The organism is Dyadobacter sp. HNCC25DJ187 (assembly GCF_056895255.1).
The window spans coordinates 1-115,343 of sequence record NZ_JBXHAT010000005.1 but is presented as its reverse complement, the minus strand read 5'-3'; the positions used below and the strand labels follow the sequence as shown (position 1 = coordinate 115,343).

Annotated in this window: 99 protein-coding genes, 1 tRNA gene, 1 rRNA gene and 1 pseudogene (1 of these 102 running past the window's edge); 56 read left to right on the top strand and 46 right to left on the bottom strand. The window is 42.2% G+C overall.

The genetic code is table 11. The features are described from left to right. On the bottom strand, positions 1-1,357 hold the 5' portion of the coding sequence (locus AC1XUE_RS25000) for a sodium:solute symporter family protein (protein ID WP_483358723.1). The gene continues 227 nt to the left of window position 1, outside the view; only the first 1,357 of its 1,584 coding nucleotides appear in the window; it begins with the start codon at positions 1,355-1,357; the stop codon falls past the left edge of the window. Positions 1,358-1,582: 225 nt separating this feature from the next. On the opposite strand from AC1XUE_RS25000, the gene AC1XUE_RS24995 reads away from it, so the two are divergent. After that, positions 1,583-1,933: a hypothetical protein gene (locus tag AC1XUE_RS24995; protein WP_483358722.1), complete on the top strand. Its 351-nt coding sequence runs from the start codon at positions 1,583-1,585 to the stop codon at positions 1,931-1,933. A gap of 19 nt (positions 1,934-1,952) precedes the next feature. Here AC1XUE_RS24995 and AC1XUE_RS24990 read toward each other — a convergent pair whose 3' ends face one another. Next, positions 1,953-2,645, bottom strand: coding sequence for a TVP38/TMEM64 family protein (locus AC1XUE_RS24990; protein ID WP_483358721.1), 693 nt, complete (start codon positions 2,643-2,645; stop codon positions 1,953-1,955). Positions 2,646-2,739: 94 nt separating this feature from the next. Here AC1XUE_RS24990 and AC1XUE_RS24985 point away from each other — a divergent pair, with 94 nt between their 5' ends. The 3 genes from AC1XUE_RS24985 to crcB all read left to right on the top strand — a co-directional run bounded on the left by AC1XUE_RS24985 (position 2,740) and on the right by crcB (position 4,735). Then, entirely contained in the window at positions 2,740-3,918 is a 1,179-nt protein-coding gene (locus AC1XUE_RS24985) for a cystathionine gamma-synthase (RefSeq protein WP_483358772.1), read from the top strand. 75 nt (positions 3,919-3,993) lie between these two features. Further along, a complete protein-coding gene (locus AC1XUE_RS24980; protein WP_483358720.1) occupies positions 3,994-4,356 on the top strand; it encodes a DUF3127 domain-containing protein in 363 nt (120 codons plus the stop codon). A gap of 10 nt (positions 4,357-4,366) precedes the next feature. Beyond that, positions 4,367-4,735, top strand: a complete 369-nt coding sequence (gene crcB, locus AC1XUE_RS24975) for a fluoride efflux transporter CrcB (RefSeq protein ID WP_483358719.1) — start codon at positions 4,367-4,369, stop codon at positions 4,733-4,735. A 1-nt stretch (position 4,736) separates the two neighbouring features. Here the strand turns inward: crcB and AC1XUE_RS24970 are convergent, their stop codons facing one another. Together AC1XUE_RS24970 and AC1XUE_RS24965 are read right to left on the bottom strand one after the other, a co-directional pair. Further along, the gene (locus AC1XUE_RS24970) at positions 4,737-5,390 is read right to left on the bottom strand and encodes an AlbA family DNA-binding domain-containing protein (protein ID WP_483358718.1); all 654 of its coding nucleotides are present in this window, start codon (positions 5,388-5,390) and stop codon (positions 4,737-4,739) included. A 181-nt stretch (positions 5,391-5,571) separates the two neighbouring features. Beyond that, positions 5,572-5,793 (bottom strand): DUF2795 domain-containing protein, encoded by a 222-nt coding sequence (locus AC1XUE_RS24965; protein WP_013927448.1) that lies wholly within the window; start codon positions 5,791-5,793, stop codon positions 5,572-5,574. 345 nt (positions 5,794-6,138) lie between these two features. Here AC1XUE_RS24965 and AC1XUE_RS24960 point away from each other — a divergent pair, with 345 nt between their 5' ends. The 4 genes from AC1XUE_RS24960 to AC1XUE_RS24945 all read left to right on the top strand — a co-directional run bounded on the left by AC1XUE_RS24960 (position 6,139) and on the right by AC1XUE_RS24945 (position 10,429). Continuing rightward, a complete protein-coding gene (locus tag AC1XUE_RS24960) occupies positions 6,139-6,867 on the top strand; it encodes a copper homeostasis protein CutC (RefSeq protein ID WP_483358717.1) in 729 nt (242 codons plus the stop codon). 48 nt (positions 6,868-6,915) lie between these two features. Continuing rightward, positions 6,916-9,375, top strand: coding sequence for a penicillin acylase family protein (locus tag AC1XUE_RS24955; protein WP_483358716.1), 2,460 nt, complete (start codon positions 6,916-6,918; stop codon positions 9,373-9,375). Between the two features lie 6 nt (positions 9,376-9,381). Then, positions 9,382-9,714, top strand: coding sequence for a hypothetical protein (locus AC1XUE_RS24950; RefSeq protein WP_483358715.1), 333 nt, complete (start codon positions 9,382-9,384; stop codon positions 9,712-9,714). 184 nt (positions 9,715-9,898) lie between these two features. Next, complete coding sequence (locus tag AC1XUE_RS24945) at positions 9,899-10,429, top strand: Uma2 family endonuclease (protein ID WP_483358771.1); 531 nt, start codon at positions 9,899-9,901, stop codon at positions 10,427-10,429. A gap of 3 nt (positions 10,430-10,432) precedes the next feature. On the opposite strand, the gene AC1XUE_RS24940 is transcribed toward AC1XUE_RS24945, so the two are convergent. From AC1XUE_RS24940 to AC1XUE_RS24930, 3 genes are all read right to left on the bottom strand, one after another. Next, the gene (locus tag AC1XUE_RS24940; RefSeq protein ID WP_483358714.1) at positions 10,433-11,215 is read right to left on the bottom strand and encodes a hypothetical protein; all 783 of its coding nucleotides are present in this window, start codon (positions 11,213-11,215) and stop codon (positions 10,433-10,435) included. Positions 11,216-11,399: 184 nt separating this feature from the next. Next, the gene (locus AC1XUE_RS24935) at positions 11,400-12,224 is read right to left on the bottom strand and encodes an enoyl-ACP reductase FabI (protein WP_483358713.1); all 825 of its coding nucleotides are present in this window, start codon (positions 12,222-12,224) and stop codon (positions 11,400-11,402) included. A gap of 135 nt (positions 12,225-12,359) precedes the next feature. Further along, positions 12,360-13,370 carry an alpha/beta hydrolase gene (locus AC1XUE_RS24930; RefSeq protein WP_483358712.1) on the bottom strand — a complete coding sequence of 337 codons (1,011 nt, stop codon included), beginning with the start codon at positions 13,368-13,370 and terminating at the stop codon, positions 12,360-12,362. Positions 13,371-13,556: 186 nt separating this feature from the next. Between AC1XUE_RS24930 and AC1XUE_RS24925 the strand changes: the two genes are divergently transcribed. The 4 genes from AC1XUE_RS24925 to AC1XUE_RS24910 all read left to right on the top strand — a co-directional run bounded on the left by AC1XUE_RS24925 (position 13,557) and on the right by AC1XUE_RS24910 (position 20,429). Further along, the gene (locus AC1XUE_RS24925; protein WP_483358711.1) at positions 13,557-14,243 is read left to right on the top strand and encodes a response regulator transcription factor; all 687 of its coding nucleotides are present in this window, start codon (positions 13,557-13,559) and stop codon (positions 14,241-14,243) included. 153 nt (positions 14,244-14,396) lie between these two features. Beyond that, the gene (gene hemB, locus AC1XUE_RS24920) at positions 14,397-15,377 is read left to right on the top strand and encodes a porphobilinogen synthase (RefSeq protein WP_483358710.1); all 981 of its coding nucleotides are present in this window, start codon (positions 14,397-14,399) and stop codon (positions 15,375-15,377) included. A 73-nt stretch (positions 15,378-15,450) separates the two neighbouring features. Beyond that, complete coding sequence (locus AC1XUE_RS24915) at positions 15,451-18,738, top strand: S41 family peptidase (protein WP_483358709.1); 3,288 nt, start codon at positions 15,451-15,453, stop codon at positions 18,736-18,738. Between the two features lie 158 nt (positions 18,739-18,896). Beyond that, positions 18,897-20,429, top strand: a complete 1,533-nt coding sequence (locus AC1XUE_RS24910) for a M28 family peptidase (protein WP_483358708.1) — start codon at positions 18,897-18,899, stop codon at positions 20,427-20,429. Between the two features lie 315 nt (positions 20,430-20,744). Here the strand turns inward: AC1XUE_RS24910 and AC1XUE_RS24905 are convergent, their stop codons facing one another. The 4 genes from AC1XUE_RS24905 to AC1XUE_RS24890 all read right to left on the bottom strand — a co-directional run bounded on the left by AC1XUE_RS24905 (position 20,745) and on the right by AC1XUE_RS24890 (position 25,694). Continuing rightward, positions 20,745-22,925 (bottom strand): S9 family peptidase, encoded by a 2,181-nt coding sequence (locus AC1XUE_RS24905; RefSeq protein WP_483358707.1) that lies wholly within the window; start codon positions 22,923-22,925, stop codon positions 20,745-20,747. Positions 22,926-23,074: 149 nt separating this feature from the next. Then, complete coding sequence (locus AC1XUE_RS24900) at positions 23,075-23,251, bottom strand: type II toxin-antitoxin system antitoxin (protein WP_483358706.1); 177 nt, start codon at positions 23,249-23,251, stop codon at positions 23,075-23,077. A gap of 1 nt (position 23,252) precedes the next feature. After that, positions 23,253-24,116, bottom strand: coding sequence for an SPFH domain-containing protein (locus AC1XUE_RS24895; RefSeq protein WP_483358705.1), 864 nt, complete (start codon positions 24,114-24,116; stop codon positions 23,253-23,255). 126 nt (positions 24,117-24,242) lie between these two features. After that, positions 24,243-25,694 carry an energy transducer TonB gene (locus tag AC1XUE_RS24890; protein WP_483358704.1) on the bottom strand — a complete coding sequence of 484 codons (1,452 nt, stop codon included), beginning with the start codon at positions 25,692-25,694 and terminating at the stop codon, positions 24,243-24,245. 175 nt (positions 25,695-25,869) lie between these two features. Here AC1XUE_RS24890 and AC1XUE_RS24885 point away from each other — a divergent pair, with 175 nt between their 5' ends. Together AC1XUE_RS24885 and AC1XUE_RS24880 are read left to right on the top strand one after the other, a co-directional pair. Beyond that, positions 25,870-26,727, top strand: a complete 858-nt coding sequence (locus AC1XUE_RS24885) for a UDP-2,3-diacylglucosamine diphosphatase (RefSeq protein WP_483358703.1) — start codon at positions 25,870-25,872, stop codon at positions 26,725-26,727. Between the two features lie 2 nt (positions 26,728-26,729). Further along, positions 26,730-27,884, top strand: coding sequence for a glycosyltransferase family protein (locus tag AC1XUE_RS24880; protein WP_483358702.1), 1,155 nt, complete (start codon positions 26,730-26,732; stop codon positions 27,882-27,884). 51 nt (positions 27,885-27,935) lie between these two features. On the opposite strand, the gene AC1XUE_RS24875 is transcribed toward AC1XUE_RS24880, so the two are convergent. The 5 genes from AC1XUE_RS24875 to AC1XUE_RS24855 all read right to left on the bottom strand — a co-directional run bounded on the left by AC1XUE_RS24875 (position 27,936) and on the right by AC1XUE_RS24855 (position 32,970). Further along, positions 27,936-28,466 (bottom strand): hypothetical protein, encoded by a 531-nt coding sequence (locus tag AC1XUE_RS24875; RefSeq protein ID WP_483358701.1) that lies wholly within the window; start codon positions 28,464-28,466, stop codon positions 27,936-27,938. Positions 28,467-28,502: 36 nt separating this feature from the next. Next, positions 28,503-29,087, bottom strand: a complete 585-nt coding sequence (locus tag AC1XUE_RS24870; RefSeq protein ID WP_483358700.1) for a hypothetical protein — start codon at positions 29,085-29,087, stop codon at positions 28,503-28,505. Between the two features lie 24 nt (positions 29,088-29,111). Then, on the bottom strand, positions 29,112-30,407 hold the full coding sequence (locus tag AC1XUE_RS24865) for an LVIVD repeat-containing protein (protein WP_483358699.1): 1,296 nt from the start codon (positions 30,405-30,407) through the stop codon (positions 29,112-29,114). A gap of 471 nt (positions 30,408-30,878) precedes the next feature. Beyond that, positions 30,879-32,429, bottom strand: coding sequence for an outer membrane beta-barrel protein (locus AC1XUE_RS24860; RefSeq protein ID WP_483358698.1), 1,551 nt, complete (start codon positions 32,427-32,429; stop codon positions 30,879-30,881). Next, positions 32,401-32,970, bottom strand: a complete 570-nt coding sequence (locus AC1XUE_RS24855) for an RNA polymerase sigma factor (RefSeq protein ID WP_483358697.1) — start codon at positions 32,968-32,970, stop codon at positions 32,401-32,403. The genes AC1XUE_RS24860 and AC1XUE_RS24855 overlap by 29 nt, the downstream gene beginning before the upstream one ends. Positions 32,971-33,263: 293 nt before the next feature. Between AC1XUE_RS24855 and AC1XUE_RS24850 the strand changes: the two genes are divergently transcribed. The 3 genes from AC1XUE_RS24850 (at position 33,264) to AC1XUE_RS24840 (ending at position 34,584) form a co-directional block, all read left to right on the top strand. Beyond that, the gene (locus AC1XUE_RS24850) at positions 33,264-33,560 is read left to right on the top strand and encodes a muconolactone Delta-isomerase family protein (protein WP_483358696.1); all 297 of its coding nucleotides are present in this window, start codon (positions 33,264-33,266) and stop codon (positions 33,558-33,560) included. A 63-nt stretch (positions 33,561-33,623) separates the two neighbouring features. Beyond that, the gene (locus AC1XUE_RS24845) at positions 33,624-34,076 is read left to right on the top strand and encodes a ribonuclease domain-containing protein (RefSeq protein WP_483358695.1); all 453 of its coding nucleotides are present in this window, start codon (positions 33,624-33,626) and stop codon (positions 34,074-34,076) included. A 64-nt stretch (positions 34,077-34,140) separates the two neighbouring features. Continuing rightward, positions 34,141-34,584, top strand: a complete 444-nt coding sequence (locus tag AC1XUE_RS24840; protein WP_483358694.1) for a barstar family protein — start codon at positions 34,141-34,143, stop codon at positions 34,582-34,584. Positions 34,585-34,646: 62 nt separating this feature from the next. On the opposite strand, the gene pnuC is transcribed toward AC1XUE_RS24840, so the two are convergent. Next, positions 34,647-35,312 (bottom strand): nicotinamide riboside transporter PnuC, encoded by a 666-nt coding sequence (pnuC, locus tag AC1XUE_RS24835; protein WP_483358693.1) that lies wholly within the window; start codon positions 35,310-35,312, stop codon positions 34,647-34,649. 273 nt (positions 35,313-35,585) lie between these two features. Between pnuC and mfd the strand changes: the two genes are divergently transcribed. Both mfd and AC1XUE_RS24825 read left to right on the top strand, forming a co-directional pair. Next, the gene (gene mfd / locus AC1XUE_RS24830) at positions 35,586-38,933 is read left to right on the top strand and encodes a transcription-repair coupling factor (protein WP_483358770.1); all 3,348 of its coding nucleotides are present in this window, start codon (positions 35,586-35,588) and stop codon (positions 38,931-38,933) included. A 100-nt stretch (positions 38,934-39,033) separates the two neighbouring features. Next, entirely contained in the window at positions 39,034-40,290 is a 1,257-nt protein-coding gene (locus AC1XUE_RS24825; RefSeq protein ID WP_483358692.1) for an SUMF1/EgtB/PvdO family nonheme iron enzyme, read from the top strand. A gap of 58 nt (positions 40,291-40,348) precedes the next feature. On the opposite strand, the gene AC1XUE_RS24820 is transcribed toward AC1XUE_RS24825, so the two are convergent. Further along, on the bottom strand, positions 40,349-41,044 hold the full coding sequence (locus AC1XUE_RS24820) for a ComF family protein (protein ID WP_483358691.1): 696 nt from the start codon (positions 41,042-41,044) through the stop codon (positions 40,349-40,351). 160 nt (positions 41,045-41,204) lie between these two features. Between AC1XUE_RS24820 and AC1XUE_RS24815 the strand changes: the two genes are divergently transcribed. Next, positions 41,205-42,566 carry a dihydroorotase gene (locus tag AC1XUE_RS24815; protein ID WP_483358690.1) on the top strand — a complete coding sequence of 454 codons (1,362 nt, stop codon included), beginning with the start codon at positions 41,205-41,207 and terminating at the stop codon, positions 42,564-42,566. Here AC1XUE_RS24815 and AC1XUE_RS24810 read toward each other — a convergent pair. The 3 genes from AC1XUE_RS24810 to AC1XUE_RS24800 form a co-directional block, all read right to left on the bottom strand. Beyond that, positions 42,552-42,977: a (deoxy)nucleoside triphosphate pyrophosphohydrolase gene (locus tag AC1XUE_RS24810; protein ID WP_483358689.1), complete on the bottom strand. Its 426-nt coding sequence runs from the start codon at positions 42,975-42,977 to the stop codon at positions 42,552-42,554. The two genes, AC1XUE_RS24815 and AC1XUE_RS24810, sit on opposite strands and share 15 nt — an antisense overlap. 115 nt (positions 42,978-43,092) lie before the next feature. Then, the gene (gene ruvB / locus AC1XUE_RS24805) at positions 43,093-44,118 is read right to left on the bottom strand and encodes a Holliday junction branch migration DNA helicase RuvB (protein ID WP_483358688.1); all 1,026 of its coding nucleotides are present in this window, start codon (positions 44,116-44,118) and stop codon (positions 43,093-43,095) included. Positions 44,119-44,231: 113 nt separating this feature from the next. Continuing rightward, positions 44,232-47,063: a PKD domain-containing protein gene (locus AC1XUE_RS24800; protein WP_483358687.1), complete on the bottom strand. Its 2,832-nt coding sequence runs from the start codon at positions 47,061-47,063 to the stop codon at positions 44,232-44,234. Between the two features lie 280 nt (positions 47,064-47,343). Between AC1XUE_RS24800 and AC1XUE_RS24795 the strand changes: the two genes are divergently transcribed. Next, positions 47,344-48,378, top strand: coding sequence for a PorP/SprF family type IX secretion system membrane protein (locus AC1XUE_RS24795; RefSeq protein ID WP_483358686.1), 1,035 nt, complete (start codon positions 47,344-47,346; stop codon positions 48,376-48,378). A gap of 76 nt (positions 48,379-48,454) precedes the next feature. After that, positions 48,455-49,240 carry an NIPSNAP family protein gene (locus AC1XUE_RS24790; RefSeq protein WP_483358685.1) on the top strand — a complete coding sequence of 262 codons (786 nt, stop codon included), beginning with the start codon at positions 48,455-48,457 and terminating at the stop codon, positions 49,238-49,240. Positions 49,241-49,293: 53 nt separating this feature from the next. Here AC1XUE_RS24790 and murQ read toward each other — a convergent pair whose 3' ends face one another. Continuing rightward, a complete protein-coding gene (gene murQ, locus AC1XUE_RS24785) occupies positions 49,294-50,097 on the bottom strand; it encodes an N-acetylmuramic acid 6-phosphate etherase (protein ID WP_483358684.1) in 804 nt (267 codons plus the stop codon). A 328-nt stretch (positions 50,098-50,425) separates the two neighbouring features. Between murQ and ilvD the strand changes: the two genes are divergently transcribed. The 16 genes and pseudogenes from ilvD to AC1XUE_RS24705 all read left to right on the top strand — a co-directional run bounded on the left by ilvD (position 50,426) and on the right by AC1XUE_RS24705 (position 66,097). Then, positions 50,426-52,114, top strand: coding sequence for a dihydroxy-acid dehydratase (ilvD, locus tag AC1XUE_RS24780; RefSeq protein ID WP_483358683.1), 1,689 nt, complete (start codon positions 50,426-50,428; stop codon positions 52,112-52,114). A gap of 79 nt (positions 52,115-52,193) precedes the next feature. Next, entirely contained in the window at positions 52,194-53,954 is a 1,761-nt protein-coding gene (gene ilvB / locus AC1XUE_RS24775; protein ID WP_483358682.1) for a biosynthetic-type acetolactate synthase large subunit, read from the top strand. 53 nt (positions 53,955-54,007) lie between these two features. After that, on the top strand, positions 54,008-54,541 hold the full coding sequence (ilvN, locus tag AC1XUE_RS24770; protein ID WP_483358681.1) for an acetolactate synthase small subunit: 534 nt from the start codon (positions 54,008-54,010) through the stop codon (positions 54,539-54,541). 62 nt (positions 54,542-54,603) lie between these two features. Next, positions 54,604-55,650 (top strand): ketol-acid reductoisomerase, encoded by a 1,047-nt coding sequence (gene ilvC, locus AC1XUE_RS24765; protein WP_483358680.1) that lies wholly within the window; start codon positions 54,604-54,606, stop codon positions 55,648-55,650. A 69-nt stretch (positions 55,651-55,719) separates the two neighbouring features. Next, complete coding sequence (locus tag AC1XUE_RS24760; RefSeq protein ID WP_483358679.1) at positions 55,720-56,157, top strand: DUF6932 family protein; 438 nt, start codon at positions 55,720-55,722, stop codon at positions 56,155-56,157. A gap of 2 nt (positions 56,158-56,159) precedes the next feature. Next, positions 56,160-56,366, top strand: coding sequence for a hypothetical protein (locus tag AC1XUE_RS24755; protein ID WP_483358678.1), 207 nt, complete (start codon positions 56,160-56,162; stop codon positions 56,364-56,366). Between the two features lie 16 nt (positions 56,367-56,382). After that, positions 56,383-57,624: a threonine ammonia-lyase IlvA gene (gene ilvA / locus AC1XUE_RS24750; protein ID WP_483358677.1), complete on the top strand. Its 1,242-nt coding sequence runs from the start codon at positions 56,383-56,385 to the stop codon at positions 57,622-57,624. A 109-nt stretch (positions 57,625-57,733) separates the two neighbouring features. Further along, positions 57,734-58,582 carry an AraC family transcriptional regulator gene (locus AC1XUE_RS24745; RefSeq protein WP_483358769.1) on the top strand — a complete coding sequence of 283 codons (849 nt, stop codon included), beginning with the start codon at positions 57,734-57,736 and terminating at the stop codon, positions 58,580-58,582. Between the two features lie 250 nt (positions 58,583-58,832). Further along, entirely contained in the window at positions 58,833-60,236 is a 1,404-nt protein-coding gene (gene leuC, locus AC1XUE_RS24740) for a 3-isopropylmalate dehydratase large subunit (protein WP_483358676.1), read from the top strand. A gap of 60 nt (positions 60,237-60,296) precedes the next feature. Continuing rightward, positions 60,297-60,635: a four helix bundle protein gene (locus tag AC1XUE_RS24735; RefSeq protein ID WP_483358675.1), complete on the top strand. Its 339-nt coding sequence runs from the start codon at positions 60,297-60,299 to the stop codon at positions 60,633-60,635. 74 nt (positions 60,636-60,709) lie between these two features. After that, positions 60,710-61,306, top strand: coding sequence for a 3-isopropylmalate dehydratase small subunit (gene leuD, locus AC1XUE_RS24730; RefSeq protein ID WP_483358674.1), 597 nt, complete (start codon positions 60,710-60,712; stop codon positions 61,304-61,306). A gap of 84 nt (positions 61,307-61,390) precedes the next feature. After that, a complete protein-coding gene (locus AC1XUE_RS24725) occupies positions 61,391-62,959 on the top strand; it encodes an alpha-isopropylmalate synthase regulatory domain-containing protein (protein ID WP_483358673.1) in 1,569 nt (522 codons plus the stop codon). Positions 62,960-62,992: 33 nt separating this feature from the next. Further along, positions 62,993-63,271, top strand: a complete 279-nt coding sequence (locus tag AC1XUE_RS24720; protein ID WP_483358672.1) for a nucleotidyltransferase family protein — start codon at positions 62,993-62,995, stop codon at positions 63,269-63,271. Then, positions 63,268-63,594: pseudogene (locus AC1XUE_RS24715) on the top strand (HepT-like ribonuclease domain-containing protein). Before AC1XUE_RS24720 ends, AC1XUE_RS24715 begins: the two are co-directional and overlap by 4 nt. A 7-nt stretch (positions 63,595-63,601) precedes the next feature. Then, the gene (gene leuB / locus AC1XUE_RS24710) at positions 63,602-64,672 is read left to right on the top strand and encodes a 3-isopropylmalate dehydrogenase (RefSeq protein ID WP_483358671.1); all 1,071 of its coding nucleotides are present in this window, start codon (positions 63,602-63,604) and stop codon (positions 64,670-64,672) included. Positions 64,673-64,942: 270 nt separating this feature from the next. After that, positions 64,943-66,097, top strand: coding sequence for a 2-isopropylmalate synthase (locus AC1XUE_RS24705; RefSeq protein WP_483358670.1), 1,155 nt, complete (start codon positions 64,943-64,945; stop codon positions 66,095-66,097). Between the two features lie 139 nt (positions 66,098-66,236). Here AC1XUE_RS24705 and purU read toward each other — a convergent pair whose 3' ends face one another. Beyond that, entirely contained in the window at positions 66,237-67,070 is an 834-nt protein-coding gene (gene purU / locus AC1XUE_RS24700) for a formyltetrahydrofolate deformylase (protein WP_483358669.1), read from the bottom strand. 155 nt (positions 67,071-67,225) lie between these two features. On the opposite strand from purU, the gene AC1XUE_RS24695 reads away from it, so the two are divergent. Next, positions 67,226-67,711 carry a GAF domain-containing protein gene (locus AC1XUE_RS24695; RefSeq protein ID WP_483358668.1) on the top strand — a complete coding sequence of 162 codons (486 nt, stop codon included), beginning with the start codon at positions 67,226-67,228 and terminating at the stop codon, positions 67,709-67,711. A 3-nt stretch (positions 67,712-67,714) separates the two neighbouring features. On the opposite strand, the gene AC1XUE_RS24690 is transcribed toward AC1XUE_RS24695, so the two are convergent. From AC1XUE_RS24690 to AC1XUE_RS24670, 5 genes are all read right to left on the bottom strand, one after another. After that, a complete protein-coding gene (locus AC1XUE_RS24690) occupies positions 67,715-68,620 on the bottom strand; it encodes a sugar phosphate isomerase/epimerase family protein (protein ID WP_483358667.1) in 906 nt (301 codons plus the stop codon). A 46-nt stretch (positions 68,621-68,666) separates the two neighbouring features. Beyond that, a complete protein-coding gene (locus tag AC1XUE_RS24685; protein ID WP_483358666.1) occupies positions 68,667-70,142 on the bottom strand; it encodes a c-type cytochrome domain-containing protein in 1,476 nt (491 codons plus the stop codon). Positions 70,143-70,171: 29 nt separating this feature from the next. Next, positions 70,172-71,647 (bottom strand): DUF1501 domain-containing protein, encoded by a 1,476-nt coding sequence (locus tag AC1XUE_RS24680; protein ID WP_483358665.1) that lies wholly within the window; start codon positions 71,645-71,647, stop codon positions 70,172-70,174. Positions 71,648-71,781: 134 nt separating this feature from the next. Then, positions 71,782-74,532 (bottom strand): DUF1553 domain-containing protein, encoded by a 2,751-nt coding sequence (locus tag AC1XUE_RS24675; RefSeq protein WP_483358664.1) that lies wholly within the window; start codon positions 74,530-74,532, stop codon positions 71,782-71,784. 116 nt (positions 74,533-74,648) lie between these two features. Then, complete coding sequence (locus tag AC1XUE_RS24670) at positions 74,649-75,464, bottom strand: phytanoyl-CoA dioxygenase family protein (protein WP_483358663.1); 816 nt, start codon at positions 75,462-75,464, stop codon at positions 74,649-74,651. Positions 75,465-75,655: 191 nt separating this feature from the next. Here AC1XUE_RS24670 and AC1XUE_RS24665 point away from each other — a divergent pair, with 191 nt between their 5' ends. After that, on the top strand, positions 75,656-76,465 hold the full coding sequence (locus AC1XUE_RS24665) for an AraC family transcriptional regulator (RefSeq protein ID WP_483358662.1): 810 nt from the start codon (positions 75,656-75,658) through the stop codon (positions 76,463-76,465). Between the two features lie 2 nt (positions 76,466-76,467). Here the strand turns inward: AC1XUE_RS24665 and AC1XUE_RS24660 are convergent, their stop codons facing one another. After that, positions 76,468-76,824 carry a YraN family protein gene (locus AC1XUE_RS24660; RefSeq protein WP_483358661.1) on the bottom strand — a complete coding sequence of 119 codons (357 nt, stop codon included), beginning with the start codon at positions 76,822-76,824 and terminating at the stop codon, positions 76,468-76,470. Positions 76,825-76,957: 133 nt separating this feature from the next. Here AC1XUE_RS24660 and lipB point away from each other — a divergent pair, with 133 nt between their 5' ends. The 8 genes from lipB (at position 76,958) to AC1XUE_RS24620 (ending at position 85,919) form a co-directional block, all read left to right on the top strand. Further along, positions 76,958-77,680: a lipoyl(octanoyl) transferase LipB gene (gene lipB / locus AC1XUE_RS24655; RefSeq protein ID WP_483358660.1), complete on the top strand. Its 723-nt coding sequence runs from the start codon at positions 76,958-76,960 to the stop codon at positions 77,678-77,680. Between the two features lie 24 nt (positions 77,681-77,704). Then, entirely contained in the window at positions 77,705-78,118 is a 414-nt protein-coding gene (locus AC1XUE_RS24650) for a hypothetical protein (protein WP_483358659.1), read from the top strand. 28 nt (positions 78,119-78,146) lie between these two features. Continuing rightward, entirely contained in the window at positions 78,147-78,881 is a 735-nt protein-coding gene (locus AC1XUE_RS24645) for a 3'-5' exonuclease (protein ID WP_115831762.1), read from the top strand. 79 nt (positions 78,882-78,960) lie between these two features. Further along, positions 78,961-81,318, top strand: coding sequence for a ribonuclease R (gene rnr, locus AC1XUE_RS24640; RefSeq protein WP_483358658.1), 2,358 nt, complete (start codon positions 78,961-78,963; stop codon positions 81,316-81,318). A 194-nt stretch (positions 81,319-81,512) separates the two neighbouring features. Then, entirely contained in the window at positions 81,513-82,433 is a 921-nt protein-coding gene (locus AC1XUE_RS24635) for a 3-keto-disaccharide hydrolase (RefSeq protein WP_483358657.1), read from the top strand. Between the two features lie 62 nt (positions 82,434-82,495). Further along, positions 82,496-84,151, top strand: a complete 1,656-nt coding sequence (gldG, locus tag AC1XUE_RS24630; protein ID WP_483358656.1) for a gliding motility-associated ABC transporter substrate-binding protein GldG — start codon at positions 82,496-82,498, stop codon at positions 84,149-84,151. Positions 84,152-84,260: 109 nt separating this feature from the next. Further along, a complete protein-coding gene (gene dnaN, locus AC1XUE_RS24625; protein ID WP_483358655.1) occupies positions 84,261-85,385 on the top strand; it encodes a DNA polymerase III subunit beta in 1,125 nt (374 codons plus the stop codon). Positions 85,386-85,559: 174 nt separating this feature from the next. Then, complete coding sequence (locus AC1XUE_RS24620; RefSeq protein WP_483358654.1) at positions 85,560-85,919, top strand: BlaI/MecI/CopY family transcriptional regulator; 360 nt, start codon at positions 85,560-85,562, stop codon at positions 85,917-85,919. A 30-nt stretch (positions 85,920-85,949) separates the two neighbouring features. Here AC1XUE_RS24620 and AC1XUE_RS24615 read toward each other — a convergent pair whose 3' ends face one another. From AC1XUE_RS24615 to AC1XUE_RS24600, 4 genes are all read right to left on the bottom strand, one after another. Beyond that, positions 85,950-87,014, bottom strand: coding sequence for a 2Fe-2S iron-sulfur cluster-binding protein (locus tag AC1XUE_RS24615; RefSeq protein WP_483358653.1), 1,065 nt, complete (start codon positions 87,012-87,014; stop codon positions 85,950-85,952). Positions 87,015-87,143: 129 nt separating this feature from the next. After that, positions 87,144-88,358, bottom strand: a complete 1,215-nt coding sequence (locus AC1XUE_RS24610) for a pyridoxal phosphate-dependent aminotransferase (RefSeq protein WP_483358652.1) — start codon at positions 88,356-88,358, stop codon at positions 87,144-87,146. Positions 88,359-88,503: 145 nt separating this feature from the next. Further along, the gene (locus tag AC1XUE_RS24605; RefSeq protein ID WP_483358651.1) at positions 88,504-89,622 is read right to left on the bottom strand and encodes a hypothetical protein; all 1,119 of its coding nucleotides are present in this window, start codon (positions 89,620-89,622) and stop codon (positions 88,504-88,506) included. A gap of 243 nt (positions 89,623-89,865) precedes the next feature. Then, a complete protein-coding gene (locus AC1XUE_RS24600) occupies positions 89,866-91,077 on the bottom strand; it encodes an NADP-dependent isocitrate dehydrogenase (RefSeq protein ID WP_483358650.1) in 1,212 nt (403 codons plus the stop codon). A gap of 300 nt (positions 91,078-91,377) precedes the next feature. Here AC1XUE_RS24600 and AC1XUE_RS24595 point away from each other — a divergent pair, with 300 nt between their 5' ends. Beyond that, entirely contained in the window at positions 91,378-91,983 is a 606-nt protein-coding gene (locus AC1XUE_RS24595; RefSeq protein ID WP_483358649.1) for a 5-formyltetrahydrofolate cyclo-ligase, read from the top strand. A 300-nt stretch (positions 91,984-92,283) separates the two neighbouring features. After that, positions 92,284-92,541, top strand: coding sequence for a hypothetical protein (locus AC1XUE_RS24590; protein ID WP_483358648.1), 258 nt, complete (start codon positions 92,284-92,286; stop codon positions 92,539-92,541). 57 nt (positions 92,542-92,598) lie between these two features. On the opposite strand, the gene AC1XUE_RS24585 is transcribed toward AC1XUE_RS24590, so the two are convergent. The 5 genes from AC1XUE_RS24585 to AC1XUE_RS24565 form a co-directional block, all read right to left on the bottom strand. Beyond that, a complete protein-coding gene (locus AC1XUE_RS24585) occupies positions 92,599-96,384 on the bottom strand; it encodes a DEAD/DEAH box helicase (RefSeq protein WP_483358647.1) in 3,786 nt (1,261 codons plus the stop codon). A gap of 88 nt (positions 96,385-96,472) precedes the next feature. Further along, entirely contained in the window at positions 96,473-96,913 is a 441-nt protein-coding gene (locus tag AC1XUE_RS24580) for an NUDIX domain-containing protein (RefSeq protein ID WP_483358646.1), read from the bottom strand. A 64-nt stretch (positions 96,914-96,977) separates the two neighbouring features. Next, on the bottom strand, positions 96,978-97,562 hold the full coding sequence (gene lpcA, locus AC1XUE_RS24575) for a D-sedoheptulose 7-phosphate isomerase (RefSeq protein ID WP_483358645.1): 585 nt from the start codon (positions 97,560-97,562) through the stop codon (positions 96,978-96,980). Between the two features lie 31 nt (positions 97,563-97,593). Then, positions 97,594-98,250 (bottom strand): tRNA (5-methylaminomethyl-2-thiouridine)(34)-methyltransferase MnmC2, encoded by a 657-nt coding sequence (gene mnmC2 / locus AC1XUE_RS24570; protein ID WP_483358644.1) that lies wholly within the window; start codon positions 98,248-98,250, stop codon positions 97,594-97,596. 33 nt (positions 98,251-98,283) lie between these two features. Further along, on the bottom strand, positions 98,284-99,552 hold the full coding sequence (locus AC1XUE_RS24565) for an aspartyl protease family protein (protein WP_483358643.1): 1,269 nt from the start codon (positions 99,550-99,552) through the stop codon (positions 98,284-98,286). Positions 99,553-99,823: 271 nt separating this feature from the next. Between AC1XUE_RS24565 and tpiA the strand changes: the two genes are divergently transcribed. Next, positions 99,824-100,585, top strand: a complete 762-nt coding sequence (gene tpiA, locus AC1XUE_RS24560; RefSeq protein WP_483358642.1) for a triose-phosphate isomerase — start codon at positions 99,824-99,826, stop codon at positions 100,583-100,585. Positions 100,586-100,650: 65 nt separating this feature from the next. Here the strand turns inward: tpiA and AC1XUE_RS24555 are convergent, their stop codons facing one another. The 3 genes from AC1XUE_RS24555 to AC1XUE_RS24545 all read right to left on the bottom strand — a co-directional run bounded on the left by AC1XUE_RS24555 (position 100,651) and on the right by AC1XUE_RS24545 (position 103,705). Then, positions 100,651-101,877 (bottom strand): OmpA family protein, encoded by a 1,227-nt coding sequence (locus AC1XUE_RS24555; protein ID WP_483358641.1) that lies wholly within the window; start codon positions 101,875-101,877, stop codon positions 100,651-100,653. Between the two features lie 75 nt (positions 101,878-101,952). After that, positions 101,953-102,717: a DUF5672 family protein gene (locus tag AC1XUE_RS24550; protein WP_483358640.1), complete on the bottom strand. Its 765-nt coding sequence runs from the start codon at positions 102,715-102,717 to the stop codon at positions 101,953-101,955. Between the two features lie 10 nt (positions 102,718-102,727). Next, the gene (locus tag AC1XUE_RS24545) at positions 102,728-103,705 is read right to left on the bottom strand and encodes a glycosyltransferase family 2 protein (RefSeq protein WP_483358639.1); all 978 of its coding nucleotides are present in this window, start codon (positions 103,703-103,705) and stop codon (positions 102,728-102,730) included. Between the two features lie 287 nt (positions 103,706-103,992). On the opposite strand from AC1XUE_RS24545, the gene AC1XUE_RS24540 reads away from it, so the two are divergent. Both AC1XUE_RS24540 and AC1XUE_RS24535 read left to right on the top strand, forming a co-directional pair. After that, a complete protein-coding gene (locus tag AC1XUE_RS24540) occupies positions 103,993-104,541 on the top strand; it encodes a hypothetical protein (RefSeq protein ID WP_483358638.1) in 549 nt (182 codons plus the stop codon). A 33-nt stretch (positions 104,542-104,574) separates the two neighbouring features. Further along, positions 104,575-105,372: a cysteine hydrolase family protein gene (locus AC1XUE_RS24535; RefSeq protein ID WP_483358637.1), complete on the top strand. Its 798-nt coding sequence runs from the start codon at positions 104,575-104,577 to the stop codon at positions 105,370-105,372. A gap of 14 nt (positions 105,373-105,386) precedes the next feature. Here AC1XUE_RS24535 and AC1XUE_RS24530 read toward each other — a convergent pair whose 3' ends face one another. Next, positions 105,387-106,016 (bottom strand): hypothetical protein, encoded by a 630-nt coding sequence (locus AC1XUE_RS24530; protein ID WP_483358636.1) that lies wholly within the window; start codon positions 106,014-106,016, stop codon positions 105,387-105,389. Positions 106,017-106,287: 271 nt separating this feature from the next. On the opposite strand from AC1XUE_RS24530, the gene uvrA reads away from it, so the two are divergent. Together uvrA and AC1XUE_RS24520 are read left to right on the top strand one after the other, a co-directional pair. Then, positions 106,288-109,149 (top strand): excinuclease ABC subunit UvrA, encoded by a 2,862-nt coding sequence (gene uvrA, locus AC1XUE_RS24525; protein ID WP_483358635.1) that lies wholly within the window; start codon positions 106,288-106,290, stop codon positions 109,147-109,149. Positions 109,150-109,285: 136 nt separating this feature from the next. Next, on the top strand, positions 109,286-110,122 hold the full coding sequence (locus AC1XUE_RS24520) for a fumarylacetoacetate hydrolase family protein (RefSeq protein WP_483358634.1): 837 nt from the start codon (positions 109,286-109,288) through the stop codon (positions 110,120-110,122). Positions 110,123-110,414: 292 nt separating this feature from the next. On the opposite strand, the gene AC1XUE_RS24515 is transcribed toward AC1XUE_RS24520, so the two are convergent. The 3 genes from AC1XUE_RS24515 to era all read right to left on the bottom strand — a co-directional run bounded on the left by AC1XUE_RS24515 (position 110,415) and on the right by era (position 113,417). Next, a complete protein-coding gene (locus tag AC1XUE_RS24515; protein ID WP_483358633.1) occupies positions 110,415-110,810 on the bottom strand; it encodes a hypothetical protein in 396 nt (131 codons plus the stop codon). Between the two features lie 310 nt (positions 110,811-111,120). Beyond that, a complete protein-coding gene (der, locus tag AC1XUE_RS24510; protein ID WP_483358632.1) occupies positions 111,121-112,431 on the bottom strand; it encodes a ribosome biogenesis GTPase Der in 1,311 nt (436 codons plus the stop codon). Between the two features lie 62 nt (positions 112,432-112,493). Further along, positions 112,494-113,417, bottom strand: a complete 924-nt coding sequence (era, locus tag AC1XUE_RS24505) for a GTPase Era (RefSeq protein ID WP_483358631.1) — start codon at positions 113,415-113,417, stop codon at positions 112,494-112,496. 477 nt (positions 113,418-113,894) lie between these two features. Between era and AC1XUE_RS24500 the strand changes: the two genes are divergently transcribed. Next, positions 113,895-113,967 (top strand) — tRNA-Met (locus tag AC1XUE_RS24500). A 1,201-nt stretch (positions 113,968-115,168) separates the two neighbouring features. On the opposite strand, the gene rrf is transcribed toward AC1XUE_RS24500, so the two are convergent. Beyond that, positions 115,169-115,280: ribosomal RNA gene (rrf, locus tag AC1XUE_RS24495) — 5S ribosomal RNA — on the bottom strand. Between the last annotated feature and the right edge of the window lie 63 nt (positions 115,281-115,343).

Sequence of the window (115,343 nt, the reverse complement as noted above, 5' to 3'; positions counted from 1 at the left end):
TAGTTTTTGATATAATTCCCAGCAAAAACAAACCCAGCATACCTCCGGCAAAAATTCCCGATAACAGCCACCATATATCCAACACACTTTTCACACCTATCATAGCTATGCCGGTAATCATTCCCAGCAGACCGAATCCGGTAGTGGCAATATACAGTAGGGTCATGGATTGCTTCGTATTCATATCAGGCTTGATGTAACGCTGATAGATATCAACTGAAAAAACCGTTGCCGAAGCATTCATACCCGAACTGATGGTACTCATGGCTGCGGACATAATAGCGGCCACGATCAATCCCAGCAAGCCTACCGGAACTTTCGTCACCATAAAATGAGGCATAACCTTATCGCCATATTCGGCCGGGGTGAGGGTATAAGCCAATTGCTGAATTGCCGCTGAAGTTCCTCCGGGAAGCCGCTCGGCAGCCGCCTGAAGCCTTACAGCATTTAGCAAATCCGGACTACTTTGATAATAGGCATACAAGCAAGATCCGAGCAGAAAAAATATCAGCGATACCGGTAAATACAGATACACACAGAGCCATACTGAACTCGCGGCCTCTTTAACGGACGAAGTTGTATGATAGCGTTGTACGTAATTCTGATCCATTCCAAAATTATTCAGGTTCATGAAGAACCCATACAACAGCACGACCCAAAACGAAGATTGTACAAAATCCGGAGCAAATGTTCCCAGGCTGAATTTATGATCAGCGGTTCCTATATCTATTATTTTAGACATTCCACCATCCATCCCGCTCACCACAAGATACAGAATGACCAGAGCACCGATAGTTTTGATAACACCCTGTACTACTTCTGTCCAGATCACCGCTTCCATTCCCCCCATTACCGTATACAGTACGATACAAATGCCTACTACAATCATGATCGTAGACATCGGGTAACCGGTCAGCGCCTGTAAGCTTAATGCAATTCCGAAGAAAATCGAACCCATTCGGGCTAGCTGAGTCAGCAGAAAACAAACTACAGCATACGTTCTTGCCCATGGGCCAAAGCGATGTTCAAGATGTGTATAAGCCGACACCGCTCCTGTACTCCGGTAAAATGGGATGAAAAATTTGGTCGCAACCCATGCAGCCAGTGGCATAGACAAACTAAAAACAAAGGAATTCCAGTTGCTTCCATAAGCCTTACCCGGCACGCCCAGAAATGTATTGCTACTCAAAAAAGTAGCGTAGATGGATATTCCTATAGCCCAGCCGGGAATTTTACCTGAAGCCTTGGTAAACTGATCGGCAGTAGTATTTTTTCTCGAAAAGAAAACACCTACAGCCACCATTGCCACCAGATAGGCAATCACAATAGCGAGATCAATAACAGGTAAGGATTTCATTCTACTTTTTGAGTAAGTATAACTTAATTGCAAATAAACAGGATTAAGTTGATGATTTTATGTGGTTTCATATCGAATTATTGTAGGATATTAACATACACCTTTATAATTTAAAATTACTTTAAGATTCCAACCAATTCTAGCAGATAGCTGTCATTCTGAAACTGACCGGTTTAGCCGGATGTAGAATTCGATTATAGGTTTTTAACTGTAAACAGCTCCATTATGAAGATGCACTATATCACTTTATCCGTTTTCGCTTTGGCTTGGGGAAGTTGTAAACAGAACAACACTATACCTGCTGTAGCCTGCTATCCGGAAGTTAAGGATGTCAGAAGAAGTAACCATGTGGTGGATTTTCAAGTAACATATCGAAGCTCAGGCGGACTTATTAACGGAGGTCGTTTGGATCTTTCCGAGGGTTCAAATGCATGGAGTGCCTGCAACTTGCCCGAGGAGTTTAAGAAAGACAGTCTGGATTTATTTGTGACAGGATACTTCTTAACCTCACCGGAATTAGAGTTAATGAATCTGTATCCGGTACCTTTTGAGGTCACCTCAGCCAGACTCAGGTAGAAACCAGTGGATAAGATTATTACTTCTGAACCGCTGTCCGGTCTTTGAAGAAATACCCCATTCCCAAAGTCGATACTACGATTAATACCAGAATAACGATTTTTGTTGCCAGTCCTTCATTCGGGTGTTCCAATAAATAGGCAATATCCTGCGCTTCCTTGCCGGCCCAAACTGCCAGTATTGTTCTTGGGATCATACCCAAAGTTCCACCTGCAATAATCTGTTTGAAACGGGCACCTGCCAATGAGAAAAATAGATTTGCGACCGCAAAAGGCAAGACAGGAGAAAGCTTCGCAAAGAAAATGAGCCTCAATTGATTCTGATGAAACCGATTCAGAAGCCGGCCAGCCTGCGGATAAATACGTATCAGATAATTTCTCACAGAGTCTGGTTGCAGAAAACGGGAAAGAAAAAACACAATAGCAATTGCCCCCAGATTCAATGCAAATAGCAATGGAATCGCAATCCATCCCAGAAAGTAACCATATACCAACGCCAGAAATGTAGGAGGCGTGAGCGCCAGCGAGGATGCAATAGTAAGTAACAAGGTGATACCGATCCATATTTCCATCGACCATCCTCTCAGCATGTTTTCATGACTTATTGCCCACGCCGTTGCCAGTGATGTGCTAATCAATGGAACGATGGTCATCAATACACTTATAATTACTGGTAGCGAAAATTTCCCGCCCGACGATTTTTCTGACTGCATTGTAATTAAATACTTTCTCCCCTTCCAACGCCACAGGTAGCTAAAAGGTTTTTGAGAATTCTATCTTTGTACAAATAGCCATCGGTAGCCAGCGATCGGCTTTCAGTTCAATAACAGTTATAAGTTAGAAAACATGAAGTTCGCAACAAAAGCCATCCATGCGGGTATCGAGCCTGACCCTACTACAGGCGCTATTATGACGCCCATTTATCAGACGTCGACCTATGTGCAGGAAAGTCCGGGGAAGCACAAAGGTTATGAATATTCACGCACACACAATCCCACCCGAACTGCATTGCAGAATGCGCTGGCTGCGCTGGAAAACGGCAGACATGGCATTTGCTTTGCATCGGGACTTGCTGCCACGGATGCTGTGCTCAAACTTTTTCGCCCCGGAGATGAAATTATTGCTACCAGCGATATCTATGGAGGATCGTATCGGATCATGAAAAAAATCTTTGAAGCATTCGGTCTCGTCTTTCACTTTGTCGACATGAGTGATGTTGCTAATATCGAAAATGTGCTTACAAGCAAAACGAGGCTGGTATGGATGGAAACCCCTACCAATCCTTTGTTAAAGCTAATTGATATTGAAGCTGTAACATCGCTTTGTAAACAGAGAAAAATCCTGACTGCGGTTGACAATACTTTTGCATCCCCATACCTGCAGAATCCGCTGGAACTAGGTGCAGATATCGTCATGCACTCGGTGACCAAATACCTCGGCGGACACTCGGATACAGTAATGGGTGCTCTGATCACAAGTAATGATGAGCTCGCCAGGCAACTTGCCTTTATTCAGAATGCGAGTGGAGCTGTTCCGGGTCCACAGGATTGTTTTCTGGTATTGAGGGGAATCAAAACACTGCATATCAGGATGCAGAGACATTGTGAAAATGCGATAAAAGTGGCTCAGTGGCTTGAAAATCATCCCAAAGTAGGTAAGGTATATTATCCGGGGCTACTTTCTCATACAGGTCATGATTTGGCAAAAAGACAAATGCGCGACTTTGGTGGAATGCTTTCTTTTGAGTTGAAAGGGGATGTATATGAACAGGCTGTCTTAACCATGGAACGACTTCAGCTATTCTCGCTTGGAGAATCACTTGGAGGAGTAGAGTCGCTTTGTACACACCCTGCCAGCATGACGCATGCAAGTATACCACGGGAAGAGCGAGAAAAGGTAGGATTAAAAGATACACTCATTCGTCTAAGTGTTGGTATTGAGGATGTTGATGATCTTATTGCTGATCTGGAGCAAGCAATTGACTAATGCTTTTTTGCAATCGAAAACCAAAAAGCTTACTTTTGGAACCTTATTTTAAGCATCTAAAAATCAATCATTGATATGGAATTAACAGGAACTGTCATTGCATTACTTCCGGAAGTATCGGGTCAGGGCAAGAACGGGACATGGCGCAAGCAGGAATTCATCCTTGAAATCCCGTCGCAATACCCTAAAAAAGTATGTATTGCTCTTTGGGGTGATAAAATTGACCAGGCTAGCCTAAAAGTAAATGATTCGGTAACGGCATCTATCGATGTGGAAAGCCGTGAATATAATTCCCGCTGGTACACAGAAGTAAAAGCATGGAAAGTTGACAAAGCAGGAAGTACTAGCAATAATGCTCCTGCCGCAGCACAAGCCGGAAATGCTTTCCCTCCGGTTACCACTTTCACTGAAGACGAATCAGACGACCTTCCATTCTGATTTTGTTAATATGAACCAGCTCATGCTTGTTTTTGTAGGAGGCGGTCTGGGGAGTTTAGCCAGGTTTGGAGCTGGAAAAGTATTTTTAAGATGGTCGTCGGTATTTCCTTTTGGTACACTGACGGCCAACATACTTGCCTGCCTGATTATCGGTCTCTTTGCAGGTTGGTCGCTGCAAAAGCCGGAAGAGACTATAAGTAATTACCGCGCCTTTATAGCCATTGGCTTTTGCGGCGGTTTCAGCACATTTTCTTCATTTACCAACGAAACCATTCAACTGGTTTTGAACAATAGGCTAACTGATGCACTCCTTAATGTACTCTTGAATATGGTACTATGCGTTGTAGCGACACTGGTTGGTATGTGGCTGGTAAAATAACTCAGTTTGACTGATAAGACATCGACATGGTAAATTTGTCTATCATTTCGTGCGGGTGCACTTCCAGTATACGCGCAAGGACCATCACAACCAGTGTATTGGATGCAATTTTCCTGGGTATACCGGCAAAAGCAGCAAATAGGTCAACCGTTACGGATTCCTTCTCGTCGAGCAGCTTCATCAGCTTTTCTTCTTTTTCCCCATATTGGAACCGGATATCTCTTTCACTACGTCCACGGCGCATGATTTCCTTCATTTCACGACTGGCCTGGATAGACTTATCCTGAACACGAATATACGCCTGTCGGGAGCCGGATTCATCCACAACATAGTGTGGTTTGTCTATACTTTTTGGTATCGTTATTACTAATACATCACGATCCGATGATATAGGAATTTTCTCAGTCTTGTAGTTGATTTTTGGGAAGATATATTTGTCGATGGCTTTGGTGAGCGTGTATTCGTCTTCCTCAGCATCTTTCAGGCCTTTGATCGTCTTATCGTCCCCTACGCCCACAAATAGCTTTCCGCCACCTGTATTGGCAAACGCTACCATTTCCCTGACAATTTTTTCGGGGTGATTGGATTTCAGTTTAAATTCCACGTGCTCACCCTCACCTTTCTTAACCAGTTCTCTCAGCAATCGAAGTTCCATTAGCAGAATGGATTGAATATCCCGAATTATGACAAATTGTTGCAGCGTATTCTGTTTGCCTGTTGCTTTGTTTAGATGAACAATTTACGTTTTTGATTGGTATAAAAAAAGCCTGCCTGCCGGTTTTTTAGAGGAGAAATAGGGCAACAAAAAAGACGGCCTGAATGAGCCGCCTTCGAATTTAATATTCGTCTTCATTAAAGAAGAAATCATCTTTCGTCGGATAATCCGGCCAAATTTCCTCAATGCTTTCATAAGGTTGTCCGTCGTCTTCTAGTTCCTGTAGGTTTTCAACAACCTCTAACGGAGCGCCTGTTCTGATTGCAAAGTCAATTAGCTCGTCTTTGGTAGCTGGCCATGGAGCATCTTCAAGATATGACGCAAGTTCGAGTGTCCAGTACATAGTATTTTCGCCTATTAATAGTTTCTAACAATTTCTGCAAAAGTAAAAAATTCTGCATCTTTTAATAGCTTTAAGCGAAAAAAAAGAAAAATAATTGTTTTTTGTAGAAAAAAAAATCTATAATTATTTTAACACACTGTAAATCAAATAGATGTATTTATAAAATTTAGATTAAAATCCTGCCAACTTTCTTCTTCACGGCAGACTGACCCCCATTCAGGACGTATTTACCAGACCAGCTTTTACTTTATGCTTACGCCCGATGGACCTAATGGATTCATATAGTACTAGCGATTTTCTCCTTCACTTTTGTAATTTCCCGTATCCATTTATTTTATCTCGATTATGACTATTGAAGTTTGCGCCTATTCACTGGAATCATGTATTAATGCTCAGGCTGGCGGAGCCAAAAGAATTGAACTTTGCAGCGGACTCGGCGAAGGCGGAACAACTCCCAGTGCAGGATTGATTGAACTGGTGAGGGAACATGTACAAATAGAACTTTATGTTATGATTCGCCCACGGGGAGGCGACTTTGTCTATGATATTTTTGAAGAAGAGATCATGAGGAAAGACATCGCATTAGCCAAGAAATTGGGTGCAGACGGTGTTGTTCTTGGCATTTTGCAGCCCGACGGGCAGGTTAATATAGAGCGCACAAAAGACCTCATCGAATTTGCGCATCCCATGAAAGTCACGTTTCACCGTGCCTTCGATCTCACACCTGATCCCCTCAAAGCTTTGAAAGCTGTCATAGCAGCCGGTGCATCACGCATACTCACATCCGGTCAAAAACCGCGTGCAATTGAAGCGGTGGAGTTACTGGGCAAGTTATCCAAAGAAGCAGGATCCGCTATAGAAATCATGGCCGGAGGAGGTGTGAACCATCTAAATGCAGCAGAGTTGGCTGGTGCAGGCGTCCATGCATTACACCTGACAGCCAAAGCATTCCGTCCGGCAAGACAAAAGTTTTTTCCTGAAGGCATCTCTATGGCAGGCGAAATTCCTGACGAGCGATCTGTCATGTACAGCGACATCAATCTCATTGAAGCCATCGTACAAGTAGTTTCCTGATTTTTTACGCTTGAAGAAAATATGTTGTAAACCCAAAGTTTGCTTTCTATGAAAATTTTCAAGGCTATCTTATCTGTCGCCATTACAGCCGGACTTATTTATGCGCTAAGCCGTCCCTGGGGACCAGCACCGGCTTTGGGTCCGTTTCTGAGCCCATTTTCCGGATTCTGGCAAAACGGAGAAAAGCAGGAAATTGCGCATGATGAGATTGTATTGAAAGCCAGTTTACTTCATGACGAGGTGATTGTACGCTTCGATGATACAGGTGTACCTCACATTTTCGCCAAGAATGATTTTGACCTGTTCTATGCACAGGGATACCTGACCGCCAAAGACAGATTGTGGCAGATGGATCTGCAGACGCGTGCCGCTGCGGGCAGACTATCCGAAATTCTTGGCCCGGCCACGCTGGAAATGGACCAGAGAAGCAGACGACTCGGAATGGGTTACGGAGCGGAAGCAAACCTGAAAGTGGCCATGAGTGAAACCCGCTCTAAAACTGCTCTGGAAGGCTATTCAGCCGGAGTTAATGCATATATTGATCAGCTCAAACCAAAAGATTATCCTGTAGAATATAAGCTATTAGGTTATGCGCCGGAGCCGTGGAAGCCGATCAATACCATGTATATGCTCGAACAAATGACGCTTACACTGGCGGGAAGAGCCAATGATCTTCGGATCACCAATGTTCTGAGGAAATATGGCAAAGGAGTCATCGCGGATCTGTTTCCCGATTACCCGATGTTTCAGGAAAGTCCGATTATACCTGACGGCACCAAATGGGATTTTCAACGCCTGCCGATACCTGTTGAAAACCCTTTGAAAAAGGTGGATTCTGTTTTTATTAATAACCAGACTACAACAGCCGGTGTTATTCTGCCCAGGGATGAAAATAAACCGGAGGGAATCGGAAGTAATAACTGGGCCATTTCCGGTGACAAATCACTGACTGGCTATCCTATACTTGCCAATGACCCGCACCTGGAACTTACGCTTCCGTCTATCTGGTATCAGGTTCAGTTGCACACACCGGAGATGAATGTATATGGCGTATCGCTGCCTGGGATTCCGTCTGTCATTATCGGCTTCAACAAAAATGTAGCCTGGGGTGTAACCAATGTAGATGCAGATGTTTTCGACCTCTATAAAGTTAAATTCAAGGACACGACAAGGTCTCATTACTGGCACGACAACCAATGGAAAGCGACGCGCAAGCGGGAAGAGATTGTATATGTAAAAGGTGGTGAACCGGTGAAAGAACAGGTTGTGTACACACATCACGGTCCTGTAACAGAGTCGGATGAATCGGGAGAAAATGCTCCTAACCTGGCCATCAAATGGATTGGTCATGAACCTGGCAACAGCTTTCTTACTTTTTATGAGCTTAACAAAGCCAGCAACTACGATGATTATCGCGCAGCACTAAAACGATATGTCGGGCCTGCTCAGAACTTCGTGTTTGCCGACAATGGTAAAAATATAGCACTCACTGTGAACGGAAAGCTTCCATTGAAATACAGAGACCAGGGCAAATTTCTGTTGGATGGTACTGATGCATCTGACGACTGGCAGGGATGGATCCCCGCGGACCAAAACCCATTTGTAAAAAACCCGGAGAGAGGATTTGTGAGTTCGGCCAATCAATCCTCTACAGACCCGAGCTATCCTTATTATATCAATTGGATCTTTGCTCCTTCTGAACGTGGCGTGCGCATCAATGAACGGCTAGCTGTTATGAAAAGCGCAAATGCTGATAGTCTGAGGTCGCTTCAGAATGATAATTTCAGTGTATTGGCAAGAAATGTGTTACCAAGGCTTTTGTCTGTTTTGGATGGCTCACCGCTCAGCCCGGCGGAAAAAGCGGCGAAAACTAGTCTGGACAAATGGAATTACCAGAACAATCCTGAATCCATACCAGCTTCCCTATTTGAAACCTGGTTTCCATTACTGCAATCCTTTATCTGGGATGACGAATTTGGTTCTGAAAAGCTACTAATGAAACAGCCTTCCCGCGATCGAACAATATATATGCTGCTTAATCAGCCTGATGAGAAATGGTTCGATAATATCAATACTTCAAAAAAGGAAACTATGCCTGATATTGTACTGACGAGCTTCAAAGCTACGCTGGATTCGCTCACAAAATACCATGGCGATATGAGTCCGAAATGGCACTGGTCAAATGTTAAAAGTACTGAAATCCGCCACCTCAGCAGAAGCTTGAAATCGTTCAATGCGCCTGCGATCAAAGTGGGCGGCGGCTCGGGCATTGTGAATGCGATTACAAAGCGAAACGGCCCCTCATGGCGAATGGTTGTGGAGCTTGGGCCAAATCCAAAAGCATACGGAATCTATCCGGGCGGACAATCCGGTAATCCGGGAAGTCCTTATTATTTGAACCTGCTAAAAAAATGGGAAAACGGGGAATTGAATGAACTCGTATTTCTTTCTTCTCCGGATCAAACCCATCCGCGACTTACTTCAGGTATCACTTTTAAAAAGAACTGACCAGCTATGAATCTGATCATCATCATCGTAGTCACAGCGATCTGCCAGTATTTCGGCCCCTGGTGGACAGCTGCCCTCATCCCTTTTGCTGCCCTGGCATGGCGACCAACAGCTACCTCCGGCAAGGCTTTTCTGACAGGCTTTTTCGCTATCGCTATACTCTGGCTCGGTTATGGATTTTATCTGCATATGAATTCAGAAGGAGCCATGTCAAACCGGATTGCTCAGATACTTTCGCTCCCTAACGGGTTATTACTTCTCGCTGTCACAACGTTGGTAGGCGGACTTGTAGGTGGATTTGGAGGATTGTCGGGGTATTTGATGCGGAGAATCTGGTGAAGAAGATCAAAGCCGATTTTCAGTAAATTTTGTTATTTTTTGAATAGCAATCATTATTGATGTATATATGAGTAATCGTATTATTTCCGACATACTAAATGAGCCAGACGCCCATTTTTTGCTTCAGGAAGCGCACGCAGTGCTTAACCGGGAGAAAACAAAGCGTATTCAATTCTACAATTAAATTACACAACAAGAAAAGGTAGAATTTATAAACGGTGAGGTGATTGTCCATTCTCCTGTTAAGAAGAGGCATAACCAGGCTTCGCTGCTTCTTGCTCAGCTACTTAATATCTATTCGGCCAAGCATTCTTTAGGTTTCGTAGGGATTGAAAAAATTATGATCACCCTGACCCGTAATGATTACGAACCTGATATATGCTTCTTTAAAAATGAAAAAGCAATCCAATTTACTGAAGATCAGATATTGTTTCCTGCGCCCGATTTGGTTGTTGAAATCATTTCAGATTCTACAGAAGAGCGTGATCGGGGCGTCAAGTATAAAGATTACCAGGCCCATAAGATCGAAGAATACTGGATTATTGATCCTGAAAAACAAACGCTGGAACAATACCATCTTGAAGGTTCTGAATACAGCCTGATTCTTAAATCTTCTGAAGGCTTTGTGAAGAGCTTTATTATATCTGGCTTTCAAATACCTATTCGCGCTATTTTTGACGAACCGGAAAATTTGAAAGCCATAAGTAGTTTTTAAACCCTACAATTCCTCCACACTCACCCCGCCCAATTCCTGAAATAATGTTTGCCAATAATGCGTTACGTGCGGGTTATTTTCTTTGGACGAAGCTGTCGGTTCAAATGGAGAAACAATCGTAACCTGTGGCGAACCGATGGTATATTGCTCCAGTTTTTTAATGTCCGCTTTTGCTGCTTCATCAGCCTGAGCATCATCTTTTGGCGGTTTTACATGAAAATCGCGGCGATCTGATCCTTTCACACTTTCGATCATATCACTGAAATAATATACTTTGATCTCAGCGCCACTTTCATTTGCTTTTGCAATCACCGGCAAGCTGGCCCATATGTCTGTTGCCTGATTGGAAGAACCGGTATTCTGCTGATTGAGTTTTGCAAGCAGCTGTCTGAGGAAAATACCTTTTTCTTTCTGCAAAGAAAGTGAATAAGCCGTTTCTATCGCCTCCCTATCTGTTGCGTTTGCAGCATCCATACTCTCCTTTTCACTCCTTACCATCACCGACATGGCTCTTGCTTTAGACGTATTTTCATGAATAAAATAGACATCCAGCTTATCACCTTTATTCTTCATGTTATTTTCGACTATATCAGTAAGCACCTGCCTGTACTTTTCATTGACATAGTTTTTATTCACATTAACACTCTGTGTCTTATCCAGAAAAACTAACGTATAGACCGGGGTATCAGCCACCATTTTTGTTTCTTCTTTTTCTCCGCCACAAGCCGCGAGCGTCGCTATGATGGCAAATGTCAAAAGGCATTTCAATCGAAAGGAAGTCTTCATGTAATAAAGGGGATTTGTTTTCAGATTCACAGCTATAATACCGGGCGAAGCTAACCAGTTCGTCCATATCATACAACGCGAAACGGAGCAGCAACATAAATATTTTATCAGAAATGCAAAAAGTCCCTTTGCGAATAAAATCACAAAGGGACTTTTTAACTATTCCGGCAAGCCGGTGAAGTAATTATTGCTGACTTTGTTGCTGAATCATCGTTACGAGTTCCTCAGAAATACCTGTGGATGAATAACCTCCGTCATGGAAAAGGTTTTGCATCGTTACGTATCTGGTAAGGTCAGAGAACAAGGTAATGGCATAATTGGCGCAATCGTCTGCAGTGGCATTACCAAGCGGACTCATTTTTTCTGCAAAGTCGTAGAATGCATCGAATCCTTCAATTCCCGATCCTGCTTTCGTTTTAGTCGGAGACTGAGAAATAGTGTTTACGCGCACATTTTTAGCTTTTCCATAACGATAACCGTAGCTGCGGGCAATACTTTCAAGCATTGCTTTTGCTTCAGCCATGTCATTGTAAAAAGAATAAGTACGTTGGGCTGCGATATACGACAAAGCTACTACCGAACCCCAGTCATTGATCGCGTCCAGCTTCTCGCCTACCTGCAAAAACTTATGCAGTGAGATTGCTGAAATATCCAGCCCTTTCTGCATCCATTCGTAGTTAAGATCGCCGTAGGATTTGCCTTTACGTACGTTTACAGACATCCCAATGGAATGCAGAACGAAGTCCACCTTGCCACCCAGGACGTCCATAGACTGGGTGTAAAGATTTTCGATATCTTCTACTGATGTGGCATCGGCAGGAATAAGCTGAGCATCGCAGGTTTTTGCCAGTTCCTGAATACCTCCCATACGCATAGCAATAGGAGCGTTGGTCAGGGTAAATATAGCACCCTCTTCTTTTGCTTTAAGTGCCACTTTCCAGGCAATTGAGTTTTCGTCGAGAGCACCTGATATAATACCTCTTTTTCCCTTTAATAAACCGTAAGCCATAGTTTTGTTATTAATATTAAGTCTGATAAGCCAAACAGTGCCTGGCGATGTAAATCTCTTTTTTAACCTGACAATTCTGATTCAAGCCGGCAAAGTAAAGCATTTTAAAGCAATTTTCCGTTTCCGGAAAGAACCTTAATTGATTTCTAAAGTAGGTTTTAATCCCAGCTGCTTCTGAAAAAATAAGTCTGTTGCTTCATACACTCCCTTTACATCCTTCGAACGCAGGTAAGAAGCAATCACATGATCTGCACTTTCAGGAAATGCTTTTTCCACTTTAAGCGCAGCAGGTGTACCGAGCTGCGGAAACATATCCTGCATGGCTTTTACAGAAACCACCTGATCCTGCTCCTCTTCATTTTTGTAGTAATAACCCAAAAAAACGGGCATTTTAATCTTCCTATATACTTCAGGTCGAGAAATGGCATCTATGGTTTGCTGTAAAGTCAGCAATCCGTTGGTACGGTAGCTTTGCAGCCAGAACATGGCTCTGTCTGGCTCCGGATCCGCATTTTTACGGTATTCGCCCATCACGGAATATAGTATTTTCCTCCCCCACGGCCCGGTGATCAGTTTAATGGCCGGGTTGGCAACAGCCATACACGGAGAGTAAAGAACCAGGCCCTTGATTTCAGGATTTGTAGATGCAAGATATACACTAAGTAATCCACCTGCAGAAGTACCGATCACAATGACACTATCGCCCAATACCTTACCAATAGCCAATGCACGCTTAGCTTCCTGCAAAAAGTTTTCAGGACTGAGGTCGTCAAATGCATCCGGGTCACTTATTCCGGCATCGTGCATACGTGCCAGGTATAGATTCGCTCCATACCTTTTGGCAAGGTCGCGGTGCACTGGCTCCCCCTCTGCCCAACTTGCACCAAATCCATGAATATAAACAATGCTGTAAGGTGTCTTTTCTTTCTTGGTGGAATCTGCCCATACGATACGGGCCTGGTTATCTGGTTTGAGCATCGCGATCGCCTTTTCAGTCTGATTGATCTCCTGTTCCAAAGCCACCAGATCCTGTTTTACAACTGGTAACACTGGATCAAACTGAACAGCAGGCACTTTCGGGCCAGCCAAATAAATAATTCCTAAGACAGCAACAAAAGCTACGATTCCCAATAACACCTTTAACATAAATTATGAATTCAGAAGGTTTTTTAACACCGAAAGTTCGGTAGTTTTAGGCACAAATTTACATTTGATTATAAGTCAAATTCAGGATTCAGAACGAATTTGTAATTTTAGGTGATAACGACATACAAATCTGCGTTATTCACCATCAGTACACATAAACAATTTTCTAACGAGACCGCTTTTCCTATGCCAAACCTGCTACTTGTTGAAGACGATGTTAATCTTGGTTCTTTACTTCAGGAATATCTGATTGACAAAGGTTTTCCTACAGACCTCGCAACGGACGGGCAACAGGGATGGCAGCGCTTTGTAGACAAAGAATATGACTTGTGTATTTTCGATGTCATGATGCCCAAGAAAGATGGTTTTTCATTGGCTAAAGAAGTGCGTATGAGTGGTAGGGACGTACCTATTATTTTCCTTACAGCCAAATCGATGAAGGAAGATACCATGCAGGGATTCCGGGTGGGTGCTGATGATTACGTCACCAAGCCCTTTGATCGGGAAGAACTTTTGTTGAGAATCGAAGCTATCCTACGCCGTTATCGCAAGCAGCCGGATCAGCCAGAAGAAAACAAAGTATTTCAGGTAGGAAGCTACTCTTTCGACTATAACCACCAGCAGCTAAGTAACGGCGATAAATCTGCCCGTCTTACAAGCAAGGAATCCGAATTACTCAAACTTTTCTGCCAGAATATCAATCAACCCATCAGCCGCAGTTTTGCCCTAAAAACCATCTGGGGAGACGATTCCTATTTCAACGCACGTAGTATGGACGTTTACATCACCAAGCTTCGGAAGCATTTTCGTGAAGACGCTTCGATACAGATTATGAATCTGCATGGAGAAGGATTTAAGTTAATGGTTGGGTGAATGGGCAGGGGGATTTGGGCAAGGGCAAAGGGTGTGGGGTGACAAAAACTTTGCTCTTTGAAACTCTCTATATTTCTACGTCGTTCTCCGTGTAATATATTTACTGCTACAAATCAAAAAAGCCGACAGCCGACTGCTGCTCGCCGAAAGCTTATGTTTAATATCTCCCGTCGTCCACGACGCAATAGAAAATCTTCTGCAATACGTGATCTGGTACAGGAAACATCTTTGCAGGTTTCAGATTTTATTTTCCCCATGTTTCTCCAGGAAGGCTTCAACCAAAAGGTAGAAGTGAAGTCGATGCCTGGTATTTACCGGTATTCACTGGATAATTTGCTCGAGGAACTAAAAGAGATTACCGATCTCGGTATCCGCGGTATTGATCTTTTCCCCAATTATCCGGAAAGCAAAAAAGATCGCTTCGCCTCAGAAAGTTACAAAGAAGATACATTTTATCTTAAAGCCATCACGGCTGTTAAGGAGCAGTTTCCTGAACTAGCTATCATGACGGATGTAGCTATGGATCCATACAGCTCGGACGGGCACGACGGGCTTGTTGAAAACGGAAAAATTCTCAATGATGCTACGCTGGAGATTCTTGGAAAAATGTCGCTTGCTCAGTCAAAAGCAGGCGCTGATATCCTTGGACCGAGCGACATGATGGATGGCCGTGTAAAATACATCCGAGATTATATTGACACTGAAGGCTTTACAGATGTCAGCATCATGTCCTATTCTGCAAAGTATGCCAGCGCATTCTACGGACCCTTCCGCGATGCACTAGAATCTGCCCCGAAGTTCGGTGACAAGAAAACCTACCAGATGAACCCTGCCAACAAGCGTGAAGCGCTTCTGGAAGCACAACAGGATTTTGCTGAAGGAGCTGATATGCTGATGGTGAAACCTGCCTTGTCCTATCTGGACATTATCCGTCAGCTTGATGAAAATTTCGATATCCCAATTGCAGCTTACAATGTTTCCGGTGAATATGCGATGATCAAAGCTGCTGCTCTGAACGGATGGCTCGACGGCGACCGCGCTATGATGGAAGTATTGTTAAGCATCCGTCGCGCCGGAGCAAAATGCATTCTCACCTACTTTGCAAAGGAAGCTGCTATTATATTGAATCACTAGTGAATAACCTATGTATGACGGTCAACGTTCTTTCCTGAAGCCATGTTGACCGTCATGCTCTTTTTAAATAACTATGAAAAAAACTTACACATTAGCCTTACTCCTGGGACTCGCCCAAACGGCGCTCCATGCTCAGGAAGCCCGCTTGTTACGCTTTCCGGCGGTTCACGATAATCAGGTTGTATTTTCGTATGCCGGGGACTTATATACAGTGGAAAAAACCGGAGGCGTTGCACGTAAAATGACCAGCCATCCTGGTTATGAAATGTTTCCTAAATTCAGTCACGATGGCAAGCAAATCGCTTTTACCGGCCAGTATGATGGCAATACGGAAGTTTTCGTGATGCCGGCAACTGGCGGTGCTCCCAAGCGTATTACCTATACCGCCACCCTGGGTCGCGATGACATAGCAGACCGCATGGGGCCTAATAACATTGTGATGGACTGGACGCCGGATGACAAACATGTCGTATACCGGAGTCGCGGTACGTCCTTCAACGCGTTTAAAGGAAAACTGTATAAAGCGCCGGTAAGTGGTGACCTGAGTGAAGAACTTCCGTTTGCTGTAGCCGGATGGAGCAGCTATAATGAGGACGGATCTAAGCTGGCGATGAACCGTGTTTTTCGTGAGTTCCGTACCTGGAAGTACTACAAAGGTGGTATGGCTGACGATATCTGGATTTTCGATGTAAAATCGGGAAAAACAGAAAACGTTTCCAATAATCCTGCGCAGGATATATTCCCGATGTATCATAAAAACAAGGTTTATTACCTAAGCGACAGAGACCGTATTGCAAATCTGTTTGAGTACGATACCCAGACTAAACAAACCAAGAAGATCACGGATTTCAAGGAGTATGATTGCAAATTTCCATCTCTTGGAAACAACGCTATTGCTTTCGAAAACGGCGGATTTATTTATCTGTATGACCTTACTTCCGGCAAAACGGATAAGCTGAATATTACCATTTCCGAGGATTTTTCGTCTGGCCGTCATAAGCAAACTGATGCATCCAAGGCGATAAACAGCTATGCCATTTCACCGGACGGCAAACGTGCTGTATTGGGTGCGCGTGGTGAAGTTTTTTCTGTTCCTGCCAAAAACGGAGTGGTTCGCAATCTTACACAAAGCAGTAATGCCCACGACCGCAATGTAGAATGGAGCCCTGATGGCAAATGGATCAGCTACCTGTCGGATCAAACCGGTGAGGACGAGCTGTACATTCGCAAACAGGATGGCACAGAACCTGCTAAGCAACTTACAAAAGGGGGCGGCAGCTATAAATTTAATCCGGTATGGAGTCCGGATAGTAAATTGCTTTTACTGGCAGACAGAAATCAGGATCTTTACTATATAGACGTAGCATCAGGAAAGAAAACAGCCGTTGTTCACAATGACTACCGCGAAATTGATGATTACGTTTTCTCTCCGGATAGCAAATGGATTGCCTATTCTGAACCAGGCAGAGCCAGAGAATTTGAAGTGATTAAGCTATATAATATTGACACGAAGAAGTTCGTACAGGTAACAGACACGTGGTACAATAGCTCTCAGCCGACATTCAGTCCTGATGGAAAATTGTTGTATTTCGTTTCACAGCGGGATTTCAATCCAACTTACAGCAATACGGAATGGAACCATGCTTACACAAATATGGCGAAACCCTACTTCGTCCGTCTGGCTGCTGACACAAAATCATCCTTTCGTATAGAAAATGATGAAGTAGAAATAAAAGAGGAAAAAGCTATTGAAAAGTCCTCTTCGTCTGCAAAGGGAAAAAAGGAGACAGCCAAGCCGGAAACTGCGAAAAAAAGTGAAGGCATTGTAGTAAAGGTAGATGAAGAAAACCTGGCCGACAGAATAGAAAGTCTGCCCGTTGCTGCCGGTAATTATTACCGACTTGTGGGCGCTGCAGATGGCGTTTACTATACTTCAAACTCAGCCGGGAAAGACCGATCGTTTAAGTATTTCAGCCTGAAAGATAAAAAGGAAACAGAAATCGGAGATTTTGGTGGATATGCGGTAAGTCCTGACGGCAAAAAGATTTTGCTGAGAAAGATGGCTGACGTCTTTATTGAAGATCTTGGAACATCTAAAATAGATCCGAAGAATAAATTGAATCTGGACGGGCTGAAGACCAGAACTGACCTGCATGCGGAATGGAAGCAGATTTATGATGAAAGCTGGCGCCAAATGCGGGATTATTTTTATGATCCTAATATGCATGGCGTGGACTGGAAGGCAATGCATACCAAATACGAAGTGCTGCTTCCTTATGTTAACCACCGCAACGACCTCACCTACGTTATCGGTGAAATGATCGGAGAATTAAATGTTGGTCATGCTTACACCAATCCGGGTGAGCGTCCTGAAATTGAAAAGATCAAAATGGGATTGCTTGGAGCAACATTCAGCAGAGATAAAAGTGGTTACTACAAGATTGAGACCATTCTTTCAGGTCAAAGCTGGAACAAATCACTTGTGTCGCCATTACATGCACCGGGATTGGATGTAAAACCTGGAGATTTCATTATCAGCATTAACGGAAATGATGTAAAAGATTTCACCAATCTGTATGAAGGCCTCATCGATAAAGCAGGTCAGGTAGTGGAACTGGAAATTAATGGTGCTGCAAATACAAAAGGAAGCCGGAAAATTTTCGTCAAACCAATTGCCGATGAATCGGATCTGTATTACCATCAGTGGGTGCAGGACAACATTGCCAAGGTGAACAAAGCATCAGGAGGTAAAATCGGTTATGTACATATTCCAGACATGGGTCCGGATGGACTTAATCAGTTTGCCCGCTACTTTTATCCTCAGCTCGACAAAGAAGCACTTATTATTGACGACCGTGGCAATGGCGGAGGTAACGTTTCTCCGATGATCATTGAGCGACTGCGTCGTGAACCCGGGCTTGGTGCCATGATGCGTAACAGCAAGGCGGCAACCGTAAAACCTGATGCGCAGATTGGTCCTAAAATCTGTCTGATTGACCAATACTCTGCTTCCGATGGAGATATGTTCCCTTATCAGTTCAGACATTATAAAATTGGACCCGTACTTGGACAACGCAGCTGGGGCGGTGTAGTAGGTATCCGTGGATCCTTACCATTTATTGATGGCAGCGACCTGCGTAAACCAGAATTTGCACATTTCGCTGCGGATGGATCAAAATTCATTATTGAAGGTGAAGGTGTATCTCCGGATATAGAAGTCAATAATGATCCACATCAGGAGTATTTGGGAATTGATCAGCAACTCGACAGAGCGATTGAAGAAATGAAGAAAAAACTGACCGAAGCCGGACCAAAAGGTGTACCGAATATTCCGGCTTTTCCGAATAAGTCGGGGAAATAATCTGTATTAGTAAAAGTTAAAAGCCATCCGATAGATTTATTTCTCCGGATGGCTTTTTGAATTTTACTTCATCCAGGTTATCGTCTATATGATAACAGACCATTTCAAAAACCAAAAAAATGCTTTTATTTGCTCAATACGACTTTTGATCAAAATTTATGACTAAACCATCTTCTATTTTATTAGCAGCAGGGCTGACCTTATTTGGTGCCCCTTCTTTTTCCCAGAAAAAAAGCGCGGCTCCTCCTGAGTTTTCCACGAAGTCATCAGAAACAGAAGCACACATGCGCTTTTTGGCTTCCGACGAGCTCATGGGACGCCGTACAGGGGAACAGGGGAACAATGTTGCTGCACGTTATATCGCAGAACAATTCCGTAAGTTAGGTGTCAAAACAGTTGCTTCGGGCAATGAAGCTTCAATCACCAATTCGTATTTTCAAAATGTCCCATTTGAAAAACAGGGTGTAAACGGGTCTGGTGAGATTGTGGCCGAAGCGACTACGCTGAAAAGCGGCGAAGACTGGATTTTGATGGCAGGTGGTGCCATGGATACTACAGCTGCTTTGGTGTATGCCGGGTACGGGCTGGAAAATGCGGCGAAGGGTTGGAATGACTATAAAGACCTGGATGTAAAAAATAAGATTGTTCTCATACAAAGCGGAACTCCTGATGTGCAGACTCCATCTGAAATCATCGCATCTTCTACCGAAAAACGGAAGCTGGCTATCGACAAAGGTGCTCTAGCAGTCATTGAATTGTTCAATGCCCCTATGCCCTGGAATATGGTCAATAAGTATTTCACAGGAGAAAAAATAGCACTTGCACCCGAATCAGCAGCCGGAAAGACGATCCCACACGCATGGGTCAATGGCAAAGATGCCAATATTACAAGAGCACTGAGAAATGTTAAAGAGATCCGTTTCAAAACGAGTGGCAGACAGACAAAGTTGATCAATAGCTATAATGTTGTTGGTTTTATCGAAGGATCAGACCCGAAATTGAAAGATGAGTATATCCTGCTTACTGCCCATTACGACCATATAGGTGTTGGGAAACAGGGAGGACAACCTTACACGGCTGAGGACAGCATTTTTAATGGCGCACGTGACAATGCTTTCGGGGTTGTAGGTTTATTGACAGCCGCAGAAGCATTTTCAAAAGTACCTCCAAAACGTTCCGTATTGATCGTAGCGCTTACCGCTGAAGAAGTCGGCTTGCTTGGAAGCCAGTATTATGCTGCTCATCCATTGCTACCTCTGAACAAATGTATTTTCAATATCAATTCTGACGGGGCCGGATATAACGACACAACTATTGTAGCCGTCATGGGACTTGACCGTACAGGAGCAAAGGCTGAAATGGAGAAAGCCAGCAAGGCATTTGGATTGGGAATTTTTGCAGATCCTTCTCCGGAACAGGGCCTGTTTGACCGATCAGATAATGTAAGTTTTGCAAAAAAAGGAATCCCTGCTCCTACATTTACACCCGGATTCAGAGAATTCAATGGTGATATTATGAAAAACTATCACCAGGTAAGCGATAATCCGGAAACGATTGACTTTGGCTATCTTTTAAAATTCAGCCAGGCTTATACTTACGCTGCCCGATTGATCGCCAACATGCCCAAAGCACCGCAATGGGTTGCCGGTGACAAATACGAAGAGGCTGCTAAGAAGTTGTATGGTAAATAATCTGGTTTCCGGTCTGAATGGCACAGCCAGTCTGAACGGTGAATAAGCCTGAGGGATAAGCGTTCAAACCACACATTCGTCGCAATCCGTGCAGACCAACTGCGTTGTTCAGACCAGAAAAAAGAAGCCGGACCGATGAGGGTTATTCCTGACTGGTCCGGCTTTTTCATTTTATCTCCTTAGGTCTGAATGGCAGCCAGTCTGAACGATGAATAAAGTTGGCGGATAAGTGTTCAGACCAACTATGATGTTGTTCAGACCAAACATTCGTCGCAATCCGTTCAGACTGGCTGCGCCATTCAGACCGCTTAACGCTTACTTAGCTCCCGGAGCGCAATGCTTTTTAAGGTAGTCGGTAAACAAAGTTCTCAAGTGCTTCGTAGTGCCTTCTCCTTCCGAAATACTATGTGTACGGTTCGGATAAGGCATGAACTGGAATACTTTATTGTGCTTAATCAACTCATTCACCAGCATTTCTGCATTCTGATAATGTACGTTATCATCACCTGTACCATGGATATAAAGCAGATTTCCTTCCAGGTTCTTCGCATGCGTTATAGGTGATCCATTGATAAAATCTTCTTTACTATCCTTCGGCACGCCCATATAACGCTCCTGATAAATGTTATCATAAGTCAGCTGGTTACCTACTGCCGCCACCGAAATACCTGTCTGGAACTGCTTGGGATATTTGAACAGTAAATTCAGTGTAGACGACCCGCCACCACTCCATCCGTGAACAGCCACGCGATCGGTATCAATGAACGGATATTTTTCAAACATGGCCTTCGCCGCACCGGCATAATCCCTGATATTGATGATTCCGATTCCCTTATATATAGCCTTCCGCCATGCTCTTCCTTTTGGCATAGGAGTTCCTCTGTTATCCACAGAAGCATAGATGTACCCATCTTCTGCCATATTCCCATCATAAAGCCTGTTTCTTCCGGTTCCATACGTGTCTTTGACAGTACTGCTGGCAGGTTCGCCATATACCATGAACACGATCGGATACTTTTTGGAAGGATCGAAATTGTTTGGCTTCACCATCCAGGCATCCACTTCAACTCCCTCCTCTGTTTTAACTTTGAAAAATTCAATGTCAATACCGGCAGGGCGAATACGCTTCATCGTTTCACTGATAGCATTTTCCGGATCTATTGATTTATGATCAGGAAATGATATCCACTCTGTCATATAAGGTAATCTTGCATTCGAGAAACTATGCTTTCCGAACTTCGCTAACGGAGAAATATCATAGCTATGTGTCCCTGATTGGTCGACCGGCGACAAGCGTTTCGGTTCGCCCTTTCCGTTCAAAGGTGCCTTGTACAGATATTTCTGTGTGGCATTCTCAGGTGAAGCGGTAAAATAGTAGGCGTTATTTTTCTCATCAATCCGTACCGGATTAATCATATCAAAATTACCCGTCGTGATCAGCGTTTCTTTTTTACCATCACGGCTTACACGGTATACATGTCTCCAGCCATCTTTTTCACTTACCCATATAAACTCTTTTCCGCCATTAATCCAGTCCCAACCTACAGGATCATCTTCCCAACGGCTTTTGATATCAATCCATGCGTCATCTTTTTCGGTATAAAATGATCTTGCTGCACCTGTGTTGGTGTTCACATACATCAGTGTACTTTCATTCTGCTGGCGGTTCAATTGCTGCACAACCAGTTCATCCTGCACGCCCGACCATTCCATTCTTGGTAAATAGGTATTCTGCGGATCACCCGGAATATTCATCCATTTTGTTTCAGCACTTGTCACATTTACTACTCCGATTTTATAAGGCGAAGGCGTCTCCCCTACTTTAGGATATTCAACAGGAATATTGAAAGAGTATATAGAATCTGTCGTATTGATCATCAAAAAGTTACGAATCTTACGGGCATCGAGCTGCCAGTAAGCAATTGACTTACTATCGTCACTCCATCTGAATCCGTCGCGGCAGTCAAATTCCTCTTCGTAAACCCAATCAAACGTACCATTGATCACGCGATCCGTTCCATCCTTGGTAAGTTGTTTTACCTCTCCTGTCTGCAGATCTTCGGCATATACATTATGCTTGCTTACGTATCCGGCCTTTTTCCCATCAGGAGAGAATTTTGCAAACATTAATGTCGATTTACCTAATCCTTTCCCAAGTTGTTTTAAGGTTTGACTCTTGATATCATATACCCAGTAGTCACCTTTGGTATCATAACGCCACACACGCTCTGTATTGGTGTAGATCAATACCTTATCTCCATCCTTATTCACTGTATAGCTACGGATGGCAAGGGGAGCGCCGCCTTGAGGTGTTAGCTGAGATTTGGAGATGAATGTTTTTTCTTGTTTTGAAGGTAATTTCACTTCTATGATTTCTCCTTCAACTACATCACGGTAGCCGCTTCCGTCAGAAAGCCACTGGAAATTAGCCGGAATCTGAGCAAAAAGTTGAAAGGAAAGTAGCGTTAAAACAACGGTTTTTAGTACCTGTTTCATTGAGTTTAGTTAAAAAATAAATAGTGTAACAACTATAACGATACAATTTTAACGAATTGAAAAACAAAAACAGCATCTATGCCCATACGTACAAACGAAATAGCAGACTGAGGGTTTCTCAGCCTGCTATCTTCCAAAATGATCAACCCTTAATCCATTTCAGGTGACGTTCCTTTATTCTTAGTGCGTTTCTGCTTCCTAAGCGCTTCTCTGAGCAAGTATTCGATCTGTCCGTTTACACTTCTGAAATCCTGTTGTGCCCAGATTTCCAGTTCTTTCAGCATTTCAGGATTGATACGTAAAACGAAAGCTTTCTTTTCAGCCATATTACGGATATAAGGTTCCTGCGTTTAAGACAGGTGTCACCGATTTTTCACCACACAACACTACCAGCAGATTACAGACCATGGCTGCTTTCCGTTCTTCATCCAGTTCAACAATACCTTTAGCCGACAACATTTCAAGTGCCATATCCACCATTCCCACGGCACCGTTCACGATTTGTCTGCGGGCTGCAACTACTGCAGATGCCTGCTGGCGTTGTAGCATCGCACCGGCAATTTCAGGCGCATACGCTAGGTGACTGATACGTGCTTCCAGCACATCAATTCCGGCACGACTCAATCTCTCGGTCAGCTCCGCTTCCAACATTTCATTGATCTTTCCGCTGCCATCTCTAAGCGTCACCTCCTGAGTTTCCAGTTCTTCGTCGTCCATTGTATCATACGCATATATACCCGCCAGGTGCCTCACAGCAGCCTCAGATTGTATTTCCACATATTTTATATAGTCATCTACTTCAAAGGACGCTTTGGCCGTATCACCTACCCGCCATACAACTACGGCTGCAATCTCGATAGGATTACCCAGCTTATCATTTACTTTCAGTTTCTGACCATTGATATTTCTTGCACGCAAACTGATCTTTTTACGTTTGAAGAACGGATTCACCCAACGTAAACCATTTTGTTTCATGGTTCCCATGTAGTCACCAAAGAATGTAGTCACTACCGCCTCATTCGGATTGACTACCGTAAGCCCGATCAGCACAACGAAGCCAATCATTGATAAGATGACGCCAGGTATTGGGCTACCCGTCATAACTACATACAAAACACCTCCAAATAACATAGCCAGACCTAACGCAAACAGCGTATAGCCGGATATTGAGCGTAATTCTTTTTCATTCATAGCCATATAGTTTGATATTAAAATGATATCACAATTTAATCAAATTCAGGATCAGGTTTTTTTCAAATGGTACAAAAAAACCCGGAACCACTTTAAATGGCACCGGGATGGGATGAGCGGCAGAAACTATCTCTCCACTTGGAAGTTAATAGGCAGATTATATTTAACTCTAACCTTTTTCCCGCGCAGTTCACCGGGCTCCCACAAATGATTCATTTTTTTCACGACCCTTAAAGCTTCATCATCCAAGCCGAAACCAAGTCCTTTCTCGACTTTGTAATCACACAAACTTCCATCTTCACATACTACAAAGGAAAGAAACACCTTACCTCCAATGCCTCTACGTGAAGCTTCTACCGGATAGATGATGTTTTGACCTAGAAATTTGTAAAAATTATTGATACCACTTTTAAACTCGGGCTGAACGATCGCTTTGGTATAACTCACTTCTTCACTGCCTTCATAGGAAGTCCCTTTAAGCAGTGCCCCTGCGGCATATATTTCTTTGTAAAGGATTTTACCATCACTCCATTTTCCAATCCACTCCCCATCCTTATTTCCGTCTACTACCTTTCCTTCCTCTATATATGTTTTCCCATAAAGTTCACCTCCTTCTCCCCGCCAGACACCATTTCCTTCTTTCAATCTTTGTGTGCCATCCCTTTCCCAGCTATTGATATATACCAACTCCTTACCCGTCAAATTAGGCTCAACAGGGTATTCTACAACACTTTTAATTTGCCCGTTGTTATGCCAGACAATCTCAGTCGATGAAGAGTCCGAGTAAATCCGGAGCTTTCTGACCAGCCCATTCAGATCCAACTCTCTGAACTTAGACTTTTTGTTATTACTGTCGTACTGCGTTTCTGAAAGTAGTTGTCCATCAGGAAGAAAAGTAGCTTCGGACACATAACTCGTAAGATTTTCATCTCTGGCTGAAATTTCATAAGCCCGGACGGAATCTATCTTGTTAGCATTGTATGCATGTTTGAACCACACTTCTTTACGCGCGAAAGGTACAGTTACCATTTCAGACCACTTTTTCCCTTTCTTTTGCTCTGAAACCACATTGGATTTGAGGAAACCTCTGTCATCCAGATATCGTACAACGCGATACTCGGCCTTTTCCGGATCAGAAGTAGCGAAGAATTTTTTATCAAAATAATCTGTAATGCCGTAGGTTGTACTGTCAAAGTTAACAGGGGGCGTAGCTTTGAAGATAATCGGGAAAGTGAGGTACTGCCTTACTTTTTCTCCATTTTTTAAAGCTGGCTGCCAGGCCTTATATAATCCTAAAATCCTTAGGGCTTCCTGATCACATAGAGGATCCAGCTTTCTGCTTATCTGCAGGTCAGTCATAGTCCCGTCGGTTTCAACAATCCCTTTCACGTAAACACGCCCACTGGTTCCCCGCACAATACTTGTGAAAGGCATCTGAATATTAGCAACTATAAATTGATTGAAAATTCCAGTTCCTCCGGTGGGTTCAACGGGCCGCTCTACCTCATGTGGCTGGTAAATATTTTGGGCAAAAACAGACGAAAAGCAGAACAGTAAAATGATAAAAATTCTCTTCATTGGTTAATTTTAGTTAGCACTGATAAATATAAAAATAGCTTTTATTACGTTAAAATCGGCCTAAATACGTCGAAATAACTGTACAATCTTATTTATCGGCGACATAACAATATTCTTAACACACTGATAATCTGACAATAACATCCAGTTAATATAAAATGAGAATATTTGTAACATGGCAGATAAAACTCATTTCCGGACGATTATCATTTCGGACCTTCACCTCGGAGCAGGTGGGTCGAAAGCAGAAGAAGTTACCAGTTTTCTGAAAAGCTATTCCTGCAAAAAATTAATTCTGAACGGTGATATTATCGACGCCTGGCAGCTAAAAAAATATGGTGTTTGGAAACGGAAGCACACGATGTTTTTCAAACGTGTGCTGAAAATGATCGAAGATAACAATACAAAAGTTATTTACATCCGTGGCAATCATGACGACTTCCTGGATCAGATCATTCCGCTCCGACTTGGTAAAAATTTTCAAATCAGAAAGGATTACATTCTCAATTCGGGCACACAAAGGTTTTATGTTACGCACGGAGACGTATTTGATTCCATTACCAGTAATCTGAAGTGGCTCGCTTACCTGGGTGATATGGGTTACACTTTTTTGCTTTGGCTGAATAAGTTTTATAATAGTTACCGCGCCTGGAGAGGGTTGTCTTATTACTCCCTGTCCCAACGCATTAAGCAGTCGGTGAAGCTTGCTGTCAACTACATGAGCGATTTTGAAGAAAAACTAACCGAGCTTGCCAGATCCCGTAGCTGCGATGGGGTCATTTGCGGTCATATACATCACCCGGCTATTCGTGAAATAGACGGAATCAAATACATGAATTCCGGAGACTGGGTGGAAACGCTCAGTGCACTTGTGGAAGATTTTGAGGGAAACTGGAGCCTGCTTTATTATGATCAGCAAATGAGTCAGGAGAAGAAATCTGCCAACGCGACAATCATTGACCATTTACCTGGAAATGAAAAACAAGTAGCGTTTACAGGTGTGTTTTTAGGTAGAAATCAACAAATCATGTAACCATGAACATTCTGTTTCTCGTACAGGGTGAAGGGCGCGGTCACATGACCCAAGCCATTTCACTAGCGCAAATCCTACGCAGTGCAGGACATCATGTAGCCGGAGCGCTCGTAGGAAAGGCAACCGACCGGGTCATTCCTTCATTTTTCGCAGATCAGATCAAGGCACCGGTTCACGAGTTTATTGCGCCGGCCATTGCTTATAATTCCGGGGGAAAAGGCATGAACGTAGGCCGCACAGTCTATTCTCTTGCACGAAATGCCGGTAAATACATCAAGGAATTAAGAACCATACATGATAAAGTTACAGAAATACAACCTGATCTGATCATCAGTTTTTACGAGACATACAGCGGTCTTTACAATATTGTTTATCGGCCGGGAATTCCCATGCTTTGTATAGCACATCAGTATTTGCTGATGCATCCCGATTTCATTTTCCCTGAGAAAGGTAAAATCAGCCGTATACTGATCAATCTGAACTCAAGGGCGGCTTCCTGGCTGGCTTGGAAACGCCTGGCACTGTCCTTCCGTGAAATGGAAGGAGACGATGAAAATAAGATTGCTGTCGTTCCGCCTTTATTACGTCGTGCATTAAGAACATTACAAACTTCAGACGGAGACTTTCTGCTGGTTTATATGACGCATCACAGTCTAAGCAATCAGATCATAGAATGGCATCAGGCACATCCAAAAGTAGCTTTGCATTGTTTTTGGGACAACCCGAACGTATCCGAAGAATTCAAATTTGACAATACCCTTACCTTCCACCGCATTAACAGTGAAAAATACCTTGAGAAGCTTGCTTCCTGCAAGGCATTGGTTACTACTGCAGGGTTCGAGTCTGTATGTGAAGCGATGTATCTGAACAAGCCCGTGATGATGGTGCCCGTTCCCAACCATTTTGAACAGCAATGTAATGCTGTAGACGGTGTGACCGCAGGAGCCGGAATTGCCTCGCAAACCTTCGATTTATCAAAGATCCTGGAATACCTGCCTACACATCAAAGCAAGTCTGATCAGTTCAGAAACTGGTATCATAAAGGCGAAGCACTATTTCTAAGGGAAGTTTCATCAGCAGTGAAAAGACCTGCACTGTCACGAAATACAGGCGGAATACCTGTACTCGCCCAGCGCATATTCAATTCTCTGCTATGACTTCGTCTGAGTATCATCGCATATTTTTGACAAGCTTAAAACAAGCAATATCTAGTTGCCGGCAGTGATTGAACTAATCCTAATTCCAACGAAGCAATCGTCTGCACAGCCATCCTCAACATAGCCCGCAGAGGAAATCAATCCGGCATTTTCAGCTCTGAAATAAGTTGTAGCTTTGTCCTGCTTTACAAGCCACTCATTTTTTGACTTTTCGTAAACTTCATCCAGAGTGAAAGGAAGTGCTCCATCATTTGTATTTGTACCAATTTCATTTGCATCCTCAACCCATTCTGATCGCACTTTCGGCAATCCGCCTGGTTCACGATCATAAAAAACACTAAGGTATTCTCTTCTGATCACCGTCCCATCTGCAACAGTAATGGTTGTTTCCGACCCGAAACCTGCCCATGACTGAAAACTCACCACATACTTATATGTATTGCCCGATGATTTCTTAAAATCCTGCCATGCCCTTTCACTTTTCTGGAAATCATCTTCAAATTCTACATCCGTTTTTTCGCAGGAAAATAGCGCGCTGGCCAGCAAAAAAAACAAAATATAACTTCCTGATTTTAGCTTCATTTTACTATTGGTTCAGTATTATAACATTATGAATTTTTAAAATGACATCCCAATCCGTAGCGCAAGCCTGTTATACACTCTCTGCTCATAGCGCTCAATCTGCTGCCACAACGGCGGTTTTGAGACTTCTACCTCCTGTCGCCTCCAGCTGATTCCTATGGTAAATGTGGCATCGCCCTGTTTGCCATACTTCATACCAATACCAGGATTTATCATCCATCCTCCTTTGGTGTTGAATCCTTCGGAATCGTTGTGAAACCACGTAAAACCGTAACCTGCATCTGCGGATGCATATAATCTTGCCGAGTTACCTTTTGTGATATCATATTTCACACCTAATGATACGGGATTGACCAAAGCTGATTTATACCAGTCCATACCCACCGTTACACCAGCAGAAAATGGACTTGTCAATTGAATTCCCTGATACATTTGGGCAGTAATACTTTGCTTGCCTTCTGATACCTCTTGTACTCCATTACCACCACCATAATTTACCCGGCCCATCAGTACGCCAGCTTCGATATGGTTCACATATTTTTTTCTGAAAGTTTCTTTTTCCTGAGCAAAAACCGGCATACACATCAGCAAGCCCATAAAAAACACTATTGCATGTTTCATAATCAAGAATTTTGATGTGAGACCTTAGATGGATTTTCCTACAGGAATTTTACTGATTTGCTTCAAATCATGAGGGTTTGAAGCGTCGTACTGATAGAATCCGTCTTTCCCAATCAGAAGCAAAGTTTTACCTAATGAAATTACATCATAGGCATCCATCCCTTTGAAATGAGCAATCTGATTCTTATCAACAGCAAATTTGTCTTTCACATCAAATAATTTCAAACCATGTTCTCCCTCGCATAGATAAAGTGTCGGGAAATCAATACTTAACCCATGCGGATTTTGCATCTGATAACTTTTAATCAGTTGCGGGCTGGATGCATTACTAACATCCACCAAGTCCAACTGATTTTGCGCTCCTGCACAGGCATTACCGGTTCGAAGTGTTACATAGGCCACATCATTATGAACTACCACGGGATCACAGGCTCGTCCATGCTGAAAAACGGAAAGTTGTTTGGGCTCAGCAGGATTGCTGTTATCGTAGATGTACATTCCCGTAGTGGAGCCGATGAAAAGTTTATTCTGATAGGGGAAAATCGTTTCGATTCCCCAGCCTACATTAATAGTTGTGGATTGCTGAGGATTTGCAGGGTTATTAATATTGAATAACTGCAGATTGTTCTGGCCTACAGCATAAAGAAAATTCTGGTGCAGAGCGAAGCGAGCCATCGAACCGGCCTGGCCGTTGCTTCCGCCAGAGCTGGATGAAGCACTAGCAGATGAACTTAATGAAACCATGTCAGAAAAGAAAATCCAGGGTCCGCCCCACCATGTGTTAGGTAACTGGATATCTTCACAGTTTGTCCTAATCGTTTCAGTCACCAAGCGGACATCCTGATCATTGATAGCACCTACCGACTCATTCAATGTCCAGAATCCTCCGTCGAAACTACCGTTCTTAAATACATTTTTTACACGACTCGTTTCCTTCGCATTCTCAGGGTCACTAATATCCAGTGCTACCAGATCTGAAAAGCTATCCGCATAAAGTGTCTGGTCGCGTACAGCTATATCTCCGTTACCCGGAATATTGATGAAAGAAACAAATTTTGGATTCGCAGGATCGCTGTTATCCAAAACATGGATGCCCTTCTTGATCTCATTGATAAATAAATAGTTGCCCTTTACGTAGATTTTTCCAGGGCGATCCAATTGTCGTGCGTTTCCGGCTTGTACCTGTGTACGCATTTCCATCAGAGAACGTGTTACCTGGGTAAATTGGCGGGTAACACGCGTTTCCTTACAGTTGTCGTTGCAAGACCACATCGTGGTAGCCAACAATGTGACGATCAGGGAGAGTAATTTTGTCTTCATGTAATCAGGCTTTAAATTATAGAAGATGTTATATTCGTTTACGATATAATGCAATGACTACATCAGTTACAAAATGGTTGGAAACCCGTAAACAAAATCGTCCGAAAGCAAGGCCTTCGGACGATAACGCACCCCGAAAATACTGGAAACCAGTATTTTTTAACTTAGCCTTAGCTGTTCATTCTCTGTAATCAGCATTCGGCAATTCTTTGAATATTGAAGTCAGCTCTTCAGCTAATAGTCCATCACCCTTATTTAAGTCTAATTCTTATAAATGATAGTAATTACTTAGCTTAAAACTAAAAGTCGATAGCTGACAGCCAATGACCCTTCTGGGACGGCCTGATTTTAAAATGGCTAATAGATTTTAAAGATTCATTATTTTGTACTCCACAGTTTCCCAGTCAAACTAGTTCTATTAAAAGAAAGAGTCGCATATCCATGAAATGGTTGGAAACCTTCTGAAAAAATTTAGAAAGAATATCTCATTCCCCATGAAACACCGTAGAGATACGGATGAGATTCCAGGCTTTGATTCGCTCTCACTCCTGATGATACTGCCTTCTGATAGGAGCCCATCAGGGTTGTTTTCCACCTGGATGATACCTTATAGTTAAGTCTTAAACCCGTCGTCGCCGCCCAATTCATACTTCTATATACCTCGTCGCTGGCTGTAGTTCTAATCATTTGTCCTGCGGCAGATTCCAGCTCATTGCTAAGAAAAAAATTGGCCATCATGCCTCCGAGGAGTGAATAACTCAGCTTTTTATCTGGCCGCAGCGTAAAACCGGCTTGTAATGGCAATTGTAAGTACTGATAATTATTACTCACATTTCTGTTAACATCAATAAATGCATTACCACTCAGGCCCTCATAGGCTTCTCCCCCGCCTTGCCCGGGTGAAACAGGATAGCTGTCAGGAAAAGCTTTAGATGTTGATGTAGATAAATTAACTAACGCATCCTCTAACATATTGGCAGACCTTGCGCTCGAAGTATTTAATACATATCCTCCACCCTCATAACTTGAGTTAGCTCTCAGATAGTTAACCCCCATTTCCAGAGACCAATGTTTTGATATCTTCATACCGCCCTGGGTTTGTACAGCATAAGAATTCCCTGCTTTGCTAGTCCCTGTTGTACCCCTTTGCCCCGAAGATTGCAGTGAATTCAAATTTTGAGCTGAATAAAAACTGGGAGCAGTTTGCCTTATCTGAACATCAGGGTTAAAACTAGCCGGCATAAGACCGATACCCGCCCAATATTCTCCTTTTTGCTTCGGTTCTGGCAATTTCTCTTCCTCGGGAGAATCTTGTTTGTAGAAAACATAGCGTTTTTGAATAAAAACATCTAGTTCAGTAACTCCTATCCCTTCCAAAGTTTCCAACTCTAAACCCGACTGTGCTGCCTGTGCCAGTAAACTTGCTTGTGGTATGTCTGTGATGCTATTCACTTCCTTCCTGTCAAATGCTGATGCAGTCTCGGAAAATGATTCATTCGCTGTACTACCAACATCATTTTTACTATTTCCAACGTGACCTGCTCTGGCTGCCCATGCAGACGATGTTTCTGCAGTGATGTCAAAATGATTTTCTTTTGGTTTTTTCTGCTTGGAACCAGCCAGACTACCTTCATGCTTCACAGGAGCCCTTTCCGGGAAAGATTCTTTTCCCTCCACTTTTTGTTTCTTAATATCTTCAGACGACCGGGGAGTATCTTTTGTAAGATCATTATCCGCTTTTTCTGACTCGGGTGATTTTTCAGCCATTTCTTTTAATACTCCTGAACCGGTTTCAGAAGAATTATTAACGAAATAACCTCCTCCTACAACCAAAAGTGCAATGATTGACGCAGCAGCATACCAAAGCTTTGGCGTACGCCACCAAAGCGGAACTATATCATTTTCATCACGGTCAAGGCGCACCTCTATATTTTCCCATACCGAAGGCGGGGGAGTTTCAGAGGCTTCATCGAAGGCCTTTTTCCATTGATTTTCAAAATTGTTTATTTCGGACGGATCCATCGTCAAATCTTTTTTCCTTGTTCAGTTTTTGCTGAAGTATTCCTCTGGCTCTCGCGTATTGTGATTTTGAGGTCCCCTCAGATATGCCCAGCTTCTGAGCAATTTCGTTATGTTGATATCCTTCTATTGCATACAGATTGAATATTACCTGACATCCGGGTGGCAGCTCTTGAATAAATCCCATCAGCTGTTGCATTTGAAAATTGCCAAGCGTAATCTCTCTGTCTGCAATACCATTTTCATACACTTCTATATCATCCAGGTCTTTCACATACTTTTGTTGCCTGAGATGATTCAGAGCTGTATTTACTACGACTGATCTTAACCAATATTCCAGTGGACTGTCATTCCTGAATGAACTTATATTCTCATAAATTTTTATAAATGCATCCTGTAATACATCCTCTGCATCGGCCCGGTTTTTGGTGTAGCGCAGGCATATAGCAAACAACTTACCCCCAAAAACATCATATAATTGTTTTTGAGCGAGCCGGTTGCGCTGCTTACAGCCATTCACCAATTCCTGTTCGTTAAAGGTCATCCGAAGTTTAGGGGTGCTTCGTTCGGTTTATATTTTAATCAGCACCTCTATCCCCAAAGATAGTTGAATACTGTTTTTTAATCATTTGGTCAGCTATAATATACCTGACCGGCATTCAGTATGACACAGGCATTTTCATAAAGGTTGGAAGCTATAAAAAAATAAATTACAGTGTCTGCCAAATCGAAAGCAACAGATTGTCGTTAAAAGCACTGGAACTATTAAGTTGTCCATTTCCTTTTATAAAGGAGTAAAATTTAAGGTATTTCTGTACACCTAACCTTCTATCGCCCATGAGCCAGTATATGGTTGAAATCATGCTTCCGGCTGTGATGTCGGAAGAATTTACAGCAAAAATACCTGCACAGAGAAAGAAAATTAATGAAATGATGGAGCAGGGCACTTTGATGTCCTATGCGTTATCGGACGATTATTCGAAACTTTGGTGTGTGGTAAGAGCAGAAAGTGAGTTCGAGGTAATGTCTATCGTTTCTGAGTTTCCATTGATTGATTTCATGGATCCAAAAATATGCAGACTCATGTTCAACAATGTGGTTGCATTGCGACTGCCCATGTTTTCACTAAATTAGCACCGTTACAATGCCTTACTATTCATCCAATGGTGAGGCATTTTTTGATAAAAAAACACATCAATGTCACTCTCCCTGTTTTTCCGCAACTATTTTGGCTGTCTGCTGGTATTTATTATTTTAGCATGCCAGCCGGGGCAGAATTCACAGCAAGAAAAAACGCCTGCAAAACAGAATCATTCCCTTTCAGAAAATGCGCAAAGAACAAAGGGTAATTACAGAAAGCAGGCAAGCCGGAGGAATGAGGGAAACATCCCTGAAAAGGCATATACCTTGCTGACTTATATCAGAAAGCACAATGCCGCTCCGGCGGGTTATGTAGGCGGACGAAAATTCGGAAACTACGAAAAACGGCTCCCTCAAAAGGATTATATGAATAAACCGGCCAGATACAGAGAATGGGACGTGAATCCTAAAGAGCAAGGAAAAGACCGCGGAGCTGAAAGGTTGGTGACATCCGAAAAAAGAGCCTGGTACACCCGGGATCACTATGAAACATTTGAAGAATTAAAATAAGCATAACAAAGCGCAACAACACAATCCTTAACTTTGATATTCAACAGTCTGCATATTGATTTCTATGAAAAACACACACTTTTTGCTCACCAGTGGTACGGAAAATCTCAAAAATATATTTCCAAAAGCTTTTATCGGTGAGGTGAATGGACAAAAAGCGACGTCCATGAAAGAATTCCATGAGCAGATCGGACAAGCTCTTCAATTTTCCGATTACTCAGGTAAGAATCTGGATGCTTTGGATGAGATGATCAACGATCTGGAATGGATTGAACAGGAAGAGGTTGTGATCTATATCAGCCATTCAACCGAGTGGCTTTCTAAAGAAAAAGGAGATGACCGTATTCTGACTATTCTTGATATTTTTGATGCTACTGCCGAAGACTGGAAATGGATGGATGAAGATGACGAATCGTCTAAGAAAAGTTTGCGTATTGTTTTCGGAGATTCGGATCGGATCAGAACTTTGCTTGAAGAACAGGAAATTCCGTTTGGGTCGGTTGCTTAATTTTCAGTCAAACCGAATTTTGTACATCCATTGCTCAAACTGGCTTTTGAGTCAATTATCGTTCATACCGCCTTCTGGGCGTTCAGACCGGAGGGCAAATCCCGCTTCCATTGTAGATAACCGATGACAGCCAGCACCAAAAACACGAAATAGAGAATTGCTGTGAGGTGCAAGTCCTTGAAGAAATACATACCAACGTAGCAAGCATCGGCAACAATCCAGATAATCCAGTTCTCGATGTATTTGCGCGCCATCATCCATTGTGCGATCAGGCTGGCTACCGTTAGGGCAGAATCAGCATAAGAAAGACTTGCGTCTGTAAATCTTCCCAATAAAAAGCCCCAGGAAAGTGAAGCAACGATGAAAATCAGGCCAAAGATAACGTAAAGACGACCAGGCGTGCGGGAAACGATAACACCATCATGGCTTTTGCCTCCGTACATCCACATCCACCAGCCGTACATGCTCGTGAAAAAGTAATATCCTTGTAAGCCCATATCGGCATACAAATTTACCTGCCAGAATACTGCAGCATAAAGTACAGCATTCACAATTCCGAAAAACCAGCCCAAAACATTTTGTCTCGTATTCAGATAGACACATATTGCACCAGTGATAAATCCAAGAATTTCTAATGGAGTAGTGCCTATGCCATACATGGAAACAGCCTCGTTGAGCCAATCGATCATTGTCAGTATTTTTGTAAAGGCAAATACGGGCTTAGTCATGGGCCCGTCAAATTGTCCTGGCCTGAAAATTAATGCAATTTGGGGTAAACATCATGTTCTGAGCTTTGTTTTACATTATTTTTGTATAAAATTCAGTAGCAGTAACAAAAGGAAAGTTTCTGCTGTTATCAATAAGTGCCGGACGGAGAATTTTCTGTAGCGGCTTTTTGCATTTCAGAGGTTGAAAATCATCCCGGGAAAAATAATATTGTATCTAAACCGGATCTGTACTGCTTTTATTACAACCAGTATTCGTCCAATTATATAACTACGTTGGAAGTTAAAGACTTATTAAAGCTTTATGGAGGAGATAGTTACCTTGATCTTTTCCTGACACAAATTAATTCCAAAAGTCCTGAGTTTGACCATGTACAAATTAAAGGACTTACTGGTAGCCTTGATGCTGTACTTTGCGCGTCCATTCAACAAAAGAAACCCGGGCCTGCTTTATACATTTTGACGGACAGAGAAGAAGCCGCGTATTTCCAGAATGATTTGCAAAATCTGCTTGGAAAAACGGAAGTACTTTTTTATCCGACATCCTATAAGCGTCCTTATCAGTATGAAGAGGTGGACAATGCCAACGTGCTCATGCGTGGCGAAATCCTTAACAAACTGAATGTTTCGAAGCCCGGCAACTTTCAGATTGTTACTTACCCGGAAGCACTGTTTGAAAAGGTAATTAACAAGCGCTCGCTGAAAGCAAATACTTTTTCAGTGAAAGTAGGTGAAAAGCTGGATCCTTCTTTCCTGACGGAGTTTCTTGGCAGCTACGGTTTTGAAATGACCGATTTTGTTTTTGAAGCAGGGCAGTTCTCAGTTCGTGGTGGTATTATTGACGTTTTCTCATTTGCCAGCGAACACCCTTTCCGTATCGAACTCTTCGGCGATGAAGTAGAAACAATCCGATCCTTTGATCCGGATACACAGCTTTCTATTGAGACCGCCAAGCAAATCAATATCGTCCCTGATATACAGCAAAAGCTTACACAGGAAACCAGGGAATCTTTTTTTAGCTTTTTCCCCGATACAGCTATTCTTTGGTTCAAGGATGCAGAGATTTCACTGGAGGTAATTGAAAAATGTTTTGAAAAAGCTGAACGGGCGCTGCAGGAAGTTACCTCTGGTGGCGTACAGATCGTATCCAATCCTCAGGACTTGTTCGAAACGAGGAGAGGTTTTCTCAACCTGATCAAAAAATTCAAAACAGTTGAGTTTGGTAAGCGGTTTTATTTTAAAACGGAGAACCGTTTGCCCTATGCTTCTAAACCACAGCCTTCATTTAATAAAGATTTTAAGCGATTACTGGACGATCTGCTTGAAAACCAATCCAAAGGTTATGTAAATATCATCGCTTCCGAGCAACCCAAACAGCTGGAGCGCCTGGAAAGAATTTTCAATGACCTGGATCCCTTCCTGAAGTTTCAGGCAATGCACATATCGCTACGCAGCGGATTTTTGGATGAAAACCTGAAAGTGGCATGTTATACGGATCATCAGATCTTTGACCGTTTTTACAAATACAGGCTGAAAGAAAAATTCAGCAAGTCCAAAGCCATTACCATGAAGGAGTTACGTTCCCTTCATGTGGGCGATTTTGTAACACACGTAGATTACGGTATAGGTCGTTTTGCCGGCTTGGAGAGAAAAGATGTGAACGGGAAAGAGCAGGAAGCTATCCGACTCATTTACCGTGACAATGACCTTTTGTACGTAAGCGTGCATAACCTTCACAAAATAGCCAAGTATACAGGCAAGGAAGGCACGCCTCCTACCATGAGTAAACTAGGCTCCGGCGAATGGGAAGCAAAAAAATCGAAGGTTAAGAAACAACTTAAAGATATTGCTCATGAGCTCATTGCCCTGTATGCCAAGCGCAGGCAGGCCCCGGGCTTTCCGTTTTCTCCTGATAACTACATGCAGGCCGAGTTGGAATCTTCCTTTATATATGAAGACACGCCAGACCAGGCCACTGCCACTGCAAATGTAAAAGATGACATGGAAAAAGGGCATCCAATGGATCGCCTTGTGTGTGGTGATGTGGGTTTTGGCAAAACAGAAATTGCAATCCGTGCTGCGTTTAAAGCTGTATGTGACAATAAACAGGTAGCAGTACTGGTTCCCACTACGATCCTGGCGATGCAGCATTACAAAACTTTCGCTGACAGACTTTCAGATTTCCCGGCACGTGTTGGTTACATCAATCGTTTCAAATCGCCAAAAGAAATTAAAGACACACTGAAACAGACCGAAGAAGGTAAAATTGATATACTGATTGGTACACATCGTATTCTGAATAAGGATGTGAAGTTTAAGGATCTTGGACTTTTGATTGTAGATGAAGAGCAAAAATTTGGTGTAAAAGCGAAAGACCGCTTAAAAGAAATGCGTGTAAATGTAGACGTCCTGACATTAACTGCAACACCTATTCCGCGTACGCTTCATTTTTCTCTTCTCGGAGCGAGAGATTTATCCGTTATTGCAACGCCACCGCCTAACCGCCAGCCGGTCACCACTGAAGTGCATACTTTCAGTGAAGAGTTTATCCGCGATGCCATCAGTTTTGAAGTACAACGTGGCGGGCAGGTATTTTTTGTTCACAACCGTGTCAACGATATTGAATCAATTGCCAATATCATCATGCGATTGGTTCCGGATGTACGTATCGGAGTAGCTCACGGACAAATGGACGGGGACAAACTGGAAAAAGTGATGGTCAACTTCATAGAGGGTGAATATGACATTCTGGTTTCTACCAATATCATTGAATCAGGTATTGATATTCCGAATGCCAATACGATTATCATCAACTCCGCACACATGTTCGGACTTTCGGATCTTCACCAGATGCGTGGTCGTGTAGGTCGGTCCAATAGAAAAGCATTCTGTTATCTTGTAACACCTTCGATGTCGACACTGGCCAGCGATTCACGTAAACGTCTTCAGACACTGGAGGAATTCTCCGAACTCGGTGACGGTTTCAAAGTGGCGATGAGAGATCTTGATATCCGTGGTGCAGGAAACCTTTTAGGAGCAGAGCAAAGCGGTTTTGTAAATGATCTTGGGTATGAATTATATCACAAAATGCTGGATGAGGCAGTAAAAGAATTAAAAAATAATGAGTTTAAAGATCTCTTTGCCGGAACATTAAGCCTTCCTGATAAGCTCGTTGCCGACTGCCAGATCGAAACAGATTTTGCAACACTGATTCCGGATAATTATGTCAAGAATATTTCAGAAAGACTTTCGTTATATACCCGTCTGGATAATATCGAAACAGATGCTGAACTTGGAAAATTTGAGCAAGAGATTCTTGACAGGTTCGGCCCCGTGCCATCTGAGGTTCAGGATCTTCTGAAAACAGTGAGATTAAGATGGGAAGCAGAGAGCCTGTGCTTTGAAAAACTGACATTAAAAAACAATACAATGAAAGGATACTTCGTTACTTCGCAGAATGACGCATTTTTCCAATCAGCGAAGTTTGGTCGTGTTATTGACTATATTAAAACGCATCCTAAAGAAATGTCCTTCAAAGATCAGAAAGGGAAGTTGATTCTGATTTGCGAAAATGTCAAAAATATAGATCAGGGAAGGAAAATTTTGATGGAGATGACCCAATAAAGAAGTTTTAAAGAATAATTTCGATTCATTTCATACATTTGCGGTTTCGCATACTATAAAAAAAGAAAAACACTTAAGTCACTTTAAAGCAATGATTTGCATGCATAAGATGGGTATCCGGTCAATCGCACTGATTTTAGTTGTGTTAATAGCGGCCACTTCCTGTAATAAAAAAAGGCCTACCAGCTTGAAGCCGGGTAAAAGCAGCTCTAAAACTGGCTTGGCTTATAATGGTAAAGATGGCTTTGAAGTTAAACAATACAAGGCACTGCCTGCCGGCCCTGACCTTGTTTACATCGAAGGAGGTCGATTCACCATGGGTTCTTTGGAAGAAGATGTAATGGGAAGAAGAGATAATCCAAAACGTACTGTAAGTATCCAGTCTTTCTATATGGATCAGACGGAGGTTGCTAACGTTCACTATCTTGAGTATTTAAATGCAGTTCAAAGAGATTCTTCTGAAGAGTTCTATGCGAAAGCTTTACCTGATACAGCAGTTTGGTTTAATGAACTGTCATTCAACGATTCTTATGTAACGATGTATCTGCGTCACCCGGGTTTCCGCCTATATCCGGTGGTGGGTGTATCATGGGTACAGGCTAATGATTACTGCGCATGGCGTACAGCTGCTGTGAGCCAGGCCAACAATACTGCAGGTGCTGCAGCTGGTAAGAAAAAAGGGCTTTCTTTCGGTAAAAAGAAAAAAGCAGCGGCGGAAGCAGAAGCGGAAGCTGTGGCAAGTTCAGGACCAGCTCCTCAGCTTAGAATTGAGAGTGGCTATGTTATGCCTCCATATCGTCTTCCAACCGAAGCCGAGTTTGAATATGCTGCGATTGCAATGATCGGAACACAGTATTCGGATGAAAACCAGTCAAACCAAAGAATTTATCCATGGGATGGCTCTACGATGCGTAACCCGCGTGGCCGCAAACAGGGAACCATGTTGGCCAATTTCAAGCGTGGCCCTGGTGACTATGCCGGTATTGCAGGAAAATCCAATGATGGCGCTATCATCACACAGGAAATTCGTTCATACCCAGCTAACGACAATGGTTTGTATGACATGGCTGGTAATGTAAGTGAGTGGGTTTATGACGTGTATCGTCCGATGTCTAATACTGACGTAAACGATTTGAACTCTTTCCGCCGTGATGGTTATCAGGATGATGCTAAAAACTACGATACAAAGAATTCAAACTCTGTGATCAATGATAACCTGCGTGTTTACAAAGGTGGCTCATGGTCAGATGTAGCATATTGGTTGTCTCCGGGAACTCGTCGCTATATGGATCAGGACTCTGCAACTGCAATGGTAGGTTTCCGTTGCGCAATGATTGCAACAGGAAGTAGAAAATAATAACACCAGATATTTTAAAAGAGCCGTTGTTCATCAGGAACAGCGGCTCTTTTTGTAATTAATGTTGTGCTACAGCAATTGTGAATATATGAAATTCTGTACATCCTGCTGTTTTTAAGGTCTCTATACAAGCGCCCAAAGTAGCACCAGTAGTTAGCACATCATCTATTAATATTACACTCCTGCAGTTCAAGTCCGGCGCTGCATTAAATACACCAGCAACATTCTCCTGGCGCTCCTGCTTACTTTTTCCGGTTTGCGTTTCCGTATATTTATGACGTGCAAGTGCAGTAGCACTCCATGGAATTCCTGTTACCTTAGCCAGACCTTCCGCTAGAAGATCACTTTGATTGAAGCCTCTTTTTGCCATTTTACGTTTGTGTAACGGAACACTAATAATTAACTCCGCGGAAGGAAGTCTTCCCTCCTGCATCAGTTCCTGTCCAAACATCGATCCTAATAACAAACCAATTTCTTTGTTGCCTCGGTATTTGAGCCCATGCAGCAATCTTTGTACTTTTCCTCTTTTTGTAAAAAGTAAAAATGATTGCGTAGAAAGCACTTCCGGGATGTTTACAAAACGATACTTAATGTCTTCAGCATAAACACCGTCTTTCTCAATCCTGGGTAATGTTATTCGGCAAATCGTACAGATCGTTTCTTCATTTCCAAGCAAGCTTTTATCACAAGCTTCACAACACCGCGGAAAAATGAGATCTACAAAATCAAGCAACAGACTTTTCAGTTTTACCATATCTAATAGTCAATACATGAGATGGTTGGAAAATATTTTAATTTCAACCCAGTCCTACTTGTTTCAAAATGACTGAAATAAAGAAAAAAGCGCTTTAGATATCATTCGGAATTGTGCCGGTACTGAATAACTTTGCAGGGACACTAAATCCTGATCCGGAATGAAAACGCTTATTGTAAATGCCCTGGTAGTAAACGAAAATGCTATTCAGCAATCTGACGTACTAATAGCTGATGGTCACATTTCTCGTATCGGTAAAGATCTGCAACACCTGAATGCCGATAGGGTGATCGATGCACAAGGATTACATTTAATCCCGGGCATTATTGACGATCAGGTGCATTTTCGGGAGCCCGGACTAACACATAAAGCCAATATCTATACAGAATCTAAGGCTGCAGTTGCAGGAGGTGTCACGTCATTCATGGAAATGCCGAATACAGTTCCAAACGCACTCACGCAACCTCTGCTTGCTGATAAATATCAGATCGGAAAGGACACATCACTGGCCAACTATTCCTTCTTCATGGGTGCTTCAAATGACAACTATGATGAAGTGATGCGAACGGATCCCAGAGAAGTTTGTGGAATAAAGATATTTATGGGCTCGTCGACAGGAAATATGCTGGTAGATGCACCGGAAGTACTGGAAAAAGTTTTTGCCAATGCCCCTTGTCTTATTGCAACCCACTGCGAAGATGAGCCGACGGTGAAGCAGCGTATGGAATTTTATAAAGAAAAGTACGGAGAGAACGTACCCTATAATATTCATGCATTGGTACGGAATGAAGAAGCTTGCCTGGCTTCTTCCACTTTTGCGGTTTCACTGGCACATAAACACAATACCCGTCTGCATATTTTACATATTTCAACAGGTGAAGAAGTTTATCTGTTTGAGGTTGGAGAGCGTAAAAATGGCAATATCGTATTGGCAAACAATGAGCCTAAGCTCATTACTGCTGAAGCCTGTGTACACCACTTATGGTTTGATGCGGAGGACTATCATGTACTCGGCAATAAGATCAAATGCAATCCATCCATTAAGGCACCTCACCATAAGCAGGCCATATTACAGGCACTTATAGAAAACAGGATCGACGTCATTGCAACGGATCATGCGCCGCATACCATTGAAGAAAAAGCACAACCTTACTGGCAATCACCTTCTGGCCTGCCTTTGGTTCAGCACAGTCTGAATGTGATGATCGAATTAAGTAAGCAGGGAAAGATATCCCTGGAAACGGCGATAGAGAAAATGACACATTCCGTAGCGGATTGTTTTCAGATTGATAAGCGGGGCTATATACGTGAGGGGTACCATGCGGATCTCGTTTTGATCGACATCAATGGCAATACACATGTTGAAAGTTCCAATATATATGCCAAATGCGGATGGTCTCCTTTTGAGGGGACAGATTTCGGATCACGTGTTACGCATACATTTGTATCGGGGCACCTTGTATACGAAAACGGCAAATTTGACGAGACAGTAAAAGGACAGAGATTACTATTTAACCGCTAAATACTGGTAGTAGCTCTGAATGATCCCAAGATCGCCTTCTGTCCAGTCGAGAGAAGGTAGATCATCGGGATCCAGCCACATAATCTGTTCGTGCTCTGAAGTGAGTATGATATCTGTAGTTATCAGCTCGCATACAAAAGGAACCAGCACAATTTCACGCCATTCCTGATCTTTTACTGTTACTGGTAATGATCGGATAACCCTGATCTTAACCCCTAATTCTTCCTGTATTTCTCTGGCAAGAGTTTGCTCATCCGTTTCATTTTCCTCCTGCTTTCCTCCAGGGAACTCCCATTTCAGAGGAAATGATAACGCCGAACTTCTCTGACCTGCCAATATCTTTCCATTGTGTTCGATCACAGCACATGGTACTCTCACTATTAACTTTACAGGAATTAAAGTTTCAATCATACACCAGGTTACACTAAATTCTCCGCAAAAGTACGAAATTTTGTACTAAAATGATACAGATCAAATACCGATTCCGACGAGATAATTATTTAATAATCTGGTGGTAACGCGATTATCAGAACAGCTCACCAGATCTGTGTCTCGGTAAGACACCTAGATGTCTGTAGGCTTTTTCTGTCACCTCCCGCCCTCTCGAAGTTCTTTTCATATATCCCTCCTGTATCAAAAATGGCTCATACACTTCCTCAATAGTCTCCGCTTCCTCTCCGCAAGCAGTGGCTATTGTCGACAGTCCGACCGGCCCACCTTTGAATTTTTCTATTATTGTACTTAGAATCCGGTTATCCATTTCATCCAACCCATTCTGATCTACATCAAGTGCATGCAGTGCTATCTCTGCAATTGGAATGGTAATTTTCCCATCTCCCTTTACCTGTGCAAAATCTCTGGTACGTCTTAAAAGGTTATTGGCAATACGCGGTGTTCCCCGACTGCGCCTTGCTATCTCAAAAGCAGCATCAGCATCAATAGGCGTTCCCAAAATGGCTGCAGAGCGCTTAAGAATGGTAGTAAGAAGCTGAGCATCATAATATTCCAGCCTTGCATTAATTCCAAACCGCGCCCTCAAAGGAGAGGTAAGCATTCCTGCCCTCGTAGTTGCTCCGATCAATGTAAAGGGATTCAAACCGATTTGAATGCTACGGGCATTCGGGCCACTATCCAACATGATATCAATCTTATAATCTTCCATGGCTGAATACAGATACTCTTCCACAATTGGATTAAGCCTGTGGATTTCATCTATAAAAAGAACATCATGCTCCTGAAGATTCGTCAATAATCCGGCAAGATCACTCGGTTTATCAAGCACAGGACCAGATGTGATTTTAATTCCTGATCCGAGCTCATTGGCTACAATGTTAGAAAGCGTTGTTTTTCCAAGCCCCGGAGGTCCATGCAGTAATACATGATCCAGTGCTTCACCACGCTGGCGAGCTGCCTGCACGAAAATTTTAAGATTTTCAAGAATTTTATCCTGACCGGTAAAGTCATCAAATGACAATGGACGTAAAGCCCTCTCTATTTCCTTTTCGGTATTGGAAAGATTCTCTCCATCTCCTGACAAGTAATCCTGGCGCATAATTCTGAATTATAAGCAACCGGAAATTATCAGAATGTCCCGACAATCCGGCTTATAACTATTTGTGTTATTTACACAAAAATAACCGTTATAATCGGCAAAACCGAAATTAGCTATCGGATCACCATCACTGAACCGCGCTTCACCACAGGATTTCTTTCCGGAAAATAAAGAGCTTCGTAAGAGATAACATATGGATATACACCGGGTTGTACTTTCACACCTTTGTATGTCCCGTCCCAGCGATCTTCAAGACTCTCTGTAGCATAGATTACTTCTCCCCATCTATTGTATATTCTTATAGTAAATTTAGTATAGTAGGCTCCGAAAATCTCCAGTCGCTCGTTGGTCTGTGGTCCGTTTCCGTCCGGCGTAAACGCATCCGGAATAAAGAATCGTGGCTCACATTTGTCAACAACATTGGTGGATTTCTCCGTTGCACAACCATCCGTATTAGTAGCCACTACACTATATGTACCTTCTGTGTTTACTGTAACTGTCTTAGTGGTTTCTCCCGAGTGCTGCCATTCATACTCCAGGTTGCCGACTCCGTTTGCATCCAATATGACAGATGCGCCGTCAGGAATACAGATCACATATTCGGGAATCAGGTTCAGAATAGGTGACGGCAGTTCCGACACATTTAATGTATCAGAATTATAACAGTCATTTCCATCCTTCACAATTACAGAATACTGGCCCGGCGCGTTTACAGTTATTTCTTTGGTTGTTTCTCCTGTACTCCAATTGTATTCTATCCAGCGAGGGTTCTGTACAGCAAGCGTAATGGAACTATCACGACACATGGTTGTGTCTGCTCCTATAGAAAATGGCGGTGGTGTACGTAATGTAATCTTGATCGTATCTGAAGAAAAACAATCCTGATTAGGTCCGTTATAAGCATATCCGATATAGTCGCCTGTTGCAGTAGCACGGTATTCTCTCTGACGGCTGATGATCCTTCCTCTTCTTACCCAAAGATAATTTTCTGCTTCAACATTAATTCTTAAAGGCACATAAGCACCGCAGGTATCTTTATCCGGTCCAAGATTAATAGCATCAGGCGTATCATAAATAGTGACTTCCTGAACGACTATGGTATCTCTGCAATTTTCGACAGTTAGTAACAGCGCTACCTGATATGTCCCGGCCTCAGTATACGTATGCGTTGTTTGTTGTTGTTCGGACGGGGCTGAAAAATTGGGAGATTCGCGATTATAATTAAAATCCCATGCATAGGTGTTCTTTAAAGGATCGCAGACGGGGCTCGCTTCGAAAGTAGTAGGTTCATTGGTACAGAAACCATCTGCTTCAAATCCGGCCCCAGAGCCATCCTGACTAAAATCCTGCACCATAGATGGTAAACCTAGCTGGCTCTTCTTTCCTCCCAGACTAACACCTTCTTTTTCATATTCTACTCCCCTGATCGAATTTCCTTCGGGCTTTCCTACCACTGCCAAATAATCACTTCCTTCTATAGCCATATATATCTTACCATCCGGCGCATACTGTAGTGCACCATATTTCTCAGTCGCCGAACTGTCTATGACAATGGCAGTCTCGGTAAGAAGGCTATCCGGCATGGTAAGATCATATTGCTTCAATTGGGACTTCGTACCATTTGCTCCCTGAAAGGAAACATACATTTTTTCTCCCGATGAAGAGAATTCAATACCATAAGCTGTAGGAGGTGCCGAACCAAGGTTTACTGTTTTATCATGTGTAAGCGTTCCTGTGGAATCGTTGAAATAAAACAAATCGACATAATTGGTAGGTGGACCTGGCACGATTACCGCCAAACGTCTTTGCCCTGTAGTCGTATCCGGCGACGAAAACTTCATGTACCCTTCGGCCTTGTGCAAGCTATCATGTGCGATACCTAGTTCCGGGGCACTTGTTTCAACCAAACCGCCTGTAGTTGCATGGAAAATTCTGAATTTGTTAGTACCATAATCGTGAGAAATAACCCAATAAGTACTATCACGGTCGTTACGAACAGAAGCAAGACGTTCTGTAGTAGGCTCCTGTAGCGTAGTATTTTGTTCAATGATAGCACCTTTACCATTTTCTCTGCGCATATCCACCACGTTCACAGTCAGCAATTTTTCGCCATTGATGTCCGATGTTGTAAATACGTTAAATAAATATTCACAGCCCTTACAAGTAGGCTGTGGGACAATGAGCACAGACTGCGTACTATTAGGACTGCCTTTCATAGGCGCACATGCTGCATTGAGGCAAGGCATTTCGTCGCCATCCCGGTTCCATATTTTTATCCCATCAGAATAAAATAGGAGCTGCCCGTTTGAGTTTGCAATTGAGGAAGTTCCTTCAGGAGTATTAATCTTTCCATCGGTAATAGGTGTAGGCGGATTGTTGGAGAAATCGAGCCCGGCATTCCCTCCGAAAAACCATTTTGAACCTTCTTGCGCTGGTGGTTCAATACAGACCTTCACATTAACCCGATCCTGTATCTTACAGCCGTTGGGCAAAATAACCTCTACCGAATAACATCCAGAGCTGTCTACCTGTAAAGTTTGTGTCGTATCACCTTTGGGGTACCATATATATTTGGCTCCCTCCGGAGGTCCATTGGGGTAAGGATCAAGTGTAATGGTTTCACCCGCACAAATCGTAGTATCACTTTTCCAATCCTGAAAAGGAGGTGGTAATTCGCCTATGGTCACCTGCTTGCTAACGGCTTCTGTCGCACCCGACGGAAGAATCCGAACCAGGGTAACCGAATATGTGCCGGGCATTGCATAGGAATGCTGAGCTATTTTCCTGGTATCCGTTCCACCGTCCCCAAAAGTCCATTGCCACGCAGTAGCCGTCGCATGCGTATCTGTGAAAGTAGTAGAGTCGGCTTCACAATCGGGATTGAGCATACACTGCCCGTCAACCGTGAAGTCCTGTGCTTTCGCATGCACCGCAAAAAGCAGCATGAAAAAGAAAAAACAATAAAAATGTTGCGACAGTGTATTATAAAATCGACTCATGTTTCGTTACTAGATCAATCGCCCCCAACCACTCAATTTAGATGCAAGTGTTACCCGACTATTCTAACGAAAATAAAATGTTAAAATTTTGTGCGGTAATGTCATAAAAACCATTCTAATTTGAATATTAATACGCAATTTGACCACTTTTTGTGGAAATATATTTTGTATTTTCTTACAGGTTTTCCAATCACGATCTGAAAAGCCCTATAAAGCATTATAATTTATGGCCAAGCATATACTATATGTTCTGATATTGACACTTTTATGCCAGAAAGGTTGGAGTCAGGACCCACAATTTTCTCAGTTCTACGCTAACCCATTGTACCTGAACCCTGCTTTGGCTGGAGGAGCTTTGGCGCCACGTGCTACTGTCAATTACAGGAATCAATGGCCATCATTATCAGCAAATTTTGTAACAACCAGCTTTGGAGCAGATGTTTTTCTGCCTAATTATAACAGCGGATTGGGAGTACTGGTTACCATGGACAGCCAGGGACTTGGTAATCTCAAATCAACCGATATCGCTCTGCAATACTCGTACCAGATCCAGCTGAATGACGTTACTTCACTTCGTCTTGGTATTCAGGGCGGATTTGCTTCCAGAACGCTGGATTATTTTGGACTGACATTCGGAGATCAATATACCAACGGCGGACTTCAGCCTGGTGTTCCCTCACAAGACCCATTTGCCCAAGGTGGCCCCAATGTTAATTATGCTGATTTTGGATCAGGACTGATGCTTTATTCGGACTGGTACTGGGCTGGTATTGCAACACACCACATCAACAGACCCAATCAGGCCTTTTCTACAGTGGAAGAAGCTCGCTTACCCATGAAAACAAGCTTTCAGGCAGGTTTACGTATTCCATTCGGGGGCTACACTTACCTTGGTAATGAAATTGATAAAGAAAAAACAATTTCTCCTGCTATTATGTACAGAAAACAAGGTAAATATGACCAGTTTGACGCTGGCCTCTATGTTACCTTGGAACCACTTGTACTGGGTGCCTGGTATCGTGGAATACCTTTCAAACAATACGAACAGGGAATCAATAACCACGAATCACTGATTTTTCTGGCAGGTTTTCGTCAGGATAAATTTTCGATCGGATATAGCTATGATGCTACTATCTCTACTTTGGGAGCCAGTAGCGGAGGAGCACATGAAATTTCGCTCTCTTATATTTTCGAGCCACTTACTCCTAAACAAAAACGTCCCAAAAGCAGCAAAAAACAGTTGTCTTGTCCTAAATTTTGATTTCTGCTTGCAAGCATAAGGTAAAGTCGGTGGAAGATCGTCTTTGTAAAATGTATCTTAATCACCAACCGTACCAATGCATCAAATATCCAAACTGGTATTGCTTTTAACTCTTTTTGCAATCCAATCATTTGCTTACAGCGCACCACCAAAGAGAGAATTTTATGAAATCAGGATTTATCATGTGAAGAATTCTGATCAGGAATCACGCGTCGAACAATACCTGAAAAATGCTTATTTACCAGCCCTACACAGAATAGGCATCAAGAGCGTCGGTGTTTTTAAACCAGTTGCTGCAGATACTGCATCCGCCGGAAAACTTGTATATGTACTTACTCCATTAAAATCGCTGGATCAATTGCTTACGCTACCTAAGCAACTTGACAAAGATGCTGCTTACACCTCAGCAGGGAAAGATTACATAGATGCAGCTTACACGAATCCACCTTACACCAGATTTGAATCAATTGTTTTGCAAGCTTTTGATCAAATGCCGGTTCATGCAAAATCCAAACTGGATGGCCCAAAAAGTGAACGCATATACGAGTTGCGCAGCTATGAAGGGCATACAGAAAAAATTTATCGGAATAAGCTAAAAATGTTCAATGCGGGAGGAGAAATACCGCTATTCGAAAGATTAGGATTTAACGCCGTATTTTATGGGGAGGTTATTGCAGGTAGCAAGATGCCAAATCTGATGTATATGACAACTTTTGCCAATAAAGCAGATCGCGATGCACATTGGAAATCATTCAGCGACGATGCTGAATGGAATAAACTGAAGGTAAATCCCGAATATCAGAATAATGTATCTAAAAATGTGCAGTTGTTTCTGTACCCAACTGAGTATTCTGATATTTAAAATTTGACAACACTTTTGGGAGCAATCAACTTATACAAGCTGATTGCTCTTTTTTACTTCTTCACCGCCTCGATCGCCCCTCTTACACTTCCATGTTCTTCCAAAAGCGATTCTGCTTCGTCTGGAGAAACTCCCAATTCATCAATAATCATATGAATGGCTCGGTTCACCAGCTTTTCATTGGTCATTTGCATGTCCACCATCTTGTTGCCCTTCACCTTACCCAGGCGGATCATAACGGCGGTTGAAATCATATTTAAAACCAGCTTTTGAGCCGTTCCGGATTTCATGCGCGTACTTCCTGTTAAAAATTCAGGACCCACTACCACCTCAACTGGAAATTCAGATGCTTTTGCTACCGCCGAACCATCATTGCAAACAACACAACCAGTAAGCAACCCTGCTTTTCTTGCTTCGTTAAGTCCACCAATCACATAAGGTGTTCTGCCGGAAGCGGCTATTCCAATAAGCGTATCATTTTCATTGACCTGATATGGAGCCAAATCGATCCATGCCTGACCCCAGTTATCTTCCGCATTTTCAACAGCTTTGCGTATCGCGGTATCACCTCCTGCAATAATTCCTACAACCAGATCAAAAGGGACACCGAAAGTCGGCGGACATTCCGAAGCATCCACAACTCCCAGCCTGCCGCTTGTACCAGCACCAATGTAGAACAGACGCCCGCCATTTTTCATTCTAAGTACGATTTGCTCTACCAATGCTTCAATTTGTGGGATTGATTTCTGTACGGCATTTGGCACCGTTTGGTCTTCTTTATTAATTGAATTCAGAATTTCCTGAACACTCATCTGTTCAAGATTACTATAAACGGATGACGATTCGGTAGTTAACATAATGCTGCTGTTTTCAATTTCTAAAAATAATTTTTCCTTCAAAGAAGACTTTCACCAATGCAAATTTGGTATTTATCGAAGAATATTTTCAAAAATATGCTTTGTTATTTGGAAAATAAAAAGATTGACTTCTAATTTGTATCGAAATAGGCAAATCAGCGAAATTTCGCTAGATTAAAAATTTACGTTTAGTAATGAAACAATTTATTCTCATTCCAGTCCTGGTTATTGTCACGCCAAGAGCGTGAGTGAGGATGATATACAACCTGATATCTTATACCTCGCTCACCAAAATGAGTGAGGTTTTTTATTTACAACATATTCAGCAATGGCGACAGAACTTAACAAATTTTCAAAAACCCTAACCCAGGAGGTAACTAATCCGGCTGCACAAGCCATGTTATATGGCATTGGCTTGAAAGAAGCCGATATGGAAAAGCCTCAAATCGGAATTGCCAGTACGGGTTACGAAGGAAATACATGTAATATGCACCTGAATGGACTTGCTGTTTATGTAAAGCAAGGTGTTCAGGCAAACAATGATATGATCGGTCTTATTTTTAATACCATAGGCGTGTCCGATGGCATGACAAATGGAAATGACGGTATGCGCTATTCGCTTCCAAGCCGCGACATCATTGCTGATTCTATTGAAACTGTAGTTGCTGCGCAATGGTACGATGGTGTAATTGCCGTTGTGGGTTGTGATAAAAATATGCCTGGCGCCATCATGGCCATGGCACGCCTGGATCGCCCTGCTATTATGGTATATGGCGGAACGATTCGCTCAGGACATTATAAAGGACAAAAACTGGATATCGTTTCTGCATTTGAAGCTTTGGGTAAAAAGTTTGCAAATAACATATCCGACGAAGATTATAAAGGTGTAATCCAAAATGCAATTCCGGGCCAGGGTGCTTGCGGTGGTATGTATACTGCCAATACCATGGCTGCTTCCATTGAGGCAATGGGATTAAGTCTGCCTTTCAGCAGCAGTTATCCTGCAACCCATGCCGGCAAACAGGAAGAATGTAAAAAAATAGGCGTTGCAATGAAACGTCTGTTGGAATTGAACATTACACCAAGAGATATCATCACTAAAGAATCTCTTGAAAATGCACTCACAGTCGTAATGGCATTGGGAGGCTCAACCAACGCAGCTTTGCACTTTTTGGCGATTGCACGTGCGGCGGATCTCCCATTGACTTTAGATGATATCCAGGAAATCTCTAATCGTGTTCCATTTATTGCTGACTTGAAACCAAGCGGTAAATACTACATGGAAGATATTCTGGAAATTGGTGGCGTTCCGGCTGTAATGAAATATCTGTATTCAAAAGGTTTAATTCATGGAGAATGTCTTACCGTAACAGGAAGAACTTTGGCAGAAGATTTAGCAGAAGCTCCAGACCTGAATTTTGAAACACAGAAGATTATTTTCCCGCTTGAATCACCGATAAAGCCATCTGGACACATTCAGGTGTTATATGGTAACCTTGCGCCACAAGGATCGGTTGCAAAGATCACAGGTAAAGAAGGTTTGACTTTCGACGGCGAAGCAAAAATTTGTGAGCACGAAACTGAGATCATTACGATGCTTTCCAAAGGTGAGATCAAAGAAGGACATGTCGTTGTGATCCGGAATGCAGGACCGAAAGGCGGACCAGGCATGTCGGAAATGTTAAAACCGACTTCCGCTGTAATGGGAGCCGGACTTGGTGATAAAATTGCACTGATCACAGATGGCCGTTTCTCTGGAGGAACCCACGGTTTTGTTGTTGGCCACATTACACCGGAGGCATTTGACGGCGGCCCGATCGCACTTGTTAAAGACGGTGACCGTATCACCATTGACGCCAATACCCGCCAACTGATTATTCACATTTCTGATGAAGAAATGGCTTTAAGAAAGGCTGCATGGGTACAACCAGCGCCAAAATTCACAAAGGGAATGCTTGGAAGATATATCCGTACGGTGAAGTCGGCCAGTGAAGGATGTGTAACTGACGAAGCATAGTAGAAAAGAATTAAAGATTATGGAAACATAATCGACAATATAGAAAGCTTGAAATTCATCCGACTAAATAGAAAAGGTCATGGAATTTAATGAAAACCAAACACAAGTAGCTCAGGTGATCGATAAGCCGGCGCCGACAGCAACACCAGAACTGATCAACGGTTCTCATGCATTGATCCAATCATTGATTGCGGAAGGTGTCGAAACAATTTTCGGATATCCGGGCGGAGCAATTATGCCTGTTTATGATGCGATTTACGATTATCAAGAGCAGGTGAATCACATTCTGGTACGTCACGAGCAGGGTGCCGCGCACGCAGCGGAAGGATTTGCCCGTATTAGTGGTAAGGTAGGTGTATGTTTGGCAACATCCGGCCCAGGCGCTACAAACTTGGTTACCGGAATTGCAGATGCAATTATCGACTCAACACCAGTGGTATGTATTGTGGGTCAGGTTGGATCACATTTGCTGGGTACAGACGCATTTCAGGAAACTGATATTATCGGCGTAACTATTCCGATCACAAAATGGAATTACCAGATTACCAATCCTGACGAAATTCCGGAGATAATAGCAAAGGCATTTTATATAGCAAAATCCGGTCGTCCGGGTCCGGTATTGATTGACATCACAAAGGATGCGCAGCAAAAACTGATGTCCAGGCCTTTCACTTATAAGCAGTGCGAGAAGTTACTAAGCTACCGTCCTCGTCTTGCTCCGAAAGAAGAACAAATTACTGCTGCAGCTAAGCTTATCAATACTGCAAAACGTCCGTTTTTGTTTTTTGGCCATGGCGTACAAATCGCTGGCGCTGAACACGAATTGTTACAATTCATTGAAAAGACAGATATTCCTGCGGCGTCGACTCTTTTGGGTCTTTCATCCGTTTCTGTAGATCACCCCAATTATGTAGGATGGCTGGGTATGCATGGCAACTACGGCACTAACGTACTTACCAATCAGTGTGACCTGATCATTGCAATTGGTATGCGCTTTGATGACCGTGTAACCGGTGACTTGAGCCGTTATGCCAAACAGGCCAAAGTAATACACATAGAGATCGATCCCGCAGAGATTGATAAGATCAAAAAAGCAGATGCACCTGTTGTAGGTGATGCCAAAATAGCACTCGAACTGTTATTACCTTTGGTAAATGAAAATAATCATGAAGCATGGAGAGCAGAGTTTGAGAAATTCGATGCGATTGAGGATGAAAAAATTACCCAGCCAGAACTTGCACCTACGACTGAAAAAATCAAAATGGCGGAGGTAATCCGTACATTATCAGACAAAACGCAAGGACAGGCAGTAGTGGTAGCGGATGTAGGCCAGCACCAGATGATGACAGCCCGTTATTATCAGTTCAAAAGACCTAATTCTTTCATCACTTCCGGAGGATTAGGCACCATGGGCTATGCTCTACCAGCAGCATTCGGCGCAAAAGTAGGTGCTCCCGATCGTGAAGTTGTGACGATTATCGGTGACGGTTGCTTCCAGATGACTATCCAGGAATTAGGAACAATCGCTCAAAGCGGTCTTCCTGTTAAGATTATCATTCTGAATAACAATTTCTTAGGGATGGTTCGCCAATGGCAACAGCTTTTCCACCAGAAACGCTATTCATTTGTGGAACTTCAAAATCCTGATTTTATCACCATTGCGAAAGGTTTTGGAATAGACGGACATACCTGTGGAGCAAGAGAAGATTTGAACGATTCGCTTGATAAAATGCTGGCTTCCGACAAACCATATCTATTGGAAGTATTGGTGGAAAAAGAAGAGAACGTGTTCCCGATGGTGCCAACTGGCGCTTGTGTTGCGGATATAAGACTTGAATAATGTAGTATGGATCATTTAAGTGCCTTTACATTTTCACAAGAATTTTAAAAACTATGACAGCGTACACCATTTGTGTCTTTACCGAAAATACCATTGGTATCCTCAACAAGATCACAACCATATTTACAAGGCGCAGAATTAATATCGACAGCCTGACTGTATCCGAGACAGAGCGTAAGGGTATTTCCCGGTTTACTATCGTCATTCGTCATGAGTCGCGGGAAGCAGTAGAAAAACTAGTTCGTCAGATCCGTAAAGTGATCGAAGTACTGGCTGTGTTCGGATACCTGAACGAGGACATCGCATACAACGAGATTGCTATGTTCAAAATCCCCACGCCTATCGGCGCTAAACCGCTTGATATTGAAACCATTAATAAGGTGCACAAAGCATGGGTTGTTTACTGGCACCTTACTTACGTGATCATTCAGAAGACAGGTACAGAAGAAGAAATTTTCGAATTCTTCGACTATATCAAACCACATGGCATCCTTGAATTTGTAAGATCCGGACGTGTGGCAGTAAGCAAATCTCCTCAAACACTGGTAGATTATCTACCTGAAGCTGAGTGGGAGTATTACCAATAGGCTTTTCATTTTTAGTAATATTGTTTTTAAATCGAGTAATTAATTAATCCAATCAATAATCAATGGCAAAATTAAATTTCGGCGGGGTCGAAGAAGAAGTAGTAACCCGTGAAGAATTTCCACTTGAAAAAGCGCGTGAAGTACTTTCTACTGAAACTATCGCTGTAATCGGTTACGGTGTACAGGGTCCTGGTCAAAGCCTTAACATGCGTGACAACGGATTCAATGTAATCGTTGGACAACGTAAAGGTGGAAAATCATGGGATAAAGCAGTTGCAGACGGATGGGTTCCTGGTGAAACTCTTTTCGAACTTGAAGAAGCTTTGGCAAAAGGAACAATCATTTGCTACCTTCTTTCTGATGCAGCTCAAATCGAACTTTGGCCTACCGTTAAAGCAAATCTTACTGCCGGAAAATCACTTTATTTCTCACACGGTTTCGGTGTAACTTATAAAGATCAGACTGGTATCGTTCCTCCTGCTGACGTAGATGTATATCTTGTGGCTCCAAAAGGATCAGGAACTTCACTTCGTCGTTTGTTCGTAGAAGGAAAAGGATTGAACTCATCTTTCGCTGTGTTCCAGGATGCAACTGGCAAAGCACGTGAAAAATGTATCGCAATGGGTATTGGTGTTGGTTCAGGATATTTGTTCGAAACTGATTTCTACCGTGAAGTAACTTCTGACCTTACAGGTGAGCGTGGTACTTTGATGGGTGCTATCCAGGGTATCTTCGCTGCTCAGTATGAAGTACTTCGTTCAAACGGACACTCGCCATCAGAAGCTTTCAATGAAACAGTTGAAGAATTGACTCAATCATTGATGCCTCTTGTTGCTGAAAATGGCATGGACTGGATGTATGCGAACTGCTCTACTACAGCTCAACGTGGTGCTCTTGACTGGTGGAAGCCTTTCCGTGACGCTACCAAGCCTGTTTTCGAACAACTTTATAACTCTGTAAAATCCGGAGAGCAAGCTAACATCTCTATCACTCGTAATTCACAAGCTGACTACCGCGTGAAATTGGAAGAAGAATTGGCTGAACTTCGTGAATCAGAAATGTGGAGAGCTGGCCAAACTGTACGTAGCCTACGTCCGGAAAACAGCTAGTTTTAAAAACTATCTCAATATACATGTACCCCTGAGCTTTTGGTTTAGGGGTACTTTTGTTATTTGCTCATGAAGTTTGACAACAATGGATACATATTTCCATACAAACCACACAAACTAACTATCCATGAGTTTGAATTGATTTTTGGATCCGATGAACATCGTAAATTCCTCCTTTCAAAGCTATTTCAATTCATGGTCGAACTCAAACAGATAACTACAGATGATGTCGTGTCTTGGATTGATGGCAGTTTCGTAACTCAGAAGAACGAACCTAATGACATAGATGTTGTCGTTTTTGTTAATTTTCAATACTTTAAATCGAAAGAGAATCAACTAACCACTTTAAAAGAGAGGCAGGAATTAGTAGATTTGTATTACGTGAAAGTCTTTCCAGAGGATCATCCGAATTGTCATTTAACAAAACTTGATAAATTAGACTGGCTTCATTTTTTCACGACGGATAGAAAGAATAAAAGGAAAGGATTCATTGAACTAACATTTTGATCATGGAAATTATTGATGAACTTGAAATAGAAATTTTTCATACCCTTGAAAAAATCCGTCGTGTCGAAAGCATGATTAAAAGGCATGTCGACTCTGGATCGGAAGATCTAATTACCAACCAATACATTTCCCTTAAAAAAGAACTGTCGCAACAATTAGCAGACTTACTATCTCAAGCAACCAACGCTAAGGTTCAGATTGCTGCATAAAGAACCTTTATTTCATATGTCTCCCACTCTCGACAATATTTTCCTAGCTGCTGAACGGCTCCGGGGAATCATAAACCACACTCCATTACTATACAATGCCCATTTATCCGAACAATATGAAGCTAATATTTACCTGAAAAGGGAAGATTTGCAGACGGTTCGTTCTTATAAAATCAGGGGGGCTTATAACAAAATGGCTAGTATTGGAGCCGAAGCGCTGGCTGGCGGCGTAGTATGTGCAAGTGCAGGAAATCATGCTCAGGGCGTTGCCTACGCATGTCGTAAAATGCAGGTAAAGGGAGCGATCTTTATGCCCACAACAACACCTGCTCAAAAAATAAAACAGGTTCGTCTTTTTGGAAAAGAATGGGTAGATGTACTGCTCGTAGGTGACACTTACGACGATGCCTATCATGCATCCGTTGTTTATCAAAAAGCCAACAACGCTACTTTTGTCCATCCTTTTGATGATCTTCAGGTAATTGAAGGACAGGGAACGGTAGGTTTGGAAATTTTTAAAGATGCCGATTTCAAGATTGACTATATGCTTATGGCGATTGGAGGCGGAGGATTGGCATCTGGTATATCAACAGTATTCAAGCAATTATCTCCGAAAACAAAGCTTATTGGCGTAGAACCAGCAGGTTCTCCCACTATGCAGGCATCAATTGCAAATGGTGCAGTACTTACCCTCGATCATATCGATAAGTTCGTGGATGGTGCTGCTGTTCGCCGCGCCGGAAATATTACATTTGATATATGCAGTAAAAGTCTGGATGACGTTTTACTCATTCCGGAAGGAAAAGTTTGTTCTACCATTCTCCAGCTGTATAACGAAGAAGCCATCGTGGCCGAACCAGCGGGTGCACTAACCGTAGCCGCCCTGGATTTTGTGAAGGATGAAATCAAAGGTAAAAATGTGGTTGCACTCATCAGCGGAGGCAATAACGATATTACAAGAACAGAAGAAATTAAAGAGCGTTCGCTGCTATACGAGGGACTGAAACACTATTTCATCATCCGTTTCCCACAACGTTCCGGTGCATTTCGTGAATTTTTGAATGTTCTTGGACCTAACGATGATATTGCAAGATTTGAGTACGTTAAGAAAAACAATAAAGAACAGGGCCCCGCGCTGGTTGGAATTGAGCTGAAATACAGGAAAGATTTTGAACCACTTATCTCTCGCATGGACGAAAACAAGGTTGTTTACGAATACCTGAACGACCAGCAGGATTTATTTCAGTTTTTAGTATAAGGCTCAAATGCCGTAGGCATGAAATATCGGTAGCAATATCAACCCAACGGTTTATAAAATGCTGTCAGGCATCAACATTTTTAATGATCAATATTTCGTCGCTACAAGATTGCTACGCGTCCCATCCGATATCAGCTCATCCGAATTTGAATCCTTAAAGATTCAGGATATGACTTTTGTTGCCTATCGCAACGAAGTATATCCATCCAAATACGAAGTGTTTTTTGAAGAACATGCAGTAATCGTAGTATTAGAAGGAGAAAAAAAATTCAGTAGTCCGACACAGGAAGTGTATGTCGAAAAAGGGGATATTCTATTCGTACAACGCGGTTTTTACCTGATGTCGGAATCGATCAATGAGTCTTATAAAAGCCTGGTTTTCTTTTTTGATGAAAAATTGCTGAAAGAATTTGTAAATCTTCATCCCGAATTATTCAATCCGGAAGAAACTTTAACAATTCTTGAAAATCCGATACTACCATTGAAATCAGACGAAAATTTCGAAAAATTTATTCAGTCTGTGTTCCCCTACTTCCGCTCCCGAACAGAGTTAAAGAATCATTTCCTCCGTCTGAAATTTCAGGAGCTACTACTTCATTTGTTGGAATTGGATGTATCAAAGAGGCTAAGAGCAAATTTATATAGCCTGTACATTGGCGAAAAAGTAGATCTTTCATTCCTGATGAACAGCTATTACCTGAAACCTCTGACCTTAAATGAGCTTGCAAGGTTATCTGGTCGTAGCCTCTCCGCATTTAAACGTGATTTCCAGGAAGAATTCAAAACTTCCCCCGCCTTATGGCTCAAAAATAAACGTCTTGACTACGCAGATTTCCTACTAAGAAACAATTCCAAAAATGTCAGTGAAATCAGTACAGAGATTGGCTATGAAAGCGTTTCGCACTTTATTAAAACGTACAAGGAAAAGTTTGGGGTGACACCGAAGAGGCATGTGTGATATCGTTATCATAGCATTTTACCTTTCCATTTTAAAAAAATTCCTAGAAATCAATAAAGATTTTCGCCCAATCGTGCTAACCAAACCAAAATCACTATTTTTTGAACGTTTCCCGTTATACATATCTAAGGTATTCTGGTGAAATTTGTTTCCCTGATTTGAAAAAAGGCTCTGACCTTGCCTAGGGAAATATATTTCACTGCAAATCAGTTAATTATTGTATTAGTTACATATTCACCATAAATTGAGAATGAGTAATCAAGCAAGTACACTGTTTGACAAAGTGTGGGATGCACATGTTGTCCGCAAGATTGAAGATGGTCCGGATGTATTTTTCATCGACCGTCATTTTATCCACGAAGTAACCAGTCCGGTTGCTTTTCTTGGACTGGAAACCAGAAATATCGGTGTTATTTACCCTGAGCGCACTTTCGCAACGGCTGATCACAACACTCCGACGATCAATCAACATCTACCAGTTGCAGATCCACTTTCGGCTAACCAGCTTAAAGCTTTGGAAACTAACTCTGCAAAATATGGTATTTCTCACTGGGGACTGGGTAATGCACGAAATGGTATCGTTCACGTTGTAGGACCAGAAAACGGTATCACACTTCCGGGTATGACCATCGTTTGCGGTGATTCACATACTTCTACCCATGGTGCTTTTGGTGCAATTGCTTTTGGTATCGGTACGTCGGAGGTGGAAATGGTACTTTCTTCGCAATGCATCATGCAGCCAAAGCCAAAGAAAATGCGTGTGAACGTAAATGGCGTATTGGGTAAAGCTGTTACCCCAAAAGATGTTACGTTATATATCATTTCAAAACTGACGACTGCTGGTGCAACGGGTTATTTCGTTGAGTATGCAGGTGATGTATTCCGCAATATGACCATGGAAGGCCGTATGACGGTTTGTAACATGAGTATTGAAATGGGTGCACGGGGTGGCATGATTGCTCCGGATCAAACTACATTTGACTACATCGAAGGCCGCGAACAAGCTCCGAAAGGCGAGAAATGGGATAAAGCACTTGCTTACTGGAAAACATTGGTAACGGATGAAGATGCTACATTCGATAAGGAGTATACCTTCGATGCGGCTGATATTGAACCCATGATCACCTATGGAACCAATCCGGGTATGGGTCAGGGAATTTCGTTAAATATCCCTACTGCTGAGCAGGTTGAAGGTGGTAAAGCTACCTATGACAAGTCACTGAATTACATGGGCTTTCATGAAAATGAGTCTATGCTAGGCAAAAAAATCGATTACGTATTCATCGGTAGCTGTACCAACGGACGTATTGAAGATTTCCGTGCGTTTGCATCAATTGTAAAAGGCCGCAAAAAAGCGGATAACGTTACTGCCTGGGTTGTTCCGGGTTCTCACATCGTTGAGGCTCAGATCAAAGAAGAAGGAATTCTGGATATTCTTACCGAAGCAGGTTTCGAACTTCGTCAACCAGGTTGCTCAGCATGTCTGGCGATGAACGACGACAAAATCCCAGCCGGCAAATACGCTGTAAGTACCTCAAACAGAAACTTCGAAGGAAGACAAGGCCCGGGAGCCCGTACTTTGCTTGCTAGTCCATTGGTTGCAGCAGCCGCTGCTGTTACAGGTGTTGTAACAGATCCAAGAGAGTTACTTTGAGTGACTTCGGCAGTCGGCTATCGGCTGTCAGACCTTTGCAAATAACACACTATTTCGATAATGAGAGATTTTAGAAAATATGCTGTTTGGGAGCAAAGTCATAAGCTTGAACTTTACAGATTGACTAAGAACTTCCCTCAAGAAGAAAAATTTGGGTCAACTTCTCAAATAAGACGGGCAGGCATTTCGATACCTGCCAATATTTCAGAAGGATGTGGAAAACTAAGCGAAAGAGACTTTGCCCGTTTTCTTGGAATCTCTTTTGGATCTTGTCAGGAAGTTAAATACCTCACACTTTTGGCAAAGGATTTGGATTATCTGAACGAACAAAGCTACGAGCCTCTTTCAATTGAAATAGTGTGTATTAAAAAGCAATTATATCACCTAATTAAAAATTAAACGCCGGAAGTTAACGATGTCCCACTCGGTTACAGCCCGACAGCCGACAGCCGAAAGCCGAAAGCCCCATACAAATGGCATACGATAAATTCACAATATTAAAAAGCACGGCAGTTCCTTTGCCGATTGAAAACGTGGATACGGATCAGATTATCCCTGCACGTTTCCTTAAAGCGACTAAACGCGAAGGATTTGGCGACAATCTTTTCAGAGACTGGCGTTACAACGGTGACGATACTCCTAAGCAGGATTTCGTTCTGAACAATCCGATTTACTCTGGCAAAATCCTTGTTGGCGGACGCAACTTCGGTAGTGGATCTAGTCGTGAGCATGCTGCATGGGCGATTTACGATTACGGATTCCGCTGCGTAGTTTCCAGTTTTTTTGCTGATATCTTTAAAGGTAACTCTTTGAATATCGGAATTTTACCAGTTCAGGTGAGTGAAGCATTTCTCGATAAAATTTTCCAGGCAATAGAAGCGGATCCAAATGCTGAACTGGAAGTGAATCTTCCGGAGCAAACCATTACGCTGGTTGCAACAGGAGAACAGGAATCTTTCGCGATCAATGGTTACAAAAAGCACAATATGACCAATGGCTTTGATGATATTGACTACCTGCAAGCGATGAAAAGTGAAATTGAGGAATTTGAAGCAGCGAGAATTTATTAAATGGCTATCGGCTATCGGCTGTCGGCTGTCGACTTTTCTGTCGATACAGCCGATAGTTGATAGCCGACGGCCGAAAGCTTCCTTATGACCAGACGCTATATTGAAATCATGGACACGACACTTCGCGATGGTGAGCAAACCAGCGGTGTGTCGTTTTCTGCTTCGGAAAAATTGACCATTGCCCAGCTTCTTTTACAAGAGGTGAAGGTGGATCGTATTGAAATTGCCTCTGCACGTGTGTCGGAAGGTGAGTTTCAGGCAGTAAAAAAAATCACCGAATGGGCGAAGGCGAATGGATTTCTTGATAAAATCGAAGTGCTTACATTTGTTGACGGAGATGCTTCGATAAACTGGATGCTCGAGTCCGGCGCGCGGGTAATGAATCTGCTCACAAAAGGCTCACTCAATCACCTTACGCATCAGCTTAAAAAGCAGCCTGCAGAACATTTTGAAGACATCAGGAAAGTCATTGAACTCGCGCAGGTTTCCGGTATAGACTGCAATGTATATATGGAAGACTGGAGTAACGGAATGCGGAGCTCGAAAGAGTACGTTTTCCAGGCGCTGGATTTTCTTTGTACGATGCCTGTCAAACGCATTTTGCTGCCAGACACACTGGGGATATTAACGCCGTCCGAATCGTACGAGTTTGTAAAATCCATTGTGGATCGTTATCCAAATTGCCGTTTTGAATTTCATGCCCATAATGATTACGACCTGAGCGTTGCCAATGTAATGGAAGCATTGCGAGCCGGTGTACACGGACTTCATCTCACTGTAAATGGTATGGGTGAAAGAACCGGAAATGCTCCGTTGGCAAGTACAATTGCAGTGATTAATGATTTCATGCCCGAGCTTGAGACATTAGTGAATGAAAAATCTTTGTATTCTGTAAGCAAATTGGTTGAAACATTCTCCGGAATAAGGATTCCTTCCAATAAGCCTATTGTTGGAGAGAGCGTGTTTACACAAACTGCTGGTATCCACGCAGATGGAGACAAAAAAAACAATCTGTATTTTAGCAGACTGATGCCTGAGCGATTTGGTCGTCTTCGATCGTATGCTCTGGGAAAAACATCGGGAAAAGCCAATATCGAGAATAATCTTCGTGACCTGGGCATCACTCTTGCCGATGCTGATCTGAAAAAAGTAACGCAGCGGATCATTGAGCTGGGCGACAGAAAGGAGGCCGTTACGCCAGAGGATCTTCCTTACATCATTTCCGATGTATTGGATAGTAACGCCATCGAAGAAAAGGTTGTTATCGTAAACTATGTCCTTACACATTCTAAAAATCTGAAACCTTCCGCTACTTTACAAATTCGGTTTGGCGACGAAATTTTCGAAGAAAGTGCACAGGGCGACGGTCAGTACGATGCCTTTATGAATGCATTGAAAAAAATCTACAGCAAAAAGGAAATCAATTTACCGATGCTAACAGATTACGCAGTACGCATTCCGCCAGGCGGAAAAACTGATGCCCTTTGTGAAACGATCATTACCTGGGAAATCAATGGCAAGGATGTAAAAACAAGAGGCCTGGACTCTGATCAGACAGTTTCAGCCATTATGGCAACGCAAAAGATGCTGAATTTAATAAGTACTGTGGAAGAGTCTAAAACATCTATAATGCCACTGATTGCAGCTGAATAAGGTATATTTGTATGCAACGAGAAGTTTAGAAGTATGGAAAAGCAACAAATTTATCAAAATTTAAAAACCCATCTCTTGAAGAATAATATTACCAGAGCTGCTGTTTTTGGATCCTTTGCACGTAACGAAGAGACGGACAAAAGTGATATTGATGTGCTTATAGAAGTAAAGAACATGACCATGTTTGATATACTTCGCCTGGAAGATGAACTTCAAAATATTTGTCAGAGAAAAATAGACTTGGTAGAATACAAGGCTGTAAAGTCATCCATTAAAAAGTACGTTTTTTCTGATCTTGTAGAATTGATATGAAGCGCGACGATGATGTGTATGTACTGGACATTATTGATTCGATCGAAATCATAATTAGTTATACAGAAGAAAAATCAGCGTTAGATTTCGAAACAAACATAATGTTGCAAGATGCAGTGTACCGCCGGTTGGAAATAATCGGCTAAGCAGCCACAAAAATTTCGGACACCTTCAAGGATCAGCATCCGGAAATTGAATGGAAACTCATGAAACTGATGCGAAATAAACTGATACATGAATACTTTGGTATTTCATCAACAACAGTTTATGCCACTATTACCGAGGATATTCCGACACTACTTTTTAAATTAAAATCAATATAATTCATTAATGAAGAAGCATATTCTAATTGTTCCCGGTGATGGTATCGGGCAGGAAGTTACAGAAGTTGGTAAAAAAGTTTTAGAGAAAATCGCTGCCAAATTCGGTCACGAGTTTACTTATGACGAAGCACTGATTGGCCATGTGGCGATTGAAGCAACAGGAAATCCGCTTCCTGACGAAACGCTTGAAAAAATGAGAGCTTCTGACGCCGTTCTTTTCGGAGCAGTCGGTCACCCAAAATACGATAACGATCCAAGTGCAAAAGTGCGTCCGGAACAAGGACTTCTGAAAATGCGCAAGGAACTTGGTTTGTATGCCAACCTTCGTCCAATTAAATTGTTCGATGAGTTACTTGGTGCATCTTCTATCAAACCGGAAATTTTGAAAGGATCGGATATTCTTTTCTTCCGTGAACTTACCGGTGATATTTATTTCGGAGAAAAAGGTCGCAAAAACGATGGCGACACAGCTTACGACATTGCAGAATACAGCCGTTATGAGGTAGAACGTATTGCACGTAAAGCCTTTGATGCAGCTCGTACACGTCGTAAAAAACTTTGCTCTGTAGATAAAGCAAACGTTTTGGAAACTAGCCGCTTGTGGAGAGAGGTAGTTCAGAAATTAGCTCCTGAGTATCCGGACGTTGAAGTTGAACACCAATTTGTCGATTCAGCTGCCATGATGCTGATCAAAGATCCTAAGCGTTTTGACGTAGTAGTGACTGCCAATCTGTTCGGAGACATCCTTACGGACGAAGCAAGTCAGATCGCTGGCTCAATGGGTATGCTGGCATCTGCTTCTGTAGGTGACAGCACAGGCGTTTACGAGCCTATCCACGGTTCGGCTCACGACATTACTGGTAAGGGCATCGCAAACCCATTGGCGTCTGTGCTTTCAGCTGCACTTCTTCTTGATATTTCCTTTGGTTTGAAAGAAGAGTCCGACGCAATTATCGCAGCTGTTGACAAACTTCTAAAAGATGGTTTCAGAACAAGAGACATCGCTGATGAAACAACTCCTGCTGAAAAAATTCTGAACACGCAAGTAGCTGGTGAAGAGCTTTTAAAGAGAATTTGATTTTTTATAAGTTTTTGCCAAATAATATTTGTTTAAGACAAAACTTATACTTTCTTTGCAGAAGAAAATCGCAGTCAGCGAAATTTCGCAATTCAGATGAACTGATGACATACGGTCAAAATATAAATTTGCTTCTGCTAAGCACTCCATAGGAGTGAGGAAGGTCTAGTTTTGAATCAATCAAAACCCTTTCTCTCAACGGGAAAGGGTTTTATATTGGTCAAAAATTATTAAATTCGTAATTCAAATAATAAAAAAATACCCATTCAAATGAGTAATCGAGTTCAGATCTTCGACACCACCTTAAGGGACGGCGAACAGGTTCCAGGCAGCCAATTAACAACTGAAGAAAAGATAATTGTTGCCAGACAACTCGAAAAACTCGGTGTTGACGTAATCGAAGCAGGGTTTCCAGTGTCCAGTCCCGGTGATTTCCGCTCTGTAGTGGAAATATCTAAAGTTGTTCGGGAACCGATTATTTGTGCGTTGTCAAGAGCAGTAGTAGGCGATATTGATGCAGCAGCCGAAGCACTACAATATGCTAAACGTGGCCGTATACATACTGGTATCGGATCCTCTGATATACACATCCAGCACAAGTTCAATACAACCCGGGAAAAGATCATTGAAAGAGCTATTTCTGCTACCAAGTATGCAAAAGGCAAAGTAGAAGATGTAGAATTCTATTGTGAAGATGCTGGTAGAGCCGATCTTGTATTTCTTGCTCAACTTGTTGAAGCCGTTATAGGAGCCGGGGCAACAGTTGTGAACATTCCCGATACCACGGGTTACTGCCTTCCCGACGAATATGGTAATAAGATCAAGTACATTTTTGAAAATGTAAAAAATATACACAAAGCAACAATTTCTATCCATTGTCATAACGACCTCGGCCTTGCTACCGCAAATTCAATCGCTGGTATCAGCCAGGGAGCACGCCAGGTAGAGGTAACCATTAATGGTATAGGCGAAAGAGCTGGAAATACTTCTCTTGAAGAAGTTGTAATGGCGCTGAACGTTCATAAGGAACTCGGTCTGGAAACTGGCGTAAACACACAGTTTATCTATCCAACAAGTCAGCTCGTTTCAAAAATGATGCGCATGCCTGTACAGGCTAATAAAGCGATTGTTGGCAGAAATGCATTTGCACACAGCTCAGGCATTCACCAGGATGGGCACCTGAAAAATACGCTGAATTACGAAATTATGAATCCACAGGATGTGGGTGTAGACAAGTCGGATATCGTGTTGACAGCGCGTAGCGGCCGTCATGCATTGAAGCATCGCCTGGAGCTTCTTGGATTTTCTTTTGACAAACCAACACTGGACGAGTTGTACACCCGATTCCTGGAAGTGGCAGATGTTAAAAAGGAAGTGAATGACGCAGATCTGGTAGATTTAGCACGTACCGCAATTCCTGTTTAATTAGAATCCTATTAGAAATGCTAATAGCCTGAAAATGAATTTGATGTTTTGAAGATTTTTTTGTAATGTTACGTATTCAATAACATCCATCAGATTACAAAAAGCCCTCGGTGATTCTGACTAAGGGCTTTTTTCTATTTTACAATATGATGGTTCTGTTATTATGTATAAAAACGCGATCATTAAAAACCAGCTTTAAGGCTTTTGACAATACCGCCTTTTCTGTATCTTTTCCGATTGTTGACATATCAGTTGCCGTTTGCCTGTGATCAACTGATTTTACATCCTGAGCTATAATTGGCCCCTCGTCCAGGTCATTATTCACAAAATGTGCCGTTGCCCCAATGATCTTCACCCCTCTTTCGTAAGCCTGTCTATATGGATTTGCGCCAATAAATGCCGGTAAGAACGAATGGTGTATATTAATGATCCGATCTGGAAAGTGATTTACAAATTCAGGCGTGATAATCCGCATATATTTGGCCAGAACCAGATACTCCGGCCGATATACGTCCAGCGTTCGCAAAATCACCTCCTCATGTTCCTCCCGGGTTCTATTCTCATGAGAAATAAAATGAAATGGTATACCGAATTTACTTACCAGCGGTTGAAGCGTATTATAGTTACTTACTACAGCCAGAATGGTTGCATCCAATTCATCAAATGCATATCGAATTAGCAGCTCACCCAAACAGTGATGCTCTTTTGTGACCATCAGGACCACATCTTTCTTTTTCTTGGGATTCACCCTCAGATTAATACCTTCCGGAAGTTCCCTGTGCAAGACTTCCAGCAATTCGCTGGCATCTGTTTCACCTTCAAATTCCGTTCGCATGAAAAAATACTTTGATGGACTCACATATTCATCATTTCTGATAATATTCTGGTTATGCTCAAAAAGAATACGTGTTACCTTGTAAATAAGCCCTTTATGATCAGGGCCATCCATCAATAAGATATGGCGTTGGGTCATTATTTAATCTTAAAAATATACTGAACTACTAAATAAAGCATTTTAACCAAAATACTGAAAGATAACCGATTAAAACAACTTATTTGATTTTACAAAGTACAGTGTAACTTATCTGTTCAAAAACATGTTGCATCACCAACAAATTTTCCTAAATAATGGCTGAAAACTTACTCATACCACAAACCACCAACAGATCTGAAATTTATAGTGCCCTGCTTCCTCAGATCACTGCATTAACAGAGACAGAAAGTGATCTGATTGCGAATCTGGCGAACATAGCTGCCGTTCTTAAAGAAGCGTTCGGATTCTTTTGGGTTGGATTTTACATTGCCAAAGAAGGTCAGCTTGTTCTTGGACCTTTCCAGGGACCGCTGGCATGTACCCGCATCCCTTTCCACAAAGGAGTTTGTGGTGCCAGCTTCACCAGAAAGGAAACTATTATTGTTCCTGATGTAGAAGCTTTCCCCGGCCATATTGCTTGTAGTTCCGCATCAAAATCTGAGATCGTGCTTCCTGTTTTTCACAGAAACGGTTCGGTGGCTATGGTTTTGGATGTCGACAGTGATGAGTTAAATGATTTCAGCGAAGTAGATAAACAAGGATTATTACCGATTTTAAGATTGATTGAAAAGAAGCTTTGAGGATTATGCTAAGTACCTTTCCCGAAACAGCTTCATCATATACACATTAATCGCCCATTGATCCGCCAAAGGCTGATTAGTATAGGGTACTGTTGGTAAATAATGAGGAGGACCAAACTCTGTCAGTACGGTAAGTACCTCACCGCTTTTAACCTTGTATTCTACCACTTTGTCCCACCAGGCCAGATGTGCTTTCACGGCTGCAGCCCATTCAGGAGCTCTTGGATCGTTCACTTGCGGCCCTTCTTCGTGGCCTATACGGGTATGAATATGCCCCACCCTGGTCAAAGCTAATTGTACAGTTTCTTCCTGATTAGCCAAAAGGCTCTCATGCACATTGCACCAGTGCGATATATCCAGGGTCAGTTTTAAATCCGGATTTTTTTCAATAAAATTTCTGGTGATATGTGCGGCAAAAAGCATTCTACCCCGATGTGTTTCATGGTAAATCGGAATGCCTGTTTGCGCAGAGATCGCCGTTGTATGATTGATGAACGCTTTGTTTTGCTCATAAGTAAAAAAATCGCGACCACTATGACAGTTAATATAAAGAGGCCTTTTACCAAACTGGCTTGAAGCTGCATTGATCTGATTTTTAAACGATTCCAGATTTTTAGCTGGATTGTCATCGTCTGAGCCGCATAAAAACCCAATTTCCAGATCATATCTGTTTAACGCTGTAAGCAATTCAGCTTGTGCCTGCTTACTGCCAGGCCACCACATTTCTGTCCCGTCATAGCCTTCTTTTTTAATTACAGCACAAAACTCATCCGTAGTTCCTTTGAAACCCCAATTGGTTCCGAATACCTTAAGCGACAACTTATTACCAAACCGAAATGGAGCATTATTTTCCCTGGCAATAGCATCCATTCCTACCAATGCTCCAGCACCTGCAAGTGATGTACTCATAAAATTCCGGCGGTTCATATTCTGAATATTGATTTCATTATATTGCTTATATCTCTACTGCTGTGCTATCTGCTCTTCTTTTAAAGCGAGACAACACTGTTGAATCCGGACCAGCCACGATGGTCAGTTTAGGATTTAGCCTCCTTATGCTTAGGATTGCACTATCACTTGCAGCAGTTTTCCATACGTAAACAGACTTCAAGCTTTTCATCCTGACTATATCCTTTAATCCCTGATCACTCAACATCGTTCCTATCAGATTTATATAGGCAAGATATGGTAGTCCTGTCAACATCCTGACTCCGTTATCAGATACAGCCGTATACTCAATATGTAATCTATTGAGATTTTTCAATGTGCTGATCTGCTTCATACCCGCATCCGTTATTTTTGTTTTACCGAGTTTGAGCCAGACAATCTGATCGGATAACGGAGTAAGTAAGGTTAAATTTGCGTCTGAGAAGTTACCGGCATTTATCGCACTTACTTCGATAAAATTCTGATCCTGAGCTACAGGATTTACCACCAATCCAATTTTCCGCAAAGCAGCAATAGCTTCCTCATTCGCCGGCTTCACCTTTTCAGAAAATACCGTTTTCCTATTCGGCTCCCCCTGCACAGATCCATTTCCAAGTGCAGCCAATGCTGGTTTGATCTCTTCTGAAACTTTAAGTTCCGACACTTTTTTATCCGTCGGTGCCCCATTATCGATCCACCACGATAAAAGTGTTATCTGATTATCCGTAAGTTGAGGTTTACCTTTAGGAGGCATTCTGTCATCATCATTTTCTGGTAAGAGACATCGCTTGATCAGCTCACTTTCCGCACTTTTTCCAGCAACAAAAGCAGGACCGTATTTTCCTCCTTTTAGCATAAATGCCACCTGATCAAGCCTCAAATCTCCTTTTTGTTTACTCGCATTATGACACTGCGTACACCTGGCCTCTAGTATCGGGCGCACGATATCGCCATACACCAAAGCCTGGTTCACATTTGCAATCGGTTTAATTTCGGTAGTTTGCTCCTCTATAGCAGCCATTCCGGTCATGCTCCTGAAAGGTTCGGGTGTATACTGCGTCAGAAAACTCTCCCCGTGCGTCAATGAACCACCGTCATGACCGGCAGTCATTGTCAGTACTGTAGCTATACCAAAAGCCGGTAAATAAAACAGAGGAGCGATTGTTGTTTTTTCTCCCAAAAGGTCTGATTTAACAACCCAGGCGACCCAGGCAAAAGCTGCCACACCTATTCCCTGCCATTGATGCCGCATCAGTAATTCATTATCATATCCGCCACTCAGAGACAAAAGATAACCGGCAACACATGCGAATGTTGCACCTACAGCCGACCAGAATAAAACGAAGGAAATAGCAGATTCAGAAACATTTATTTTTCCTGTCCTTCTGCCTATTTCAAGCAATAGTGCTACAAAAAGAAAACCGATAGGTAAATGAACCAGAACCGGATGGAACCTGCCAATAAAAAGGGGCCAGTAAGACGCTTGTAATAGGGGGTGAAGCATTATTTACAAATTACAATATCAAAAATGCATCAGGCCAAAACCTGTTTTACGACTTTACCTTCGGTATCGGTAAGCCTGAAATTCCTGCCCTGGAAAGGATAAGTAAATTTCTCATGGTCAAAACCCATCAGATGCAGGATTGTCGCCTGCAAGTCGTGTACGTGAACCCGGTCCTTCACACCATAATAACCCAACTCATCCGTCTCTCCATGAGAATATCCTTGTTTGACACCTCCCCCAGCCATCCACATCGTAAAAGCATCCAAATGGTGATCCCGTCCCATAAATGGCATCACAAGCCCATTTCTGTTCTCCTGCATGGGAGTCCTCCCAAATTCTGCACCCCAGATGACCAGCGTTTCTTCCAGTAATCCGCGCATTTTTAGATCCTGAATTAATGCTGCGACAGGTCGGTCCGATTCCAGACATTTTTGTCTCAGTCCTCCTTCCACATTGTGATCTTTTGAGGTACCATGGCCGTCCCATCCCCAGTCAAAAAGCTGTACAAAACGAACGTCATTCTCTACCAATTTACGCGCCAGAAGGCAGTTCATGGCAAACGTTCCTTCACCCGGCTTTACACCATACATATCCAATATAAACTGAGGTTCTTTGGAAACATCCATCACTTCCGGAACCGACATCTGCATTCTGAAAGCCATCTCATATTGACTAATCCTTGTCAGAATTTCAGGATCCTGTACATCCTCATAAGTCTGGCGGTTTATTTCATTGATGGCTTCAATCGTTTGTTTCCGCATATCCCGGTTCATTCCGCTGGGATCACTGACATATAAAACCGGATCTCCTCCAGTCCTGCATTGCACCCCCTGATACACTGATGGCAAAAATCCGCTTCCATATACACTTTTACCCGCATCCGGCTGTTGACCGCCGGATGCCAATACAATAAAGCCGGGCAAATTCTGATTCTCTGAACCTAATCCATAGGTTGCCCATGCTCCCAGGCTGGGACGACCCAGACGCGCACTCCCTGTATGCATGAGTAGCTGAGCCGGTGCATGATTGAACTGATCCGTATGCATCGCTTTCAGGAAAGTAATTTCGTCTGCTACTGTTTGTAAATAAGGAACATAATCAGACATCCAAGCTCCTGATTGTCCATATTGTTTGAAGTTTCCTTGTGGTCCCAACATTTTGGGAACCCCTTGAATAAATGCAAACTTCTTGCCTTCCAGAAATTCTGCAGGACAATCTTTACCGTGGTATTTTAACAGTTCAGGCTTATAGTCAAATAATTCCAGCTGAGAAGGGGCTCCGGCCATATGGATATAGATGACCCGTTTAGCCTTAGGGGCGAACTGCGGAATTTTGGCCATAAACCCCTCTTCTGAAACAGACTTCCTCTCTGAAGACGTTCCGCACGAACTTAGCAAAGATCCCAGCCCCAATGCTCCCAGCCCAAACCCGCAGGATTGCAGAAAGTGCCGCCTTGTCTGGCGCTGTAAGTCTGCGTGTTGAAGTTCCTTTAATAGCTTTTCCATATGACATTGAACCCCTACAGGGTTCCCTTTGAATGCTAATGATCTGTTCAAACCCTCGGGGCTGCGCCCTGGGTTAATATATAGAAGCCTTTCAGGCTAAAACTCCTGATTTCTTATGCCCCTTACCCTAAGCCCTACTCCTTCGTAACCACATTATCCAGATTCAGCATCACGTTCGCAGAAATAGTCAAAGCAGCTAGTTCCGGAGATCGTTCTGCTCCGTAGACAAGAATGCTGTCTACATCAACCGGCTTATTTTTATAAGTTGAAAGCGCTTGATTATATACTTTCACCAACACGTTCAGATTCTTTTTTTCGATAGGCTGGAATGTCAGCATCCGGTATCCTTCTGTCAACTGCTGTTCGGGTGTTTTACCACGTTTTAGCATATTACTTGCCAATTTTTCCGCAGCTTCCAGATATACAGGGTCATTTAATGTAACAAGCGCTTGTAGAGGCGTATTGGTCAAAATCCTTCTCGACTGACAAAATTCCCGGCTCGGAGCATCAAAAGTCACCATAGAAGGATAAGGAGCAGTACGTTTCCAATAGGTGTAAACGCCCCTCCTGTATCGGTCTTCACCTTCACTTAGCGTCCATTTCTCTCCGCTGTAGGGCGACTGCCAGATTTTATCAGGCTGTGCAGGCATAACACCCGGACCATACATCTTTTTAGAAATCAGCCCTGCACAGGCAAGTGCCTGATCTCTGACCTGTTCCGCACTTAATCTTACACGTGGTCCCCGGGAAATCCAGATATTATATGGATCTTTCTCCAGTTTGCCCTTGTCAGTTTTGGAACTTTGCCTGTATGTAGCGGACATCACAATTGTTTTCAGAAGCTTTTTAACGCTCCAGTGATCCTCTTCTATGAACTTCACAGCAAGCCAATCCAGCAATTCGCGGTGTGTAGGTTCACTTCCCTGCGATCCAAAGTCTTCCACTGTTTCCACTATTCCTCTTCCAAAAAGCTGCTCCCAAAACCGGTTTACAATTACGCGACCCGTTAGCGCATTTTCCCTGCTTACGATCCACTTCGCAAGGCTTTGCCGATCCTTTTGCATTCCCTTAGGCATTGGAGCCAATAACTTTGGCACATCCGGCTGTACTTCAGCACCTTTCACCATCCAGTTTCCACGTACGAAAACATTCGTCTTTCGGGCAAAATCACCTTTACCTTCCCAAACGACCGGCATACTTTCAGCAGGGCGTGTTAATGCAGTGGAGTAGTCAGCTACAATCTTATCATATCCGGGTTTATCACTTCCCGGTAATTCTTTTTGAAAACTCATCCATGTAATTCTCACCCATTCTTCAGGAGCCTTTGGACTTTTCAAAGACAAATAGATATCATGCTTTCCGGAGGTTTTTACGATAGGTGCTACCAATACCGTATCACGAACAGGAACTTTGATTTGAGATAGCACAGGGCCATCCAGCTTATCAAGATGTAAAGTCAATACTGCATTTTCGGCCTTGGTAGAAATATTCATTACCACATTACCTGCTCCGGTCAGGTCAACCGCCGGAATTCTCGCATTGCCTTTGTCTTTTACACCATAGTATGAAATGAGAAGTACTGTAGACTGATCTCCTTTGATAAAATTATGTGCATTGATTTTCGGCTCCATCACCCGCATAAACTGCGTTACTTCTTCCGTTTGCTTAGGATTGTGTTGCGTGATCCATTGTTTCACCCGCTCTACACGAGCCGAATCTTCTCCCTTATAAAACCGAAGTTTAGGCCACTCATCCCACACATCTTCATCACGTGTGTTGTTGAAAAAGGCCATATACTTAAAATAATCCTCGTGAGGGATCGGATCATAAGGATGGCTATGGCACTGAATACAGGCGAAAGTAGTACCTTGCCAAACCTCCCAGGTTGTATTCACACGATCAATCAAGGCAGCTGTACGAAACTCTTCGTCATCTGTTCCCCCTTCGTTGTTGGTCATCGTATTCCTATGATAACCAGTCGCAATCATATTTTCTTCCTTCGGAAAATGATCTTTTCCTTTTGGAAGTAAATCCCCGGCAAGTTGTTCTATCGTAAACTGATCAAAAGGCTTATCATCGTTAAAAGATTTCACCACATAATCCCTGTAACGCCACATAGACCGACCTCCGTCACTTTCGTAGCCTTTCGTATCCGCATACCGCGCCAGATCCATCCACATAGATGTCCACTTCTCCCCATAAGCGGGAGATTTCAGGAGGCGATCTACTACCTTTTCATACGCATTGTCTGAATGATCATTTTTGAAATCTTGCACCTCTTTTTCCGTTGGAGGAAGTCCGGTAAGATCAAGGCTCACTCTTCTTATCAAAGTAGCTTTATCGGCTTCAGGCGAAACCGAAAGCTTGTTTTCCTTTACTTTTTGCAGAACAAAATGATCGATCTCATTTTCAGGCCAGTTGCTTTCTTCCTGATTCAGTAAGCCAAACAGGTTCCATATACTTTTTGAAGAAGGAACCTCAGGTTTTTCAATGCGCTTATACGACCAATGTGTTTCCCATTCTGCTCCCTGATTAATCCATTTTTTCAGCGTGGCTACATCCTCGTCGCTGAGAGGAGTTCCATTCTTAGGCATTTTTTCATCAGGGTCATCCGTCAGAATCCTTCTGATCATTTCGCTCGCATCGGCATCACCACGCACCACAGGAATTTTCCCCGATTTACCGGGTTCAAGCATTTCGTGTTCAAACAAAAAACTTACATCACCTGCCTTTTTTACACCTCCATGGCAACCCATACAATGCTTGTTGAGGATCGGTTTGACCTCAGCATTATAGTCTACCTTTCCGCCAAACCAGTTTGCCCCCGTGAAATAGAAAAGCAGTACAGCCAAAGCCACGGAACCAATTATGATTCTATTTATCATTATTCAGAAAATACAGCTCAAACGCAGGTGAAAATTTATTCTTTATAAGTAAAAAGTAGCCAATTCTCCTCTCCTACTTACTGGTGAATATTCTGATAATCTTAAAATTAACCGTTCTAGAGTATAACCGGATTTAATTCCGAACTAACCGTACCGCCTACCGGCATACCGCATATCCATCGCTGCCGGTCTGCTTCCTGATGTTCATTCTGCGGGGCGATAATCTTTGCTCCATCTGCCACAAAAATGATTGTCATAACCTCTCTCATCACATTTTGAGAATAATTACCCGGTGCAGAGTGCAGTGTCCAGCCGTAATGCCAGGTGGCATCTCCCGCCTTCATGGTTTTTGCACGGGTGACTTCAAAGCCTTTCTCTTTGATAAAATCCTCCAAAATCGCCTCTGACTCGTCCGATATAGCGATATTTTTAACGAAACCATTTTTATGGGAGCCGGATGCAAATGTGAGCATACCCATGTCTTCAGTAATATCAATCAGGGGCATCCACATCGTAACAGTGTTATTGCTATCCAATGGCCAGTAATACTGATCCTGGTGCCAGGGAGTAAACCCTCCGCCGGGTTCCTTATACAGTGCCTGGTCGTGATAAATTCTCACGTTTTCCACTCCGAGCAGATCAGCTGCTATTTTTCCGAATCTTTTGGCAAGAGAAAATGTGCGCACCTCTTCATCCACTTCCCACAAATTCATGATTTGAAGGAAAGCTTTTCCGTACGTATCCCGGTCTTGCAGCTTTCTTTTTTCTGTGTTGAATCTCAAAGCAGCTTTGTTGATGACATCCCGATAATGCGTGATTTCTTCATCATTGAGAACATTTTTAATCATGACATGCCCATTTTCTCTGAAACGGGCCTTGTCATGATCGTTTATGGTAATGTAATTTTTAAGGGTAGGAATAGTCGTATTCATTATATTCAAATTTTACATTGAATTTCAATATTCAAATATCACACCCTTTTATATAACCATATGGGAAAATATTAGCTACTTAGTGGCTTATTCTATCCAAATCAGATCAAACCATAAAATAAAGAGTAATATTAGCAATGGTTAAAGCTCAGTTTGAAAGCATTGATACAAATCCCGACATCTCCTTTCGAGTGAGAAGATTTCTTCTCGAACGCTTCACCGTTCCGTATCATTTCCATCCTGAATACGAACTTACGCTTATCGTTAAGGGTACTGGTAAGCGTTATGTCGGCAATAGCATGGAAGATTTCAAAGCAGGCGATCTCGTTTTCCTGGGTTCGGATCTGCCTCATTGCTGGAAGTCTGATCAATCTGATGATGGCTCTGGAGTAGAATCAATCGTCATACAGTTTGAGGGTGATTTTCTGGGAAAAGACTTTTTTGAGCGCCCGGAACTACTTCCAATAGCACATTTACTTGTAAGGAGTGGACAGGGAATATGTTTTAATGACTCTGTATCTCTTGAAATCGCACCCTTGATGCAACAACTGGAGTCCGAGCTTAACCCGTTTCAAAAATTAGCTCAACTCCTTTCGATTCTCAACCGGCTTGCGGTGAAGTCGGAGTATCAACTGCTCCATGAGGGAATTACGCCGGTTATTGCCGGACAAAGTAAAGAAAGGATTAACACTGCGTTAGGCTATATTGTTGATCATTTCCGTCAGGAGATTTTGCTGGAAGATGTGTCCTCAGCCGTAAATATGTCGCCCAATGCGTTTTGCAAATACTTCAAGAAGGCAACGAGTAAGACCTTTATAGAAATGGTGAATGAATACCGCATTAACTTTGCGGCACAACAACTACTCAACACCGATCATGCTGTATCGGAAATCTGCTATGAGAGTGGCTTTGGCGATGTTTCCTATTTTCATAAAGTTTTTAAAAAGAAAATGAAAAGTAGTCCGCTGGATTACCGAAAGCAATTTTTGAAAAGTATTTAACCTCAACAAAATGCGTCTTCAATATGTCTGATGTTTAAATCTCCGTTGGGTAAAATCAGAATAGATACGATATCAAACCGGACATCCTTGTGCCAGTCTTTGTCAAATATATAGTGTTCGGCCGCTTTCAGAATTAATCTGGATTTAGTGTAGTTCACAAACTCTTCCGGCATACCAAAACCAGTTCCACTCCGCGTTTTGACTTCGATAAAAATGAGCATGTTCTTATGTTTCGCGATCAAATCCACTTCCATGTGTTTGTGGCGGTAGTTTTTCTCCACAATCTCGTACCCCTTTTCAGTTAAATAGGTAGCGGCTTTTTCTTCGCCCCAGCTCCCGGTGTCGTTATGTGCTGCCATACGAACAATTTTGAGTTAAAAATGTGTTATTCTTGCATGAAGGGAAATCTGTATTGAGACCCTGTTTTAAAAAAAGGTTACGGGCTGTGCGCTCATTCAAATGAGAGATTTCCCGACCGTTCACCATTGACTGATGAATACCCTCATAAACAAACAAGTACAATTCCGGGATATCGGACTGATTGACTACCAGGAGGCCTGGGATTTACAGGAGAAAATTTTTGCTGAAACAATAGCGGTCAAAACACAAAACCGCGGATTGGAAGCGGAACAACAGCATATCACGCCAAATCATCTCCTGTTTTGTCAGCACCCGCATGTGTATACACTCGGGAAAAGCGGTAAAGCAGACCATTTGCTGCTGCATGAGGACGAACTGGAAGCGCGCGAAGCGAAATACTACAAAATCAACCGCGGCGGTGACATTACCTATCATGGTCCGGGGCAGCTCGTGGGCTACCCTATTCTGGATCTGGATAATTTTTTTACTGATATCCATAAATACATGCGTTTGCTGGAGGAAGCCATTATCCGGACTATTGCGGATTTTGGTTTGGATGGAGGACGTATTGACGGGCTCACGGGTGTGTGGCTGGATTATCATGAACAGAAAAATCCGAGGAAAATATGTGCAATGGGCGTCAAATCCAGCCGTTGGGTAACGATGCACGGTTTTGCATTGAATGTCAATACAGATTTGTCTTATTTCGGAAGTATTGTTCCGTGTGGCATTCAGGACAAAGCGGTTACCTCTATAGCGCAGGAGACCGGAAACCACGTTGAAATGAACGAGGTTTCAATAAAATTAAAAAATCATCTTGCAGATTTGTTCGAAATGGAAATCCTCGAACAATAACTGTTCTTACCAATTGATATATTCATGAAAAAAGATATTCCATTTCATCCGGTACAAGGTATTCAGGTCGCCATTGTAAGAAAAATAAACGAGGCAAATGTACCGGAATGGAGCGTAGTATTGATCAACAGAAACCCTGAGCCTATTAATACGGTAATGGTGACTTCAAAAGGTTATGCAAGTGCAGAATCCGGAACCGACCCGGCTCAAAAAACATCTACTCTGCGTCATTTTTATCCTGAAATAGCACCAGAACAGCATCAGGTAGTGGAGAGTATTATGCCGGAGGTTTTCCATCTTTACAACGAATTCTGGATCAGCTACTTCCTTGAAAATCAGGTTTACGATAAAAAGTTTATATTCGTACCTGATAGCATTGTTGAAGACAATATCATTGATATCGCCCCTTTCGGACTACAAGGCGTATTACACGAATAGGTGGCGGAGATTATTCCAACCACACACTATGACAGATGATTTCCGGAAACGCGCTAAAAATTTCCTGCTGCTAGACATCGAAACCGTGGCCTCACATGCCAGTTACGATGCCCTTTCCGAACGAATGCAGAAACTATGGGATAAAAAATCACTTGCTTTGAATAAAGGTGATGAAACTATTTCCAGTTCAGATAGCTTTATTGATAAAGGTGCCATATATAGTGAATTCGGAAAAGTAGTATGCATTGCTTTCGGAGCCTATTACTGGAATGAAAATGACCAGCTTTCCTTCAAGGTTCGCAGCTTCTCCGGCGACGACGAAGTTCAATTGCTTCTAGAATTTAAATCTCTGATAGAAAAATATCCGGCAGACCAATTGGTGTTGTGCGCACATAACGGCAAGGAATTTGACTTCCCGTTTCTATGCCGCCGTATGCTGATACACGGAATCAGTATACCCAAAGCGCTTCAGATTTCCGGCAAAAAACCATGGGAGCTTTTGCATCAGGATACGATGGAATTGTGGAAATTCGGCGATTATAAAAGTTTTACTTCTCTTGACCTGCTTGCAGCAGTGTTTGATATTCCCGGTAGCAAAAATGAAATGAGTGGCGATCAGGTAACGCGGGTTTATTATACTGAGAAAGACCTTGAAAAAATTTGTCGATATTGCAGGGAGGACGTAATTGTGCTGGCACAGATCTATTTGAGATTGAATTGTATGGAAACTGTGGCACCTGAAAATATTCATAGAATAGAGTAAGGGCTAATAGCTGATAGCCAGGAGCTAAAAATTATAAAACAAGTGCTGAGAGCAATAGCCTTCAGCCAAAAGCCAAATAATGAAAGATAAAAGACCAAGAAAAGGAGCAAGAGAAAATGAAGAGGTAAAATCACCTCATCATATTGTATCCTATATAGATAACCTGAAAGCAGATATTGCTGCTTTTTTTGACCTCAACAGCGAACATTCGTTTCGTCCGTTTGATGTGCATGACCACTTTGGAGTACAGGATAAAAAGGTGAGAAGCCTTTTTAATGAAATATTGCACGAGCTGGAAGAATCCGGAAGAATCACTTTTAACAACAATGGTACCTACACAGCTTCGCCATTGAAGAAGCAAAGTCACGGACTTACCGGTCGGGTGGATCGTGTGAATAAGGGCTTCGCCTTTGTCATTATTGAAGGTCGTGAAGATGATATATATGTTGAAGCTGATTTACTGAGCGGAGCCTGGGATGGAGATACTGTTACAGTACAACCACTTACTAAAAACTCACGAGGTGGCAGGTCTTCGAAAAATGATTCAGGTAAAAGCAGAACCGAAGGACGTGTTTCCGAAATCGTAGAAAGAGCTTCCCGCGAGATTGTTGGGATTATAGAAATAAACCGCGGTTATGCTGTCGTTCAGCCTGATAACAAAAAATTGTTTGATCCAATCTTTATCGAACCAGAAGGAATTAAGGATGCACAGCACGGCGACAAAGTAATTGTAAAAGTAACTGAGTGGCCAACTCGCCGCACGCAAGCTGAGGGAGAATTGGTGGAAGTACTGGGTAAAGCCGGTAACAATGATGTTGAAATGCATGCCATTCTTGCTGAATTTGGTTTGCCTTACCATTTTCCCGATGAGGTTGAAGCTGAAGCACAGAAAATTTCTGAGAAGATTTTGAAGAAGGAAATTGCAAAACGGAAAGATATCCGTGATGTGCTTACTTTCACCATTGACCCGGTGGATGCCAAGGACTTTGACGATGCACTTTCGCTACGTAATCTGGAAGAAGGTAATGTGGAGATCGGTGTTCACATCGCTGATGTTTCTCATTATGTAATTCCCGGAACTGAGCTTGACAAAGAAGCATTCCGCCGTGCAACTTCGGTTTACCTGGTAGACCGTACTGTGCCGATGCTTCCTGAAAAGCTGTCGAATAACCTGTGCTCTTTACGTCCAAACGAAGACAGACTAGCCTTTTCCGCCATTTTTGAAATATCTCCGAAAGGAAAAATCCTGAAGGAATGGTTTGGCAGAACGGTGATTCACTCCGACAGGCGATTCTCTTACGAGGAAGCGCAACAGGTATTGGATACAGGCGAGGGAGATTTTGTTGCGGAGCTGAATACGATGAATACACTCGCTAAAATTTTCAGAAAGGAACGCTTTAAAAACGGAGCCATCAACTTTGAAACTCCTGAGGTGAGATTCCGTCTGGATGAGCATGGGAAACCACTTGGTGTTTATCAAAAGGAACGTCACGATTCCAATAAACTGATTGAGGAGTTTATGCTTCTTGCCAACAAACGTGTAGCAGAATTCGTCTATTCTCTTTCCGATGGCGATATCAAAAACACAATGGTTTACAGGATTCATGAAGCCCCTGATCCCGACCGCCTCAAAACGTTTGCCAGTTTCGTAGCCAAGCTTGGACATAAACTGGAAGTTGAGGAAGAGAATAAAATTGCGAAATCCATGAATAAAATGCTTTCTCAGGTAGAAGGCAAACCAGAGCAAAATCTGATTGAATCTCTTGCTGTAAGAACAATGGCCAAAGCGCGCTATAGCGTTGAAGACCTTGGGCACTTCGGACTTGCGTTTAAGCGTTACAGCCACTTTACCTCTCCGATTCGTCGCTATCCTGATGTGATGGCGCACCGTCTGTTGCAGCATTATCTGGATGGCGGGAAGTCTGTAAATAAAGAGCAATATGAAGATGGCTCTAAGCACTCTTCGGACAGAGAGCGCCTGGCTGCGGAAGCGGAACGTGCTTCTATCAAATACAAGCAGGTGGAGTTCATGAGTATGATGGACCGCGAGAAGGAATTCGACGGCGTCATTACAGGCGTTACTGAATTCGGAATCTTTGTGGAAATCACCGAAACAGCTTCCGAGGGACTTATTCGCATGACGGATTTGGGAGACGACTATTACGAACTTGAAAAGGAAAATTACCGGATCGTAGGTCAACGCACGAAAAAAATATATACGTTTGGAGATCAGGTGAAAGTAAAGGTAAAAGAAACCAATCTGGCAAGAAGAAGCATGGATTTGTATCTGGCCGGATCTAAACCTTCCGCTTCCAGATCTTCACGTAGCGATAGACCATCGCGCCAGCGCACAAATGCCCCAAGGGAAGCAGTGAGTGCACCCAAAAACAGGAAATCTTCGAATGTAGCGCCAAGAGGTAAGAGGAAAAGAAGATAATTCCTTCATAGATTTTTGAGTAATGAGTATATCCGGAAGCGGGTGTACTCATTTTTGTAGATACCTAAGTGAAAACCATATAAGAATGTAGCTGAAAAGCAAACCATTACAAATTAGCCGCGCCTAGGAATAGGTATCTTTTTTCAAAAGAAGTAATTTCCCCGTTCCAATACTCATCTCAAAACCTGTATGTAATGTTCTCAAAAAAAATCCAGTCTATCTTAAAAAGTAGTGCAGCGATAATCGCCCTGTTAACCATTGTCAATGTTACTACGTTTGGTCAGAAAAAAGCAGAGAAAGAAGAATGGGAATCATTGTTTAATGGAAAAGATCTGACTGGATGGGATATTAAAATCGCCGGATTTGAGTTGAACGACAATCATAAAAACACTTTCCTTGTGGAAGACAATATGATTCGTGTCAACTACAAGGAATACGATAAGTTCACCACGGAATATGGTCACATGTATTACAACAAACCCTATTCTCATTATAAAATCCGTTTACAATACCGTTTTACAGGCAACCAGGTACCGGGCGGTGCGTCTTGGAACGTACGCAATAGCGGCATTATGTTGCATTCTCAGTCTGCTGCAAGCTTAGGGCTCGACCAGGATTTTCCCATTTCATTGGAAATGCAATATCTGGGAGGGTTAAATGCCGGCGAAAGAACAACAGGTAACCTTTGTACGCCAGGTACCATCGTGGATATAAAAGGAAAAACGACCGAAGAACACTGTATCAATTCCACATCCAAAACCTACAATGGCGATCAGTGGGTTTTGGCGGAAGCTATTGTATTGGGAGATTCTATTGTATATCATCTGATTGAAGGAGATACCGTTCTTGTTTTTACAAATCCTAAAATCGGAGGCGGATATGTTGGAAGCAATCATACCTTTAAAGACGGAAAAGTTGGAAATGAGGAAGATTGGATAAAAAAACAAAACACCGCTTTAGGTAGCGGATATATCGCGCTGCAAGCCGAAAGCCATCCTATCGACTTCCGTAATATTGAATTACTGAACCTGAAGGGTTGTATGAATAAGAAAGCACTGAACTATAAATCATATTATGTAGAGTCAGATCCGTCGTCTTGTAAATTCAAGAAATAGCTCAGCAATCAACTCCTGCATTCTTTTTATATTTTTGCAGTTTAATCAGGCGTTCTTCCTTCATGAATAAAACTATTTTCCGCTTTCTGGCACTTGTGGCCGTACTGGCAGGTATCAACTGGCTGGCTTCTGTTTTCTTTTTCAGACTTGACATGACCAGCGACCAGAGATATACCATATCGGACGCTACCAAACAGATGCTGGAAAATCTGGATAGGAATGTACAGGTTAACGTTTACTTGTCCGGCGACTTTCCCCCGGGTTTCAAACGGCTGGAAACCGCTACACGCGAAATGCTGGATGAGTTTAAAACGTATTCCAATGGCAAACTCACTTTTCAGTTTTCTGACCCATCTTCAGCTCCTAATGAGGAAACAAGAAACAAGCAATATCAAAATCTGATTGACAGGGGACTTACTCCGACTAACCTTCATGCAACCGATCCTGATGGAAAACGAACTGAAAAGATCATTTTCCCTGGCGCCATTGTACAGGCTGATACACTTTCTGTTCCTGTTCAATTGCTTAAAGGCAACAAAGGAAGTGGACCCGACGAACAGCTGAACCAGTCCGTAGAAGGTATAGAATTTGAATTATCGTCAGCGATCCGGTTACTGGCTAATGCAGAAAGAAAAAAAGTGGGACTTATCGTTAGTCACACGCAAATCGCACCGGGCAGACTCAGTGATCTGATCGCCACAATTCAACAGAGTTACGATGTATTTCTGGACATGAATAATCCGGCTTCCTATGATGGTCTGGATGCAATACTTATTCTGAAGCCAGACAGCGCCTTTTCTGATGATGAAAAATATAAAATTGATCAGTATGTAGTGAATGGTGGTAGTGCAATGTTTTTTGTAGATGGTGCTAAGGTGGACAGCGTAAGCCTTGAAGGAACTTATGCGCAACCACTGGATCTCAACTTAAACGATCTTTTTTTTAAATGGGGAGTACGGCTTAATACGAATTTGGTGAAAGATATTAATTGTGCTCAGATTTTGCTGAATGTAGGAACCATGGGTGACAAGCCAGACATAAAACCTATGCCCTGGCGGTTTTATCCGGTTTTGAACAATTTGGGTAGCCACCCTATCACCAGAAACATCAATGCAGTATATACCCGTTTTCTTAGTTCAGTAGATACTGTCGGAGGAACTGACGGTATTCAAAAAACTCCGCTTTTGATGACCTCCGCTTATACGCAGCTGATGAATACGCCGGCACTTGTGGGTTACAACGAAGCAAGGAAACAACCAGAGCCTACTGAGTATAACAATGGATTAAAGTTAGCCGGAGTATTGCTGGAAGGATCTTTTTCATCCTTATTTCAAAATCGTATTTTACCATCAGATCCTAAAAGTGCCACTTTCAAAGCTACCGGTGAGCCTGGCAAAGTCGCCATTTTCTCTGACGGAGATATTGCAGTAAATGACGTTGACTACAAAAGAGCGGCTCCTCTTCCTCTTGGCTACGACAGGGTAACAGGGCTGACTTTCGGAAATAAAGATCTTATCATTAATGCGCTGGACTATATCACTGATGCTAACGGGCTTATCACTACCCGTAGCAAGCAAGTAAATATACGCGAGCTGGATAAAATTCAGATACAGCAGAACAGAAAGTTCTGGCAAGGACTTAACTTACTGGCTCCGCTTGTGGTGATCTTTCTTTTAGGAGCACTTCAATATTACTGGAGGCTTAGAAAATTCGCGTAAACGCGCTGGACTGGTGCCGTTTTTTTTATACTTTTGTTCCCTGCAAAACAGTTTTTTGCTGTATATTTCAATTAGAAAATCCTAATATATAAACACTTACGTCAATATTATGAAGTTTGTCGTTTCGTCATCAGTTCTCCTTAAGCAGCTGTCCGCTATAAACGGTGTCGTTTCTACGAACCCAATTGTGCCCATACTAGAGAATTTTTTACTTGCTCTCGAAGGAAATAAACTTACAGTTACCGCATCTGATCTTCAAACGGTCATGATTACGGAAGTTGAGGTTGAATCTTCTGAAAAAGGAGCAATTGCAATTCCCGCTAAGCTCTTGCTGGATACCCTGCGTGGGCTGCCTGAGCAACCCATTACGTTGCAGGTAAACGCTGAGACTTTTGGAACTGAAATCATCTCTGACAATGGCCGTTACAAGCTGTCCGGAGAGAACCCAATTGATTTTCCTAAAACGCCATCTGTTAATCGCGGACAATCTGTAGATCTGTCATCTTCGGCATTGTCAGCTGCGATTTCGAATACGTTGTTTGCTACAAGTACTGACGATCTTCGTCCTGCTATGACAGGTGTGTTTGTTCAGATGGGCGCCGAAAATGCAACATTTGTTGCTACTGACGGGCACCGTCTGGTTCGCTACCGCCGTTCGGATATTAAGTCGGATGTGGACACTTCTATGATCGTGCAGAGAAAAGCATTGAACCTGCTTAAATCTTGTCTTCCTTCTGAAGATGTTCCGGTAAAAGCTGAGTTTACGCAATCCAATGCTTTTTTCAGCTTTGGAAATATACGGATGATTTGCCGACTGATTGATGAGCGTTTCCCGGATTATGAAAACGCAATTCCTACCAATAATCAGAATACCCTGACTATTAACAGACAGGAAATTCTCAGCTCACTGCGTCGTATTTCTATCTACTCGAACCGCACAACGCATCAGGTAAGATTGAAAATGGCGTTAAATGATCTTGTTATTTCTGCAGAGGATCTTGACTATTCGAATGAAGCAAATGAGCGTCTGATGTGTGAATACAATGGCGACGATATGGAAATTGGCTTTAATGCTAAATTCCTGATTGAAGTATTAGGTAACATGTCAAGCAAAACCATCACTTTCGAACTTTCTGCTCCGAACAGAGCCGGTCTCATCATTCCTGTAGACCAGGAAGAAAATGAAGATGTATTGATGCTCGTGATGCCGGTCATGCTTAATACCTACGTATAGCAACTGAAATGAATTACATAAAGACAAGGCCGCTGGGATATATCCCAGCGGCCTTGTCTTTATGTAATAGTTTACAAATCAACCAATTATATTTATCTACGAAAAGATACGTAGATAATCCTTGCTTCTACGTAAATTTTCGTAGATATTTAGGAGGTTAAATTGTAATTCAATATGTATATCAAACCAACAGATTCCGAATTGGAAATTTTGAATTTTTTATGGGCAGCAGGTCCTAGTACGGTGCGAGCCGTACATACCCATCTTGCAGAACGTAAGGGTGTCGGATATACAACAGCTTTAAAGCTAATGCAAATCATGCATGATAAAGGATTGTTGTACCGCACAGAAAGAGGACGCTCTCACATTTACGTAGCCCTACTCGGAAAAGAAGAAACGCAGCAGAATCTCACTGCCCGACTTATCCAAACCGCTTTTCAGGATTCTGCTTTTGAAATAGTACACCAAATACTGACCAACTATACAACTACAGATGAAGAACGTGAGCAAATTTTAAAACTGCTGAAAGAATAAATTACCAGGTGATTATCTTAAACAACTCCCCTATTCTACCTCTATTATTACATCGTCAGTCAACGGACGTGTGACACAAGTGAGAACAAAACCTTCATTACGCTCTGCTTCAGAAAGTCCATCCTCTTCATCCAAATGGACCTTTCCAGATACACATCTTCCCAGACAAGCGGTACACATACCAGCCTGGCAGGAATAAGGTAAGTCAATATCCATGTTCAGTGCTGCTTCCAGTACAGTCTCATGAGGCTTCACAGGAAGCTTGTATTCTGTTCCTTCGTAAAAGAGCGTAATCTCACGGACTTTGGACGATTCATCCTCTTCTTCTACAACCTCTCCCGGCTGAGCACTCGTAGCAGTGACAAAACTTTCTTTTCTGATCAGCTGATCCGGAACAGCCAGTATTGATAATGCCCGGTGTGCTTCTTCCATCATATCCTCAGGCCCGCAAATGAAATACTCTGCTGTCTTCTTATTCAGAGATGGCATTGATTCCATTATTTTCAAAATATGAGTTTTATTTAGCCTGCCAGTTTCACCATTCCATTCGAAAGAAGGTTGACTCAAACTATGAACAAGATTAAATCGCTCTTTATATTTCGTTTTAAGTGCATCGATTTTATCTTTGAAAATGATGTTTCGCTCATCACGACTACCGTAAAGAAGAAAAACCTCACTTTCCGGTTCTACCATCAGGATTGATTTCAATATAGAGAATAGAGGAGTAATGCCACTTCCAGCACCTATGAAGACAACCTGCCTGGTCTGATCATCCGCCTGTTTAGGGAAAAAGTTTCCAATAGGCTCCATAGTTTCCAATATATCGCCAGGCTTTACGGAATCCAACAAGTGATTGGAAGCAAAGCCTCCGGGCACACGCTTGATGGTGATTGCCAGGGAAACATCGGTATATGGCGAACTGGACATGGAATAAGAACGCCTGATTTTCTTATCATCCTGAGGCAGCAGTATCGTCAGAAACTGACCGGGTCGATATGCAACCACCTCATTAAGCGGGTGCCAGAAATGGATCGTTGAAGCCTCCTCCGTTTCTTTTTCTATCTCCTTAACTTTTAAAAACAAATATTTACTCATCTTTGGCTATCTGCTATCGGCGCACAGGCTTTCAGCTTGTTATTCAAATTTTTTGATCTTATTTATTAAAAACAAAAGCCCCATGGATTAATTCAACCATGAGGCTTTTCACATATCATTTTACAATGTTTACTTCAAAGTAGCCACTGCTTCTTTGATCCGTTGTACCGCTTCTTCCAGAGCCTCGTCAGCTGCTGCAGTAGAGATTCTGATACAGTTAGGCGCACCAAATCCAGATCCGGCTACCGTAGAAACATAATATTTATTTAGTATCCAGTTGGAAAAGTCATCAGAATCTTTGATCGTTGTTTCTCCATCCGATTTCCCAAAATAGTGACTCACATCAGGGAATGCATAAAATGCGCCTTCCGGAACTCTTACCTTAAAGCCTGGAATCTCCTGTAGAAGACCGATAACCAGGTCACGACGACGCTTGTATGCTGTTGCCATTTCTTTAGATGCATCCAACGGGCCGTTGAAAGCAGCTGTTGCAGCTTTCTGAGCGATTGAATTAGTACCTGAGGTAACTTGCCCCTGCAATTTCTCAACACCATCTGCGATCCATTTGGCGGCAGCAGTAAATCCGATTCTCCAACCTGTCATGGCATATCCTTTCGCTACACCATTTACAGTAATTACTCTTTCTTTCAATGCAGGAATAGAACCGATACTGAAATTACCTTCTTCCGTGAAGTTGATGTATTCGTAGATCTCGTCCGCCAATACATAAACACCTTCGTGTTTTTCCAATACCGCTGCGATTTCTCTCAGTTCCGCTTCTGAATACACAGCTCCGGTTGGATTATTAGGAGAGGCATACATCACGATTTTGGTCTTCGGCGTAATAGCCGCCTCAAGCTGATCAGCAGTTACTTTGAAATCGTTTTCAAATGCTCCGTCTATAATCACTGATTTTCCTTCTGCCAGTTTTACCATTTCTGAGTAGCTCACCCAGTATGGAGCGAAAATAATCACCTCATCACCCGGGTTGATCAAAACCTGAATGACGTTAGCCAACGAGTGTTTTGCACCAGTAGAAACAACAATGTTTTCAGATTTCCACTCTATATTATTATCCCGCTTTAATTTATCTGCAATAGCCTTTCGTAGATCAGGATAACCCGCTACCGGTGAATAGCCATGAAAACCATCATCAATTGCTTTTTTGGCAGCCTCGCAAATGTGTGCGGGCGTCTTAAAATCTGGCTCTCCAACGCTCAGACTGATCACTTTGTGACCTTGTGCGGCCAATTCACGTGCCATTTTGGTCATCGCCAGCGTCGAAGATTCTTCGAGGGCGTTAATACGGTCGGCCAATCTGGCTTGCTCTGCTACTGCGGACATTGCAACGAAAAATTAAGTTAAAGAAAGGATATTGCGATCTATATCAACAAATTGCCCGCAAAGGTACTTACAATATCTCAAATGAAATATTATTGATATATAATTATACTCTTTGCATAGCTAAATTTATTAACCTGATCTACCATCAAAACACTTCACCCAAATTAACAAATATTCCCCGCGACCCTTTTGCTCCGAATCCGTAATCGATTCCCACGTTGGTTCTGGATGCTTTATTTACTTTAACCCGCACCCCAAGTCCACCACCAGGTGCTATACGATCAAAACGACTGGATGGCCAACTAGAAAAGCTTTGCGCATTGCCAAACACCACTCCACCTAAAAGTCCGTTCTGGGTAATGGCAAAGCGATACTCCGTTTCGAGATAAAGCATTTGCGGACTCCGGAAGCGTCCCTGGATATAACCTCTTCCGGTATTATTGGTAGGATCCCAGCTTGTACTGGGTAGATCAAGATATGGAGGCTTGCCATTCAGTGTAAACCAGTTCAGGTTCCATAAAGCAAGTGTATTACGACTGTTGGCAGGAAAATTGATGTATTTTCGAAATTCCAAAATCAAGGATTCCCAATTGCTGTCACTACCTAAAAACTTCTGATTGTTTCTATAGCGCAGATTAGCGAAAAAACCACTCAGAGGGTTGATGGAATTGGTACGGTTATCATACAACGCACTCAGGAGTATTCCCGACGACATGGATCTTGTTCCTAATCCATAGGCAGAAACATCTTCATTACTTCCTTCTTCAGAAATATTCCAGCGTTTATCCATCATATAACCTGCTCCCAGATAGAACGATCCCTTCACTTTGCGCATGATCATCTGGTGCAAACGTAAATGAGAATAGACCAGCTTGCTTGCATCAGCTTCCAGACTCTGACTGCCCAAGCCGTAAGTATCCTGCGGATACTTGAAAAACCTCCAATCCACTATGATATTGTAATTGTTGTTATTAGTCCAGATATTGGCCTGAATAGGAACCGTAATTTGCCTGTACTGAGAATAGTTGAAGCTGGTACTAACGCTTGACATATTGGTAGAAGCAGGATCACTGAGATGGAATGCCGCATTGCCACTAACCAGCCCAACAAAACCAGTAGAGAGCGTATAACCAATTGCAGGAATAATAGAATAGTTGACTTTACGTGGTTCCGGACGATCCTTGCTATCTCTTTTCAAGATTTTTTTAGCCACGTCCACCAGATCCACCTCTTCTCTGGGATGTGCTGCTGTTGTATCCGTCAAGGATGCCTTTGCTTCAGCAGTTACTATTTGGCCCTGAGCGGAGACTATGTAAAAAATACAGCAGACTAAAATAAGCGTAACCTTGTACAAAATGCATTTCTATTTATGAGAGAATCAAATGTATCCATTTTGCAATTTTCATGCCGCTCATTTCTTTTATAAGAATTTTGAATGAGATGAAATAAAAAACCGCTGACTTCCTCATGAAATCAGCGGTTTTTTTTTAATAATCAAAGACTTGTATTAAGCCAAAGCAGTCTGCAAGTTGGTATTGATTGCTTCCAGGAACTCTTCAGTATATAGATAGTGCTCACCATGGTTTACTTTGTTTCCGTGGATACACACTGCCAAATCCTTAGTCATTTTACCACTTTCCACCGTTTCGATACAAACTCTTTCCAATGTCTGGCAGAAATCGATCAAAGGCTGGTTTTCGTCCAGTTTACCACGGAATTCCAAACCGCGCGTCCATGCAAAGATAGAAGCGATTGGATTTGTAGAAGTTGGACGTCCTTTCTGGTGCTCGCGGTAGTGACGTGTCACTGTTCCGTGTGCAGCTTCAGCTTCCATGGTTTTGCCATCCGGCGTTACCAATACAGATGTCATCAGACCCAAAGAACCAAATCCTTGTGCAACAGTATCCGACTGAACGTCACCGTCATAGTTTTTACAAGCCCATACAAAGTTACCTTCCCACTTCAAAGCAGATGCAACCATGTCATCGATCAAACGGTGCTCATAGTGTACTTTCCCAGCATACTCTGTATCGTATACTTCCTGGAAAATATCTTTGAAACGTCCATCATATTTCTTCAGAATCGTATTTTTTGTAGAAAGGTATAACGGCCATCCTTTACCCAAAGCTACATTGAAGCAAGAACGCGCAAATCCACGGATAGACTCGTCGATATTGTACATTCCCATTGCTACGCCAGGGCCTTTGAACTCATATACCTCATGCTCAATCACCTGTCCGTCTTCACCCTCAAATTTGATGGTTAACTTACCTTTTCCAGGTACAACGAAGTCAGTTGCCTTATATTGATCTCCGAAAGCATGACGACCAACGATGATTGGCGCACTCCAGTTCGTTACCAAACGAGGTACATTGCTCATCACGATAGGCTCACGAAATACGGTACCATCCAAAATGTTACGGATTGTACCATTTGGAGACTTCCACATTTGCTTCAGATTGAATTCTGTCACACGGTCTTCATCCGGCGTAATTGTTGCGCATTTGATACCAACACCATACTCTCTGATCGCATTAGCAGCATCAACAGTTACCTGATCGTTAGTCTCATCACGGTATTCAACACCTAAATCGTAATACTTAATATCTACGTCCAGATACGGTAAAATAAGTTTCTCCTTGATAAACTTCCAGATGATACGGGTCATCTCGTCTCCGTCAAGCTCTACTACGGGGTTTGCAACTTTAATTTTGCTCATGTCTTATTGCTATACTATAGTTAAAGATTTAAATGCGACCGTGAAAGTACAAACAAACATCTAAAAAGGCGAAGAAAAGGAAGAACATTGTTGGTAATCAGCCGGGATACCGGCTGATGAAAAGCATTTACAGGAGTAGAGACATTCTCTTATTTAACCTGGATTTCAAACCGATTATAAAGGATTACATCCAAAGGAATTATGCAAAGACAGAATCTCTATCTCCCGAAGTTGGTAGTCTAGACTTAATATTCAATATTGCCTACCGGTACGAATAGCACAGAGAATTATTACTACAGAATGACGAAAGAGTTGTTAAGGCAGGAATTTCTTCTCCGCAGGAGCGTGTTGAGAGGTGAGGAATTACATCATACAAACCGTGTAATTGCTGAAAACGCACTGTTGCATATTTCCTCGTTTTCCCCAACATGCATACACATTTTTTTACCACAAGTGGATAAGCATGAAATAAATACGATGTTAATTATAGGAGAAATTTGGAGGTCGTTACCAAACGTGACCATTGTCGTTCCAAGGGTCGTCCCTGGTACGCGGACAATGGAACATTTTGTACTTACTCCGGAGACAACACTTATAGAAAATAAATGGGGGATTCCGGAACCTGATCCATACATTTCTCAAAAGGCTGATATTCAAGACATAGACATCATCCTTGTTCCTCTTCTAACTTTTGACACAAAAGGGTTTAGAGTTGGTTATGGTGGCGGCTTTTATGATCGCTTTATTCCTCAATGCAAATCATCGGTTATCAAGACAGGTTTGTCCTTTTTTGAACCAATTCTTGAAATTGAAAATTTGGACGAATTTGATGTTGGCCTGGACTATTGCATCACTCCCTCTCAAACTTTCCAGTGGAAATTTCCACTGGCATCCGAAGCTGTTTAAAACTCACACTAATCGGGTATGATTTTTTTGCTATACCTAATAGTTTCCCAATAACTGTAAGTTCAATAGTTGCGCTGACCTTTCAATAAGAAAGGTTAGTGATAATTAAATGGATTGACGAAGTTTGTAATTGAATAAACAAAGGGATAAACATTTGAAAATGACGGGATAATCCGGGAAGAAAGTATTTACGTATGTATAGTTGGGTTAAGAAAATGTAAAATTAATTTGACCTTCACTACAACCAATTAAAGCTTTTGTAACTCCTTAAAAAGAATGCCCCGAAAATTAACTTTAGCTATGAAGTCATATTTTACATTAATAATTGCAGCTATTCTTTTTGGACTTTGCCTTCTTGAGAAAGACCTTAAGCAACGTGCAATGAATGAACAAGTTGCAGACACAGAACTTAAATATAACAAGTCTTCTGATAGGGCAGCAAGTCAACCGACAGGTACAGCCGATAACCTCTGGATCAACTCACTGCATGTTTCAGATCTTTCTTTGCCAGATTCCACTACCATTAACGAGAATGGTCGTATTCAGGCATCCCTATAGTATTTTACAGCAGATATACACACACAAAAGTCTATTCAGCTATTGATGAATAATCAATTAGCTGAATAGACCCATAATATCTTCCTGACTGAGTTTCTTAATAAATCCTGATTCTCCACCTACCAGATCTTCTGCCAGATCTTGCTTACGTTGCTGCAGCAAAATGATTTTTTCCTCAATCGTATCCTTGCAAATCATTTTGTAAGCAAATACTTTTCTCGTCTGACCAATACGGTGGGTACGGTCAATTGCCTGACGCTCTACTGCCGGATTCCACCATGGATCTACTAAATATACGTAATCTGCTTCAGTCAGGTTCAGCCCTACTCCTCCTGCTTTAAGACTCATTAAGAATACGCGACAGGTCTGATCATTCTGGAAACGACTTACACGTCCTGCTCTGTCAACTGTTTGCCCATCCAGGTATTCATAAGGAATATTCATCTTGTCCAGGTGCTGACGTATCAGATCCAACATACCAAGGAACTGACTAAAGATCAATATTTTATGATTTGAAGCATTTTCTTCGATCTCTCTGGTAATTTCCTCCAGTTTGGCTGACTCATTCCCATAATCTTCATCTCCGGATAAAATAGAAGGAGAATCACAAATTTGACGAAGTTTTAAAAGTGCTTCCAGTATTAGGAAGCTGCTCTTATTAAGGCCTTCAGTAGCCAGTTTTTCAGCAATTTCCTGTTTGTACTTTTCCCTGAACATGTCATAAACCTTCCGCTGCTTTTTGCCCATTTCACAGAAGAGAATTGTTTCTGTTTTATCTGGCAAGTCAGTGGCAACCTCCTCTTTGGTTCTTTTCAGCATGAATGGATACACCAACCTTCTCAATTCTTCCGATTTTTCCTTATCCTGGTATTTATCAATAGGTGTAGCATATTCTGTTCGGAAAAAGTCAGCATGACCGAGCATTCCCGGGTTCAGGAATTCAAACTGTGCATAGAGATCAAAAGTATTGTTTTCTACAGGCGTTCCAGTCATTGTCAGCCTGTTTGTGGCTCTTAGTAACCGGGATGCCTTTGAAGTCAGGGAGTCAGGATTTTTGATGGCCTGTGCCTCATCCAGAATAATGTAGTGAAACCCGAAATCTCTCAAAAGCTCTACGTCACTACGCATGGTACCATATGTAGTAAGAATCACATCATATTCTTCAAAGAACTGAATATCTTTTCGACGTGTCATTCCCCTGTGAACATATAGATTCAGGTCCGGAGTAAATTTTTCTGCTTCTGCCTGCCAGTTGAAAATCAATGTGGTAGGAACTACGACCAGATTCGTATAATTCTTTTCTTTATTTTTCTGTTGTTGCAAAAATGTCAGCATCTGCAGGGTTTTCCCTAATCCCATATCATCTGCAAGACAACCTCCCCAACCGAACTCATGCAGGAAGTTGATCCACTTGTATCCCTCTGCCTGATAGTGCCTCAATGTAGCATTGATATTCTCTGGCAGGGGGACATTAGGAATCTGTTTGAAATTCAACAGTTTTTCCTTCTTCTCCTGCAACTCTAAAAATACCTCTTCATTATCCGCCTGTGATACAAGCTCATCAATCAGCGAAAAATGTATTTTAGAAAGATGTATCTGATCGCCATCCACCCTTCCGAATTTCAGAAGCGGATCCAGTTTTTTTATCCATTCTTCAGGAAGCATTCCTAAAGATCCATCTTTGAGCTGAACATAATTCTGCTTTTTGAGCAAGGCTTTTTTCGCATCTGCTAATGAAACCTTCTGATCCCCAAACATAATCTCCACCTGCATATCAAACCAGTCTATTCCGGAAGATGCACGCACGCTAAACTGACCTCTGTTTGGATTAAAGCGCATTTTCTTCAAATCCTTGAATCCGAGCAGATCATATTTTCTACTGTTCACAGCCTCTACAAACCTGAACAGCCAACCTTCTTTCATTACATGATCAAACGGAAGATAGAAAAACGGATTGCCGGTCTGATGTTTGAAGTCTGAATGTAGCGTTTCTAACCATTGCCACACTTCCTGCTCCGCATTAACATCGCGTTCCTGCATGGTAATTTTTCCATCTTCAAAACCAGTTTTAGTTTTTCGCAGATCGTGAACCATTTCTACCTCAGTATCCTCCTCATCACCCTCGTACACATACATAGGTACGATCAACAGGTTCGCATCATCTTCTTTAAGATAGATTCTGGTTTTCAGTAACTTCAAAGATGTTGATTCTATGGCATGTCTCGTCTGGAAGATTACATCAAACTGTTCAGTTACAGGCATGATCCATTCCTTCAGAAAACCTTCCGAAAAATCTTTTTTCACACGCAGCTTAAATCCATTTTCACGCATGTATACTGCCATTTCTGCATCGCTTGTAGTTGCCCAGCGGAACAGCGTATCTTCCTGGTACATGCCGAGCCAGAAGCTGTCAAAATCGGCAACCTTTTGCAGGTCAACCGGACTACCTTTATATATTTCAACGTATGGATTAAGCGTAACGAACTCACTATCTTCGGTTAGCACAAAAAACAACTTAACAGGCTCTCTGTGCAACTTTACTTTTACAAGCTGATTGTTTGTGGTAATGTGATCACTATCGGATATATAAAGCCATTCTTCATCCAGATCGTTAAAAATCTGTGATATCTGATTACCTATGTAATTTCTGGAATCGCGCTGTTGCAACAGGCTCACATCACTAAAATGTAAGTAGGCATTATAGGACCATCCTTTTTTTCGTGTATGTTTTTGCAGTCCATCTTCCAAATGTCTCGCCATACGTACCAGACGGGCTTCGGCCTCGGTAAGAACAGGCACGTCATCCGGAGAATAGTATTGACTACCACCACCAGCAACATTCCTGATACTTGTTATTTTTTGAGTTTTGCTATTGTATTTGGCAGAAAACGCTCCGAAGCCAAAATCCAGGAAATGATCTTTACCTTTTGGCCAGAAAACGAACAAAGATATCCTGTCTTCATCATCTTTTGCTGTTTCGGAAGTTGCTACCTGATAGGATATTTGCTGATACGGTAGAATACGCTCACGTAATTCATCCCAATCCTGGTGAACTCCAACCTTCTGAATGCCAGGATCAAGTTTGACGAGATGCAATGCTCCTTCTTCATCCAGCTTGAATTCGAACTTCGTGTGAAAATCTTCATCCAGTGTATATCCGTATTGAGCAAGCAGATTTGTTTTCTCTTCCGTCAAATCTCTCATCACTTCAAAGGCACGCTCTCCCAGCTCTTCCCGTAGTTTCAACAATGCTGCCAGCTTATGCTCGCATATCGGCACCCAAAGCTTTTGGTCACAGGAACAAGCAGTCCGCAGCTGCTTGGTATTCTTAACCCGGTTGAATTCTACATTAAATTGCTTCGCCTTATCATGAACAACACATATTGCATCGCCATCCTTAGCCGAAATAATATCTATGTCAGTGATCTCCTCCTTGCTTCTCCAGGTGTCGTCAAGTACTAAATTACGTAATGAAAAATCCCTGATTTCACCCAGGTCTACTACGGTTTCCTGCATTTCATACAGGATCTGCTTGATACTCGGCATTTTATCCAGAATGTACAGTATGCCTGCCACCCGATGCTTACAAAGCGAGCTTTGTCCCTGGGAGCAAGTACAGGAAGTACTGATTTGGGGAGTGAGGAACTCCCTGATCTGAATTATATAAAATTGTGTGGAATAATCACTCTTGACTTTAAATTCTGCATTCCCAGGCCCATTGTATTCCAGTTTTGCTACCTTCAAAGCACCGCTGCTATAAATGGAACGCCCACGGGACAATACTTCCTTATCAGCCCTGTTTATCAAGAAGTTTGATAACTTTTCCTTCTTTTCGTTTTCCATTTACCCTTCCTTTAAAATGCAAAAGTACGGTTTGTTTCTGTTTTTGAGAAACAAACAACGTTACTAATCACAAATCAAAAGATGGTTACTACTGAATATAGGGCTGATCGATGACACCCACATGAGCTGGTTCAGGCTTTCCTTGAATATAACTAAGCAGATATTTTCCTACATTAGGGTACAAAATTGTATGATTAAGCTCTGAAAAAGGAAGCCAAACCATTTCCAGCGCGGTTGTCTCGGCGCCATTAAGCTCTGGTACACCGGCAGTAATTTCCGACTCAAATATTATATGTAAGGTCTCTTTCTTGATTTCGTCCCATATCACCTCACCGCAAAATACCATTTTCCCGGTTTTGGTAGTAATTTTAAGTTCTTCGTGAAGCTCCCTCACTAATGCATCAGTAAGGTTTTCGCCAGGATCGGGGTTTCCACCAGGCAAGGCAAAAACATTTACGTTTCCATAGTTGTAGCGAAGTGTAAGAATCGATTCGCCTTTCAAAATCATTGCAGATGGACGTACTTTCATGAACCCGGTTATTTATTTACAGCGTGATCTTCAAATTTTAAATCACCGATAATTTAATAATTAATTAACCACCCACTACCATCTGCTCAATTAATAACATAAAAATGTGGATCACTTTGATGTGAATCTCCTGAATACGATCCGCATAACCAAAATGAGGAACACGTATTTCCACATCTGCAACGTCAGCCAGCTTTCCTCCATCTTTACCCGAAAGAATAACCACTTTCATTCCCTTTGCCTTTGCTGCCTCAACTGCTCTGATAATATTACCAGAGTTTCCACTTGTGCTCAGCGCCATGAGTACATCTCCTTTTTGTCCAAGTCCTTCTATATAGCGGGAGAATACATATTCATAGCCGAAATCATTACTTACACAGCTTAAATGGCTAACATCTGATATGGCAATGGCTGGTAAAGCACGGCGGTTATCACGATATCGCCCGGTAAGTTCTTCGGCAAAATGCATGGCGTCACAATGAGATCCACCGTTTCCGCAGGAAATAATTTTTTTGTCGTTCAGTATAGCAGCTGCCATCAAACGTGCAGCTGCTTCGATCTTTGCTATTTGCTCCGGATCGTTCAGAAAACGATCAAGTGCTTGTTGTGCTTCCTGTAATTCGTTGCTGATGATATCTTTATAATTCATGGACTTTTGATGTTGCGTCTTACGGCGATGCCTACAGTTTTATTGCTTTCAAAATATGGACTTTTCTTCCGGGCCCCGGATGGCGTTCTACACGAAAACCTGCTGCTGCAAGTGCACGCTTTACAATTCCCTTGGATGAATACGTTACGAGAACGGCTCCGGGCTCCGAATAGCGTGCAATTTTAGTAAAAATTTCTTCTGTCCAAAGTTCCGGTTGTGCACGTGGGTCAAAGGCATCATAGAAAATGACGTGATATTTGTAATCCGGTTCAAATTCCTGTAGTCGTATGTTTTCTTTCCGGAAGGTAAAATTCGGTGAAAGCTGATGTGCTTCTCCCCAGCTTACCTGATGCAGCCTGAGTAACCCTTGTGTGTTGGTTAACGATCCGTAATTAAGTAGAGAGGCCTCTTCGGGCAAAACAGGAAAAGCTTCTATTGATGTATAATGAACCCTTTTACCCAGCTCATCGGCCAGTTGCCAGGCCAGCAATGCATTCAGCCCGGTTCCCAAACCCATTTCAAAAATATAAATTACATCGTCGGCTGACGCAAGAACAGGGCGCAATCCGAGTTCTATATAAATATGAACTGACTCGGTGAGTGCACCCTGTAACGAATGATATTGTTGATTAAATAAATGACTGTAAAGTGAATGCGATCCGTCTTCTGTGATAATGAGGCGTTCCAAGGTACTCTGTTATTTGTTTACCCCTAAAAATAGCTAAATCATTCTTTTCAGAGTCAGTCGTGCGAAGAAAATCTGTCCGTCTCTTTTGACCAGCAGGTCAATATTCCTTCCGTCCCCACGCTGCATCATTTTATATACCTCGCTCATACTCAAATCATTCGCAGACAGGTCATTGAAAAAGAGAAGCTGATCCCCTTCTTTAAGACCTGCTTTTTCGGCCGGAGAACTTTCGACAATGTGATTGATAAAATAGCTGCGTAAGTTTTTAGCTTCTGCACGTATTTCCAGTCCGCTCATATCATGTTCAAATTTTTCTCTCATCCGGCTTTTGACTGGTTTCAGAACCATATAGCCATCGTGGTAATTCATCGTTACTTTGAATCTTCTGAGCAACTCACATCCGATATTTCCCTGTCTGTCGTTTCGTCCTTGTAATTTTGCACCAAAAGCGATACTGTCCGGGAAGGAAGCTACAATATTATCCATTTCATACCGACCAAGACGCATCCGGTCTATACGTCCGAGATTTCCGTTAATCACGCCATTAAGACCTCTTCCTAACTGAGCTCTAATCACTTTTTCAGGCAGTTGAAAACTTTCTTTCGGACCGCTGTTAAGAAGCAATGCATGTCCAGCTCCTGTGTCGATAAGAACGCGGATGGGTCGCTCCCGACCATCAGCAAACAGGGTGACCGCATCTGTAAAAGGTTTGGTATCCTGAATAATAATAGGATGTTTGTCACCCTTGCGAGCTTTGTATTTATAGGAGTCCTGCCGCATAAGTACAATCTCCTTTTTTGAGAAATCGATTGTAACAACAAAGTTATTGAACACGTCGTAACCGAATATACCGTGAACCGGCACTCCTACATATTCAGATAAACGAAGAAAATCCTCGTCGAGTACTACCATATTCTGATGGTTAGCCCTAAGTTTACCCATTGCAAAACGGTTGTCAATTGCGACATGCGCAGAAATGGAATTTCCCTCTCCTGCTCCGGTAAGGTTTACTTTTCTTGTAAGGCGCAGCTTATCAGGTGTGAGTACGGCAGGATCAGTAATGATAATTGAACTCACGCCGGTATCTAAAATAAACCGAAGCGAGTCCGTATCATTAATTTTTACATATAGTAAAATCAGGTTTGAATGCAGCTCGAAAGGTATACGTGCTGTTTTACTGTTTTTATCCAGAAAGTAACCGTATTTCTCCTGGGATACGTCGTGAGTAAGATCAATATTTGCGTAAGACGGGGCGATAGCCGATAGCATTACTATCGTGAATAACCACATAGACGTTTTCATCGTGGCCTCCTTTCTTTTATGTGAATTTTTAAGTTATCATTATTTAACTCTGAAATGCTGAAGTTACCTCAGCCAGAACTTCGTAAAAAAGGCGGTATTCCTCTCAAAATTAAAATATTAGATGTAAAAATAATATATTTAAACTAGATTAAACACAATAAAATCTTCAAATTCTGAAATTAATTTAAGGGCAGATATATTATAAGGTTAGTAAGGAAATTATGGTAATTTTGTTTCGCAAAATGATGGTTTCCCATAATAAATTTAACTCATGCGAAAAAAAATTGTTGCTGGTAACTGGAAGATGAATAAGCTTGTAGATGAAGCGGTTGCGCTTACATCTGAGCTGGTAAACATGGCTAATGACGAAGTGAAAGGTAATGCAAAAGTGATCCTTTGCCCGCCAGCCATTTATCTGACTACCATCAAAAAATACATAGAGAATTCACCCAATTTCTCTCTGGCAGCTCAGAACTGCTCAGACAAAGTTTCCGGTGCATTTACAGGTGAAATTTCGGCAGCTATGCTGAAAGCTATTGGTGTGGAGTATGTACTGATAGGACACAGCGAACGTCGTCAATATTTTAATGAAACAAATGCTTTGCTGGCTGAAAAAGTAAATACAGCGCTTGCAAACGCCGTTTCTCCAATATTCTGTTGCGGAGAGTCTTTGGATCAGAGACAAAATGAAGACTTCATTGGCTTTGTTAAAAATCAGCTTACAGAAAGTCTTTTCCATCTTTCAGAAGAGCAAATCCAGAATATTGTAATTGCTTATGAACCAATCTGGGCAATCGGAACGGGATTGACAGCATCAGCAGAACAGGCACAGGACATGCACGCTGCGCTTCGCGCGCATCTTGCTGATAAATATGGCTCAGCTGTAGCAGAGGAAATCTCAATTTTGTACGGTGGAAGCGTAACAGCTGCAAGTGCTGCGGAACTCTTCGCTTCTCCTGATATCGACGGAGGTTTAGTAGGAGGAGCTTCTTTGAAATCACGTGAATTCACAGAGATTATCAAAGCAAGATAAAACCATAAAGAAGCCCGGCCGGATTACATACTGACCGGGCTTTTATCTAAAAGTCATCAGGCATACTATTGCTCAGTAATTACCATTTCAACCCGTCTGTTTTTACGACGTTCTTCTTCATTCGTTGATCTGGTCAGTAACTTAATCGCACCCAGCCCCTTGGCTTCTATGCGGGTTTCTGCAACTCCATTGCTTACCAGATATTCCTTTACTGATTCAGCTCTTTTTCTGGACAATTCAATGTTTTTATCCGGATCACCCACATTGTCGGTGTGTCCTTCAATTCGTATTCCGACCTGTGGATTGTCTTTCATCATCTGAACAACATGATTAAGCTCACTGGAAGATTCCGGAAGCAACTTAAATTCAGAGGTGGCAAAATAGATATTAGATAATGTGATTGCTTCTCCTACAGCAAGAGGAACCAGATATATATCTTTTGAAAAACTCAGCTTTCCTGCAGAATCCACAGGAGCTATTTCAACATTTGCGCCATAATAGCCCGGAGCACTTATTCTTAAATTATATCTTTGTTTGCCATTGATCCCTATTCGGTAGTTACCCGACGACGATTTCACCTGTAAAGAATCACCATCTTCCTGATAGCTGATTACAGCGGCAATGGGCTCTTTGGTTTTGTTGCTGAATACAGTTCCCCTGACCATAGCCGAAGTTTCTTCCGGCTCTGTACTCTTTTTTTCAGCTGTTTGTTTTGCAGTTTCCGCGGGCTTGGAAGCTTTTGATTGAATAGCAGCCTTGGACTTGGCTGCAGTAGCACTTTTTTTCAGTGGATTAGTAATATGAACTCCATAGAAATTCCAGGTCTGAGAACCTTTTTCGGCTCTGCCTTCGTAAAAATCGAAAATTTCGATTCCTGGCGTAAGTCTTTCAAAATAGGCTATAAAATCAACTTTTTCACCTGGCTTCACTTTTTTCATACTTCCCGTAGGTATATTTTCAGCCCTGATCAGCTTAAATTTAACATTCACTTCTCCGGGTTTGTATAACCTTGTTTCCGGATCCAGCCATATGGTAGAATTCTGTTGATCCGGAAGACCTCTTGGAATCATACCTTCTGGGAAACCCTTGGGGATGGATAACTCTCTGCGAGTATCCCGATCATTAAATTGCAGATAAACGACTGTAAACTTATCAGTTAATTCTACTTTCTGAATACTGACATATTCTGCAGACTGCTCCTCAACCTTAGGATTCTCTGTGATTTGGCCGAGACTTTTGCTTAGTGAAAGGCCAATGGTAATAATGGTTACCAATAGCGATTTGAAATTCATGATGATATCTTTTTTGATGAAATATCTGCAAGAACGTACTTCCGGGCGGTATAGTTTGTTAAAAAACGTTAAACCTCACTCAGTACTTTGATCATGTATGTACTTTGACCAAAACGCGGGATCGTAGCGCTCCCAGGCATGACATGCAAAAGGCAATTGATGTCCTGTCAGTTCAAAGGTGGCAGCAGGACTTTTCTCGAATGCAAAAAGTAGTGCCTCTTTCCAGTCGGGCAGTTTCAGAAACAACTTCATAGGAATAAGGCGCGTAGCCTCCTGAGAAAACAGCATGTCTTCATTTCCCAACCAAGCCGGATAACAGACATTATAGATTCTGAGATAACGTACGAAAGACTTCGTTTTTCTCAAAGACAATCCCCCATTTAAAACATATCTATTGGTAGACAGCGCGTTAGCATAAACCTGTTTTTCGGAGGCTTTTAAGGCATCATATTCTTCGTGGTGTAGTGACGGAGCGCCAACATAATCATATCCCTTTGCACACCATTCGGACAACGCATCCCGAAATACATAGGCATCCAGTTGGTAAATCAATATAAATTCGAATTCCAGGAATGTTCTGTAAAAATCAGGCGAAGTCATGAGCCTGTTGTAGGCATCAATTCCTTTAAAATAGGTATCAGGGAAAGACACGAAAGTAATGATAGTATACTCTTCTGTCAGATGCGACAGGTCCAGGCTTTCGGGCTTTACAATTATAACGGGATACTTGCCAAGAACCGTCATGCATTGTCGTAGAGACAACTTTTCTCCAGCCGATAACTCTGGCTGGTAAACAGGAATTACAATTGCAACAGAAGGGAGGCCAAACTGATTTTTCACCTTTTTTTGTTTATTCAATAAGATCTCCGACAGCAGGCAACCACCAGTCTTTACTACTAAATGTATAATAGCCCTTTACCACATGCTGAAAAATAGGGGAAATTCTCAGAAAGCGATTTTCAGGTAACGAGGCACGTCTGTAAAAATGATTCTGAGCTAAGTATAACTTAATCAGTTTTTCTCTCGGCACAAATGGTAATTCCCTCAGCAAGAGATACATTCCATGTAGCTTATCCGCCTTTTCTTTAATTGGGATCAATTTTTCCTCTCTTGGCCGGCTGAAACGATCATTGATCCGCACGTATTCTGTTTTACTTCCAAAACCAACCTGTTGACTTTCATGTCTGCGGTAGGAAATCAGGTTTTCAGCTATAAATCCGATCTTATCTTCCAGACTCAGCACCATGGCCATCCATGCGTCATGAATCAGATCTTCCACATGCGTCGGGAATGGCATCAAACGCGTCAAACAGGATTTTCTGATGGCCAGCGTCGCACCTGTTACTACAAAACCATTGAAAAGGATTTCATGTGCTTTGCCTCCCAGCCACTTTTTCTGCATGCCTGCATTGAATTCGATCTCTTCCCATATGGTACGGCCTACCGGGTTTGAATCATTGTCTATCATCATTGCATCTGAGAAAACGGCATCTTTATCCGGATGCGCTTTCAAATAAGCAAGTTGTTTCTCTACTTTATCGATACGCCATGCATCATCCTGATCGCAAAGAAAAATAATCTCTCCCTGACAAAGATTGAGGCATTTCTCAAAGTTTTTGGTTGATCCCAGGTTTTGAATATTCGAATGAATAGCTATAGGAAATGAGCAGGAAGCCGCAAATGACATTATCACCTCAATGGTATTATCGGTCGACCCATCGTCACATACCACCAATTCATCTATCGGAATCGTCTGATTAGCAATGCTCTCCAACTGCTGGGGTAAGTATTTCGCCCCGTTGTAAGTGCACATAGCCACTGAAATCATAATGTGTATATAGAATTTTAATTTGCCAAAACACGTGCAAGTTAACAGGTGTGAGGGCGATTGCACAAATATTGAGCATCCTTTTATTAACTGGCACTGCAACTTACACGGTATACATACGATAATTAGTGCCAAAAAATATACAACAGGCATAATTTTTCTTACAAAAGAAATCAAAATAATATCCCAGATACGGCAGTGGGAAGGAATTATGAGGATAACTGAATACTTTTACCTGAAACAATTGGATGTAAATACATCATTTGAAACTAACAATCCATCTGATTATGGCATTACCCGATCAGCTTAAAAAGGCAATCATTCAAATACCTGCTAAAGAAAAAGATAAACTGTTGATTCGGCTTATTACCAAGGATAAAACGCTCACTGACCGGCTTCATTTTGAATTACTTGAGAACTCGGCCACGATACCTGAGCGAAGAGAAGAAATAACCAGCAGGATAACAAGGACCTCAAAATTTAACCAGAATACTCCTGGCTGGGTTCTCATGGATATGAGGGAACTGAGTGGAGAAATCAGTTATCACGTGAAAGTGACGAAAGACAAAGCAGGTGCTATCGAATTGAATTTGTTTCTGATGAATACCTTTATGGAATCTTATCAGAGTATTCTGAAAACCTATTCTTCCAAAGCTGACACATGCGCTCTGTACATTGCCAAAAAAGCACAAACCATCCTCAACGGGCTTAACAAACTGGATGAAGATTACAGGTTTGATTATATCCGTGACACCAATATAATGCTTGGCTTTGTACATCAGCTGTGCTCCAAGATGTATGCACGACAAATGGAAATTCCTGAAACCTGGGAATAATTAAAAAGTAATTGGACAGCTAAAACTTACAACATGGCCGGAACAGCACTATTAATCATTGATGCGCAATTTGATTTTTGTGATCCAAAAGGAGCTTTGTTTGTTCCTGGCGCAGAAAAAGATGTTGAAAATATCGCCCGGCTAATTGCTATTAAAGGCGAAAAACTGGATGCTATTTTTGTAACGCTGGATACACATCATGTGATTGATATCGCACATCCGCTTTTCTGGGAAGATCAGAATGGAAATACAGTCGCTCCGTTTACACTCATTTCCGGTAAAGCCGTGGAAGAAGGCCGCTGGATTCCGCGTTACGACAAGGAATACGTTCTTGCTTATCTTAAAACACTTGAAAAAGAAGGCGAATTCCAGCACTTTATATGGCCTGAACATTGTCTGATCGGATCGAAAGGCGCCGCGTTGGATGATACCATTCTGGATGCATTGCTTGCCTGGACACATCGCACAAGAAGAGATTATACCGCTATATCCAAAGGCATCAATCCACTTACCGAACATTTTGGCGTTTTTAAAGCGCAGGTACCTATAGAAGCCGCACCAGAAACTTTGACGAATACCTCATTTTTATCTGAATTGGAAAATTTTGATCAGGTTCTGATTGCAGGAGAAGCGCGTTCACATTGTGTTGCCACGAGTATCAAACAAATTGTAGAGCTGGCACCTGGCCTCATCTCAAAAGTTACAGTGCTCACCGACTGTATATCCGATGTTACTAACTGGGGGCATCTGGCGGACCCGATATTTGAAGATGCAGCACAGAAAGGAATGTCATTTAAAACTTCCGTTGAAGTGATTCGAACAGGGATATAAAAGTAAGACTGTATTTAAAATTTGTATTTCAATAAGAGCTGTCCCTGTAAATAATCGAAGGACTCGCCTCCGCCAGCTCCTGGCTGATAGTTCTTTCCCTTTCGGCCTATGTAGTCTTCCTTTCTGTTTACAAATGCTTTTTGAACTCCCCAGTCCAAAATCAAATACTGTGACAAACGATGACTGAATCCCAGAGATAACGCAGGAAAAAGCACCACGCCGTCTGAACGAACAGGCTCCAGAGGCCTGAGCATAAAATCATTCGTTAATTCTCTTTTAAGAGCAGTTTGGTTGTATTGAGATAAAACCAGGGACATTCCTGTAAAAAAATTCATACGTCTGTCGCGACCACCCAGAGAAAACGGATATATCCTGCCTCCGGCTTTTGCGAAAAACCCGGAGGTATTCCTTTCCCGAACACCATCATCCACGTCTGTTGTGACAATTCCTATATAATCTGTTCCAAAAGTATAACCTGCATTCAATGTTAGTCCGTAACCAGGATGTGTGGTAAATTCCGATGCTACCTCCACCGATTTGGCAACCAACGGAATTACATTAAGCCCTACCTGTTTTTCCCACTGAGCCGAACAACACACAGGAATTAGTAAAATCAGGCTAAAAATGGGAAGAAATCTTTTCATGACAGAGAAGGTTGAGTAAATACTTTTTTTGCTGGTATTAAATTTTAATCAAAATTAACCTGACTTTGCAACTGGCAAATTTTGACTATTTGAAAGTATAAGCACCTTTGTAAGTGCAATTTACTTATGTAAAAATAGATTTACTAACAGAGATCTTTACGTATAACTCTCAAAAGAAGCCGGTTTGCAAAGCAAAACTAAAAACACGAATTTTAGGTTTAAACTTTGGTCGGGAGTATATATTAACACCACCCGCTTATAATAGATTTTTATGATCCAATTACCAGTGCCGCGGATTGAAGCTGCTCAGTTTGATGACCTTGACCCCAGGCAATATATTCTTATCAAAGGAGCCCGGGTAAATAATCTTAAAAGTGTTGATGTAGCAATTCCCAGAAATAAACTGGTTGTAATTACCGGGCTTTCGGGCTCTGGCAAATCGTCGCTTGCGTTTGACACGCTTTTTGCCGAAGGGCAAAGAATGTACGTGGAGAGTTTAAGCAGCTATGCGCGTCAGTTTTTAGGACGTATGGAAAAGCCGGAAGTAGAGTATATCAAAGGCATTTCTCCCGCTATTGCTATTGAGCAGAAGGTAAACACGCGTAATTCCCGTTCAACTGTAGGTACCTCAACAGAGATTTATGATTATCTGAAACTTCTTTTTGCGCGTATTGGTCATACGTATTCTCCGGTTTCCGGAGAATTGGTTCGCAAAGACTCGGTTACAGATGTTGTCAATTTTATACTCTCTCATGAGGAGGGGCAACGCGTACTCATTCTGGCTCCGCTTCTGATCCGCGAGGGACGTACTCAAAAAGAGGAACTTTCTATTCTTCTTTCCAAAGGCTATAACCGTATCATGATCAATGATGAGGTTACTAATATTGAGGATGTTATTGAAAATGATGAAGCATACAGCCAAGCCGGGAACCAGATTTTCATTGTTATTGACCGTGCCGCTGTAAAACATGAGGATGAGGATACGCAATACAGATTGTCGGATTCGGTACAGACTTCCTTTTTTGAAGGAGAAGGTGTTTGCATTGTGCAGGTTGTAAACGGAGAGAAGAGAATATTTTCTGATAAATTCGAATTGGATGGCATCACCTTCGAAGAGCCGACGGTGAATTTATTCAGTTTTAATAATCCGTTTGGTGCCTGTAAGCGTTGTGAAGGTTTCGGTAAAATTCTGGGTATTGATCCGGATTTGGTGATTCCGGATAAGACTCTTTCCGTATATGATGGCGCCATTGCACCATGGCGTACAGAAAAAATGAGCGAGTGGCAGGTTCCTTTGATCCGCAATGCTTCCAAATTTGATTTTCCAATACACCGGCCTTTTAAAGATCTTACTCAGGAGCAAAAAGATCTACTGTGGAACGGTAACCAATATTTTGAGGGTATTAACAGCTTTATTCATGAGCTGGAATCCCAAACACATAAAATCCAGTACCGGGTCATGTTGTCCCGTTTCAGAGGACGCACAGTTTGTCCCGACTGTCGTGGATCACGTCTTCGGAAAGATGCTTCCTTTGTGAAAGTAGGTGGTGCTTCTATTACGGATCTTGTACTAAAACCTATTCAAGATGTACTTCAATTTTTCGGAGCACTGGATATTAGCGAACATGACAGACTTATTGCGCGCCGGATTCTAACAGAAATTGAAACCCGTCTGGATTATATGAACCGAGTGGGCTTGGGTTATCTGACATTAAACAGATTAACAAGTACACTTTCCGGAGGAGAATTTCAGCGTATTAAGCTGGCAACTTCATTAGGAAGTGCTCTTGTTGGCTCCATGTATATCCTGGATGAACCAAGTATCGGCCTGCATCCACGAGATACACAAAGACTTGTAGGCGTTTTAGAATCGCTAAGAGACTTAGGGAATACGGTCATTGTTGTAGAGCACGAGGAAGAGGTGATGCATGCCGCAGATCAGATTATTGACATTGGACCGGAGGCAGGTACCGGTGGCGGACATGTGGTATTCCAGGGAACCTGGGATGATATCCGTAATTTGAAAAATGATTCTTTTTCTGCCAAAGACCAGGAAACAACTTCACATACACTGCACTTTTTGTTGGGAGAAGATACTATTCCGGTACCTGCTGTTCGCAGAAAAGCACTTCATTTTCTGGACATTAAGGGTGCAAGAGAAAATAATCTGAAAGATGTTGACGCAAGGATTCCGCTGAATACACTTACCGTTGTGACGGGTGTGAGCGGATCAGGAAAATCAACTTTGATCAGAAAAATTCTTTACCCTGCGCTCATGCGTCTGAAAGGTGAATTTAGCGAAGATGTCGGGCGTTTTAATGAACTTTCGGGTAGCACAGACCGGATTATTGCCATCGAAATGATTGATCAGAATCCGATTGGAAAATCTTCCAGATCTAATCCTGTCACTTACATCAAAGCATATGATCATATCAGACAGATGATGTCAGATTTACCACTTTCCAAATCGAGAGGCTACAAACCTTCTCATTTTTCATTTAATGTAGATGGTGGTCGTTGTGAAATTTGTCAGGGTGAAGGTCAGGTGAAGGTAGAAATGCAATTTATGGCTGACATATACCTGACTTGTGAAGGGTGTAACGGGAAGCGTTTCAAGCAGGAAATCCAGGAAGTACAATATAAAGGAAAGGATGTGTCAGAGATTCTGGACATGACAGTGGACGAAGCTATATCGTTTTTCCGTGAGTCAGAACCAAAACTAGCTGATAAACTTCTTCCTCTGCAGGAGGTCGGCTTAGGTTATGTAGGACTGGGACAATCGTCCAATACTTTATCTGGCGGAGAAGCACAAAGAGTGAAGCTTGCTTCATTTCTTGGGAAAGGTTCTGCCAACAAAGGGAAAACACTATTTATTTTCGATGAGCCTACTACAGGTCTGCATTTTCATGATATTAAAAAGCTCTTGAAAGCTATTAATGCATTAGTAGATCAAGGTGACAGTGTGATCATCATAGAACACAATATGGAGGTGATTAAATGTGCTGACTGGATACTTGATCTGGGACCTGAAGGTGGTGATGCTGGTGGTTACCTGACGTTTTCAGGGACGCCTGAAGAAATGATCAAACTGGAAGGTAACTATACGGCTGATTTCCTGAAAGATAAATTGTAGCTATCCGACTTTACAGGCAAGGTCGGATAGCCCTGCTTACGGATTAGCATGTATTTAATAAGTATAGTACGATCTTTTCAGACTTATCTGACTATACAGAAAGCCTTACAGGCCACAGAAATAAACCTCATTTTCTATGAAATTATTCAAAACTGAGCATGGTATCATATTAGAAAAAGACGATGTTTACTATCGTCTGCATCAAACCGATTGGGATGAGGCTGTCAACCGCGATGATTTGTACGACTGGCTTGAACTACAGATAGAAAGCCTTTTACCCGTTACATTTTCAGAAGACCAGGCATTTCCTAATATATTAGCGCCTATTGGCTCACAAGAAGTATGGGCATCGGGAGTAACCTATTTCCGTAGTCGAACTGCCAGAATGGAAGAGTCAGAGAAGGCTGGAGGTGGAAATTTTTATGATCGTGTATATGAAGCGGAGCGTCCGGAGCTTTTTTTCAAATCGACGGCTTCGCGTGTAGTCGGTCCTGGCAATGAAGTGCGCATACGCAAGGACTCCTCCTGGGATGTCCCCGAGCCAGAGCTCACGTTGTTTGCAACGTCATCAGGTACACTTGTCGGCTACACGATAGGCAACGATATGAGTTCACGTAGTATTGAAGGCGAAAACCCTCTTTATTTGCCACAAGCTAAGTCTTATACTGGCAGCGCGGCTCTTGGGCCATGCTTATACATACCGGAGTTGCCACTCCCTGCAGATACAGTGATCGATCTCTCCATCGTACGTGGTAATGAAGAGGTTTTCAATGGAGAAATTACGCTGTCGCAGATGAAAAGAACTCCGGACGAATTGCTCAATTACTTATACAGAGAAATGGAATTCCCGCAGGGGGCTTACCTCATGACAGGAACAGGTATCATCCCCCCTTCCGATTTCACTTTACAAAAGGGTGATGTCATACATATTAGTATTGAGCCTATTGGTACGCTTACTAATACAGTTGGTTAAAAAACCTATATATATTCTTCAAATATAGATGTGGTGAGCTCTTTTTGCTCACCACATTTTTGTGCCGTTATTAGATGTATGAATGTTAAGTACACATACGTTTAATGCAATCTGAATCTGGCCTGCCTATGCCGCTATTACAATTGCTTTTGCTTTTATAGTATGCAAATTTCACATAAGCTGGGAAAGCAGTATGCTAACCCTGCATCTTAAATCATCCGGTTATACAAACAAAAAAAGCAGAACCGAAGCTCTGCTTTAAAGTTATTAGGAGAATACCGTATAACCAGATTTAGTTCAAAGAGATAGAACTGAGAAATGAAAATACCATTCCTTTAACCAACCCTACAAATTTAGAAATAACAGAGCTTTGCATCTCTTCTTCGTCCTCAGATGTGAAGAATGAAGCAGATCCTTGTTCTACTATTCTTTGATTAAGCGTAGCAACTCCAGACAATTTATGGCTGATCTGCCGGGTGATTGACACCTCCTGTTTCGCTTTGACAGTTACTTTTGCGCGGACAGCAACCTTTTCAGGTTTGCTAGCTTTTTCATGTTCACAAATCGTACTTTTTTCTGTACCTGCCTGTAGTTTTTTATGCGCTACAAACATGTTGTGTGAATATCCTGTTGCTCCGGCCTGAAGGCTAAGCAAAATAAAGAGTGTGAAGAGTTGGATCGTTTTCATGGCTTTTTTATGTCTTTTAGTAAGGTCTCTTATTTAAAATCGATGTAACTAATTAACAATACAAATATATATGTTTTATCTGGTATCTTGCAATACATAGTACCTTGTTTTTAACAAATTTTATATTTTTCTAAAATGGGATCAGAAATAGAATTTGCTTAACAGATGGGAAATTAGGGTCTTGGGTTGCATCAAAAAAATAATTTCTACCAAAACCTCCATATCAGAGGATGAACAGGACTAAAATCGTGACCAAACAAAAAGGCACTGGCTGAAAACAACCAGTGCCTGCACTAAAAAACATCATACTTTATTTTTCTCTAAAGAAAATTGTGATCGGTACACCTGAAAAATCGAAATTTTCACGCATCCGGTTTTCAAGATATCTTATATATGGATCCTTTACATTTTTAGGGTTGCTACTAAAGAATACAAACGTTGGTGAAGGCGTAGGCAACTGTATCATATACTTGATATTGATATACTTACCCCGATCTGCCGGTGGAGGATATTTTTCAATCTCCTTCTGCATTACATCATTCAGCTTAGAAGTAGAAATCTTCTTGGTTTTGTTTTGATAAACTTCCATTGCCTTTTCCATCACCTGGTGGATCCTTTGTTTTTCAACAACGGAAGCGAATACGATCGGCATGTAATTCATTGGAGCTAACCTCTCCAGCAATTGCTTCTTAAAAGTATCTGCTGTTTTGCTGTCTTTTTCAACCAAATCCCACTTATTCACCATGATAACGATACCCTTCTTTGCTTTATCAGCAAGACCGATAATGGTTAAATCCTGGCCCTCCAAACCTAATGTAGCATCCAGCAAGACGATACAAATGTCTGACTCCTCCATTGCTTTTATCGAGCGTAAAGAAGAATAATATTCCACGTCTTCATTCACCCTCGATTTCCTGCGTAATCCTGCAGTATCCGTCAGAATAAACTCCATTCCAAAGGCATTGTAATGCGTATGAATAGCATCTCTTGTAGTTCCTGCTATGTCTGTTACAATGCTGCGGTCCGTACCAGTTAGTACATTGAGAAATGATGACTTGCCTACATTAGGACGTCCCATAATAGCAATACGAGGTATTCCGGCTTCCGGATCTTCAATACCTGCAGTGTCAAAATGTGTAATTACTGCATCCAGCAAGTCACCGGTTCCAAAGCCTGTCTGAGCTGAAATAGCATATATCTCATCTCCAAGGCCTAATTCATAGAATTCAGCTGCTGACTGATATCGCTCCGTTGTTTCTGCTTTATTTGCAACCAGATAAACCGGTTTATTAAATCTGCGCAATACATTGGCAAAGTCCTTATCAAGGTCAGTCAAGCCAGTCATTGTATCTACCATGAACAGAACTACAGTTGACTCTTCTAGAGCTAACTCAACCTGATCTCTGATAGCACCTTCAAAAATGTCTCCGGAACCTACTACATACCCTCCTGTATCAATCACCGTAAAGTATTGATCTGTCCATTCACCATATCCATAGTGACGATCTCTGGTTACACCACTCTGGTTGTCCATGATCGCCTTTCTGCTTTCTGTAAGTCTGTTAAAAAGTGTAGACTTCCCTACGTTGGGACGACCTACAATCGAAATAATATTCGCCATTTATATAGCCATTAAATTTGATCCGGAAAAGAAATAGTCTTTTCCTCCATTCCTGTATTTATTTACTCTTCATATCCAAACTGGCGAAGCTTCCTTTCGTTACTTCTCCATTCGGGTTCAACTTTTACGTACTGCTCCAGAAAGACCTTTTTTCCGAAAAAAGCCTCCATATCCTCACGAGCCTGCGTGCCTATTTTTTTAAGCATTTCCCCCTTCTCTCCTATAATAATTCCCTTCTGACTTTTCCGTTCTACCAGAATTTCCGCCCGAATGACAATCATATCGTCACGTTCTTTAAACTCTGAGATAACCACTTCTGTACTATATGGAATCTCCTGACGATAATTCAGGAATATTTTCTCTCTCACGATCTCAGATGCAAAGAAACGCTCCGGTTTATCGGTAAGTTCGTCTTCATCAAAATAAGGAGGGTGAAACGGTAGACGTGTAATTACCGCATCAAACAATGTTTGAATATTTGCGTTATGTAGTGCTGAAATAGGAACGATAGCAGCAGGCTGAATCTCCTTATCCCATTCTTCCATTTTTTTCTTCACTTCTTCATCAGAAGAAAGATCAATTTTGTTGATGACCAAAATAACCGGTGCGTCAGTTCTGATCAAAAGAGGTAATACCTCATGATTGGCAACTCTCTCTCCGATTTCAGTAACAAATAACACTACATCCGCATCTTCCAGAGACCCTTTTACAAAAGTCATCATGGAGTCATGCAGTTTATATGCCGGTTTTACTACACCTGGTGTATCAGAATATACCAGTTGAAAAGGAATTTCTTCATGTTTACCATTCAGAATTCCCATGATTCGGTGACGTGTAGTTTGCGCCTTGGATGTAATTATGGACATCCTCTCTCCTACCAGAACATTCATCAGTGTAGATTTGCCTACATTGGGCTTACCTATAATGCTGACAAAACCCGCTCTATGATTCCGGAAGGGAGTTGTGTTTTCTTGAATTTCACTCATAATAGTTGTTTACAATTCGTTGACAAATTTTCAATTGTCAGACAACGAAATTTTTCCCAGCTCTAGCAGGGCCAATCTAACTCAGAAAAGCTGCAATTGGTGTTCACATTATTTCCAAAAGTCTGCTGTATGGATACCAGACTAAAGTAAAAATGCTCTTTTAAAAAGTCTATCCTTCTGATAATGATGCAAAAATACAGCTTTATTACTAGTAAGGTGAAAAATATATGTTTTCAAATCATTGAAAGATTCGCTTGAGAACCTAAAATTGCTTTGAGTAATTCTTTTAATGAATATATTTTAGCCGTGTCTATTTAATAATTAAGTAAGAATGGTCAACATATCTAACTCATTATCAGACAATAGTATTTATTTTGAGAGATTTTTCAGATTCTGTGATTGAGAAATCAGAAAATTATTTTCTATAAAAATATCATTATCAAATAAAATGTCGTATGTTTGCAGTCCAATCAACGCCGCGGGATGGAGCAGTTGGTAGCTCGTTGGGCTCATAACCCAAAGGTCGCTGGTTCGAGTCCAGCTCCCGCTACATCGAAAGCCACTTTAACGAGTGGCTTTTTCTTTTAGGCCGAGTTCGCTTCCCTGTTACCCATGTAAAAACTGGATTATTTCGAAATCTACAAAATCGTTGAAGCCATTCATGGCCTGCATATCTATCTGGAGGAGAAGAACCTTCCTCTTTCCAAACAAAAAGGACTAAAAATTGCAGTTAAACGTTTTTCTCTCTAAGACGTACATCCAGGATCTTCTAATGCCTATTAGCGCGATAGGCTTTGTATCAAGCTTCGCGGATGAAGCTCAATGATACAGGATAGAATGTAAGGGACAGATATTTAAAGCAACAATGTAAAGAGATATCAGGGTGAGCAAAGAGTTCGCTGATTTTCTAAAATCGCGGGCAGCCGGGTGGCATTTAATTGATAATAGCCAGTCAGTTGCTTCCAACCAGATGAATACTTTCACTTGGAAAGCAAGCCACTCCAACCGCAATCACATCAGCAATTATAAAGATTGATATCATCCCAAGCATGCTGGCGAATGGCCTTTGTACCTGGAGAACACTTATCCATATTTAAACATTGATAAAACCTCGTTATCGAATAGCGAACTTTATACAATCGTAGCCCATAAGGTAGACAAAGGATTGAAAGCACCGTTTGCTAGCTCAGGAATAGGCCCATAAGCTAGCTCAATCATTGAGGTTCGGAAAGAATTCCAGAGAGCATTCCAACCATGCTTACAAAACTGCTCTTTCAAGCATGTAAATCACCTCTCTGATTAATCACATCAACTATAATAGGGTTGTATGTGAGAGAGCATCATTGACATTTGCCTCATTTGGTTTTAATTGTGGAACTTTATACTTCCTACAAGACAAACGATCTCTATATACGCAAATATCTACTTAGTGACCCATGCCAAGTAAAAGGAAAAGTATTTGAGCTTAATCCAATCAGGGGATATTGTGGCGGCAAAGCTGCGCGCTCCGCCTACTTTACCAGGTCGGACCGCGTAGGTTTGATCCGCGCCGCGTAGGCCAAGTATCATCGGCGGTTCTGGCCGGGCTTGCGTACAAGCCGGGCGCCCCCGGGTTAGGCAGCCGCGCTTAACTTCTCTGTTCCGAGTCGCGACCGACCGGGGGTGTAGCCAACGTGGCCCAGCCTGGGAAGAGGTGAACATTAAGCACACAACAAAGACCATCCTTTTGAGATGGTCTTCGTTTAATAGTATTGTGGCGACTACCTACTTTACCAGGTTTGATCCAAGTATCATCGGCGGTTCCGGGCTTAACTTCTCTGTTCGGGATGGGAAGAGGTGAACACCGGACCAATAGTCACCAACAAGGTCTTCTGTTGGTTTCTGTGACTTTGGGATCTGAACAGGTGAAGCGAATCGTCGCACCGT

Bases quoted from the DNA above. Each gene is read 5' to 3' on its own strand.
- AC1XUE_RS24995 (WP_483358722.1), top strand. From the start codon at position 1,583: ATGAAGATGCACTATATCACTTTATCCGTTTTCGCTTTGGCTTGGGGA.
- AC1XUE_RS24990 (WP_483358721.1), bottom strand. From the start codon at position 2,645: ATGCAGTCAGAAAAATCGTCGGGCGGGAAATTTTCGCTACCAGTAATT.
- AC1XUE_RS24980 (WP_483358720.1), top strand. From the start codon at position 3,994: ATGGAATTAACAGGAACTGTCATTGCATTACTTCCGGAAGTATCGGGT.
- crcB (WP_483358719.1), top strand. From the start codon at position 4,367: ATGAACCAGCTCATGCTTGTTTTTGTAGGAGGCGGTCTGGGGAGTTTA.
- AC1XUE_RS24970 (WP_483358718.1), bottom strand. From the start codon at position 5,390: ATGGAACTTCGATTGCTGAGAGAACTGGTTAAGAAAGGTGAGGGTGAG.
- AC1XUE_RS24965 (WP_013927448.1), bottom strand. From the start codon at position 5,793: ATGTACTGGACACTCGAACTTGCGTCATATCTTGAAGATGCTCCATGG.
- AC1XUE_RS24960 (WP_483358717.1), top strand. From the start codon at position 6,139: ATGACTATTGAAGTTTGCGCCTATTCACTGGAATCATGTATTAATGCT.
- AC1XUE_RS24955 (WP_483358716.1), top strand. From the start codon at position 6,916: ATGAAAATTTTCAAGGCTATCTTATCTGTCGCCATTACAGCCGGACTT.
- AC1XUE_RS24950 (WP_483358715.1), top strand. From the start codon at position 9,382: ATGAATCTGATCATCATCATCGTAGTCACAGCGATCTGCCAGTATTTC.
- AC1XUE_RS24940 (WP_483358714.1), bottom strand. From the start codon at position 11,215: ATGAAGACTTCCTTTCGATTGAAATGCCTTTTGACATTTGCCATCATA.
- AC1XUE_RS24935 (WP_483358713.1), bottom strand. From the start codon at position 12,224: ATGGCTTACGGTTTATTAAAGGGAAAAAGAGGTATTATATCAGGTGCT.
- AC1XUE_RS24930 (WP_483358712.1), bottom strand. From the start codon at position 13,370: ATGTTAAAGGTGTTATTGGGAATCGTAGCTTTTGTTGCTGTCTTAGGA.
- AC1XUE_RS24925 (WP_483358711.1), top strand. From the start codon at position 13,557: ATGCCAAACCTGCTACTTGTTGAAGACGATGTTAATCTTGGTTCTTTA.
- hemB (WP_483358710.1), top strand. From the start codon at position 14,397: ATGTTTAATATCTCCCGTCGTCCACGACGCAATAGAAAATCTTCTGCA.
- AC1XUE_RS24915 (WP_483358709.1), top strand. From the start codon at position 15,451: ATGAAAAAAACTTACACATTAGCCTTACTCCTGGGACTCGCCCAAACG.
- AC1XUE_RS24910 (WP_483358708.1), top strand. From the start codon at position 18,897: ATGACTAAACCATCTTCTATTTTATTAGCAGCAGGGCTGACCTTATTT.
- AC1XUE_RS24905 (WP_483358707.1), bottom strand. From the start codon at position 22,925: ATGAAACAGGTACTAAAAACCGTTGTTTTAACGCTACTTTCCTTTCAA.
- AC1XUE_RS24900 (WP_483358706.1), bottom strand. From the start codon at position 23,251: ATGGCTGAAAAGAAAGCTTTCGTTTTACGTATCAATCCTGAAATGCTG.
- AC1XUE_RS24895 (WP_483358705.1), bottom strand. From the start codon at position 24,116: ATGAATGAAAAAGAATTACGCTCAATATCCGGCTATACGCTGTTTGCG.
- AC1XUE_RS24890 (WP_483358704.1), bottom strand. From the start codon at position 25,694: ATGAAGAGAATTTTTATCATTTTACTGTTCTGCTTTTCGTCTGTTTTT.
- AC1XUE_RS24885 (WP_483358703.1), top strand. From the start codon at position 25,870: ATGGCAGATAAAACTCATTTCCGGACGATTATCATTTCGGACCTTCAC.
- AC1XUE_RS24880 (WP_483358702.1), top strand. From the start codon at position 26,730: ATGAACATTCTGTTTCTCGTACAGGGTGAAGGGCGCGGTCACATGACC.
- AC1XUE_RS24875 (WP_483358701.1), bottom strand. From the start codon at position 28,466: ATGAAGCTAAAATCAGGAAGTTATATTTTGTTTTTTTTGCTGGCCAGC.
- AC1XUE_RS24870 (WP_483358700.1), bottom strand. From the start codon at position 29,087: ATGAAACATGCAATAGTGTTTTTTATGGGCTTGCTGATGTGTATGCCG.
- AC1XUE_RS24865 (WP_483358699.1), bottom strand. From the start codon at position 30,407: ATGAAGACAAAATTACTCTCCCTGATCGTCACATTGTTGGCTACCACG.
- AC1XUE_RS24860 (WP_483358698.1), bottom strand. From the start codon at position 32,429: ATGGATCCGTCCGAAATAAACAATTTTGAAAATCAATGGAAAAAGGCC.
- AC1XUE_RS24855 (WP_483358697.1), bottom strand. From the start codon at position 32,970: ATGACCTTTAACGAACAGGAATTGGTGAATGGCTGTAAGCAGCGCAAC.
- AC1XUE_RS24850 (WP_483358696.1), top strand. From the start codon at position 33,264: ATGAGCCAGTATATGGTTGAAATCATGCTTCCGGCTGTGATGTCGGAA.
- AC1XUE_RS24845 (WP_483358695.1), top strand. From the start codon at position 33,624: ATGTCACTCTCCCTGTTTTTCCGCAACTATTTTGGCTGTCTGCTGGTA.
- AC1XUE_RS24840 (WP_483358694.1), top strand. From the start codon at position 34,141: ATGAAAAACACACACTTTTTGCTCACCAGTGGTACGGAAAATCTCAAA.
- pnuC (WP_483358693.1), bottom strand. From the start codon at position 35,312: ATGACTAAGCCCGTATTTGCCTTTACAAAAATACTGACAATGATCGAT.
- AC1XUE_RS24825 (WP_483358692.1), top strand. From the start codon at position 39,034: ATGCATAAGATGGGTATCCGGTCAATCGCACTGATTTTAGTTGTGTTA.
- AC1XUE_RS24820 (WP_483358691.1), bottom strand. From the start codon at position 41,044: ATGGTAAAACTGAAAAGTCTGTTGCTTGATTTTGTAGATCTCATTTTT.
- AC1XUE_RS24815 (WP_483358690.1), top strand. From the start codon at position 41,205: ATGAAAACGCTTATTGTAAATGCCCTGGTAGTAAACGAAAATGCTATT.
- AC1XUE_RS24810 (WP_483358689.1), bottom strand. From the start codon at position 42,977: ATGATTGAAACTTTAATTCCTGTAAAGTTAATAGTGAGAGTACCATGT.
- ruvB (WP_483358688.1), bottom strand. From the start codon at position 44,118: ATGCGCCAGGATTACTTGTCAGGAGATGGAGAGAATCTTTCCAATACC.
- AC1XUE_RS24800 (WP_483358687.1), bottom strand. From the start codon at position 47,063: ATGCTGCTTTTTGCGGTGCATGCGAAAGCACAGGACTTCACGGTTGAC.
- AC1XUE_RS24795 (WP_483358686.1), top strand. From the start codon at position 47,344: ATGGCCAAGCATATACTATATGTTCTGATATTGACACTTTTATGCCAG.
- AC1XUE_RS24790 (WP_483358685.1), top strand. From the start codon at position 48,455: ATGCATCAAATATCCAAACTGGTATTGCTTTTAACTCTTTTTGCAATC.
- murQ (WP_483358684.1), bottom strand. From the start codon at position 50,097: ATGTTAACTACCGAATCGTCATCCGTTTATAGTAATCTTGAACAGATG.
- ilvD (WP_483358683.1), top strand. From the start codon at position 50,426: ATGGCGACAGAACTTAACAAATTTTCAAAAACCCTAACCCAGGAGGTA.
- ilvB (WP_483358682.1), top strand. From the start codon at position 52,194: ATGGAATTTAATGAAAACCAAACACAAGTAGCTCAGGTGATCGATAAG.
- ilvN (WP_483358681.1), top strand. From the start codon at position 54,008: ATGACAGCGTACACCATTTGTGTCTTTACCGAAAATACCATTGGTATC.
- ilvC (WP_483358680.1), top strand. From the start codon at position 54,604: ATGGCAAAATTAAATTTCGGCGGGGTCGAAGAAGAAGTAGTAACCCGT.
- AC1XUE_RS24760 (WP_483358679.1), top strand. From the start codon at position 55,720: ATGAAGTTTGACAACAATGGATACATATTTCCATACAAACCACACAAA.
- AC1XUE_RS24755 (WP_483358678.1), top strand. From the start codon at position 56,160: ATGGAAATTATTGATGAACTTGAAATAGAAATTTTTCATACCCTTGAA.
- ilvA (WP_483358677.1), top strand. From the start codon at position 56,383: ATGTCTCCCACTCTCGACAATATTTTCCTAGCTGCTGAACGGCTCCGG.
- leuC (WP_483358676.1), top strand. From the start codon at position 58,833: ATGAGTAATCAAGCAAGTACACTGTTTGACAAAGTGTGGGATGCACAT.
- AC1XUE_RS24735 (WP_483358675.1), top strand. From the start codon at position 60,297: ATGAGAGATTTTAGAAAATATGCTGTTTGGGAGCAAAGTCATAAGCTT.
- leuD (WP_483358674.1), top strand. From the start codon at position 60,710: ATGGCATACGATAAATTCACAATATTAAAAAGCACGGCAGTTCCTTTG.
- AC1XUE_RS24725 (WP_483358673.1), top strand. From the start codon at position 61,391: ATGACCAGACGCTATATTGAAATCATGGACACGACACTTCGCGATGGT.
- AC1XUE_RS24720 (WP_483358672.1), top strand. From the start codon at position 62,993: ATGGAAAAGCAACAAATTTATCAAAATTTAAAAACCCATCTCTTGAAG.
- leuB (WP_483358671.1), top strand. From the start codon at position 63,602: ATGAAGAAGCATATTCTAATTGTTCCCGGTGATGGTATCGGGCAGGAA.
- AC1XUE_RS24705 (WP_483358670.1), top strand. From the start codon at position 64,943: ATGAGTAATCGAGTTCAGATCTTCGACACCACCTTAAGGGACGGCGAA.
- purU (WP_483358669.1), bottom strand. From the start codon at position 67,070: ATGACCCAACGCCATATCTTATTGATGGATGGCCCTGATCATAAAGGG.
- AC1XUE_RS24695 (WP_483358668.1), top strand. From the start codon at position 67,226: ATGGCTGAAAACTTACTCATACCACAAACCACCAACAGATCTGAAATT.
- AC1XUE_RS24690 (WP_483358667.1), bottom strand. From the start codon at position 68,620: ATGAGTACATCACTTGCAGGTGCTGGAGCATTGGTAGGAATGGATGCT.
- AC1XUE_RS24685 (WP_483358666.1), bottom strand. From the start codon at position 70,142: ATGCTTCACCCCCTATTACAAGCGTCTTACTGGCCCCTTTTTATTGGC.
- AC1XUE_RS24680 (WP_483358665.1), bottom strand. From the start codon at position 71,647: ATGGAAAAGCTATTAAAGGAACTTCAACACGCAGACTTACAGCGCCAG.
- AC1XUE_RS24675 (WP_483358664.1), bottom strand. From the start codon at position 74,532: ATGATAAATAGAATCATAATTGGTTCCGTGGCTTTGGCTGTACTGCTT.
- AC1XUE_RS24670 (WP_483358663.1), bottom strand. From the start codon at position 75,464: ATGAATACGACTATTCCTACCCTTAAAAATTACATTACCATAAACGAT.
- AC1XUE_RS24660 (WP_483358661.1), bottom strand. From the start codon at position 76,824: ATGGCAGCACATAACGACACCGGGAGCTGGGGCGAAGAAAAAGCCGCT.
- lipB (WP_483358660.1), top strand. From the start codon at position 76,958: ATGAATACCCTCATAAACAAACAAGTACAATTCCGGGATATCGGACTG.
- AC1XUE_RS24650 (WP_483358659.1), top strand. From the start codon at position 77,705: ATGAAAAAAGATATTCCATTTCATCCGGTACAAGGTATTCAGGTCGCC.
- AC1XUE_RS24645 (WP_115831762.1), top strand. From the start codon at position 78,147: ATGACAGATGATTTCCGGAAACGCGCTAAAAATTTCCTGCTGCTAGAC.
- rnr (WP_483358658.1), top strand. From the start codon at position 78,961: ATGAAAGATAAAAGACCAAGAAAAGGAGCAAGAGAAAATGAAGAGGTA.
- AC1XUE_RS24635 (WP_483358657.1), top strand. From the start codon at position 81,513: ATGTTCTCAAAAAAAATCCAGTCTATCTTAAAAAGTAGTGCAGCGATA.
- gldG (WP_483358656.1), top strand. From the start codon at position 82,496: ATGAATAAAACTATTTTCCGCTTTCTGGCACTTGTGGCCGTACTGGCA.
- dnaN (WP_483358655.1), top strand. From the start codon at position 84,261: ATGAAGTTTGTCGTTTCGTCATCAGTTCTCCTTAAGCAGCTGTCCGCT.
- AC1XUE_RS24620 (WP_483358654.1), top strand. From the start codon at position 85,560: ATGTATATCAAACCAACAGATTCCGAATTGGAAATTTTGAATTTTTTA.
- AC1XUE_RS24615 (WP_483358653.1), bottom strand. From the start codon at position 87,014: ATGAGTAAATATTTGTTTTTAAAAGTTAAGGAGATAGAAAAAGAAACG.
- AC1XUE_RS24610 (WP_483358652.1), bottom strand. From the start codon at position 88,358: ATGTCCGCAGTAGCAGAGCAAGCCAGATTGGCCGACCGTATTAACGCC.
- AC1XUE_RS24600 (WP_483358650.1), bottom strand. From the start codon at position 91,077: ATGAGCAAAATTAAAGTTGCAAACCCCGTAGTAGAGCTTGACGGAGAC.
- AC1XUE_RS24595 (WP_483358649.1), top strand. From the start codon at position 91,378: ATGACGAAAGAGTTGTTAAGGCAGGAATTTCTTCTCCGCAGGAGCGTG.
- AC1XUE_RS24590 (WP_483358648.1), top strand. From the start codon at position 92,284: ATGAAGTCATATTTTACATTAATAATTGCAGCTATTCTTTTTGGACTT.
- AC1XUE_RS24585 (WP_483358647.1), bottom strand. From the start codon at position 96,384: ATGGAAAACGAAAAGAAGGAAAAGTTATCAAACTTCTTGATAAACAGG.
- AC1XUE_RS24580 (WP_483358646.1), bottom strand. From the start codon at position 96,913: ATGAAAGTACGTCCATCTGCAATGATTTTGAAAGGCGAATCGATTCTT.
- lpcA (WP_483358645.1), bottom strand. From the start codon at position 97,562: ATGAATTATAAAGATATCATCAGCAACGAATTACAGGAAGCACAACAA.
- AC1XUE_RS24565 (WP_483358643.1), bottom strand. From the start codon at position 99,552: ATGAAAACGTCTATGTGGTTATTCACGATAGTAATGCTATCGGCTATC.
- tpiA (WP_483358642.1), top strand. From the start codon at position 99,824: ATGCGAAAAAAAATTGTTGCTGGTAACTGGAAGATGAATAAGCTTGTA.
- AC1XUE_RS24555 (WP_483358641.1), bottom strand. From the start codon at position 101,877: ATGAATTTCAAATCGCTATTGGTAACCATTATTACCATTGGCCTTTCA.
- AC1XUE_RS24545 (WP_483358639.1), bottom strand. From the start codon at position 103,705: ATGATTTCAGTGGCTATGTGCACTTACAACGGGGCGAAATACTTACCC.
- AC1XUE_RS24540 (WP_483358638.1), top strand. From the start codon at position 103,993: ATGGCATTACCCGATCAGCTTAAAAAGGCAATCATTCAAATACCTGCT.
- AC1XUE_RS24535 (WP_483358637.1), top strand. From the start codon at position 104,575: ATGGCCGGAACAGCACTATTAATCATTGATGCGCAATTTGATTTTTGT.
- AC1XUE_RS24530 (WP_483358636.1), bottom strand. From the start codon at position 106,016: ATGAAAAGATTTCTTCCCATTTTTAGCCTGATTTTACTAATTCCTGTG.
- uvrA (WP_483358635.1), top strand. From the start codon at position 106,288: ATGATCCAATTACCAGTGCCGCGGATTGAAGCTGCTCAGTTTGATGAC.
- AC1XUE_RS24520 (WP_483358634.1), top strand. From the start codon at position 109,286: ATGAAATTATTCAAAACTGAGCATGGTATCATATTAGAAAAAGACGAT.
- AC1XUE_RS24515 (WP_483358633.1), bottom strand. From the start codon at position 110,810: ATGAAAACGATCCAACTCTTCACACTCTTTATTTTGCTTAGCCTTCAG.
- der (WP_483358632.1), bottom strand. From the start codon at position 112,431: ATGGCGAATATTATTTCGATTGTAGGTCGTCCCAACGTAGGGAAGTCT.
- era (WP_483358631.1), bottom strand. From the start codon at position 113,417: ATGAGTGAAATTCAAGAAAACACAACTCCCTTCCGGAATCATAGAGCG.